We start from the raw sequence: 115,343 nt of genomic DNA, 5'->3' as shown, positions 1-115,343 counted from the left end.
TAAAATTAAATCATACGGAGCGCGGCTTAGCGCTTCCAAGACCTCTAATCCATTAACTGCAACATCCACATGACACCCCGCACGGCTTAACATAGAGACAGCAACCATTTGATTGGTTGGGCTGTCTTCTGCCAATAAAATCCGTACACCTTGGAGCTGAACTTCTTGTTCTAACGGGTGTGTTTCTGGTTCCTGCTGGGGTGTCTGCGCATGGCCAAACCGTGCCGTAAAGGTAAAACGGCTACCACCCAAAGGGGGGTTCTCCACTCGGATCTCCCCCCCCATAAGATCGACCAAATGGCGACAGATGGCCAAACCCAGTCCACTGCCCCCATACTTACGGGAGTAGGAGGGGTCTAATTGATTAAAGGGTTGAAAGAGCCGTGGTAACTGTTGAGCAGGTATACCGATACCACTATCTTGCACCTCAAATTGTAAGAGCAGGGACTCGGTCCGTTTGGAGAGCAACCTCACCCGCATGGTGACACAACCCTGTTCGGTAAATTTAATGCCATTGCTGACCAGGTTCATCAACACCTGCCGGACACGCCCAGGATCCCCTTGCACCCATTTAGGCAACAGATCACAAGGGGCTACTTCCAGCGTTATACCCTTGGCCGCGGCACGTGGTGCAAACAGATCATGCACACCCCGCAAAATGTGCTCTGGGTTAAACGCACTGTTCTCCAGCTCCAGACGACCCGATTCAATCTTACTAAAATCCAAAATATCATTGAGGAGTGTCAGCATCGATTCCGCTGACTCACGCGCGATCACCAACCAATCCTGCTGCTGGGGGTCCAGCCGACTATCATTTAGTAACCCCAACATGCCTAAAATACCGTTCATTGGGGTACGTACTTCATGACTCATCACAGCCAAAAAGCGGGACTTGGCCATATTGGCAGCTTCCGCTTGCTCCTTGGCTTCAATTAAGGAACGTTCTTGCTCGAGCCGTTCGGATATATCTGCGACCAACCCCACAAAAAGACGATCCCCTTCAAAAACCATTTCGCTCACCGAAAGCTGAATGGGCAGTAAGGTGCCATCTTTACGTTGTGCGGTCACTTGGCGCCCCGCCGTGCCAATAACCCGTGGTGCTGCACCTTCTAAATAGCGTTGCAGATACGCATCATGTTGGGACCGATAAGGCTCCGGCATTAGCATGTTAATTTTTTCACCCACAATCTCAGCCGCGGAATATCCAAAAATACCTTCGGCCGCACGGTTAAAACTCATCACCTTACCGTGGCTATCCATAGTAATGAGACCGTCCATGACGGCATGCATAATGGTGGCTTCCAACTTGGCCATGCGGGAGCTGGATGTTAAAGAATTTTTTAACCTTTGGTAGGTTTGATCCAGCTCACCTGACATCTGATTAAAAGCTTGGGCCGTCAAAGCCAGCTCATCAGAACCCTTAATGGGAATACGGTGATTAAAACTGCCTTGGGCAATAGAACTTGCCGCTTCACGAAAATGGTAGAGTTGACGGGTTAGGTACCCGCCCAAAAGCCAAGAGACCATAACCGCGGCCACCATAGCCAACAGCGCCAGGACAATCCGCTGGTTTTGCGCACTTTTTAGATCTTCAAGAATGGGTTTAATCGATAAACCAAGGTAGACGGTCCCATATCGTACCTGGTTTAAAACAACCGAGTATTGAATATCATAAACAGCATCGGTGGTGGTTGAGAGTGAGACATCAGGCTTTGGCGGGGGCGTTAGGGATGGGCCCGTTTGGTAAAGCGTATGATTATCGACATTTGTAATGACTAAATAGACGAGATTGTTGTTTCTAACAATTTCCGTGGCGATAACCGTTAGGGATGGAATGTTCTGACTAAGAATAGCCTCTTTGGTCGCACTGGCGGTAAGGTTGGCAAGGGTGTGGGCGTGTATGGACAAATTCTTTTGCTGAGACTGGCGCAGATCATCAAGAGATGTACGGACCAAAACCGTTAAAATAAGCGCTTGGATTAAGGCAATGCCTAGGATGATTTTAAGCCGGAACGACATCACTTCCATACCTTTACTCAAACCCAAAACGGTCTGTATGTAGCCGTAAGAATGATCTTTTATGGATGCGTGTAAAAAGCCCCTGAACAGCGTGCGCACATATACAGATGTCTCGTACACACCAAAAAATCAGACCTGATGCTTCACCTGCTTCTGTGAAGGATTAAAGCGCTAATCTCTTTACGTTTAACCCTATCAAGCATAACACATGTGTCTGAGTGGTCTTTATTTTATCATGCGCCGGGAGAAGTGATGCGATCAATCTGGTGGATTAAAGGAAGTGTCGCAGCCACCACCCCTTACGTAGAGGGTGGGGTGATGGCTGGAGGGTATCCACACCAAGAGAGAACCTAGAGGGGTTAATACCGACGCGGATACAAATGCGGATATTCCATGCAAGACCCTACTGAGCAAAACCTCTAAATAAAAGGTCAGGATCTTCCACGGGCCACCCATTGTGCTGACCGGTTTTGTGGTACTAACCTATGTGGTGCGGAAGGAAACAGAAGCTTCATTTTCCGCTTTCCGCTTACCTTCTCTCACTCACAACACATGCCACTGTATGATCTATTAAATTTCAAGGGGATAGCCAAGATCTTATCTCTTGCATAACGCCACAATTGTTGATTTGCAATGCAATTTGCAAATACTTAAATATGTTGACTGGTTTTACACGGGTAAGAAAAATGGTTTTTCTATCACCTTCACTACACTTATCAACTTATATCGTGAGCACAGTGTCATGGCGCGGTCACGAGGTATAGACTGTTCTAATGGGCAGCAACATAAGACCACTCCCCACGGTTGCATCAGGTAACACACCCGCAACCAGGACCTTTTGAATGAAAAAGAACCCATATACACCTGATATTGCGCATATTTTACCAACAGCATAACAGCCAAACCGATATTGGCTACCCTACGCTCATGTAGACGGAGTTTCCTGGGGGGTATAGTGGTTCAAAATCTCTAAGAGCCGCTGTTTTCGAATGGGTTTGGTTAAATGTGCATCACACCCAGCTGCAAAACTGCGCTCTTCATCTTCTTTAAGCGCATGGGCCGTTAATGCAATAATGGGCAGACGATGACCACCGCCCACCTCCTGTTCCCACTGGCGTATACGACGTGTTGCGGTATAGCCATCCACCAGCGGCATCTGAACATCCATTAAAATCAGGTCGAACGGGCCATCGGCTAAGACACACTTTTCAGCTTCTTCACCGTTAACCGCAAAAGTTAAGCGATGGTTGGTGTGGGCAAGATAGGCCTGCATTAACGTTCGGTTATCTTGTGAATCCTCGGCCAATAGAATGTTTAACCCTTTGGATGAGGCCAAATTGCTCTGATCTATGCCATGCTCTGGTTGATCGGGTATAAACCCTGCTATATAAGGAATGGCAATGGCAAAACGGCTCCCTTTGTGGACCTCACTATCCACACGGATTTGCCCACCCATTAACTGGATTAAGCGTTGAGAGATGGTCAAGCCTAAGCCACTTCCCCCAAACTTGCGCGCAATACTGGAATCCGCTTGGGAAAACATATCAAAAATACGTGATAAATGTGCTTTGGGTATACCAACCCCAGTATCAACCACATTCATGCGTAGTTGATCCATCTGCTCATCAATCATTACCTCTACCTGTACAGAACCGGACTCTGTAAACTTAACCGCATTACCCACCAAATTGATCAATACTTGCCGCAGCCTAGGTGCATCACCCAACAGATAGTGCGGTACTTCTGGGGCCATCGTTAAATGGAGCTCCAAACCCTTGGATTCAGCCGAATAACGCATGACCCGGCAGGTTTCCCGTAACAATGCATGAAAATCATAATTTTCTGGTGATAACTCTAAACGTCCAGACTCAATTTTAGTGAGGTCTAAAATGGCATTAATTAAATCCAGCAGGGCCTCACCCGAACTGCGTAAACCCTCTACATATTTTTGTTGTTCATCGGTCAGTGGGGTCTCTAACAACATCTCTGTCATACCAATTACGGTATTCATTGGGGTGCGAATTTCATGAGACATCGTCGCCAGGAACTCGCTCTTGGCTTGACTGGCCTCTTGCGCTTGAAAGGTTGCTTGTTTCAGGGCAACTTCACTCTCTTTTACAGTGCTGATATCCGTTGCCAACCCAACAATCCGCACAACCTTACCCCGCTCAATAATGGGGTAACCACGATCATGGATCCAACGCATTTGGCCATCCGGGCGGATAATCCGATACTCTTGGTCAAACATTTGCCCTAATACAATGGCATCCCCAAAAGCACGCTCTACAGCGGGTTTATCTTCCATATGAATAACTTTAGACCACAGCCCATAATCTTCTATTAAAGCCTCTGAAGGGTAACCCCATACTTTTTCAAAAGCTGGGTTCACATACAAAACTTCATGCCCCTGGGCACTGGTAATCCAAAAAACATCTTCCAACGTTTCTGCCATCTCTCTAAAACGTCGCTCGCTTAACTCTAAACCCAGTTGTGCCTCTTTTATGGAAGTCACATCTTCAAAAACCGCAACCACCTCCCCACTCTCTAACCGGTACACATAGTTTTCAACCCATTGCTGAATACGATCATCTTCATATTGATTAAGGGGAAAATGAACCGGTTCACCGGTGCGCCATACCCGTTTGAGTACATCCAACATTCCCATTTGATCAATACCAGGGAACATTTGAGTAACGGGCTTGCCCAAAACTGCCTCACGGCTTAAATGGGTGAACTCACACCCTGCTTTATTCAAATCACGAAAAATAAAATCTTCACCATCCAGTGTTGCTTCATAAATCGCAACACCGCTACCCATATTATTGAATAGGTTACGGAACTTCTCCTCACTCGCAGCAAGCGCCGCGCGCAGCGCCTCACTTTGGCTAATATCGATCAAGGTACCGCGTACAGTCGGAAAAGTACCATCACTACTGGCCACCCGCTCACACCGATGCAACACGTGTAAAACCTCACCATCCTGTCGCCGAATCCGGTGCTCTAGATGAAACTGCTTCACCCGTTGGTTGGCAAAGTCCTCCAGCATATGTCGTACCTGCCGCTGCTCTTTTTGCGGCACCAGTTCCATAAAGGTCTCAACAGCATTAATGGCCGTTTCAGAGCTTATACCAAGGAGTCGATAGAGCCCTTCTGACCAGACCATTTCACCACTGGTCAAGCTCCAATTCCAACTGCCCATATGTGCAACCATCTGGGCCTCGACCAACGCTTCCTGGCTCTCTCGGATCATCGCCTCCGCCTTGCGGCGACGGGTTAACTCCAGATTAAGCGGTGCAATGGCATAACGGGTAAGCATCCACCAAACGGTAATACCAAAGAGCAGCGTGATCAGACTTGAAACCACTCCCATGAACACCGTTAAGGTACGAATACGCGAAGCGATCAGGCTAAGATCGTGGGTTACTTCCAGGGTTAAGACCAAGCGTTGGTCCACCCATACCTCACTCTTATGGGTAAAAGTTTCTCCCCTGGCGGCACTGCCTTGGTACTGAACCAGGGCAAAACCTGTTGGAGAGAGTGCACGCACCGATATGATTTCTTGGTGCTTAAGACCCCACTCTTCCAACGTACGTTTAATCTGTGCCAGATCCCCCCGAATGGCGGCATCTTGAATGGTTGTACTTAACAAAGAGAGCTGTGTTTTTACACTACGATGCAGATCTTCCTGCATATAGGTGTAGTGTTTAGAGGTGGTCACCCACAGCTGTACCGCCAATAACGCCAGCAGGGCGATGGCAAATAGAATAAGCGGACGTGCATTAAAGACCGTAAGCTGCTCTTGCTTCATTCCACACCCCGCTTAGGTATTGAAATGTTCAAGATGTGCCGCAACCCATCAAAGGCTTTATCCGAAACAACCCCTAACCCTGTAATACCAGGTTTAAGTGCCTTTAATAACTGCGCATCCATGGTTTTTGGCTTTAACAAAGCCAGTGCTTTTTTAACTTCAGCAATGACCTCTTCCGGTAGATTGGAGCGGGCAACAATGACATGGTTGGGTATTGCTGATGATTTTTCTAAAACGCGCAAACCCCAGTGAGCATAACGTTTGTACACACTCTCTTTGGCTGCACCCGCATCGAACAATCCCGTCAAGACACCATAAATAACATTTACATGGTTCTGAACATGTTGGTGACTGGCCAGATCCACCTTACTAACACCCACCTTTTCCAACATATGCAGCGGCACCAGATGGCTCATGGTTGAGTTAACATCACCAAAGGCCATGCGCTTACCCTTTAACTGCTCTAACTTTACGATCGTTGCGGCTTGATAGGTAAAAATCACCCCATGAAAAGTATCTTTTCCTTTAACCCTTAGCTGTGCCAACAGTTTAGGTGGGCCATATTTTTTAACAATTTTGACATAGGGGGATGGACCTAAAAAAGCGATATCAACCAGCTGGTTACCAACATTATCTATATGCTCAGCATAGGTTGATGCCACATGTAAGCGTACCGGCCGCTTCATGATGTGGGTGAGGTGTTTAATCAGAGGTTGAAAACGCTTATGAAGTTCAGTTGCTGGTAAAAAGGGATGGACACCAAACGTAAGAACAGGCTGGGCACGCGCAGGTAGTGTCATGGTTGTAAACAAAATCATGACAAGAAAAAGAGGCAGCAACAAGCGTATGCTTAACATAGACAAGCACTCCGACCGTTCATCAATCCCCCCTTCCAAGACATGTTACGCCACTGAACAGCGAATGAAAAGAATATAGGGGCAGATAAAATTTATATATAAAACAGAGGGGTGTTAAGAAACAATTATACAATTGATGATTTATGCAGGGGGTTCGTTCAACAGCTGTTTCAAACGGATCAGGTCCATCCAACCATCTTTTTTACGGGCTGGTGTCCGCAAATAAAACGCTGGGTGATAAGAGGCCACAACAGGTATCCCGCGCCATGCATTTTGTCTACGACGAATGGCCGCCACACTATCGGTACTACCCAAAAGACTTTGGATGGCAAACCGTCCCAGAGCGAAGATAGCTTTAGGGGCAATGACCTCCAACTGTTGGTGGAGATAGCCTTGGCACAAAGCCACTTCATGGGTTTGCGGATTGCGGTTACCCGGTGGGCGACATTTGATAACATTGGCAATGTAGATATCACTACGCTGAAACCCAACGGCTGAGATCATTTTATCCAACAGATGACCCGCGGCCCCAACAAAAGGCTCACCCAAACGGTCCTCATCGGCACCAGGTGCCTCACCCACAAAAACAACGGGGGCGTGTGGGCTACCAACCCCAGGAACAGCCTGCGTGCGTGTTTGGGCCAGATCACACCGTTCACAACTTTTACAAAACTGGGCAATATGCTCCAGCGCAGCGGCCTTATCATCAGGGAGCTCTAGGGGTTTAGGTACATCCACCTCAACCGGTGTGGTTTTAGTTTTTGCAGGCGGTGGTGCGCCCGACTTACTGGATTGACGCTTTAAAAACGCAGGGGGGTCTTGATCCGGCATCTGTTGCCGGGATGGAGGAGGTACATCTGGTGTGGACGGGTCGGATTGTAGAACAGGTGCCCGCCACGCACGTTTGGGTGGGGCATCCCAGCCATTTTGGATCTGTTCAATTGTGGGTAAATCGCCATGAAGCATAGGTATACCTGAGGCTTCCAAGTACGCCAGAGCTGCGATCCAATCATGTGCGGTGGGATTCATTCAACATTACCGTCCAAGTACGCTTTTTTCTTTGACAATGTAACATCGTTTTGGGTATAAAGCACGCTCCTTGAACAGGGGTAAGGGCGATTAGCTCAGCGGGAGAGCACTGCCTTCACACGGCAGGGGTCACTGGTTCAATCCCAGTATCGCCCACCATTTATTTATGTATTTACAGGCGGTTGGACACGATGTTCAATCGCCTGTTTTGCGTTTATGCCCTAACACGACCCTATCGTAACTTGGGGTCTAAAGTGATGCTTCGATATCCCCTGCCAACGGATCTACTTCAATAGCCTGCATGGCCAGCTGAGTAAGAGGGGTTGTAGGAGTTCATGATCTAAAAAAGGTGTCTGCGCCTTTATAAGGCTAAGACGTTTGAGAGGTTAAATGGAAAAATGATTTTCGACGATTAATCACTGGATCTGTCCTTAAATTCTTGTTTAAAGACCATGTAGATAATCATTAAACATCTCTACTCTCCAAACAAAACACCACAAGCTGAAGAGCTCATGGTGCAAGCTTGATGTTGAGCATGATAGGCACAGGGTTTTAGGCAACGCCTATTCTGGCCATGCGAACTACGCGATTGTGATTACAATCTGGACAGCAGTTGAGCCAAACGTCCGCCCAGTGTTCTAAGCATAAATACAGCTTCCTTTGGATCTTGCTCCACGCTGTTAAGAAATTGTTTGCGGCTCATAACCATCACCTCTAAGTCGGTTGTGGCGAGAACGCTGGCAGTACGCTTTACATCGACCAAAAGCGCAATTTCTCCAAACAGATCCCCAGGTCCTAAATCAGAAAGAACCTCTGCATTTGTATCACCCTGATGTAACGTTACTTGTGCGTGTCCATCCACAATGAAATACGCATACTCTCCCGTATCCCCTTCCTGAATCACAACCTCTCCAGCACTGAAATACTCCCGATAGAAAGATTCCATGAAGTGTACAATCTGCTGCTTGTGTAAAAATTCGATAAAACTGTCCCGCACATCCGCCATCTTCAACATCATGGGTTGAATCGGTACGCCGTGGTGGTTCACGGCATCCACCACCTCACCGATTTTGTGAAAGCCAATTCTCCCCATCGCTTTGGCCAAACGGGGATTAAAGGGACAAAAGACATGGCTCAAATCATGACGGTGGGCCCAATAGTAGGTCAGCATGGTCAAGCCATTGACTACTTTTAACTGCCCCCGGTGATGTGGGTCCACACAGAGTTGGCTTGCGCTACCAACCTTAACAGGTGCTGAGTCAGTTAGGTGGCTGCGGAAATCAAAAAATTCATCGGCAGGTAGCCCCACTATGGGATCATCCAACGACACACGTAAGGTACCAACGACTTCTCCGGTTTCATCCATAGCCATGAATAAACTGGAGGTCCCATAGGCATCAAAACGGTCAATAAAGCAGTGGGCAGGTTGTGGAGGGAAGGGAAACTCCCCTTCAGCAAAGACCCGGTGTCTGAGTTGATAACAAGCATGTAACTCTTCTGGTGTTTCAGCCAGTTTGGTTCGAATACTCATAAGGTTGCCTTTTGCGCATTTATGGGTAAAGCACGACTTAAAACCAAATACTCACCTAAATGCACCACACCGGCAGCATCTTCCTCCAGGTAGCGGGATTTAAGCGTTGCACCATTATCACTCTCCAAAAGATCAAAACCATTCTCGGCTAAGAACGACTCCATTTGAGCTTGTGGCTTATCCCACATTAACCCTTCTCCAGCAAAGCGCAGATACTGTTGAAGTAGCCACCGTGTATTATTTTGGGGGCTACCCATAGGCTCTAGAGCCGAAAACAGCAAATGTATGGGGTGTTGATTCACCTGCCGCAAAAAACCAAGCAGTGCTTGTACAGCAACCTCCGGCAAGTACATCAAGACCCCTTCACAGATAAAAAGGCTCTTCTGTGCAGGGTCATAAAAAGGGGCGCGCTCAAGCACTTTTGGAAGTGGCTCTTTGCCCAGGTCCACCGCCAAAAAGTGGAGATTATCAACCGGTTTATCCACCAACGCGGCTTGTTTCAGCTCGCTGGTATTGGGATGATCGATCTCAATAATAGTGAGATGAGGGTGGGATTGACTGAGACGCCAACCTAACGTGTCAAAACCAGCACCTAAGACCACAATTTGGCTGATTTGTTGGTTCAATAGGGTACGGGTCGTTTGTTCAATATGATGTTTACGCAAGACATAATGACGGGTGATTCCTGGAACCAGTGCATATTCCATGAGCGGCGCGAGCGTACGATATACCACACTATCCAGTTGTTTCAGGCGCTTTTTTCCTTGGGGAATGGATGCCAGAACACGCCGACATGCCTCGCTTTGTTCCGGGGAAACAAGGTGACCATCCTGGCTATAATCCGCACTAAAAAGCAGCCCTTGTATAACGGTAAGCGCCGTGGAGCTCACTTGTGTATCTTTCATGCGTTGTCCCTTGATTGGCTAACGGAAATAGATGTACGGACGCGCAAAGTCCCGAATACCATCATAATACTGGGGGGGTTTACGTGCCAGATCAATCATGGTGTAGAATGGTTGACGACATGCTCAACTCGCGGAGAGCTTTTACAAAAACAGCATGATGCCGATCTCAAACGATCATAACACCTGAACCAGCTAAGAGCGGCCTAAAGAACGCTCTTTTTCTGCTGGAATCCTGTGCAAAACCGAAATTTAAACACACAACTCCTGTTGGGCTCATGCTTTATGCTAGAGCCCGTAGCCGCCCCCTATAGATGGCCAGTGTCACCAAGTAAGTTGGGCCAAACTTATTTAAGGAAGCCGATGCATACTGCTGTGCATATCGTGAAACCCAATAGGCGCTCCATACCACAGCTTAAACGGCCATATGACACTTCTTCTGTTTGGTACTCAGAAGATATCCCACATGTATCACTATCCTGAACTCAGGCGCGCTGTCATTGCCTCAGTACCACTGTGCAGAGAGAATGACTCCGAGAAGAATGGCAACATGTGCAAAACGCATGAAAACAAAGTTCTGTGTGCTTGACCAAAGATAGTTTTGGCTAAAAATCGAGAAGCTTGCACGGTTGAGAATCAGAATTTTTCAGTCTGTGATCCGCAGGCACTCACCACAGCAGGCTATTTAGCCTGTGGATTGGGTGAAGCCCCCTGCAAGGGTGGAGGGGTGTACTGAAGTGTTAGGCGTTAACCGGCATGGGGTTGAATGGCCTTTAGACCTACGGCACCAACCTCCAGACGGGCGAGATCCAGATCATAATAGGCTTGCAGGCGCATCCAATACTCAGCTGAGTTACCAAAAAAATGCCCCAACCGTAGTGCCGTATCTGCAGAAACCGCCCGTTGACCACGGATAATCTGACTAATGCGAATGGGCTGAACCCCAATGGCAACAGCCAATTGGTTTTGGTTGATGCCCAGCTCTTGTAGATAATCCTCTTTCAACACCGTTCCAGGATGAACCGGTGTTATATCTGTATCAAAAACCACGCTATCCATAGCCCTACCCTAAAAGATCTTACCGACCATTGTGGTCCCACCCTTGGGAAACCACCCACCTTAGGAAAAAGCCTATCATATGGCACCACTAACGCAAGGCACCACGCACACAGCGTAAAGATACCATCACCCTAAAAAAGAGGTTAGCCCTCTGTTGGCCGATTCACTTGATCCTGTGAATAGCGCTGAATGGTCGCCAGTAGATCTCTTTTACGTATGGGTTTGCTCATATAGTGGTTACACCCGGCCTGCATAACACGTTGGGCCGTATCCCCCATGGTATCTGCTGTCAGTGCAATAATAACGGTGGGGTCAACTCCCTTATCCAACTCCCACTGGCGGATCTGGTGCGTGGCTTCAATACCATCAAGCCTAGGCATTTGTATATCCATAAGGATAAGGTCAGGTGCTGCATCCTTATATTTTTCTACACCTTGCAGACCATCTTCTGCCATAAGTAACCGATGAGGCTGATCATCCATAAACGCTTGTATCAATAAGCGGTTATCCTGGGCATCATCCACCACAAGAATGGTTAAAGCGGGCTGATCATCCAACGACACACTCACCATCTCTTGGTGCGTTTGGCAGGGTTCAGGTGCTGGTGCCGAAGGCAGGTTTAAGACAAATGCAAAGCAACTCCCCTGCCCTTCCTGGGTTTCTAAAGTGAGCTTACCACCCATCATTTCTACCAGTTTTAAGCAGATGGTTAAGCCTAACCCAGTGCCCCCATGTTGGCGAGCCGTATGGGGCGCACTTTGGGTAAAGGGTTCAAAAATAGCCTTTTGACGTTCTGCCGCAATACCAGGGCCGGTATCCTTAACCTTAAAGTGGATATCAACCTCAGATTGGTGCTCAACCTCTATGGTCACATGGCCTGATTGGGTAAATTTAACGGCATTACCTATTAAATTGAGCAGTACCTGACGTAGACGGGTTGGATCACCAGAAACCCAAGGGGGAATGGCCCCTGTGTACTGCAACTGTAAGCCAATCTCTTTTTTCCTGGCGGCATAATTGAACATCTGCACGGTGTTGGAAACCAGCAGGGAGAGATCAAAAACGGTCTCTTCTAACGTCAGTTTATGGGCCTCAATTTTTGAGATATCCAGAATATCGTTAATTAAAGTAAGCAGCCCCTCACCAGAACGGTTTAGAACCTCTAAATATCCCGCCTGTGTCTCATTTAAAGCGGTTTTTTGCAGCAGCTCCCCCATACCTAAAATGGTATTCATCGGGGTACGGATCTCATGGCTCATGGTGGCCAAAAAGGTACTCTTGGCCTGGTTGGCCGCATCGGCACGCTGTTTGGCTGTAAACAAACTCTGTTCCAGAGCTTTCTGTTCGGTCACATCCTGTGCCATCAATACATAGCCAATGGTCTCACCCTGACCATTGTTGATACCCGCTAAGCGAGAAGCAATGGTACGGGTGCCTGATGAATGCTGCTGCTCGGTAACATAGCGATGTTCCCCATCCTTTTTGACCGCCGCTATGGCTTGATCAAAACGATAGGCAGGAATGTGTTGCTCTAGGTGAATCTCCATAACCGTACGGCCAATAACCTCATCCGCCTGTTTTCCAAACACCTGTTCCGCAACAGGGTTAAAGTATGTAATACGGTATTCCAAATCTGTCGCTGCAATGGCGATTTCGGTAGAGTGCTGAAGAATATTATCAATATAGGTACTCTTCTCTTGCAGAGCCTCTTCGGCCCGGCTGCGTTTAATAATACCCGCCATGGTATTGGCAACCGCTTCAAGAAACTCCTCTTCATCTGCACTACGGGGATGTTCATGTTCCAAGTAGATATTCAACACCCCTAAGCAGTTTTCGCCATCCATAATAGGTGTACAGTAGTGACCATGAGGCTGCATTCCATCATACGAGACCGAGTGTAGATCTTCGTCAGAACGCACAAATACAATCTGCTTTTTCTGCAAGGCCATACCACACGCGCAGGTACCACATATAACCCGATTACAGGTATCGGTCAGCAGCTCCATATCCCGATGCACCTGAAGCACCAACTCCTGCTTGTGCGGATCGGTCAGAAAAATAGCTCCACGGTTTAATGTGGTGATACGAGATTGGGTCAACACAACATCTAAGGCACGCTCCAACATCTCTTTCAGACTCATAGAGGCAACAGCCGCTTCCAAGAGCGCACTAATCACGGCCCGGTCCTGCAATATCTGTTGGTTTTGTTGCGCCTGTAACTCCCGCTGGGTCATATCAAACATAATACCCAGAAGCTCAGTGGGCTCCTCCTGCTCATCCTTAACCACCGTGACGACATCATGAATCCACTTCACTTCACCGGATTGTGTTATACAGCGGTAGTTAAAGCTGTGGTCTTCCCCTTTTTCGGTACTAACTTGACAATAGTTGGTCGCCCAAGCGCGATCGTCAGGATGAATACGCTCTGCCCAACACTGCAAACCTGACCAACTATCTGCAGGATACCCCAAGATCGATTCACTCTCTGGGCTAATATAGGTAAAGCACCCTTTTTTCAGATCATAACGCCAAAAAATAGCCCGAGATAACTCAACCAAAGAGCGGAACATTTGCTCCCGTTGACTCAGCGCCAATTCGGCTTGATAGCGCTCACTGATATCCCGCGCCGCACCAATTAAAAAACGTCGCCTGCCATCCTGATGAAGGTGAGCATTGATCTCGACAGGAAAAGAGCGGCCATCCCGACAGAGTACACGGGTTTTAAACAGTAGATTTTTTTGCTGAGCAAAGCGTCGCATCAACCGCTGCCAAGCTGACAAATTACTGAGCCGTGTCTCCAATTCGTACAGACACTTCTGTCTTAGTTCAGCCAGATCATACCCCAAACGGTCACACGCGGTTTGGTTGGCATCCATAATCCGGCTGGTGTGGTAATCCACCACAAAAATGCTGTCATGGGCCTGATCCAACTGCTTGCGAAACCGCTCTAACCGGCGGTGTTGTTGTTGATGCAACTGAACATGCTGCTGCCAACGACGATAGCCGATCAGTAAGAGAACAGACCCCAGCAACCACACCCCACCATGACTGGTCATCTGTACCTTAAGCGCTTGGGCTTTGGCCTCTTGATAGGGAGCTAACCCAACGTTCACACCCAGTGCTGCCACCGATTGTTGCGTATAGGCGTGGCACTGCTGACAATGGGGTTTCATGGTAATGGGGCGGTAGAGTCGATAATGGAGCTTTCCCTGATAAATCCCCGTTCCTTGTATCTCTTTTTTTCCACCAAACAGGTCGGATAAAGCTTGCAGTTCCCACCCATCTGGGTGGTTTTGACTGTTTAGCGGCTCATTACTGATCATACGAATGTGCAAGGTGTGGTTCTTAAGATCAGGATTGGCCCCCGCTTGAGGCACCGAAAGCATTTGAAAAGCTTGGTTTAAACGTTCTGCTTGCCGACGGTGCTGCGTACGCCCCGAATCACCCTGGTTTTGATGTTCCATGCCATGGTTACGAACCCACTGCAACAACGTATTGGCTGTACGGTAATCAGACTCCACCTTAAGCTGCATCAGCTCATCAACAGAGCGCATCTCTCCATGGGTGTCCCAATACAAAGAGGCACCAAAAACCAGCGTCCATAGCACAAAAGCAGACAGAAAGGTGCGTTGAACCATCCGGTGGTCGTAGCCATGGGTGAACGGTGCATTACCAGACATGCAGGGCCCTTTTAGAAAAGTCAGACTCGGTTTGTAACAGAAAATAATGAGAGATTTTGTGATCTTATGAGATATCTAACCCATACAGAGCGCTGGTCAACCCGTTGAAAATGCCACACAGATAGAACCAGATTTTTATAAGTAACTGAAATATTGAGATTTGATCAATTTCTACAGTAGAAACGCCGGTATATTACGCCAACACAACTATTACGTCCAACAGAACAACTTTATGCCCTCACTATTCTATTATGGACAGTTTTTGTAACGGTAGAATGTTAGGTAAAGTGCATAGATTAAGTGTGTATTTGTTCATCTATTCACTTTTTATGCACTGTATGGATGATCCTCAGATCATTTTCTTTTAAACTGGTTAGGTTTAGGCTTCGTTTTTAATACATTCTTAATCTTATAAGGTTGTGCCATGTCTCTGGATGCTGCTCAACATACCCTGCTGCTGGTTGAAGATAGTGCCTCCATGGCCATGGTCTACCAGGAGTATATTAAAAGTGATCCGAACTGGCAGGTTACGCACTGTACAGATGGTCACAGCACTTTGATCCACCTACACCAACAAATTCCAGATCTCATTTTGCTGGATCTACAACTGCCAGATATGCATGGGTTGGAAATTCTTAAATCCATTCATGAACAGAACCTACCAACACAAGTGGTGATTATTACCGCCCATGGCAGTGTTGATACAGCAGTAGAGGCCACCCGCCTGGGGGCATTTGATTATCTTGAAAAGCCCTTTTCCGCCAACCGCCTGTTGGTAACCATGGGCAATGCCCTGCGGCAGAAAGATCTCTCGCTTGAGGTACAAGCTTATCGAGATAGTTTTGAACGTGATCAATTTCACGGTTTTATTGGTGCTTCCCCCACCATGCAGGGGGTCTATCAAACCATAGAAAATGCAGCCCCAAGTAATGCAACCATCTTTATCACCGGTGAATCCGGTACGGGTAAAGAGGTGTGTGCCGAGGCGATCCATAAAGCCTCATCACGTAAACGCAAACCTTTTGTCCCGGTTAATTGTGCGGCCATTCCAAAAGACCTCATTGAAAGTGAGCTATTTGGTCATGTTAAGGGGGCATTTACCGGTGCTGTTTCAGATCGCCAAGGTGCGGCACAACGCGCCCACCATGGCACACTTTTTTTAGATGAAATTGGTGAATTACCCCTGGATCTACAGAGCAAATTATTACGTTTTCTGCAAACCGGTCATGTACAGAAAGTCGGTGCACAAAAAGGGGAAACGGTGGATGTCCGGATCTTGTGTGCCACCAACCGTGAACCGTGGCGAGAGGTACAAGAAGGGCGTTTTAGGGAAGATCTCTATTACCGTTTAAACGTCATCCCCCTTCACCTTCCCCCTCTTCGCGAGCGGGAACAGGATGTTCTATTATTGGCACACCATCTTTTACGACAATACAATACCGAAGAGAAAAAACAGTTTGAAGGCTACAGCAGTGAGGCTGAACAGTTAATATTGGGCCACAACTGGCCAGGTAATGTACGAGAACTACAAAATATGGTCCGCCATGCTGTCGTGCTCAATGAGGGCACCCAGTTAGAGGCCAGCATGCTGCCCTCTCCGGTTGGTGGAAAAGCGGGTCACCGCACCACAACCACCCAAGCCCCTTCATTGCAAACCGCAACCCACCCACACGATCAGGATGCTATTCTTCCTTTATGGTTGGAGGAAAAACAGATCATTGAACGGGCCTTAAAAAAATGTGGCCATAACATTCCACAGGCTGCCGCAAAACTGGAGATCAACCCTTCAACCATCTATCGGAAAAAACAGCTCTGGAAAAGCAAAGGCGCTGAATAGCCCCCCTCTCCTGATATCTAAACCAACCCTTATACGGTCCAAAACATTGGGATCTTACCGGACAAACAAGCGTAAGCTTATTGGAGCATACCGACATCCCCTGCCTGAGATCCGCTGCTTACAGGGGAGCATACAGATCAGATCATGCGCTGAGTTCACAGTTCACCACAGAACACGGCATTAAATTTGCATTATAAATGATTGTATGGAAACAAGATCTTTTCCGGCCATAACGGAAGGCCGGTCGCAACCTTTAGGATGGATCCATGGCCATGGGTAAACAGATTATCATGCTATTGGGCGCTCTGCTGCTGGTGGGTATCTCCCCTGCAGAGGCCAAACGACCTGATCGCTCTGCCGAACTCATTTTTAAAGATGATTTTGAGCGCACCGAAGTAACCAACGATGACCAGCAATGGTACATGACCCGTATGAACGGTATTGGTTGTGGACGTGTTAGCCCCGCTTACCGATCCCCACAAGATCAAAATCAGGGGATCGCGCAACCCCCTGTGCAGATCCGTGAAGGTCAGCTTTTATTAAGTGAAAGCTCCAGCGGTGCGCCCATTCAATCCTACCGTGTGATCAACCGACCCATTCGGCGTATTGGTTTTGAGTTCACCCCCATGAACGTCATGGGCGGTGTGGATGATCGGGCTTGGATCGGTACACGGATCCAATTTATGGACCGTAATAACATACTGTTAGGTGAGTTGTGGCACTACTTCTTCAACCGCCACTACCAACGCCCAAAAAATACCTCAACCCGCTATGCCGTTGCTGTTAAAGGGCGTTTTGATGGGGTTAAGCGACGTTTGTCCATTGAAGTGGAAGAGCTTATTCGCCGCTATCTTAAAGGGGTGGATCCTGATCAGATCGCCCGTACGCTGGTTATCTTTGAGCTAGGTGCCGGCTGGTGTGGTTCTGAAGTCGCGGGTAGCTTTGATAATGTTGAGATCTTTGCCGGACGCTCTGCAGAGTATACGCTCACCCAGCAGGAGGTCTTGGCCATTGGTCGCTCAGTGACCCCTTCCTACCTTCGGGATCATGCCTATTTTCCTGAAAACTGGATTCGTCGGGTACGGGCCAAATACCAACCCCAGCGGGTCGATAAATGGTTAAATGCCATGGAGACCTATCTACAACAAAATCCTAATGATTTTGTACCGTTAGTAGAACGCATGACGGGGATTACGGACAAACAGATTATTGAAACCAGCTTTGCCGTGCGGGTGTTGTTGGATAATAAGGATCTACCCGGTTTGGATGATCCCATTCAAGGCTCTATGAAACAGCTGGAAGAGGGTATGCCCACCAAGATCGATCTGAATGAGGCCCACCTGAAAAGGCGTCGCCGCTAAACCAGATCTCTTCAATCTGGACCTCTAAAAGAGAGTTATCCCACCGGGTAACTCTCTTTTTTTTGCGGTTGCCACACCCCATCCATACAACCTACCCATTCTCACGGGTCTTGATCCAAACAAGCAGATTTCAAACCCCGCAAAAGATTGTGATCTAGTTTGTCATGCCGTACATGGCGATACATGCGTTAAGGTCATTGGGATATCACGTTTGAGCATGGTAGCGCGCTACAGGTATAGATATGGATATAGTGCTCATACCCAGCCCTTCATACAGCCAAACGCAGCCTATCTCGATACAATCCTTGGGCCTTACACCCAGATATAACCCATACAGACCACAAGATTGGTCTCATCCACACAACAGATCCACAAAGTCTGCTTTTAATCATAAATATTTATTTTTACGCTTAATCCACGGAGAAGGCACAAAAAAAAGCAAGCCAATGGCCTGCTTTTTTTATGCTTACCGGTCGTGTACACCCTTACCGGATAATGCCATCGTCACAATTACTCTCATCCCGCCAGCACGCTTCTTTTAGCACATGTTTAATCTGTTGACGGAACCATACGTGCGAAGGATCTCTCTCTGTACGTGGGTGCCATGCCAAGGCCATGCGCAGTGCAGGGGTTTTAAAGGGTAACTTCTCAACCCTTAAACCCAATGGACGTGCAACCACTTTCGCGGCACCTTCTGGCATAACCGCCATAACATGACTGGAGGCCAACATGGCAGGCAACATTCCAAAAGAGGAGAGCTTGCCAATGATATTGCGCTTTTTACCCATCTCCGCCAGTGTTTCATCCACCACCGTATTATCCATACCACGGGGATAATAGTGAATATGACGGGAGTTGAGGAAGGCATCCATAGTCAGCTCGCCCTCCTCGACACCTGGATGGTTCGGGCAGAAAACCGCCACATACTCCATACTGAACAGACGGTTGAGACAAACCTTTGGTGGTACCCACTGAAAACGGCTGAAGACCAGGTCGACATCCCCCTTCTCCAGATGCGCCACCTCTTCATGCCCCCCCACATCCACCACCCGCACCGTGGATTTAGGAGCAGCCTGGCTCATGTGGTTTACCAAACCTGGCATAAGCATGGCCGATGCATAATCGATCATGCCAATACGGAACAAGTCCGTTGCAAGCATAGGATCAAAACCTTCTTGATTCAATGCCTTACGAACTTCCGAGAGTGCTTGAGCAACCGGAGTGGATAGCTCTAAAGCCCGAGGGGTAGGTTCCATACTGGAGCCCGTTTTGACAAACAGCGGATCATCAAAGAGCTCCCGCAGGCGGCGTAATGTATTACTCATTGCCGCTTGGGTGATCCCCAAAGCACGACCAGCACGGGTCACACCACGCTCGGTCATCAGCGTATCAAACGCCACCAGTAGATTAAGGTCGAACTTATTCAGATTGTGTTTCATGCTCGAACCTGACATGTGATCTTTAGAAAAAAAGTCCTGATGGATGGTTGATTACCGACCATTCGCCGATTTCAATCATCCATTAAGCCCCGACACAAACGCTATTCTCATACTTCTTTATGTCACTCTAGAATTAAGAGATTCTCTCTTTATAAAGAATGACATAAACAAAAACTGACACACATGACCTATAGATAATCTGACAACACAGCCATTTTTATGTTGCGTTATCTAGCATCCACGGATATAAATATCAGCGTTTGTTAATTGATTCCCGCTCATACGGTCCGCTTCGGCTTACCGGTGGGCGGTTCTAAGTTGTTACGGTTGCTCGCAGTAGCCGTAGCGCGACGGATCGGTGGAGCGGCCTCCCCCCCCCTCTGTGCCATGCTCTGCCGGTCCGTTTTTATTTACATCCCCCAGTACTATCCAATTCCGTCAACATATGTAGTACCTGCTCCCGGAACCACTGGTGTGGTGCACTATCCTCAGCCCGATCATGCCACACCATAACCAACTCAAGTGGTGGTGCTTCAAAGGGTAGCGGTTGGGTTTTTAACCCCATAGCTGGTGCGATCACATTGGCGGCGCTACGTGTAACAGCGGCAACCAGATCGGTCTCAGCAACCAGGGTTGGTACCATACCAAAGCTATCTAAACGCACAGCGACGTTACGCTCTTGACCAATGGCCTTAAGACCCAGATCAACCAACGCTTCTTTAACTTTGGGCGGATAGTAGTGGACATGCCGTGCCTGGAGATAATTTTCCAGGGTCAGAGGCTCTTTGATCGTGGGATGTCCAGGACGGTAGAGACAGACAAAAGGAATTTCGCCAACCACCCGTGACTTCAAGCCACCCGGTGCTTGATCCAAACGGCTCAAAACCAGATCCACCTCACCGGACTCCAACATCTCCCCTTGAAAATCCCCGGTATTAATCACTTCCAGGACACAGTTGGGGGCATGCTTCTCCAGATAATCGAGCATGGTCGGAAACACCAACGGAACGGTGTAGTCCACCATACCCACCCGGAAAACATAGTGGGATGAAGAGGGATCAAAACTGTCATTATCCAACGCAACATGAACCAGCTTTAAAGCCGATTCAATCATGCTGGAGAGCTCCATGGCTCGGGGTGTGGGCTCCATCCGGGCACCGGTCTTGATGAATAGAGGATCATCAAAGGCATTGCGCAGACGTCGCAGTGTATTACTCATAGCAGCCTGGGTAATGCCCAAACGACGTCCAGCACGGGTCACCCCACGCTCCGTCATTAGCGCATCAAAGGCTACCAACAGATTAAGGTCGAATTTGTTCAGTCCTTCTTTCACCGAATACCCCACATGGCTGGAATACCCCTGATTCTTTTTTAAAATTTTTCAGATGGACGATTAAACCGTAAGATGGAACAAAGCTTTACAATTATGCTGGTACAAACATCTAGGGTCTGTTTTCTGTCGCTGGAAAACAACCCCACGGCCTGTTTGGTGGTCAGCTAAAAGCAATACCTGTTCTAAAATCCGGTATGTCCTTACTCAAGGGGTCTGCCGGTTTTTTTTTGTCCGAAAGAGGGCGAGAACGTACCGTCACACCCCACATCACCACCTACCCCATTTTTTTCACTTATAAACAGAGTAATTGAAAAAAATGACAGAGGAAAGCATTCCGAACACTTTTATGCTTCTGCATTACCCACCAAAATTCCGGCAGGCGGATCGTATCACAACAGATTCCTGTCGCTTTGGTACCCCTACCAAAGGCATGTTGCCCATAGAATCTTCAGATACCCCATCCCAGAATCTTTATAATGGCAGAAATGGCACGCCGCTACCAGCCAACTTTGTAAAATAGTTACCTTTGCTGCCACATTGTTGCTGTGGAATAGGGTATGAACAACGTGTGATCAACGGCACGAGGAAAGTTGTTGGCGGTAAAACTGGGCACGCTTGGCAACTTTAGCGGCGACTTTAATCAGCCAAGGTTTGCGTTTATAGGTGCCCCGTTCATAGCCGCCATGACCTTCATGGTAGGCAAGGTATTGATTACGGGCATCCCACATGGAGAGATTAAGCCGTTTATGGCTCTGGCGGGCATACCAACCCACAAAATCAACAGAATCGGCAAAATCGGTACGGTCTGCTCCGCGGTTACCGGTTTTCTGTTTATACCAATCCCACGTACTATCGAGCGCTTGAGCATAACCCAATGCAGAAGAAGCGCGCCCCCAGGGTATAACCCATAACAGATGTCGCCTAGGCGGCCGTGCATCGGCACGAAACTTAGACTCCTGGTGGATAATGGCCATCTGCACATGAACGGGCAGTCCCCACTTTTTCTCAGCATGCTCCATCGCCCGCGTCCAACTACGCTGATGTTCAAACACCCCACATGCACGATCAAGATTAGCAGGGGGAAGAGCGCCACACCCAGCCAAGACCAAGACCATTAGCACCATGGACCAACGGGAAAAACGCGAAAACACAGGGGTGTGGGTAGACATAAGCCCTTTAACTTTCAGACCTTAAGGTCGATCTTTTTTTGTGGCCGGACGACTATGGATACCCAAAGTACGTACCCTTACAGGTGGTGGATGCCCCACCACCTGGAACGTAGCCCAGTAGTGAGGGTGGGTCAATCCATCCCGTTGCAGGGCGCGTTGTACCATCTGTAACGCACGTGGTGGGTTCTGCTTACGCACCACCCGATGGTAACGGCTCATAAACCGGTCCACATCCACCCCATCTAACCGCCACATGCCATGTAATAGATGGTCTGCACCAGCATACAACCAACCGCTCTGCATCGCTAAGACACCACGACCCCGGCTGACCCCGTCCCCTTCTGCAATAATACCGGGGAGTAGAACCAACCGTACCGGCCAACTTTGGCTGAGCAACTCTTCCAAATAGAGCTCGCCATCCTCTCCCAAACCGGCATTTAATGTGACAGAACTCTTCCAGGGTCGCTCTTCTTCTAACCGCCAAATGGCATCCAGGTGCAGACGCTCGCTACTGGGGCCATGGCGTTTTAACGCCGCTTCACTGGCACGGGTACCCGTGAGTACACGAACTTCTGTGGGGCGGCGGTCATTACCCTGTTGACTCAAAGCAGCCTGCTTACTCTCAAAAGCCAGCGCCATAATGCGCCGCTCGGATTCGCTCTGGCGACCCTTGCGGGAGAGCACACCGCTACCCTCAACGGCTAATAGATAGCGCTTCCAGATCTTGCCCGGCTGCCTTTGCCAAGCCAAAGCCGTGGCAGAGGGCAACAGATGCAAGGTGTGATGCTTCATGAGCGGACGGTCGGCTTCATCCAACAGAGCAGCCCAGGGCAGGAGCCTAAGTGGGCCGTCGGCCACCAGGGTCACCCGCTGGATATGGCGGTCAATTTTTAGGGGTTTCCACAGACGGTCATACAGGGATCGTGCACCAATTTTCCAGCCCTCTTCATCACTGGGCCGTTGGATCAGACGTCGCCAATCTTTGACGGCCTCACCCAACCGCTCCCCATTGAGGGTATAGACACGGGGATCCCCCTTATGCTTGACCACAAACGCCAACAGTGTCTCCTGGAAATGATAGTAGGTGACCGCTCGGCCACCTGGACCTATGCGCTTTTGCAAACGACGCAATGCATCTTCCCCAACCGCACCAACCATGGGGGCTAAATGGGGATACTCTTGCGCTATCTGCTGGCGTAAACGACCAGGTTCCGCTTCAATATCCTTAAAGGCGTTGGGGTCTGTATCAAAACGACGCACCGTCAGCTGCTCTTCGGCTGTCTCCAGCGCATGAATCAGTTCGGCCCCCTTACCGGCACCTTTGATGAAATGACGGTTATAAGCCAGATCAGATACCAAGGTACGCATACGAGCCCGCTCGGCGATTTCAAAGGCCTCGGCGGTACGTCGTTTTTTGAGTAAAAGATTAATCAGATCATGGTAAACCCCGTCATAATCATGGGCATAACCTGTGTGGGCAGTGGCATCACGAATGGAAGCACGCCGGGCTTCGATCCACCCTGCAGCCTGCCTGAGATCCTCCAGCGCGTCATCCAACTTACCTTGTGCCATGGCAATACGGCCACGATCATGCAGTGCCGCCACCATAAGCCCAGGAAAACTCCCCCGGTAGGGATTATCCAGCAGTTGTGTATAGTGGGTAACAGCCCGCTCCGTGGCACCTGTTTCAAACAGAACTTTAGCTAGAATAAACCGCTCTGGTAGGTAGCGGGCTGGCTGATTACGCAGATTATCTTCCTGATTCACCAAATTGGCCGCCTGCATCACCCCCTGAACCGGATTGATAAAGCTGGCTGCTATGAGCAAAAACCCCAGTGGGTGGGTACGATCATAGCTCTCGACCAAGCTACGTGCCCCTTGGTAATCCTTAAGTGCCATTAAAATACGTAAACGGGCCATGGTCTGTTTACGGTGTAGAGCACTGCCCCCTGTTGGGGTACGTAAAGCACTCAGCCGTTTAATGTACAGCCGCGCTTCAGATTCCAGTTCAGAAAAAGCATGTGACAGACCAGCGGCTTGAAGAACATTGGCTTCTATATATGCCCATTCAGAGTTCTTATCTTTTTCATGGCGGTTTTTATAACGTACCTTCTCCAGCAACTCTAAAGCCTGTTTGGCATCATCCATCGCATCGGCATACCGCCCCATGTCGATGCGCATTAAAGAACGCCACGCCATAACCGAGGCTCTCTTCTCCTCCGCTGTGATGGTCGCAGGTGCTTCATTAAAATAGTCCGTGTCCGCTGCCCCCATACGTACCATGTTAAAAAAGCGCTCGGCACAGCTCATAAACTTTTGATAGTTACGAACTTCAAAGTAGGCTTTGCAAAGATCCTGTAACGCTTCATCCCCCACCTCTGCATCATCTTTAGCCGTATAGTTGTTCTCATACCACGTAATGGCTTGATCATAGTGGCGCTTAAGCCGGTATTGACGCATCTCCCAAGCGGGATCTACAGCACAACCCGTTATAACAGCTAATAATGTGAGAAGAATAAACAGGCGTAAACGACCCATGATCCCTCCTGACAGGAATCTAATGTGGTATCTCATCAAGATGATTGGATGGGAATGAGTGTCCGACACTCAGGGTAGTTACCACATACCCAAAAGCGTTTGCCGGCATGTTGCCCTTTCACCACCTTTTTGCGCTGCATGGTACTGCCACACTTATCACAAGTACGTGACGCTGGTTTAGGTTGTGGTGGCAGCGGCGGCAGTTCTTCTTGAGGTTCTGGCAAGGGGGTGCGGGGCAGTGGGGATTCGGGCATAACAGGTTCCACATGGGCCTGGTTCATCCCCTTTTGCCACGCCAATGCGGCCTCGCGTACCGCTTCACTATCCACCCGATCATTCCAGACCTTAACTGGCAACCCTGTCTGCAGTAACTGTTTGACCCGCGCACTATCCTTGTTCAACACAATCAACCCCAAAGGCCGGCCATGTTGACGATCCATAATTAGATAGTCTGGTGATACACCAGAGGTTAAACCAAACAGAATGGCAGGATCTGGGCGGATCAGCAGTTGAAAAGCATCACCTAATAACTCAGAGAGCTCATCGGCCCCTTCTGTTACCTCACTGGGTAAAAAAAACCCACCCTGCTGGACAACATCCGCTGTTTGTTGCCGTGCTGACAGCCACAAAAACAGAATAATCGCGCCCAAAAGCAACAGCACAAAAATGATAAAATACTGCATTTTTTCAGACCCTTCATACCTAGTCTAGACAGGGATTAATTACCTTGGCGTGTCGATGATACCTTGGCCTGCCCAGGGAGAACCCACTACAATGAGCGCAAGCACCGGGCCAAACTTCCCAGGACCTCAACCCATGTTCAATCGCCTACTCCACTATCTTCACCGTCGAAAGAGACCCCAAGAGCCGGTGATCCCATTCTCCCATCTCCAGGAGAACGCTGAACAACGCCGCCACCGCATGCGCCGTACATCTGGCCTGCTGGTCGCTTTGGTGATCCTTTTGGTGGGCTTGGGGCTGGTACTCTGGGTGCTACTGGAACATCTGGTTGCTAACCCACACCTTGCATTAATTGGAGGTGGCATGGTGTTTTTTATCGCCTTGCTCAACGCCTGGTTGATCTATCGGCTTATTCGTGGCACCCCACCTTCTGGTATCGAACGGGGTAAGCTCTCCTTTATACATATGGGTTGGAACTGGGCATGGAACTACTTGGTGATCTCTTTACGGGGGGAGATTGCCTTTGTAGAACCGACCCGTAAGCAGGTCGATGATAACCGTCAAACGGGATTTGCCGGTATTCTCACCAGTGAAATGGTCGCTCTGAATACCGATGAACGTATTGAAGGTGATCATTGGCACGCCTATATGGAAGAGCTCGAACAGGCCGATCACGCATACCACGAATATCAACAAACCCTAGAAGAACAGTTTGAGCAGGAATGGGACGACACCCTTCCCAGGGAAACAGCCCCACCCGAGCCCCCTGAAACCGAGGATACAGAGCCCTCCGCCCCGTCAGAAAATGAACAGGAACAGGAAGAACCGGTCTGGGTCCAACGCCGGGTGTCGGATCTGGAAGCTGAATTAGATGCCAGCCAGCAAGCGTATGATGAGGAGCTGGATGCCGTGTATACCGATAAATCCAGCGCATCCCCCGCACAGCCCAAAACCACACAGCCAGAAGAAGCCCTACCCTCCCCCGAAGAACGGTTACGGGAGTTTTTACCCCAGGATTGGCCCCCCCAGGATGAGACATCCACCAACTGGGATACCCCAGATCAAGCCTCTGACGATGAACAGACTGAGCAGACTTCTCACCCCAATGACTTCTTCAAAAAATCTGATACTTAACTCTTATATAACCCCGTCCCGCCCCCACCTTTTGAGCTCAAAAATTAGACCCCGCTGCTTTAGATATTAGCCTTTACATATATATATCTTAAATTAGATGTTGCCATTATCTAAACTTCACTTTAAATTTAAAAGCGTGTCAATCCTACTGTTTGCGTGGAGAGCTACCATGGAAAGCATTAAAACCATCATTCACATCGATCCTTCACTGGATGCTTCAGCCCAGTCTGTCTGCCTGAATACCATTGGCAATTTTAAGGGTGTTTTAGAAGCAACCTTTGCAGAGACACGTCCTCATCTCTTGCGGGTGGCCTATGATCATGATAGTACCGATGCCAGTACTGTGTTAACCCAGGTACGGGATATGGGTTATCCCGCCCAACTTGTGGATCTGTAATGGAACGATTAAAAATCGGGGATGTTTCCCGAGCGTTGGGGGTGGCCACCAGCGCCCTGCGATATTATGAAAATCAGGGCGTGGTCACCCCGCAGCGTAGTGATGGGGGTACCCGTTTTTATACCACAGAGGATATACAGCGGTTCCAGTCAGCGCTGGATCTGGCTCAGGCCGGTGTACCGATTAAGGTCATTCAACAGTTGGCGACGGTGCGTCATTTGAGTGATACCGGGGATCAGGCCAGCCGTGAAGTAGCCGACCTTATTGCGCCCATGTTGGCGGATGTTCGACAAAAGGCAGCCCTGTTTGCGCGGGTTGAGGCGGATTTGGCCAAGGCCATGGACCAAGTGCAGGCGTGTAAGACCTGCGACGATCCCCCCACCTGCAACAGCTGTCGAAGTTGTGAGATTATTCCCACCCTCATGGGTGATGAAGGGGCAGATGTCTTTAAGGTGATCTGGAACCCCTGCCCACCGCAAAAGATAGAAGAGGTTAATTAACCCTTCGGGTTATTGTCGACAGCCTCTTTACCCGCCTTCAGCGCATCCTCTACGCTGGAGGCATCAGCCTGCTCGCCCTCTTCTTGGGGTTGCTCCCCATGACGCGACATATAGAATGCCTGCCCAAAGATAAACAGGATGGTCAACCCCATCAGACCAAACAGTTTAAAGTTGACCCAAATCTCTTCAGAATAGTTATAGGCCACATAGAGATTTAGGGTTCCTGAAAAGAGCATAAACACGACCCACGCCGCATTAAGCACCCGCCATTTTTCATTGGGCATGGTGATTTGATTATCCAGCATACGCTGCACAAGTACCCGCTTCCCAATGATATGGCTGGCCAGAAAACCGGTGGCCAACAACCATTGCAAGATGGTGGGCTTCCACTTGATAAAGACCGGATCTTGAAAGATCAGAGTCGCCCCACCAAACAAGATCACCATAAGCAACGTAATCCACATCATGGAAGGCACATGACGGTGTTTATACCAGTGGTAGAAGACGTTGAGTATGACCATGACGATTAAAGCGGCGGTGGCACTGAAGATACCATCGGTCTTATACACCACAAAAAAGACCACAATCGCCATTAGATCAAGCAAGAAGCGCATGATTTCAATCCGTTGAAACCTGAAGATCAGGGGGGTTAACTGCTGTAACATACAGCGGAGCTCCCCTCTTTATACACCCAAAGGGATGCACGCTCCAGACAGAGCGTGCAATTATCAGCTGGCTACACCTATTCTTTATGCAGGTTTTTAAACAAAAACATTTGATTAAAAGGTATTTCCTGGGGGCATTTTTGCAGTCTTCAATTTTACCATCACCAGTTGTAGCAGAAACTGGGCAATACCTGCCGCAGCCAGTGGTGCCACCCAGGCATACCCTTTAATAGCCCCCAACCCACAGATCACAAACAGTGCCGCCCGACCTGGGCTACCCAGCTCAATGGCACTGCGTGCTTCGCTACGAAGCGGGGTCTCCAAGCCTGGCCACCACCATAAAGGCAGCAGGTGGGTCAATGCACCCGTAATGAGGGGGAAGAGAAAACCAATAAAGAACAGCGGCAAGGTGTTTTCCGGTGACATCCAACCCAGGGCAATAAACAGGCCCGAGAACATCATGATCACAAACCCTATCACGGCGGCCAGTAGGGGCCAGGTAGCGCCACCGCCATCAAAGATCTTATCCCGGAAGGACCACAGGCTACGCAGCCACGCCACCAAAGGCACCAACCATGCCCCCAACCCAATGAGATAAAAAATTCGGAACCCAGCAGCCCCCAAGGCCAAAGCCACGGTACCAACCAGCGCCCAGGGCCAGTGCTTGTGTAACCGTCGTACGGCATCGGTATCCGCATAACCTGCGGCGGTAGGCAGTAGAACTTGCATGGTACTGACCGCTGTTAGCCCGACAAAACCCATCAGATTTAAATGGAGATGAATGGACCGTAGCGGCACCCAATAGTCGGGCATAAACAGACCCACGGTAATGGCGACCAGACCCAACATAAGGCTAACCAGTGCACCTTCATACCAGCGCAGACCTGGATGGGGGTCCCCCAAACAGTTTTTACGCCGCTTTTGGATCCAGGCAAAGGTACCCACAACCGCCACCATCCCCATGACCGCACCCAACACAGCCCAACGTCGGTCATAACTGAGCGCCGCGATCACGACCACACCTGCCAACAGGCCCAAAAGCGGCCATCCCCAAACCACAGGGGTTGGCTGACTGGAACGGGTCAATGTGGCACTGAAGTAGAGCATATTGGCCAAGATCAACGGTAGAATGGCCGCCCCCAAAATCACATGGCTGCGTGCTTCGGTCGGTAACCACTCTGCCATGGCGGCATAGGCAATTAAACAGGCCAGTGCCACCAACCCCATGGCGGGTAGATAGCGGGCATAGGTGGGTTTGTCCAAGGGTGTCATAGCCATGATCTCATCCATAAAAAAGATAACATGAGGGCAGTTTATCCCCCTTGCTTTAGTACCGCTATGATCTTAATCACCCAGGGTTGGTTCAATGTTTGTGATGCTTTTTCAAATTTCTCAATCACATGGGCCCACGGTACAGCCCCCCCACTTAACATTATAGGGGATTGATTTTTCAAAGGGTTGCTCTCACCATCATCCATAATGAAGTGGCGTAATCCTTGGTCCCTTTGCCACTGCAACAGGTGCTCTACCCGCTGGCGATCATAGGCCAGCTGAAAACGATAAAGCACACCCTCTTGTAACCAGATAAAAAGATCCAGATCCTCACCCTGAAACCACTGCTTCAAGCAACCATCAGCCTCCACAGTTTGTGCAGAGGGTATCTCCCGTAGCTCAGACATGGCAATCAGGCCGGCTTACGATCATGCCAGCGACGCATGGTGATCAGGTACAACAGTGGAATAAGGAACAGGGTAAGCAGGGTCGAGAGCCCCAAGCCCCATACCATGGCAGTGGCAATGGTACCCCACATGACCGAGGTTCCTGCCAGACCGGCGGCCAAAGAAAAAAGCCCGGCAATGGTGGTTAAACTGGTAATGAGAATCGGCACCACCCGGCGACGGCCCGCATAGATAATGGCATGGGTAACACTCATACCACCACGCACCCGGCTGTTGGCTGCAGAGATAAGAACAATGGCTGAATTGACCGCAATTCCCGCCAGGGCCACCACCCCATAAATGGTATACAAGCTCATGGCATGGCCGGTCACCAGCAGACCAAACACAACCCCCGTAAAGGCCATGGGCATAGTGGTTAAGATCATCAGAGGTTGAAAATAACTGCGGAATTGCGCACCCAGGATCATATACATAATCCCGGCCCCAAATAGAAACAGGGTCAGAATATTGGCTTGAGACTCCTCAATATCATCCATCACCCCACTGAAATCCAGATCCACTTCTGGATAGAGAGCCGCATACTTCTCCTGCCAAATTTGGCGGATCTGATCATTGGCCATTTTGGTATTAATTTTGGTCTGGTCCAGCTCTGCTTCAACCGTAATGGCCCGGCGGAAGTTATGATGAAAAATAATATCTACCCCAGGTCCGGTCTCCTGCACCACCAACCGAGCAAGCTCGGTTCGCTCACCCCCAGGGAGAATAATGGGGGTCGCTAAAAATCCAGAGATATCGGTGAAAGGGCGATCTTGAGCTAAAACCCGCAACTCCACCTTTTCTCCACGGTGCTGCATTTCCGACACCACCTCCCCATCCCCCAACAAGCGGATCAAGCGCATGACCTCGCCACTGGTCAAGCCAGCACGGCGGATGGCATCATCATCAGGCTTTAACCGTAATTGTGGTCGTCCTGCGGCATGGGTATCGGTGACATCACTGGTTCCCTCAATCGCCATGACAATGTTTTTGACCTCTTTTACAGCCGGGATCAAACGATCATAGTCACTACCCCTCACCTTAACAGCAATGGGCTTGGTCACCGGTGGACCACCACTTAAGGTTAAAAAAGTGATCGAAAGAGGTCCTGGCACAGAGGTCACCGACTGACGCATACTTTCAATAATTTCATCCACCGGGCGGCGGGCACTTCTATCGGCATTTAGGCTAACAAAGACCTGCCCATAGCGATTGCCCATCATAGGTTTGGTTTCGGTAAACATTTGACCCGCATAACCAAAGACCGAGACCACCTCACCCTCTTTTAAATGTTGGCGGGCCCGTTGTACCACCCGATCTGTAACACCCAACGTTTTATCAAGGCTGGAACCTGGTGGCATTTTAACATTGATGTAGAACAGTGGAATTTTCTCCATAGCAAAAAATTCCATACGTACCCCACCGGTTGCCACAATAAAAATGGCCGCGATAACCGGGATCAACGAGGTGATGAAAAAGAGCCAGGGAATACGAAATACTTTAATCAGTAAACGGGCATACTTGACCCGCAGTTTATGCATTAAATTAGCGCGGATACGCTGGGTACGGCTGGGGTTTTTGAGGTTTACTTTAATAAAGGAGACATGGGCGGGCAGCATCCAGTATGCCTCAACCAAGCTAAAGGCCAGGGCAAGGGTCACCACCATCGGCACCACCTTCATAAACTCCCCTAAGATACCGGGGAGTAACATCAACGGCATAAAGGCAGCCATGGTTGTTAATACCGAAGCTGTAACCGGTGCAAACACCTCTCTTAGTGCATCGATACCTGCATCAATCGCCTCCTGCCCCCGGCGGATACGATCATAAATGCCCTCTACCACCACCACGGCATCATCCACCAACATACCCAGAGCAATCACCACACCTAGCAACACCATGACATTCAGGCTTTCCCCCAGGGCATAGAGCACCATAAAGGTTCCAGCCAGGGTAAAGGGAATGCCCAATCCAATCAGTAGTGCAATGCGTGACCCCAAAAATAACCACGTCGCCAAGACAACAAAAAGCAAGCCTAATAACGCGTTGGAACGCATAACATCCAGCGCCGACCGGATCATATGGGTCTGGTCATCGACCAGTGCCAGGGTTACCCCGGTATGGCTGGTGAGGGTATTGCGTTGATCCACATAATCCCGCACGCGTTGGGTCAGCTTGAGCACATTGGTGTTGGGAGATTTGGTAATGGAGAGCAGAACGCCGGACTTACCATTGAGCTGCACACGATTCTCCGCCTCTGCCCTGGCCCACAACACTTCGGCCAAAGAGCCAAGTGGGATCTCACCAACAGTGCCCTGTACAGGCCAGTTAGAGACCTTTTCTGGAGACCAGCTGGTGCCTTGAACCCTAACAATCCACTGATCTTGGCCAATGGTAACATCACCTGCAGAAAAATCTTGAAAACGGGCCTTCAGGGTGTCGGCTAACTGTGCAGGACGTAGCCCCGCCGCCGCTAAGGCCTGGGCATCAAAACGCACCTGGATCTCTGGCTCTCTTAGCCCTAAATCCATCACCCGACCCACACCATTTAGCCGTTCAATATCCCGTTTAACATGGCGTGCCTGCCGCCGCAGATTCTCGCCACCCCCGCCACCAAAAACCACCACCTGTGAGGTAGGAAAACCATTAGAGCTGGTGATCTCCATAATAAGTGGATCTTCAGCATCAGCCGGCAGTTCGCGTTGTTTGTTACGTACTTCACGGCGTAAATCATTGATACGTTTTTCCAGATCATCCGCATTCATTTCCTCAAAACGTACCAGAATACTGGAAACTGTTTCTAAGGAGTCTGAAACCACAAAACGAACATCATCCAGCTTTTCCAAGGCCTCTTCGATGGGGTCTGTAACCAGTTTCTCCACATCTTCGGCCGCAGCCCCAGGCATAATAGTGGTGATCTGAATCCAGTTAAAATTCATCTCTGGATCCTGCTGTCGGGGCAAGAGCGCGTAGCACAGGCCCCCAATGACCAAGATCACCAAAAAAGTCAAATTGGCAAAAACATGATTTTCTAAAAAACTACGTAACATGAAGCACCTTAAGGCATGACCAAGCATCCAGGCCACTCTCTGACCAGGGATGGAATCTTTTTGGATGAATAGAGTTTAAGCATACGGCATGGGTGCAGCCCCTGCCCAGGACCAACCCCAAGCCCCGCACCATCCTTTTTAAGCTTTTCAACTTAAACATATGAATGATATGCCGCTTTATAGGATGTTACCATTTCGGTCAGACACAAGTGCCAGGAGTAGTACCACGCAAAGCTTTGGGAACATAACATGGGCTACATCTCTCTAAGAGAACAGATCATACACACCCATACATCCATCAACCGATACAGGAAGATCTTGTAGCGATTAGTATTATATGGGTAAGTGTATGTTACTTTTATGGCGCATTGACTTCCTTTTTAGGTCCATTAATTTTAGAATAAACGTTACACACGACACACCGCTGTTACAAAACTTAAGACTTGCGCTTCTTTCGAATCGCTTCTCCCTTTCCAACTGGTAAGAAGGACACGGACGATGAAGATGCCTCTATTTCGTTTTGCGCTGGCTGGCTTAGCCACCTTAGGCATGGTGGTCACCACCACAATAGCCGATGCAGCCCCGAAGTATCGCTGGAAACTGGCCATGACATGGCCCACCAATTTCCCGATTTTTGGGGATGCGGTAAAAAATATGGCGGCCATGGTCAAAGAGATGTCCAATGGCGAAATGGAGATCCGGATCGACTCCAAAAACAAACATAAAGCCCCCTTTGGTATTCTGGACATGGTTAAAGCTGGCCAATACCAGATGGGACATTCGGCCTCCTACTACTGGAAAGGTAAGGATGTCGCTTTTATGCCTTTCACCACCATGCCATTTGGCATGACCGCACCCGAACAGTACGCCTGGTTCTACTACGGGGGTGGTATGGAGCTGATGAAGGGTGTGTATGATAAGCATGGGGTGATCTCGTTCCCCGGTGGTAATACCGGCAACCAGATGGGTGGTTGGTTCCGCAAAGAGATCAATAATCTGGATGACCTACAAGGTCTGAAGATGCGTATTCCCGGCTTTGCCGGTGAAGTACTCTCCAAACTGGGGGTTGTGGTCACTAATATTCCACCAGGTGAGCTGTATACGGGTCTGGATCGTGGCACCATCGATGCCCTGGAGTGGGTTGGGCCCTCTCTTGATCTGAACATGGGCTTCCACAAAATTGCCCCTTATTACTACACCGGTTGGCATGAGCCCGCCACCGAGCTGCAGTTCATGGTCAACAAAAAGAAGTTTGAAGGCCTACCTAAGCATCTACAAAAAATTGTCACCGTTGCCATGCAGTATGCCGCCTATGATATGTACACCCGCTCCTATCATGACTCGGCCATCAACTGGGCAAAGATTCAGAAAGAGTACCCACATATTAAGGTGCGCACCTTCCCAGCTGCTGTGATTGCACAGATGAAGGTTGAAAATGAAAAGCTGTTGACGGAAAAAATGGCCGCCAGCCCAACCTTTAAAAAGATCATTGAATCTCAAAAAGCCTATATGGTTAAGTCCCGCGAATGGACACGGATCTCTGATCATGCCTACCTAAAAGATAATCTGGGCGAATAAGTCACCCAGATCACCCAACGGCTGCCCTCTCTTATCTGGAGAGGGCAGCATACGTGTTGTTCTTCTCTGGAGAAGTACGCCATGCTCACCACACTGGAAAAGTGGTCTGATCGCATCATCGACTGGTTAGGTTATCTCTGTGCGATCATGATGATTTTGACCATGCTCAACGTCTTTTATGACGCCATCATGCGCTACTTTTTCCGTACCGGCTCCATCGCCATGCAGGAGATGGAGTGGCACCTTTTCTCCATGTTGTTCCTTTTTGGTATTGCCTACGCCTTAAGAACCGATGGCCATGTACGGGTGGATTTGATCTATGATCGTCTCTCACCCAAAACCAAGGCGGTGATTAATATCGCAGGAACGGTTCTGTTTCTTTTGCCCCTGGCATACTTGATTATACAAGGCTCTCTTCCCTTTGTGATGGAGGCTTACAATACCGGTGAGATCAGTGGCGATCCTGGCGGTTTAACCCATCGTTGGTTAATCAAAGCAACCATACCCCTGGCATTTGTCTTTTTAATCATTTCAGCCGTCGGTTTTATCATCCGCAACCTCCATGTGTATCGAGGGACAGAGTCCTTAAGCAGCCACTCAGCCAAGGATGATCTGTTGTGATCGCCCAGGCACGGCCAGCCTCTTCTCTTAGAACCATCACCCACTGTGTGATATCTCGTAAAGGTTACCCTATCGGGTACCTTACCGCTTTTGGAGTATCTGCCTCATGATCGGCATCGTCATGTTTGTGGTCGCCCTATTTTTGCTTTTGGTGGGCTTTCCAGTCGCGTTTACTTTTGGTGGTGTCGCGATTTTCTTTGGCTTGTTCGCTGAAGGGCCAGAGATCTTCAATATGATGCCCCATCGTATTTGGTCCATTATGACCAATACGGTGTTGTTGGCGATCCCTCTCTTTATCTTTATGGGGATTGTGCTGCAAAAATCCAAACTGGCAGAGCGCTTATTGGAGTCCATGGGGCTACTGTTTGGGGAAATTCGCGGGGGTATTGCCATCAGTACCGTACTGGTCGGTGCGTTACTGGCGGCTTCAACAGGTGTGGTGGGGGCATCGGTGGTGGCCATGGGGGTCATCTCTCTGCCAGTGATGCTCAAGTATAATTATGACAGCAAAATTGCCTGTGGTTCCATCTGTGCAGCAGGAACCTTGGGACAAATTATCCCCCCCTCCATTGTTTTGATTATTTTGGGTGATGTCTTTCAACAACCGGTTGGCGATCTGTTTAAGGCAGCCTTCTGGCCTGGTGTGACCCTAGTTGGGTTTTATGTGGTCTATATTTTAATTGTGAGCCTGCTCAAACCGGATATTGCCCCTGCCATTAAGGTCGATGAGATTGTCGGCAGTAAGCGAGATCAGGTCAAACAGGCCCTATTTGCCATCATCCCCCCTTTGACACTTATTATTCTGGTGCTTGGGTCTATCTTAACCGGTGTTGCAACCCCAACGGAATCGTCTGCAGTGGGCGGTGTGGGTGCCATTTTGCTGGCTGCTCTCTATCGCCAACTGTCCCTTCAAATGGTTTTTCAGAGTGCCCTGGAGACGGTTAAAATTACCGCGATGGTATTCGCCATTTTGGTCGGAGCAACCGCTTTTTCCATGGTCTTTACCTATACAGGTGGCGATTATCTGGTTGAAGATTTTATGATGCAGCTACCAGGGGAGAAGTGGGGCTTTATCCTGCTCTCTATGTTGGCCATCATGGTTCTGGGTTTCTTTATCGACTTTGTTGAAATTTCCTACATTATTGTCCCCATCCTGGCCCCCATTGCCGAAGGGTTGGGTATTAACCCGATCTGGTATGCCATTTTGGTTGCCATGAACCTGCAAACCAGCTTTCTAACCCCACCCTTTGGCTTTAGTCTGTTTTATCTCAAAGGGGTCGCGCCACCCTCTGTGATCACCACCGATATCTACCGTGGGGTTTTACCCTTTATTATACTCCAGGTTGCTGTATTGGGTATTCTTGTGGCTTTTCCAGGCTTCTTTGGCTTTACCCACTAAGACAACATCTAACAGGTCGGGTTACAGCCCCATTGGCACTAGGATGAGTTGTGCTGCACCGTTGAATGCCTATGTTTAGGGCAACACAACCATGGCATGGCATCCTCCGATAAACGGTATGAAGAAGGTACAACCGGACCTTAAAGGCGCCAAGCTATCGAGGTGTTAACATGCCAGGAGTGGCTCAACAACCCTACCGGTTTGCTCCCGTGCGCTTCTATGTAGGGATGACGTATCATCCATACCTGGGTGATATGCGCGCACTTTAAGATGCATCTCATCATTCCCATTTTGGCTGCTATCTTATAACCCTCTTCAACCCTGGACTTAGCCATGGGGAACGACAAGATTCTTTCCAGGGCGCATCAGATTCTCTAATAACTCTTTTCTATAACTACTAAACGGTAAACACACCGAATATTTCTACATCACACCATCACATCTATACCCAAACAAGCGCCCCACACTCCTTAGCAATCAGGTATCGCCTCTCTACCTTTAAGCCATTACCCGATTGGTAGCCAATAACTCTTAGCTCTAACCAAGGGTACCTGCACTGAAACCAATTCAAAACATTTGTGACAGTCTTCTTGGCTAGGCCAATAGGATCTAAACCATCCGTTTATCAGAAAGTTTCGATATACTAACGCTTCTGTACTGACAAAAATGTCATACCCTGCCTGTAAAGCGTCAACCCCAGGCTAAACACCTCATATAAATATAGATGCTGCCATATATCTGAATAAGAGATACCGATATATGGATCCACTCATGTCAGTAACGGGAATACGCACACAACCCAATGACGACAAATAACACCCTATTCTTTACCAAATATGACAAATAACCATGTTTTCATAACACGCTAGATTGACATTTATGCCATTTTTTCGGAACATAACGGGTCTAAAACCGTTTTTGCTTTAGCCATTTCAATCTTCTCATATTCATCTTTACCGTGTTGTTTGGGCACCCATGTTATTTCCACGTCTATTTTTTGCATCCATCTTGTTGGCTGCCTCTACAACTGCATCTGCTGGTGGATTGGACTTATCAGGCCAATCCGTTACCTTTATGCATAAGACAGGAAGTTTTGCCTCCTACGCTGAAAAATATATTGAGCCACACATAACCGGGCGGGATCTACTAACCGGTGATTCCATTGAAGATGTCCACCAACTGCAAGTTGCCCGGAGTATGGTGTTAAAGGCGCAGCTTAACCCCAAGTGGTCTGTAGGCCTGGTCTACGATAATCCTTATGGGGCCAATGTTAAGTACCAAACAGATGGCACCTATAAGGGTGTAACTGCGCGGGTTAAATCTCGTGCAGTGACAGCTTTGGTGGGTTATGAACCCATTGAAAATCTCAAGCTGACAGCGGGTATAAAACATCAAGTTCTTAAAGGTAATATTGCCCTACCCTACATCAACAGCTTTACCATGCGTATTCCAGAGACAGAGGGTTTAGGCTATGTGGTGGGGGCATCCTATGCTGTGCCAAAGTACGCTTTCCGTGCCTCCATCGACTATCACACCAAGGTAGAGTATGACTTTACCCGCTATGAATCCGGCGGGGCTTTAGCCTGTGCGACCAACACAACCTCGACCACTAAATCCATTTTTCCCGACGCTTTTAACTTTCGCGTTCAATCCGGGGTCATGGACAACACCATGCTTTTTGCCTATGCCCGTTTGGCACAGAATGACCGGATGAAAATACGAGCGGCATGTTTGAATGAAGCCTCTTTAACCAGCTTTAAAGATTCCAAAAACTTCTCTGTCGGTGCGGCCCACCGCTGGACAGAGGATTTTTCCAGCACGCTTGCTTATAGCTGGCAGGGACGAACACAACCATCGGTCTCCTCTTCACCCTTAACCCCAACCAATGGCAAAAAGACGGCTTCGCTGAATTTACGTTATGTCTATAAGAACCTGGAACTCTCTGGTTCTCTTAGCCGGGTCTATTTGGGGGATGACGTAGCCGGTAGCGGTGCCGTGTATGTGGCCACCTTTAAGAACAACACAGCTTGGATCGGTGGATTAAAGGTTAAAGTTAACTTTTAGGGAACATGGAAACGTGAACCGAGCTTTGCTTCGCCAGTGACCAGAGCAGTGCACAAAAACAATACGGCTTTCTACCTACCACGGTCTTACGTGCGATAAGGGACGAATACCAAAAAAAAGCGACGATCACACGGTGTGATCGTCGCTTTTTTTATCTCAACCCCCATCACAAAGTGGGGGTTTGTATTATTCGACCTCGACCTTCACTTTATCCCCCTCTTGCACATTATGGCGTCCTTTGACCACCACAGGCATATCCGGCGTAAACAGTGCAGGTAGTCGAGCTCGGCGTCCTTCGCGCGCATGGGGTAAGGGAATAAAGTGGGCGACTTGATCATCATCTACAATAAACAACCCTAACTTGGTATCCCGGCGTACCAACAAGCCAGGTTCAACCCAACCTCGATTATCGGTCCAGATTAAGCGACCTGCTGTGCCTGGTGGCGGTTTGATACCCCCAAACCGGAACCGAGCACGCACTGAGCGGCTCGCCTCATCTTGAATCGGCAGAACCGTGGACAATTTCACCACGGCACGCCCACCGGCATGTTCAAAGATCCAACTGGTTGCCATTTTGGTGGACTTTAAACGCTCTGGAGAGATCCGTGCCTCGAGCATAACCCGTACAGGATCTACCAATTGAAAAAGGGGTGTCCCCGGTTCAGCCCACGCACCGATCTGCGCACGGCGGGCAACAACTACGCCAGAAAAAGGTGCTTTAACCACCCCTTTTTCCATATATTTGGCCGTATGCTCTACCGCAACTTTAGCTTCTTGAATTCGGGCTTTAAGGGTACGTTTTTCAGAGCGACGTCGATCAAGGATCTCTTCTGTAGACTGACCTTTTTTGATCAACTTCTCCACACGCTCCAGCTGCTGGTCCGCCAGTGGAAGCTGACTTTTAAGCACATTAAGCGCCCCGAGCGCCCGTTTATGTTCCAGACCCTGGGCCCAGGTATCCTGCCGTGATAACACAGCCCCCCAGGCCACCCGATCACCGGTTTCAGCATGCAGCTCTAAAATGGGGGCACTGACCTGGGCCGTCACCCAGACATCGCGCAAGCCCACCACAGTCGCGGGGGCCTCCTCCCTGGGTTTGACCAGTAGATCGCGTACGGGTTTAACCGTCACCACCTGACTGGACTGTGCGGCTGCTTTTGAGACAGGACTCTCTACCTTCTCATCCGCATGCACCGCAGGTATGACCCATAACAGCAGCATTAACCCACTAAGAGGTATTCTTTTTAAACCACGTATATTGATCATAAAAATCCACCATGGCACAAAAAAGGGTTGGACGATGGGCCAACCCTTTTTTTGATCCTATGCGACTGAGTGTCTTGACCTATAAGTCATCACTACCGCCACCCGACCCAAACATACCGGGTAGACCAGGACGCATCCCCTCCAGGAACTGCTGAACAATGGAGTCCTCAATAATTTCCGGTCGCAGCCCCTCTAAATCGGATCGGCTGATCCCCCCTTTGCCATTAATGATATCTTTGGCCACCGCATAAAAGCGACCTTCACCAAAGTTATGGCCCAAAACCGCAGCATAGTTACGGGCTTCGCTGTTCAAACCCAATTTCATCGCGCTTAGGATCATGGTGAACAGCGCTTCTTCGGTCTGCAGGCTATCACGGAAGGTGGGGTTATCAATAATTTCGTTAAACCGCTTCATGGCCGCAATATACTCACCACGGTCAAAGTAATAGCGTCCAACCACCACTTCTTGTTGCGCCATACGGTTACGACAGAAATCCAACATTTTTTTCGCTTCCCACGCATAGTCAGACTCTGGGAAACGGTTGATCACTTCACGGAAGGCTGTTGCAGCCTCTTTGGTACGGGCCTGATCTCGATAGGCATCCTTAATCTGCTTATAGTGGGCTAAGCCGATCATGTAAAACGCATAGGAGACCTCAGGATGCCGAGGATGCAATCGGATAAAGCGTTTGGCATGGCCCACCGCCTCATCAAACTCTTCCTTCTTGTACTCAACAAAAATCAGATTGAGCTGCGCCCGTACCGCCCAAGGGGAAAACGGGTGCTTTTGATCCAGATCCGTAAAGATGACGCTGGCCTGTTTAAACCGTTCACCTTGCAGATGATTTAATGCCATGCGGTACATCACCTCAGGTGCATACTCCTTGGTAACTTTTTTGTCTCCGCTACCACTGCAACCCGCCAGCAGCAAAGCCAACATGACCAACATCCATAACCGTTTCATCGTCTGCATCTCTCAATCTGTTACAACACCTACCCTAACGGGCGGAAAAAATCTGTTTAGCTGCCTGCTGACCACTGAGCACCGCCCCCTCAATGGTGGCAGGTAGATGCGTGTTGGTCCAATCCCCAGCCAAATAGAGATTGGGCCAGGGTGTGGTCGGGCCAGGACGTTGCTGATTGACCCCTGGCCAACTGGCAAATGTCGCCCGGTGGGTTTTAATAACCCGTGCACGGGGTTTGATCCCGCTTAATGAAACCCGCTGCTGCTGAGATATCGGCTGGTACTGTGCCATGACCTCTTCATGCACGGTATCGATCAAGCGTTGCGTATCCCAAGAAACTTCCCGGTAAGCGGCGCTAATGGCTGCACTGATACGCTGCTGCCCCCCCTCAACCGGCCATTGGCATAACCACTGGCTGACTGAACCCGGCAAACCCACCATGGGGGCTGACTGTTGCATGGGTTGCCCATAATCCAGATGTACCGCCACAATGGGCGATGCCGACCATCCTGTCCACCCCTGCTCTTCTACCCACTGGGGTAAAATACGGCCTAGGGACCAGACAGGTAGTGCCATGACCACCGGTAGTGCCTGAGGTAAAACCCAACGTACAGGCTTCCCTTCACTATGCAAAATCAACGCCGTGATGGCGCTTTCTCCCTGTTCAACCGCTTTCAATCGCACCCCTGTGCGGATGATACCACCGTGCTGTTCAATCCACCTTTTAGCGGGATCGATGAGTAAAGCATTGAGATCGTGTTGAGGATAGAGGGGATGTGCATGGGCAATGTTAAAAAGAAACAGCCTTTTAAGCACCGTCGCAAACAGTGTGGCATCGGCACTACCCGGTCCTTCATTCAGGGTCGCCAGACAAAGCGGTTCCCACAGACGCTCAAACAATGCCGGTGGGGAGCCCGCCCGCTGCAGCCACTGGGTGACCGTAGCCTCTGCCCCACCCCGAAAGTGGCTGTGTACAACCCCACCCACCAACCCTTTTAAACGCCACAGATCTTTGGCTTCAATCTCTGGTAACTGTGCCAACCCCTGCAACAGTTTCCAAGCAGCCCACCCCTGCCCTAATTCCAGCGCATGGTGACCCAGTTTATGGGTATAAAAATGGTAACGCTTATCCCTGAGCAGCCCACCATCCACACCCAACTGTTGCAACCACGCCAGTGTTTGCTGATAGGCACCAACCAGCAAATGGGGACCATTATCCAGATAACAGCCCCACTCACGATCCCAATGGCTGGCAGCCCGCCCACCCAAGCGCGGTGCCGACTCTAACAACAGAGGGCGCTTGCCACGTTTGATGGCTTCACTGGCACAGGAGAGACCCGCCAGACCTCCACCAATGATCACCAAATCAAAGGCGCCTTCCGCATGCCAACCGGTCATAACCCACCTAGAATAGGGTAAGGAACCGCTAAAAAACACAGGAGCATGCTGAGACCAACCTGAGAGAAAACCACACTTGGCACCCACGGTTTAGCACACGCTGTTTCATCAGGCTGTTGCGAGAATACCAGCGAGAAGATCACCTGCCGACAGGATCGTTGTGGCGATAACCAACCACCAGAGCGGTTCACCACCAACCCCGGTTTGCAGGGTACTAAACCATACGCATGATCGGTAAAGAAGGAGGGTTTCATCACGCCAACACCCATCATTCAGTCACCCCATTGAGAGATAACTGACGGCCATTAAAGCGCATCATAAGCTCTAAAAAGTCCTGACTGACTGGCCAACCAGCACCGTAGGCAGAGCCAGATCTTATGGGATTTAGTCAATTTTGCCGCTTGCTGATCCACCCGGTATCCCGCAAGACGCATACGCCGTAACCGGGCGTGGTAGACTGCCCCCATGGCCCGTGCTGCGGTGAGATGGGGAAACAGCTCAGCATCCAACAGTTCCCGTGCCTGCTGAAAGTGGTTTTCAATCCGTTCATCCATTTCCGCCAGGGCACCCACCAACCCCTCTTGCCACACTCCCGCCAGAAGCTGCTGAGGATCGACCCCATGCTGATCCAACAAACAGTGCGGAAGATAGATACGCCCCATCTGACTATCTTCAAACACATCACGCATAATATTGGTCAACTGCAAGGCCATACCCAAATGATGGGCAAATTGATCCGCTTTAGCCCCCTGCACACCAAAGACCGGCAAGGCAGCCAACCCCACAGAGACAGAAACCTTGTAACAGTAGGCCTCTAAAGCATCCCAATCCGCATAGGGTTGGGGCTCCAGATCCATCGTCATGCCCTCTAAAATTTCAATAAATGGTTCAGGTTGCCACCCAAACTGATCTTTCAACTGCGCCATCGCCACCGCAACGGGGTGACGGGGTTGACCTGCAAAGACCTGGGCAATCTCCTGATGCCACCACATCAACTTCATCTGCGCAGCTCGGGGATCTAACTGCCGATCCACAATATCATCCACCTCTCGGCAGAAGGCATAAAGGGCAAAGAGACCCCGGCGTTTGCTATCCTTTAAAAGCCGCATGGGCCAATAAAATGAGCTCCCACTACGCTTAACCCGATCTTGGCAAAACTGATCTGGCGTCATCGACACACCCGCCCCAGGCCCCGCAGCAAACAGCCCATTTTTTCGCGTTTATCCAAAGATGGCCGTTCACGTAACGTATTCCCCCCCATCTGCTCCACACGCTCCAATACCGCCATACCCCCTGCCCAGGTCGCCCCCAGCTCCAGATTAAGTGGCCAAGAGACCTGTGTCAGCAAGGGTTCACCCTTCAGATAGAGATCCCGCGTTAAAGAGATCATATGCATCATTAAATCCGCTGCTGCGGCCGAAAAACGGCGCTGGCGTATATCCGACTCCCGCACACCAAAACGTGCCATCTCCTGCCTTGGTAGGTAGAGCGGTCGACCATTCCAAGGATCTTCACCCAGATCCTGCCAATGGTTGGTGAGCTGTAAGGCTGTACAGATCGCATCGGAATAACGCATAAACTGCGGATCCCGATAACCTGCTAACAGAAGAACAATACGCCCGACAGGGTTGGCCGAGTAACGGCAATATTCCAGTAATTCATCGGTGGTATCGTAATGTTTACAGGTGATATCCATGCGAAAAGCCATCAATAGATCCCGTAGTGGATCAATCGGCAGCTGCATGGTACTTAGCGTGTAGGCCAAAGCTCTAAAAATGGGGTGATCGGCCTGCCCTTGCTCAGCAGCTTCCAGGCGCCGTTGCCAATCATCCAATTTTTGCAGCTTCTCCTCAGAACTCCCCTCACTGCTGTCGGCAAAATCATCCGCCAACCGTGCATAGGCATAGACCGCATGGATATGGGGCCGCAAACGAGCGGGTGCCAACAACGAACCCACAGGAAAATTTTCGCTATTGGCCCGTACAACCCGTTGGCAGTAGGCAAAATCCTTAACCAAATGGTCAGGAATAGCTGGACCTGAAAACCAGGACATAAATACCCTTTAGGAGGCTGTAGGATTAGGCGCAACAGGTGTAGGATCGGCCTGGACGACACAGTTCCGTCCACCCTCTTTGGCTTTGTACAGGGCCAGATCAGCTCGGTGCACAAACGTTTCGTTACTCTGATCCCGGCTATCGCCATCATCAAGCTGGGCAACACCAAAGCTGGCACTGATGCTGAGACTATCCCCTTTAAGTTTAAAGCGCATCGCCGCAACGTTCAGACGAATCTGCTCGGCTTTTTCCAAGGCACGCTCCAAAGAGGTCTCAGGCAACAGAGCCATAAACTCCTCCCCCCCGTAACGGGCCAGCGTATCAGACTCCCGAAGTAGGGCCTGGGCATGGTTGGCCACCTCTTTGAGTACCCGGTCTCCGACGGGGTGACCGTAGGTATCGTTCACCTTTTTGAAAAAATCCAGATCAATGATCACCAGACTTAACGGCTCCCCATGGCGGCGGGCACGTGCGGTTTCCCGGGTTAAGGCTTGGAACAGTGCACGGCGGTTTGCTACCTGGGTCAACGGATCGGTCAAGCTCTCTTCTTTAGCTTTTTTCAGATCTACCTGGGCCTGGTGCAACTCCTTACGGGTCTTATCCAGTTGGGTTTGGCTCTCATGTAGGGAGGACTCCAGCCCCTGTGTCTGCTGACGTAAGGCTTCGGCTTCGGTAATCAAAGCACCCCGTAAACTCTCCAGATCCCCCAGCTTGGTGGTGGCGCGGATACGGTTTAGGGAGTTATCCAACCGCCCTGTCGCGCCACTGGCATCATTACGCATGATCCGCATACGTTCGGCCATTTCCGCAATCAAATCCACCAGTGCCTGACGGCTCTCCTCCCAACGTTCAAAGCTGGAGGTACCCGCTTCACGAATTTGACTACAGAACCCGCCCAAACGCTCCCAATAACCGGGTGGCAGGGCTGTGGACTGTTCAATGAGCGTTTCACTCTGCTCTTCTGCCCATTTTTCACCACGGGTCAGCGTACGCACAGCTTGTAGAATATCTGGTAACCAACGAATGGCCACATGCATCCGGTCACTTTGCCGGGTGCTTAATTTACCCAAGCCGTTGATCAAGGATTTCAGCTCATCCAGTAACGGTTCCGGTTCCCGTTTAAGCTTGCCATCTTTCAGGTCCTCAACCATGCGGTCAACCCGTGACTGCATTTCAGCATCACCCAAATAGGCAGGTTTAAAACCGTTGATCAGTCCACTGACCAGTAGACGAATGGCAGGATCTTTAAGAGGATCAGGCCCCATGGCTTCGCGAAAGGCCCAATCACGCAATACTTTGCGGGCGCCATCCCGATCTTCATGTTTGGCTTCAATAAAATCCAACGCATAGTTGATATCTTCCGGTAACGCGTCACTAACCGGTTTTTTCTTTCTGCCAAAAATCATGGCCCATCCCAATCCATAAGCTGTTCACGGGTTACCGCAAAAACACCACTGGCATCAAAATGAAACTGCAACCAGTGCACCGGTAGGTCCGGCCAACGCTGCTGCATGATCTCCTGGGTATCATCCCCAACCTCGCACAGTAAGATACCACCCGGGTTTAGATGATCGGGAGCTTGCTGCAGCATGGGGATCACCAAATCTAAACCATCCCCCCCTGCCTCCAGCGCCACCTTGGGCTCCTGGTAGTACTCTTTATCCAGAGCCTCATACACTTCGGTGGGTACATAAGGTGGGTTGGTTAGAATTAAATCGTAACACTCCCCCTGAAGATTTTCGAATAGATTTGACGGGACCAAACGTACCCGATCACCCACCCCATGCCGCTTGACATTCTCTTTGGCCACCGCCAGTGCATCGGTTGAAAGATCCGAGGCATCCACCTGTAAATCCAGATGGTGCAACGCCGCAGTAATGGCCAGACAACCACTGCCAGTGCACAAATCTAAAACCCGCTTAAGGGGGCGCGCACCTTCCATGAGGGCCGGTAGGCCATCCACATCATCCAACACATTCTCAATACGGGAACGGGGAATCAGCACCCGCTCATCGACCATAAAACGGTACCCTGCAAACCAAGCCTCCCCAGTAATGTAGTTCACCGGTTTACGGGCAACAATACGCTGCTCGAGCATGGCATCCATATAGTTACCTTGCTCGGGGCTTACCGTACGGGTTTTATTTTTCTCTAACTGCTCTAAATCCATACCCATGGCATGGCACAGCAGATACTCCGCCTCCCAGACCGGCTCCTGCAAGCCGTTGTCATACCCCAGCTTGGCTTGCTTAAGTCGGCTAATACTTTTACGCAACCAACCATCCACTGTTTGGGCAGGGTTGGCCCGCTTTTGGACCGTTTGGGCATCCCGACTATAGGCAGAGTGCCCACGCTTACCTGCTTTTTTTGGCCGTCCTTGAGACTTCTTGGCCCGATTTTTGTAATCACCCGACATAGGTCACCTTTCCAGGCCCGGTTTTCCTGTTGGCAACGGGTAAAACCCCCGTTAGGTCCCAAGAATGGGTGTACCAACTAAAAAATAGGTTTCGTGTGCAACGTCCAAGAAAAACGCAACAAACCCACAAGACCGCTTGTTAGGGGACGGTGGGTGGCGTACTCTGGTGTTGGATTTTTGACGGGGCGTTAAGATCCCAAAGCTCCACACCCTGGCGTCAAAAAATAGACGTCGGTTTTCTGACATGCACCCGTTTCTGGTGGCTCCACTCATGGGGAGACCACTAAATAAGATGCTGATAATTAAGATATAATTCTACGCATCTTAGGGAGTTTTTTTCGCAATGCGAATCTCGGCACACGTCACGGACCGAGTGGATCTGCGGGCAGTGTACACCATATTGGTGTGCCATGCGCAGCCCCTTTACCCGTTACGTTCAGTACGTCGTTATCGCACCGTCCAAGGATGGACGGTTCATCGATTTGACCCAGCCGCTGGTTCATAGCCACGGCATAGGAGGGGACGTGAACGGTATTATTGGTAACGCACCGGCAATGCGTAAACTGTTCAAGCTCATCGAGCGGGTAGCCGCTGCAGATTCTACCGTACTTATTCATGGTGAGAGTGGCACCGGCAAGGAGCTGATCTGCCGTGCTATCCACAACACCTCTCCACGCCACAACGGCCCCCTTGTTGCGGTCAACTGTGGTGCCATTCCCGAAGATTTGCTGGAATCAGAACTCTTTGGTCATGCCAAAGGCTCCTTTACCGGTGCGGTACGGGATCGTCCTGGTAAATTTGTAACCGCTAACGGCGGCACCATTTTTCTGGATGAAATTGGGGATATGTCCCCAAAACTCCAAGTTAAAATGTTGCGGGTTCTGCAAGAGCGCACCGTGGAACCTGTGGGTGCCTTAAAAACCCTAGAAGTCAACGTTCGGGTGATTGCTGCCACCCATAAAAATTTGGCCAAAGAGGTAGAAGAAGGGCGTTTTCGTGAAGACCTTTTCTACCGTTTAAATGTGGTGCCCATTCAGGTCCCTGCCCTACGTGAGCGACTGGATGATATCCCTCTTCTGGTGGAACACTTTATGGAAAAGTGCGCCGCACGCAGCAACTGTCCAGCGGTCAATATTGGCCCCCAGGTTATGGAAATTTTTCAGCGCTATAGCTGGAAGGGCAATGTCCGTGAACTAGAGAACCTGATGGAACGCCTACTGGTCCTGGCTGATGAAGAGGTCATTTTTGATGACCTGCCTGAGATTATGCTGGATGCCAGTAACCATACTGAACCGGTAGAAACCGAAGATCGTGTGCCAGTCCAGGCCTTTAAAGTGGCCTATGATAACGATGGCGTAACCGACTTCAACCGTGAAGTTGAACAGTATGAGAACCATCTTATTCTTGGGGCACTAAACCGCACAGGTTGGAACAAGAACAAAGCGGCCCAACTGTTGAAGCTTAACCGCACAACATTGGTAGAAAAGATTAAGAAAAAGGGCCTGGAAGAGGATAAACAGAGCGAGCAACGGAGCGGTTAATGGACGCCCAACTTCATACATTGGCCAAAAAATGGTCCCTGTTGCTGCTGCTGGTGATGACACTGGTGATCCCTGCACAGGGATGGGCGTTTTCCACCGAGCTGCAGCACGATCGCTCCCCCACGGGTAAAGGGGACGCGCTGAGCTTTGCGCTGCCTGCTAATGACAAACTGCCCACCTGGGAACTGATCCGGCCTAAAATTTTGCGCCTAAAGGTACCCAACCTACTGGCCCTGCCCCACACCCGTATCGACCCCAAAACCACCCGCTATATCCGCAATATCATTGTGGAGGAGATTGCAGGGGAGTTGGGCCTATATGTGACATTGGAGCTTAAAGTTCCCTTTTTGACCTTCCGTCATCAGGTAACCGAGGCCAAACGGCGGCGCCCATCTCGCTATATTCTCTATATTGAACCCACACCAATGCCCAACCCCAAGGATACTACCCGTATCCGTGGTGCCCGTATTCTGCCTGGCGCAGAAGGCACCTTGGTGGTGATTGATCATGCGGGTACCGCTGAGATTAAATCCCAAAAGGTTGACCATGGAGAGCACTCCCTGCGACTGCAGTGGCAAGGGGCCACCATGGATAAGTTTTGGATTCCCCCTATGCCTGCAGGCTTGGTCACAGGGATCCACACTTATGCCTTCCGCAACGATCTGTTGGAGATGGAAATTGCGTTCCATCCCCGAACCGGCAGTGTACAGGTACACCAAAACCCAAAGAGCGGCACCCTCATTGTGGAGCTACGTACCCACAATATGAAGGATGTTAAACGCAAGCGGGATATCGATACCATCCTAACCAACCGTTTGCAGGCCGCGACCGAAGGGTTACCCCTACCGCTCAACCGTATTACCCCCATCTTTAAGCCCTCACCAGATGTGGAGGTATTGGCAGAGCAGGAGGTCAGCGAAGAGTACTTTATGAACAATGCTCTGGCCGCTGAAAAAGACCATCAATATGGTAAAGCCCGTGGTTATCTAGATGCCTTGTTGCGGACATTCCCCAACTCACAGAACCGTGAACAGTTGGCTTTTTATAAAGTCGACCTGGGCAAAAAGATGCAGTGGGAGAAAGCAGGCTGGTTGCTGGAGGAGTTGACCGGGGCACTGAACAGTTACCCCAACCACTACCGTTTTCCCGAATACCGCCTGTTGCAACTGCAGCTGATGAATGGTGCCCACCAGTACGAGCGGGCCATCGCCACCATGAATGATCCCAACCTGCCCTATCATGATGCCAGGGTTGTGTTGGAGCAGGCCCGTGCCCAAAAAGGTATGGGTAACATTAACGAAGCCAAAGAGCGCCTTAACTTTTTGCTCAAAAAAATGCCCGATGCCGGTGTTAATGAGCGGGCCAATGCCTACTTTGAGCTGGTGGATCTGCAGACCCAGAACAACAAACTGGCTAAAGCGGTTAAAACACTGGAGTCTATTCCAGATCCAGAGATGACTGTGCTGGCCAATGATCCAGCCAAATATATTCAACTGGCCACCGCCTATTACAACCATCACGATTTTAAAAAGGCGCTGGACCTTTATATCCGTATTCTGGATGCCTACCCCGATACCTTTAAGGTAACCCCCTGGGCGATGTTACGGGCCTCCCAATGCTACCGTTTTCTTAATCAGGATGAAGAGGCCAAACGGTTGTTGGACCGCCTGGGTATGATCTATCCCAACTCTGGCGCCCAACTTTGGGGGCAGATCTTCCGGGTAGAGATGGATGCCAAGCGGGATGTGAAAGAGCGCCTTAAAGATCTTGAGGCGATTATTAACAGCAACCCCAGAGGCAAGGCCATCTATGAGGCCTACTTTGCCCGGGCACAGCTCCAGGGGGATTCTGAAGATCATGAATCCAGCCTAAAAACCCTGAACTATCTACTTACCATGTTAGATATTGGCTTAGAGCGTAACCGGGCCAACTTGTTACGCCTGCGTTATCTGACCGCTGGTATGGAAAAAGCGTTAACCTCCCGCCGGCCTGAGTTTGCTATGAGCTTGGCCGAGACCTATGGTGAGGATTGGCGCCGTTATCGTAAATTTGGTATACCCCGTACGCAAATGGCAGAAGCGCTCATGCGCCTGGGTATGTACAAACAGGCGCAACCTTTGCTGGCGATGAATGATGATACGGTCAGTAAACGCCTGCATCGGGTAGCCGATGATATGGCCAATGGTAGCTATCTCAAAGTTGAGCAGGATAAAACCTTGGTCAACGATCGAGAGGCCCGTGTACGGGTTGCTGAGGCCGAACGCCGCCGTGAAAAACAGGATTGGGTGGCGATTTTAGATCTACTTAACCGTTTACCTGTTAAGGGGTTAAGTGAAGGTGAGCGGGCCGAACGTTTACGCCTGCTGGCCAAAGCTGAAGCAGAGCGGGGACGTTTTCCCCAAGCTGTGGCCAACCTGAAAGATCTACTTTTTAATCGACCCATAGGTGACGGCAAGGATTATTACTGGTACGCTACTGTGCAGCAGGCGTGGCGAGGCGATGCCAAAGCGTTGCCGATCTTCCGCAAAGTGGCTGAAGATGCAGAGGATGATAAATCCAAAGCCTTGGCCCTGATGCGTATTGGCGATATTCTACAAAAACAGCGTAATTTGGAAGAAGCCAAGCAGGCTTTTGAAAAAGCGGCGGAGCTGGATCCACAGGCGTCCTGGGCACCAATGGCCCGAGAAAATGCCAAACAGCTCGAACTGGTACAGGAAATGGCACCCTGAAGACCATGAAGGATCAGACCGAAATCATTTTGCTGGGACGCGCCGATAGCGCCCTGAACACACTGGCCACGCAGCTTAAATCCTTGCGTTGCCAACCCGTGCTCATCGCCGACGTTACCAAAGCCAAAACTTACCTGCGCGGTCATCAGGCAGGTCTCATTGTGGTAGCCATGGAGGGTGTGGATGAACCCTTGGATCTCCTCAAAGAGCTCACCTTCCTCTTCCGCGGTCTGCCGCTTTTAGCGGTTTCCACCCGAGGTTCGGTACACGAGGCCAAACAGGCGATCGATGCTGGCGCAGCTGACTATCTGCTGTTACCTGTGGAATCTGACGTTCTAGCTGCCCAGGTCAAACGCTACAACAACCAATTTTTTGATCCAGAGCTGGGTCGGGGCCGCCGTTTGGTAACGGGTGATGCCTCTATGCTTAAGCTGCTCGGTCAGGTACGCCGGGTCTCCAACTCCAACGCCACGGTCTTGATCCAGGGTGAGAGTGGAACCGGTAAAGAGCTGATGGCCCGTTATGTTCATCAGGTCTCCGACCGGGCTAAGGGTCCTTTTGTAGCCATTAACTGTGCGGCGCTGCCAGAGAACTTGCTGGAATCCGAACTATTTGGTCACATCAAAGGTGCTTTTACCGGTGCCACCAGTGACCGTAAGGGTAAGTTCCTACAGGCCAATGGTGGTTCGATCTTCCTAGATGAAATCTCGGAAATGTCTTTAAACCTGCAAGCTAAGCTGCTGCGTGTCTTGCAGGAAAAAGAGGTTGATCCCGTTGGGGGTAAACAGCCTATTGCCCTGGATGTACGGGTTATTGCCTCTACCAACCGGGATCTTAAAGAGTTTGCCGGTGAAGGGCAGTTCCGTGAGGATCTCTATTACCGTTTAAATGTCTTCCCCGTATTTATTCCGCCTCTGCGTCAACGTCCCAAGGATGTGACCCTGCTGGCAGATCTGTTCCGACAGCGCTTTATCAAAGAGCTGGGGCGTAACGACATTGCTTTTGACAATTCTGCTTTGGATACCCTGGTTCGCTATGAGTGGCCTGGCAATATCCGAGAGCTGGAAAATGTGGTACAGCGCGCGCTGCTCATTGCGGAAGAGGATTTCATCTCACGTCATGATCTTATGATCGAAGCCACAGGATCTGCCCCTGCAATGGGTGGAGACAGCATGGGGTGTGATCTGGATATGGCAACTGCCGATGGTGACTCAATCCATATGCCCGTGGGTACCACCGTCCGGGAGATGGAAGAGATTCTTATCCGTCGCACCTTGGATGAGGTTGACGGTAACCGAACCAAGGCCGCAGAGATTTTAGGCATCTCTATCCGTACCCTGCGTAATAAGCTTAATGAATATGCCGCACGGGTAACCTCCGCGGCTTAACGGTTTAACCGTTCTCCCCTGTAAAAAAGGCAAGCCATTGGCTTGCCTTTTTTAATGCCACCTCGGGGCTGATTGCCAAGGTCATGGATCAACCCCACCCTCGCAATACGGGACTTTAGACCCCTGCTAGTCATTATTCAGCCAACGGTAGTGGACTTCTCTTACACATCAGGCCACTACTCCCACCACACTTATACGAGAATAAACCCAAAGCATTATCAATACCCTGAGCATCTGACTTCTTAAACTTTGTTACAATGCGATAAAAAGTGATTAAATGCACTGCAAAAGGTGTATAATGGGCGGGTTTGGCCATAGAGGAGCCCCCTCAAAGTGAGATGAATCGCCCTCTGGGTCTATTTGATGAATCTTACTTATTATGTCATAATTGTTGCTTATAAACATAAGCGTGAGGTCCAGTTTCGCGATCCGTGCAGAATAGGACTTAATCTTGGCAGCAGCTTCAAAGCAAGTCGCTATCCGCAAGATGCACGTGACAGCACCCATGATGGTATGGAGTGCGACCATCATGCTGTTGCTGTTGTTGGGTGGGTTACTGTTTGCGCCGGTGGGTAATCCCGATCTGCCGCCTCAAACCTTATGGCTAAAAGCACAGCATAGCCTACTGCCCGGGCTCTATTGGCAACGGCGTCTTCAGACAGCCCGTCTGAGGGTTGATCAAGCACGTATTGCACTGGATGCCGCCAAACACCACTATCGCAATGCGGTTCGTGGTAAACGACAGAAGATTGAACAAGCCAGACGTCTGGCACAGCAGGAGCAACGGGATCCTGCTCGGGTTCATCATGCCATTGTACAAGCCTCCCGTGAACGCATACGTCAACTGCGTAAAAAGCTACAAAGCATGCGAGACCAGTTGCGTGCCCAACAACAGAAACTGGAACATATCCATCTGTTAAAATTACAGGAACTGGGCGTACCCGGCACAACCCCAGTCCATGAGCCTGTAGAGCCTGTATCTACCCAGACGGAGTAGCGGTTTTTATGGATTCTGGCAAGACTTCCTCCCGGCGTCTATTTATCATCATCTCGATTCTGATCGCGCTGATCGATGCTTCGTTTGTATGGCTGAACTATACAGCCGACAAAAATGTGTTATGGCAAAACCTGGCCCGTAAAGCGGACAACTACCGGGATGCTTTTAACCACACCCTGATCAGCACCTCCAGCCATATGCAGCAAATCGCCACGCTAATGGCCAATACCCCTGAAATTCGTCAACGGTTTCTACAGGGACGTCTGGCTGTGGACCAAGAGGGCGGTGGTGCAGGTGGACCCCGAGCCAATGCCATTCGTCAAGATCTCTACCAGTTTCTGAAACCGGGCTGGAGCGCGATGCAGCGCAATTATGAGATCCGTCAACTGCATTTTCATCTCGGCCCCAAAGACACCTCATTCCTGCGGGTACACAAACCCAAGAAATTTGGGGATGATCTCTCCACCATCCGCCACACCATTGTGCACAGCAATCGCTATATGGAGCCCACCAAGGGGTTTGAGTCTGGACGGGTCTATGCAGGTATCCGGGGTGTGGTTCCCGTTATTATGACCCCTAAGGCGGAGCAACCCCCCGTGCTTGTCGGGTCTGTGGAAGCAGGTACCAGTTTTGAGACCATGTTAAAAAACCTCAAAGGCCAAATGGTGGCAGACTTTGCGGTTTTAATGACTGTTGAGCATGCCCGCAACACTTGGTGGCCAGAGGTCTTCACCCGTTTTACCGCCCAACGCCCCTCCAATAATGTCTTTGTCACCGAAGCTTCAACCAATAACGATGCCTTGGCTGATCTGTTTGCCAAGCCAGAGATATTCCGCCAAAAAAATCAGATGTGCCGGTTACGCATCATTGAACTTCGTGGCCACCCCATTGCCCTCTCCTGCTTTGCGCTATTGGATTTTCGTAACATGCAAAATCCTGAAAGCGCACCCGTTGGTAAAGTCGCTGTGTGGAGCGATGCTTCGACGGAAGTCGCAGAGTTTGATGATAAATTCCGGGATAATATCCTTTTTGCCATTAGCGCTTTTTTATTGGTAGAGCTATTGGTTTACACCCTCCTACGCATGGGTACCAGCCAGTTCCGCCGCCAAGTTTTAGAGCGCACAGTAGAGCTACATAAGAATAATCGGCAGTTGGCGGTTGCCAAGCGTCAAGCGGAAGAGGCCAATGCGGCCAAAAGTCGCTTTCTTGCAACCATGAGTCATGAGATCCGCACCCCGATGAACGCCATTGTGGGTATGGCCGACCTGCTTAAAGATACAGAGCTGGACCGGGAACAAACCCGCTTTGTTACCACCTTCCAGCGGGCGGGTGATCAGTTGATGGATCTGCTGAATGATATTTTGGATCTGTCCAAGGTTCAGGCCGGCCAAATTCAAATTGAACCGGTCAATACCGATCTACGTACCCTACTGGACGATATCACCAGCATGATGGTGGAACGGGCCCGCTCCAAGCAGATTGATCTGCTGTTTAATCCACACCCCAATCTGCCTGCCCATGTGTTTGTCGACTCCATCCGGCTGCGGCAGGTGATCATTAATCTAGTTGGCAATGCCATTAAGTTTACCAGTACCGGCCAAGTGGAGCTGCGCGCATATTTAACCAGTAGTGAAGAGGTCCCTTACAGCATTGGTTTTATGATCTCTGATACCGGCATTGGGATTGAAGAAAAACGGCTGAACGCTATCTTTGAAGCCTTTACCCAGGCTGATCTAGCCGTTACCCGTCAATTTGGAGGAACCGGCTTGGGCTTGACCATTAGCCGCCATTTGGTGGAACTGATGGGTAGTGAAATTCAGGTCGAAAGCACCCCTAGTCAGGGAAGCCGTTTCTGGTTTGAGTTCCCCATTGAAAAACCCGATATTGCACAGCCTAAGTCGCTGCTGGACCCCCGCCCAGATCTCTATCTATGTGGTATGACCCATAACCATAGTGAAGTACTGCGCCACCAGCTGCTCTACCACTGCCGTGAGGTCTATTACTTCAAAGAGGTACCTGAGCTGGACCCACAGTTAAAATCAGGGCAAACCGGCGCTATTGTTTGGCTGGAAAGTGGCCATGACCCGGCATCGGCCTTCCGTCAATTGGCCACCCTTAAAACCCAATATGGTGATCGGGGCTTTCACTGGATTATCGCAGGTTGGGAAGATCCAGAGAGCTGGACCAAACAAGCGGAACACCTGGGTGCACACTACATTCAAAAACCCCACAGTATGGGAGATGCCATCCAGATGCTGATGGATGCCATGGGCATGATCAAACCCCGTACCGCACAAGAACAAGCCAGCGACCCCACCCTACAGACACCCATTGCCATTCTGTTGGCTGAGGACAGCCCAGACAATGTGCTGTTGGTTCAACGCTTTCTTAAAAAGACCGCCTATCGACTGGATATTGTTGGTAATGGTCTTGAAGCCTTGGAGGCCATTAAAAAACGCCGTTATGATCTGATTCTTATGGATATTCAGATGCCCGAGCTGGATGGCCTAAGTGCCACACGCACCTTGCGCTCTTTGGAGCGGGAACAAGGCACCCCACGTATGCCTGTTCTGGCTATCACGGCCCATGCCTTTAAGGAAGATCGTGAGGCCAGTATTGAAGCCGGGTGCGATGGTCACCTGACCAAGCCCTTTAAGAAAGATGTTCTGCTGCGTACCATCCAGCGCTACGCTTTGCCCAATATGAAACGACCCGGAGCGAAGTAAGGCCGACATGGGTGCAAAAATATGGCCTCTGTATATTTGAGCTAGGTACGGTTATAAAGCAGCCTTAAGGGAGAACAGCCGAGATCAGATAGGGTTTGGGTTATGATCTCTTTTGGTGCAAAACAGATACATGTTATCCGTACAGAGCTTTTGCACGACAAGGTTGAACATAGGGACGCTCACCACGGTATACAAGCTGTACGTTATCAATAAATGCAGGCCGGTCAAAAGAGTTAACGCTCTATCGCACTGTATCACCGGGTCAAAGTGCGCATCGTTAGCGACGCATCACCAGAAATACCCGTGTTGATATAGAGCGCTCTCTTTTGCCCCCCTACCCCAGCTATGTCTAAAAGCCGACCCGTTTACTGAATGCACACCTCTTCTGATGCCGTGCTCCCCACAAATATGGGACAGCCATACCCTACATAGTGTAGTTCAACTTCTTGAGTAGAAGAATGAGGGGTAAACATCTCTCGATACTCCCCTTTTTTTGATCCTTAAAACCGCTTAGACGACCCCACCGATGGGCACAGCTCTCCGCCCATCGGTGGGACCAAGCCTTAACAATACATTGAAAAGGCGATGCTTTAGTGAAAGCCTGCCTTAATCCCTATCCATTCTGCTTTGGGGCCGATAACCCAACCCCCTTTTGGATTGATGATCCCACAACGTACATTGGGATATTTATCCAGGCAAGCTGGTGCCACCCCATTTACAAACGCCTGATCTTTCAAACGTGTTTTATTAAATTTGGGGGCTATCCCCCACGTACCATCAGGGGTAATGTAGCCAACCTTGGCCGGTTCTTTCCCTTTTTTAGCAACAACTGCGGCCAACCCCTGTTGCATGGGTCCAGACTGAGCAGCGTTATACACATCTTGCAGGGTTTGTATCACTTGGCCTTTGGTATTAATCATCTCAACCGGCTGTTTACGATCTGTTTGGGCAAAAGCCCGTTTTTCAGAAAAGATGGAAGCTTTGACATACTTGGGTTTAACCACCCATGTTCCTTCTAAATTCATATATCCATAAGGCCCCTTTTGGGTGGCCTTTGCCCGGAACAAACCATCACCCAAACCTGTGCTTATATCTGCGACCAGACCTTTTTTAATCCGTAATTTACCTTGAGCATCTCGTAACATAACTTGGCCATCAGAATCTTTTACCTTCCAGCCGAACCCAACCCAGGAAATGGATTTGGCGGGTTGAGACAACAGAGCTTTGCCAAGCTTAGAATAGAGCATCACACCCTTTTTATTCGCAAGCTTACACAGGGCAATACCCTGTTTAATATTCAGAGCACGGCTACAAGAAAAATCGGTCAGTGCTTGACCGGTTTGATCAAGCAACGCCCATTGACCAGCTTGATTTTGAACCGAGGTAATACCTTGACGGAAGGGCATAACCCCTTTGTATTGGGGTGCAATGACCCAGCGGCCTTGGGTATTAATAAAGCCCCACTTTTTGGTTTTCATCTGGCGCACTTCTGCCAACCCTTCCGAAAAACTACGGGCACCTGAAAAAACCTCTTTAAAAGCCATTTGACCTTTTAGGTTAACAAATCCATATTTCCTCGGCCCTTTATCCTTCCAAAACACCAGCCCCAGACCTTCAGCCGACATCACGGAAGCTTCTACCTTGTTCTTGCCATCAAATGTAGGCATGGGCACTTCACGACCTGTACGGTCATACCACCGTCGAACCAGATCACCGCTACGGGTTAAACCTTTGGGCATCGCTAAAAAATACCCTTGCTTAATATAGGCATTGGAAACCTTCAAACCTTGACCAAAAGCCCGACCTTGTGGATCAACAAATGCCAGATCGCTTCGAGTCTTCCCAGCCATAAACACCGCCAATAAAGGCTTATCTCGATCCATAGCCTGAGCAGTTGGCACAACCAGCAAACTTACCGCACAACAAAGCGTCGGCAGTAACCGGTTGAGAATTTGGCTGTTACGCAACATAAACATGCTTTAACCCTTTCAGATATAACCGCATAGAGGCCCTATTTCATAAAGGATAGTCACAACCAGACACGGTTCATTCTGGTTATAGGCATTCAACCATAATCCCTGTTAAACCATACCCTACTCTCTATGTTTAAAACATTTCATTTTTTTATGAAGATGCAAATGAGGCGCAACCACCTTAAGATGTTTGTTTAAACTGGTGATACAAAGCACCCATAAAGTCATCAATGAATAGGGGTTTATTCTGCTTCTTCCCGCATAAACCCGACCCTAGAGCAGCACTCCATGGTTTACAATGCTTTGGATTGATCCTGTATCATGGTCACTTCCGCCTCTTCTAAACCCAGGGAGAAAAGAAAGTGCCGGTGCGCGGTTGTGCTGGAGGCTTCAAAAGCCCGGTGCCAGGTCATCATATCTTCATCGCTCATACCAGCTGACCGCATCAGAGCCACCCATTGTGCCTTATTCATCACTTTCTCAACCAGGTTGCCACCATAGTGGGCCAGTAGCCGGGCTGTTTTCTCCTGCTGACGACGTAACACCCCCATCTGTTCATGCAGCTGTTGAAGCTGGAACTCCAAAGCTTCCACAACCTGATCAGGTTGTTCTGTCTGTAGCAGCTCTTTAATAGTCTCTAAAGAAAGCCCGGCTTCACGCATGGCGACAATGCGTTCCAAGCGCTTGACGTCAACCTGATCATACAGCCGATAGTTACTGGTGGAACGTCCCGCGGGTCTGAGTAATCCAATCGTGTCATAATGAACCAGTGTGCTCCGTGAAAGACCAAACTGCTTGGCCAAACGGCTAATGGTGTGCATAGCTTATTCCTTTAATAAATGGCAAGAGCCCACATGGGGCTCTACCTATCTATCGATCAGGCACCACTCTGTTGACGAATTTTTTGTATGTCCACTTCTTCCAAACCCAGCCAGATGAGAAAAGCCTGATGCCCTTCTGGATAACGGGCTTCAAACAGATCATGCCACCGCTGCATTTGAGCATCACTTAAACCCAGTTCACGAAATAGGCTGCTCCAACGGGCGACATTCATAGTGGCTTGAGACATGATCAACTCCTTTGCTTGTGGTTAGACTTTATAGAGGTCAGAAACGCTTCTGACCCTTACCATCAACCCGTCACCTATAGACAGGTCAAGCACAATAGAAGGAGACTTCAAAGATGATCTTTTATCGATATTCTGGCGGGGTAAAAAAAAGAGCCGAACATCGTTCGGCTCCCTTCTCGCTGTAGATTAAGGCATGGACCGTTTGTTAACGGAGTGGGGCAAGGTTTTTCCACTCCATCGCACGCTTGACATAGTGCATGGAACGCAGGGGCGGTAAGATAAAGTTGAATTTGGGGGAACGCTGTACCCACATACCCGTATCCAATGTATCCACCACACAGAGCAGCTCATTACGATAGGTCGCCCCAATTTCCCGACCGGCCAGCTCATCGTACAGATTGGTGGCCGCTGCTTTGGCTTGCATACCTGCACCATAACCCTGTTTGGCTTTCCACTCCGGGCCCGGGAGGTTGGCGGCATCACCCGCCACATAGGTACGCTCTATACCTTGGGCACGACAGTTTTGGTCCCCCTGAATAAAACCACCTGGGGAGAGCTGTAGATCACTCTGCTCATACATGGGCAGACCCCGCATACCGGGGATAAACAGCGTCATATCCGCCGCAAATTCACCACCCTCTGTCCGCACAAAATCTTGACCAAACTGTTTAATCTTATGACCCAAATGGGTCTCAATACCCCGTTTTTCCATCGCGGCCAAAAGCCCCTTAACCGCCTGAGGCCCCAACCGCTTGCCTGGCTCTTTCATAGGATTGAAGAAAACCAGTTTAAAATCCTGACGGCGTTTTTCACGTTTTAGCTGGGTATGCATACCAAAGAGGAACTCAAACATGGGCCCACCCCGAACCGCCGTTGGTTCGTTAGGGTTACCCGCAAAACCAAAGGCGATGGTACCACCTGGCATCTGTTTGAGCCGATCTCGCACCCGCTCCGATGCCACCAAACCTGTACAGGGGTTTAAAGTATTCTGCACCCCTGGTGCTTTCTGCATATAGGTACCACCACAGGCGATGATGAGACCATCATTGGCAATACGCTCCCCTTTGGTGGTTACCACTGTACGACCACCATGGGTAATTTCAGCCGCTGCACCGGGTATATAATTGACATGCGTGCGGTCAAAGAAGTTGGTCAAGTCTACCGTGACATCTTCAGCCTTACGTAAACCCGATGGAATCCAGATCATACTCGGTAGATGTACAAAAGTAGGCTTGGGCGCAAGAACACTGATCTCCAACCGGCCAAGACCGTCTAATTTACGCAACTGTTTAATCGCGGCAATGCTGGCAAAACCAGTACCGATGATGGTGATCTGTAGGCGGGCTTGCATTGGGTTCTCCTGAGGGAAAAAAAGCTCTTTCATTAACCATATTAATTTAGCCCAAAATTTATCAAGAGGCTATTGGATTAAGGGTTCACCTAGCTTTAAACCCCATTTAGACAGGCCATTGTGTAGGCGGTATTTTTAAATACCCCCACCCTTTGCACCTTCTTCCCATACTCTGGAAGAAAGAGATGTCACACCACACCGATCACGTTACTTGAGTTAAAGTGACCCATTGGCTAACAATGATCATAGAAAGATCAATGATCCAGATATTTTTTGAGGATGAACCCTATGCCCCACCGCCCCCTCATCCATATGTTCGTCTTGCTACTTTACCTGCAAGCCATACCTGCTATGGCACAGATGACACCCACCAACATACGGTGGCTTATTTTTGATTTTCCACCCATCTATGTGGTTTCTGGCCCCTTACAAGGCCAAGGTTTTGTTGATCATATGGAGCAGGATATCAAACAGCGGTTGCCGCAGTATCAACATAGCCGCAGCACAACCAATATTAAACGGGTGTTAGAGACCATTAAGGCCCAACAGCAGGTGTGTGCCTCTGGCCTGCTCTGGACAGAGAACCAAGCACAATACATCACCTACTCCCTACCCTTTATGTTTGTATTGCCCGCCAAATTTGTCATCCGAGCAGAGGATCTACCGCGCTTTCAGCCCTATCTTGACCCCAACGGGGCCCTCTCCTTAAGGCAACTGTTGAACCAAACGGATCTGATCCTGGGTTACACCCATGCGCGCGCCTACTCCAAAACCCTGGCGCCCATTATTGAACATGACACCAACCCCACCAACAGCTTGGCCTCTAACCGTGACAGTGTGACCAAACCTTTGATCAACATGCTCAACCATAAGCGGTTTGACTACACCATCGCTTTTCCATCAGAAGTACGCTTTTTGGCCCAAGAGCTTTCCATTGCACCAGAGACCTTCCTAACCATTCCCATTTTGGAGTCCAACTGGGCGCAACACGCCTATGTTGGTTGTCCCAAAACCCCATGGGGTGAGCAGGTTATCGCGCGTGTTAATCAGGAGATTAAGAAATTACGCACACAACCTGGTTTTATGGAGCACTATCTGTACTGGTTGGACCAGCCATCCAAACAGCAGTACAACAGGCTGGTTGCGCAGGGTTTTCATGACACATTCCCCCCCAAACCCCCACATCCATGAGCACTCGAGAGGTGCGACCTATTTTTTAGGTTAAGGAGATTATGTGGAAACCCTGTTTAGAAGGGTATCCACACCTTGTTGATTCGTGGCTATACACACATTCCAATACCCCAAGTGTGGTTGATAGATGAGGTTAAAGAGATGATATGTGTTGGAACAGAGTTAGGCTGTGCGTCGGTATAAAGGGGTCGAACAGCCGCGCTACGACCCCAGGGTGTGGTGCATAGGGGGAAGCGCCAAGGGATAAAAAAAGAGCGGTATCTATAAAGATACCGCTCTTTTTTTTACCTATCTGTTCGGGACTGCTTAGTTAAACAGCTCCGGTTTGGGCATATGTTTTTTAGGATCCACACCCCACTTACGGGCATCTTCCACACCTGCCACAGCCCAACCCTTATCCTCTTTACGTTCAATCAGGTTGAGCGTAACGGGCTTCAATTTCTTTTTCTTTTTGGAGTCAATAAGCAGACGCACAACCGGATGCAATAAGCTGTCTGTGGTCTCTTGCACAACCCCCAGATAACCATTGTTCAAACTGACCAGGGTACCCATGGGGTAGATCCCCACACACTGAACAAACTTCTGGAACAGTTCTGGGTTAAAGTGGAATTTGCTCCACTCCATCATCCGCTTCAAAGCGTGGTGGGGTGAATTACCCTTGTGATAACACCGGTCGGAGGTAATGGCATCGTATACATCCACAATGGCGGACATCTGGCCCATCTGGCCAATGTCCTGACCTTTAAGCTTGCGCGGATACCCTGAACCATCCCAACGCTCATGGTGACGACCTGCGATCTGCACACTCAGCTCACTAATACCGGGTGCAGCTTCTAAAATCTTCTCACTATGCACCACATGCATTTTCATCTGCAAAAACTCCTCATCACTCAACTTACCTGGCTTGTTGAGAACCTCCTGAGGTGTTTTCATCTTACCAATATCATGCAGCATCGCCCCCACACCTACCGCCACCAGATCTTCTGGTGACATCTCCATAGATTGGGCAAAAGCCACCAAAAACACCCCTACATTGACAGAGTGCATAAAGGTGTATTCATCTTTAGCTTTAATCATACTCAAACTGAGCATGGCATCTTTGTTACTGAACATGGATTCCACCATGTCCTTCATCATATCCTTCACCGGACCAACGGTAATGGTCTTACCCAAACGCACATCATCAAGCATATCCCCAACCAGACGGCGGGCTTTCTGCTTAACCTCATGGGCGTGGTCCAGCTCTTCTTCAATGGGCTTTTTATCAATATTGGGGTTGGGTAGGTCGAGCGCATCGTCATCCTCCCCCAGCTCCATCATCTGCGCAGCCAGCTCAGCTTCAATCTCGGCTTGCGTCTTTGCCCCTTCTACATCTTTACCTTTATCGGTATCGATATAGACTTCCCGGATCGAGTTATCGGCTAACACACGCCGAACATCCCCATCACTGTTTAGCAGCATCTGCTGGGGCAGTGCGTTGGGGTCCTTTCCTGAGCGGGCATCTTCATTCCAACCATTGTTGAAATCGCTGACATACATACCCGGTTCAAGCTGATTGACTGAAATTTTCTTTTTCATGCGTCACTCTCGCTGCCACATCCTGTGGAGAGGGGATCATAGAGATCACGACCAATTCTCCCAACTTGGAGTCACTGGTCTTCTGTTTCGTTCCCTGTTAACCCACTCATTTCACTAACCACACCCACGCCTCACAGGGCCCAAATGGCACCCTACCCCGAACTGACATGGCGTCATTACGTAAATCCTGCAAATCTCTCGAAGAATCACATACTCAGGTCAGTAAGAAAACCGATCCTTCACTAATTCTGGCGTGCAAAAAGCCATGCGTCAACTATTGAGCCGAACCTTTCTGCTTCCTACCCCAAAAAAAGAGGAAAAAAATGCCTTAAACCAGACAGTAAATATTTATATAGCTTTGATATATAAGGTTTATTTTTGTGGCACAAGCGTTGCTAACTGGTTTTATGCAACACCAGTTTGTCCGATCTTGACAGCGGCAGGATCGGAGCCCGAGATCTCCGCTCTTTTAAAAAAGCGTGTTGGTGCCATGAAAGAGATGCCAGAAATTTCAGTAATGCGATGTCCCATCTGTAGTGGGCGTCCAGCGCATATCTATGTGTGCGTGGGCTGTGGTGAGGTACGTTGTGGTCAAAACAGTTGTACCGGAAGTGAAAATGGCCATGAAGGCTGGGCAGGTTCTGGGACCCTGTGCCGTCATTGTGGTCAGGGCCGTTACCGTGTCATGAGTTTTCAAAGCTCGGAATATTCCGATTTTGTGCGGGAGTACTCTTTCCGCAAACGGGATCAACAAGCAATGGATCAAGACATGGGTAAAGCAGCTTCAGTGCAGGACGAGTTGCTGCAGCGGCTCAAGCGACCCGCGACCCGTTCAGGGTCTAGTCGTCGATAAGGGACACCGCAGCTGCGAAAAAGGGGTCTGGTCAAGGTCGGTTCTACTTAATGTGGAGCAGATCGTCGCTAGGCCCCTCTTTCATTTTGGCCTCAATCTGTGCACGCCTAGCTGGATTAGGATAGGCGCGTACATTCCCTTCTTGGTAGTAGAGGTTTCGTGCGACTTTGCCATCCTTCTTGTAATAGACAGCACCTCCATGACGGCGCCCATTAAAGTAGGACTCCTCTGAACGGACCTTACCTCGGGAATCAAACCGTTTGATCTGACCGTTGCGCCGTCCAAACACATATTTATCTTCAATTTTTGATCCATTGGTACGGTAGGTGGTCCAGGTACCATCCCTTAAACCGTTGGCATATAGCCCTTCCATATAGATCTTACGGTCTGCCCCCTCCTCCTTTGCAGGGTAGAAGGCAACCACAGGACCTGAATAGGGCGCCAGGGATCCTTTAAGATAGGCACGACCCTTACGTAGCTCCAGATCGGAGAATTCCGTTGGACCACACGCCGCCAGCATAAGTCCCAAGGACATTACCAGCAGTGCACGCTTATGTTTGGTCTTCACTCGGGTAAGCAACATGGCTTGTTCCTAAAAGTCGATCTCTTCATCATCGGCTTCCGCCAATTCGATAGGGGCATCCGCTTCCAGCTCGTCTTCATTCTGGAAATGGGCTTTAGATAAACCACACACCGGACAGCGCCAATCCTCAGGCAGGGCGCCAAAAGCCGTACCTGGCTCGGCTCCAGTGGCGGAAGATCCCACCGCCTCATCGTACTCATAGTCACAGCTCATACAACACCAGACACCCATGGGAGCTCCTTCTCGGGTCACTTAAACCCGTACAACCTAATCTGACCAATCAAGGTACATTACCTATCGCCCATTTGGTCTATTTTCATGCATCCTTCATAAGAAAATAGGCCAAGCAAAGCCACATGCCGTTTGACATACCTCTGATTGTACAGACAGTTTTATCGTTTTTAACCACTCCCATGCGTGTTGCGGGGTTTATCTTTAAGAGTATGTATACCTCAAAAAAATCCACCACATCACGCGCCCTCTTTTGGGGCTTGTACTCTTAGATCGGCCAAAATGCTCATTCTCTTCATCGTACAATGCATTTTTTTTGAAATAAGTTAAAAAAAATACAAACCCGCCTGCTCGGCATAAGCGTTGCATTCCATCCTGCACAGGTCTCAAGAATCCGGAAATCCAAGTGAAGCAAGGTCTCATGACGTGGCTGTCATGATTTTGTCCACAAAATATTGGCCCTTTCCATTCGGTCTGCACAAAACCAAGGGAGATGCGACCATGAAACCCAGTCATACTTCAAACCGACATGGCTTTGATACCGATAACTTTAAAACTTTAAAATCCATAGATTCAGACATTTACGATACTTTTTCTGAAATACGCCATGACGATCTCTTTGAGATTGGCACAGTACGCGCATGGTGTTTTCCTCCAAAGGGTGCCCCAGCTTCAGTCCATCGGGCTTGGGATATGGCCGTCAATATGATCAGCGACGAAGATGCCGATCACTTGGCCGCCCGCTTTTTTGAAAGCAGCACACCGGTTGGTTTTCCCTTACCTGATTCCAAATCAGATCAGGGTAATCAGCCCCATGGTTCATATCGGGCATGGACCCGCCGATTAATGGCGGAACTCTCCTGTCATAACCATGGTCGTGAAGATTTTGATGAACAACATGCTCTACTGGAGCTGTTTTTATGGGCACTCACGGCATGTGAAGCCCCGTAAAAAAGGAATACAAACCAGCCCACGTCCGGGATTGGTGCGGTTCCTTTGATGTAAAAGCTAAAAAAAGCACCATTTTTTGATCGCCCAGCGCGTCAGACAATTGTGCCCTTTGCACGGAAGCAAAGGTGGGATAACAAGAGGTTATCTCTTACTAGGATGTACCGCAGTATCGACGATATTAAGATCATGTGGTCAGCTGTGGATTAGGCATGCTCGTGGTGAAGGAATCACCACATTTCATGGATCGAATACCGGCAATAGAACCGGGGTCTAGGGAGGACCAACCATGTTGCACATCACCTCAACGGCCCATCGGCCCCAGGGCCCGATGCAGACCAAAACAGGTGCGGGTAACGCACCAATGGATCATGCACCGGGTTTTGATAGCGCCCTGGAAGAAGCCAGCCGTCAAGTGGAGACCAAACCATCCACTAAGGTTGAACCCGTGGTAACCGCCGCAGCGGTCATGCCCGAGCGCGCCCTACAAGGTGCCATGCTACCCGGCTATGATCAAAGCAAAGGCATTACCCCCGAAGCCCTGCACCAAATGCTTAGCCGAGAAGAGATGGAAGCTTTTGGGCAGCTACTGGGTACCAGCAACCCCAAAGAGCGCCTGGGGGATCACCCTCTACCGCCCAATTTGGAAAAACGCTGGATGGAAGTCATCAATGGTTTAAGCACTGATCTACGGGCTGCTCTAACCAAGCTGCTGCACGGTGAAAGCAAAGATGCTACCCATCTTAGTACCGCTGCTGAAAAAGGATTACCTCTGGAAGACCTGAGCCAACGTCTGCTCGGCGCTCTGGAAGAGGATCGAGATGCCATCCCACCAGCCACCTATCGGGCATGGCGCTTACGTATTGATGATCTACAAGGTCATATGACCAGTTAATTGTAGAATACAGTAGGGCTTGATAGGATGATGGTCATCCTATCGAGAGAATGTTTTAACTGTGAGGTTTAAGGTAGGCTTGCTAAAAGTCTGCTGTTGTGGGGGGAGACAACCAAAACCTCACGTTGCTTGTCGAGAGAGAGTTATGAACGACATCAGCAACACGCTTCGTGTCCAAGCTTCAACCCAGGCCAAGCCTAAGGCTTCACCACCCAGTGGAGCACAAGGTAAAGAACGTTCACCAATCCTTAATCCAAGCCCAACAAAGGATGTGGTCACGCTAGAACGCTCTGAACCTGTGGTTAAAGCCATCGATGTACTGGTTGATGAAGTGATGGATGCCCTGGTCAACCGCAATGTCGACCTTGGAGCGTTAACCCATAACTTGAATAACCAGAGCCGTCAGCTGGTCAAGTAACCCTTGGGTTGACCCCATAAAAAGCAGACCTGCTTCTGATGATCATGCAAAAGCCCCCAACGCCAGTTTGGGGGCTTTTTTTTGCCCAACAGCACACAACAATAACAACGTTAACAAACAACCACCATACTGTGGCACTCTATGCTGATACGCTGACACCGACCCAAAACCAAAGCGTTTAACTAAGTTTGCATGCTCGTTCATGCACACCTAATGGCTTTTCACTTGAATGAGTTTGGTTTTCTATTATGCTATTACTTTAGGACTACACGTGTAGTTATCACCTGTATGATGACGGATTGGGTTATGCGTATGGCTACGTTTTTTCGCTTTCTTTTGCTGGTGCTCTGCACTTTTAGCCTGGGCACTTATATCTGGATACAGATCTATGCAGATCCTGACTATCATTTAGAGATAGGGGGACGCATTTTTGATATCCCACTACCCTATGTGCCCATCATTTTTTCTTCACCAACCCGTACAGGAGAACAGGGAGAAAAAATACACATTAACGATGCAGTTAATCTGCAGTTTTATTATCCCAACCTTACCTCTGAGATCGAAGAGGATGTGTTAGGTATTCAGTGTCATGGAGACTCCTTATGCACACAATTATATGATATTACGGTTGTATTTTTTAACAGTAGAGCTTTTAAGAATTCAATTTTAAAAGATTTGAAATATGCGCAATCCAACCCCAATAAAGTGTGGATGTTTGATAACACCTACTGTGTAGAACAAGATCCAGCTCATTTTTTTGATAAAGAAGAGAAGCTATGCATTGTTGATGAACATCTGGTGGCTTCTTATACCCCTGCACCAGGAAATCTCGGTGTGGTCAGAGCATATGGATTTTACGAAGATGATCTCATCCTTAAAGTTGGGATCAATAATCCACATTTTCAAAAAGCCCAAGAGATCTTTGAGGGCATTAAACTGAAACTTCAAGGTTATGAGAGGAAAAGTCAGTGAACACATCGTCCAACAAACAGACGTATCGTCCAGCAGAACAAAAGCGTCTAACCCAAGCTTTTAATAGCAAAGATCCATTATTTTTAGCGTTTTAAGCATGCTGGGTTAGCAGCATAAGCAACCACCAAAAACGGGTTTTTGTTAAGCAAAGCTTTAATACACTTCATGCTTTTCTTGTTTTAGATTGATTCGTTTAGTCATGGGTTATATTATAACTTTAAGACTAGTTTGGTTATCACCTGTATGATGACGGATTGGGTTATGCGTATGGCTACGTTTTTTCGCTTTCTTTTGCTGGTGCTCTGCACTTTTTGCCTGGGCACTTATATCTGGATACAGATCTATGCAGATCCTGACTATCATTTAGAGATAGGGGGCCGCATTTTTGATATCCCACTACCCTATGTGCCCATCATTTTTTCTTCACCAACCCGTACAGGAGAACAGGGAGAAAAAATACACATTAACGATGCAGTTAATCTGCAGTTTTATTATCCCAACCTTACCTCTGAGATCGAAGAGGATGTGTTAGGTATTCAGTGTCATGGAGACTCTTTATGCACACAAATATATGATATTACTGTTGTATTTTCTAACAGTAGAGCTTTTAAGAATTCAATTAAAAAGTATTTGAAAGATGCACAATCCAACCTCAATAAAGTGTGGATGTTTGATAACACCTACTGTGTAGAACAGGATACGCCTAATTCTTTTGAGAATGAAAAAAAGCTATGCATTGTTGATGAACAACTGGTGGCTTTTTTTAGGCCTGCACCAGGAGATCTCGGTGTGGTCAGAGCATATGGATTTTACGAAGATGATCTCATCCTTAAACTTAGTATCAATAATCCACATTTCCAAAAAGCCCAAGAGATCTTTGAGGGCATTAAACAGAAACTTCAAGGTTATGAGAGGAAAAGTCAGTGAACATATGGTCCAACAAACAGACGTATCATCCAGCAGAACAAAGACCATTATTTTTTAGCGTTTTAAGCATGCTGGGTTAGCAGCATAAACAACCACCAAAAACGGGTTTTTGTTAAGCAAAGCTTTAATACACTTCATGCTTTTCTTGTTTTAGATTGATTCGTTTAGTCATGGGCTCTATTATAACTTTAAGACTACACGTTTGGTTATCACCTGTATGATGACGGATTGGGTTATGCGTATGGCTACGTTTTTTCGCTTTCTTTTGCTGGTGCTCTGCACTTTTAGCCTGGGCACTTATATCTGGATACAGATCTATGCAGATCCTGACTATCATTTAGAGACAGGGGGACGCATTTTTGATATCCCACTACCCTATGTGCCCATCATTTTTTCTTCACCAACCCGTAAAGGAGAACAGGGAGAAAAAATCCATATAAATACACATGTTAATCTGCAGTTTTATTATCCCAACCTTACTTCTGAGATCGAAGAGGATGTGTTAGGTATTCAGTGTCATGGAAACCCTGTATGCATTCAAAAATATGATATGCAGGTCCTTTTTTTTAATAGTAGAGCTTTTAAAAATTCAATTGAAAAAGATTTTAAATATGCGCAATCCAACCCCAATAAAGTATGGGTGTTTGATAACACCTACTGTGTAGAAAAGGATACGATTAACTCTTTTGATAAAGAAGAAAAGCTATGCATTGTTGATGAATATCTGGTGGCTTTTTTTAGGCCTGCACCGGGAGATCTCGGTGTGGTCAGTGTCTATGGATTTTACGAAGATGATCTCATCCTTAAAGTTGGGATCAATAATCCACATTTTCAAAAAGCCCAAGAGATCTTTGAGGGCATTAAACTGAAACTTCAAGGTTATGAGAGGAAAAGTCAGTGAACACATCGTCCAACAAACAGACGTATCATCCAGCTGAACAAAAACGTCTAACCCAAGCTTTTAATAACAAAGATCCATTATTTTTAGCGTTTTAAGCATGCTGGGTTAGCAGCATAAGCAACCACCAAAAACGGGTTTTTGTTAAGCAAAGCTTTAATACACTTCATGCTTTTCTTGTTTTAGATTGATTCGTTTAGTCATGGGCTCTATTATAACTTTAAGACTATGCGTTTGGTTATCACCTGTATGATGACGGATTGGGTTATGAGTATGGCTACGTTTTTTCGCTTTCTTTTGCTGGTGCTCTGCACTTTTAGCCTGGGCACTTATATCTGGATACAGATCTATGCAGATCCTGACTATCATTTAGAGATAGGGGGGCGCATTTTTGATATCCCACTACCCTATGTGCCCATCATTTTTTCTTCACCAACCCGTACAGGAGAACAGGGAGAAAAAATACACATTAACGATGCAGTTAATCTGCAGTTTTATTATCCCAACCTTACCTCTGAGATCGAAGAGGATGTGTTAGGTATTCAGTGTCATGGAGACTCCCTATGCATACAAAAACATGAAATGCTGATCGTTTTTTTTAATAGTAGAGCTTTTAAAAATTCAATTGAAAAAGATTTTAAATATGCGCAATCCAACCCCAATAAAGTATGGGTGTTTGATAACACCTACTGTGTAGAACAAGATCCAGCTCATTTTTTTGATAAAGAAGAGAAGCTATGCATTGTTGATGAACATCTTGTGGCTTCTTATACCCCTACACCGGGAGATCTCGGTGTGACCAGAGCATATGGATTTTACGAAGATGATCTCATCATTAAAGTTGGGATCAATAATCCACATTTTCAAAAAGCCCAAGAGATCTTTGAGGGCATTAAACTGAAACTTCAAGGTTATGAGAGGAAAAGTCAGTGAACACATGGTCCAATAAACAGAGGTATCATCCAGCTGAACAAAAACGTCTAACCCAGGCTTTTAATAACAAAGACCCCATCGCCTTTTATCAAACTATAAAAAATGCTGGGGTAGCATACGGTCAAATGGGTTTGGCCGGCGCCAGTGGTGGTTTAATGGCAGATAATAGAACCATGGCTGCCATGGGAGCCCTAACCGGTGAGTTTATGCGCAGCGTGGCAGAAGAAAGAGGGGTTACGGTAACAACCGCTCTTATTGAAAAGGTTCGTCAGGGTTTAATGACAGCACATTACAAACTGCTCAAAGGTAATGACTGGAAACCTGTAGACTCTATAAGAATCCATGATTATCACATTGAAGTGTATAAAAACAATGGATTACCTAAAGAAACTTTTTCCGGTTATTACCTCGCCCAGTTGGTTGGCAAGGATAATTGGATTCCCCTTGGGGATAGTATTCTGGATATCCTTGTTGGTTATGCCAAGGGTGCATGGGATAACTTGGATATGAACAAGGAGAATGAGCTGTCTAATAAACTAAGTATGGGTTTGGAATATATTGCAAACTTCAGCAAGGATGGCCGCTCAGACAACACCGATTCATGGGATGCGATGATTCTGCAATTGGGTATTCCAGAGAAAATCAATAAGGCAGCAAAAAACCGCTGGCTAGAAAGATATCACCAACGACGTGCTACCCAGAATAGTCGTGATGAGCCACGCGAGCAAAAGACCCAAAAAGACGACATGGTTGGCACACAAAACAAATCACCTAGCCAACCCCCGCAAAAACGTACCGTAACACCACCGTCTGAACCCCATACACCCCAACCAAACGAACAGAGACCAAACACCAGCTTACTCAACAACCCTAGCCCTATGCCTACGGTTAAGCCGCTAAAATTTAAACTAAAAACGGGTGATCATCCTTTATTTAAAGCGGCGCGAAAGCCCCCTAAGTTCTGGAGCAAGCAAGAACAGGAAGCTGTGATGAATAATCACGCCCAACAAGACAACTTTGATCATCTCTATTCAAGCTTAAAGGGTGATCTTAATAAACTGGCTGATAACTACAGGCAAAGCCGTGGTAAACAGGTTATAAGCCTGTTAGATAAAAGGGCACATCGCCAGCCAAACCGCTGGAAAAGTGCAGACCAACCGGTTCTTGATTGGGCGGGTAAGGATATGCAATAGGGTGTGGATGAAGTAGGAGAGCTGCTGGAAAAACAGGCTAAGAAGTCCAGTCCAAAGCAAGCGGTCACACGGTTACAGTCCGTCGTAAACCAGCTGGAGCAGCGCATGCAACAACCTGCCACACACACAGCCTATGGTACGGCAGACCAACCAACCGACCAACACCATTTGGTTAAGCAAGATGGGGTATTAGGCCCAAAAACAGCTGGCGCTGTAAAGTGGATGGTCCACCAATATGGGGCTGATAACTTTATGAAACACCTGGCTTAAGCGCCCCTACCCTTGCATATGTCATGGGTCAAGTGCGGTAGATATACACATGAGTATTGGCAGAAAAACAGCCTGCTCTACCCAGCCCATATAGATGATGTGTGGATAGTTACTATGGGGCAAGGCTGCGCCAAGAGGTGTTGTGGGATAAAACGAAAAAGCCCCTGCTCGGGTTAACCCAGCAGGGGCTCATATACCTCATGATCTCATTAGAGAATATCCAACACCGACTCAGGCGGGCGACCCAAAGCTGCTTTGTCGCCATGAACCACCACAGGGCGCTCCATTAATTTGGGGTGGTTTACCATGGCATCCAACAGCTGGTCGTCACTTAAAGCGGTATCTTTAAGGTTATTCTCTTTATAGGCCTCTTCCCCTTTACGCAGGATCTCACGGGGAGATTTACCCAACTTTGTTAAAAGGTCTTGCAACCCTGCTTTATCCAGCGGGGTTTTTAGATACTCCACCACCGTAGGTTCAATGCCTTTTTCCTGCAGTATCTGCAAGGTTTGACGCGACTTGGAACAGCGGGGGTTGTGGTAGATGGTGACCGACATGAGCTTTTCTCCAACTTACAACATCAAGAACAAAATCACCCCGTAGCGTCCGCCCTTACCCAGCAGAACCAGGGGAATAAATAGATAGAGTGGTGTACGAAACAAACCCGCTACCAAGGTTAGGGGATCCCCAATAATCGGTACCCAGGCCAACAGTAAGCTCCATACACCATAGCGGTCATAGCGATGTTTGGCCCGCTCCAGAGCCTGAGCGGATACAGGAAACCAACGATGATCCTGCCAATGCATCAACCAACGACCCAGGTACCAGTTTACCAATGCCCCTAGCACATTGCCAGCAGTGGCCGCCCCCCACAGTGCCCAAGCTGGCCAGCGTTCAGCAACGATCATAGCACTGAGCATGACTTCGGAAGAAAGCGGCAAAATGGTTGCAGCCAGAAATGCCAATAGGAAAAGAGAGCTCAACCCCATGCTCATCTCTCCCCCCCCCTGATCCTGTTGTAACCGAGATCTGAAGCGGATATGGGGTGGATAACATATTTGGGCATAATCTTTGCGTTACAGCTGTTGGAATCCATAGATTCTTTCGTACCCATAGGTTTTAGGCTTGACCCTGATACCGCATGTGTTGGCCCTGTATAGGGTTGAACACCTGTTAACATCCAGATGAAACCGGATCGCAGCCATGCATACCATTATCCGATTCATGCTTCTACCCATGCTCATGCTTTTGGGATTGGAGAGCCATGCGGCCCTACCCTTTGCCCATAGCACAGCACCGCCCCAATCAGCGGAAAATCAAGGGCCTAGCAAGCATAAGGCACCAGAGGCGGCCAAAGCCGTACAACGTAACCTGGATCCCCGTGCCCTGCTCACACCCCCTAAACGTGAAGCGGTTTTCTCACCGGACGGTAACCGTCTGGCGGAGACGGCGCAAGGGAGTGGTATTCAGGTACGCACCATGGGTGTTGAAGATGAAGCGGTGCGGTTAACCGGTCATCGCAATGGCATTACCGCCATGGTTTTTTCACCAGGGAGCCAACGCCTACTGACAGCGGGTGGTGATCTGCTGGTTAAACTGTGGGATCTGGATACCAGCCAACTCATCTACTCCTTGGCCGGACATGCAGCCCCCGTTCGGGATGCTGCCTTCTCATCCGACGGTCGTTTTATCCTGACCGCCAGTGATGATGGCACCGTGCGTCTGTGGGATACCGAAAGTGGACGTATGCTGGGGGGCCATCAGCGCCGTACCCGGTTACTTACGTTCACCCCGGATCGTCGCTATGCACTATCGGTGGATATGGATGATCCCCGTCTCATGCGCCGCTGGGAAGCGGTGACCGGTAAGACGGTTGGATATTTTCAAGGTCACAATAAAGCGGTAACCCGCATGGCCTATGCCCCCGGTGGGCTACGCATGGCCACTGCCGATGCCGGTGGGGGTATTATTTTGTGGGAAGCCCACAACCAAAACCCCATCAGTATTCTGGAGGGCCACACAGCGCCTGTGACCGAACTGGTGTTTAGCCAGGATGGTACGATGCTGCTCAGTGCCGACCGGTTACAGTCGTGGATTCTCTGGGATGCCCGTACCGGTCAACCACTACAGAGCGTACAAGCACCGCCCGGTGGTATTATGGCAGCCACCCTGCATGGTGGACCCCCCGCTAAACCACTCTTTTTGGGTGAACGCGGTATGTTGCGTATTTGGGATAGCTTAGGTGGTGGGGGTGCTTACACCCTGCTTAACCCCCCAACCCATGATCCCATAATGCCCAACCAAGGGGTTGAAATGGGTATGCCACCTGGTACAGCAGGACCCCATGTACCGGGTGCATGGATGCGCCAAAATGCAGGTGTACCTGCCCAGTCTATGGGTGGTGAAGCGCCCATGGGCAACATAGGCTATGGTGCCCCCGGTGCCGGTATGCCCGGTGGTCCAGCACTCAATAGCCCAGGTATGCAAACCACACCCGCTATGCCCGCTCAGGAGGTACAGTCTGGTACCGCTATTCCTGATCCAAATGGTCACCGACAGCGCCAAACCCCCATGATGGGTCGTGGCCAACAAGCCCCCACAGCCGGACCTTCTATTCCTGGTGGTGCCTTGTTACCCCAACCACGCCAAGCCCCAACCCATATCTTACCCAACCAAGGTAGTGCCCCCCGTGGCCTGATCCCTGCGGCACCCCCTGCGGTGGGTCGACCTGGTGCTGGTCTGCTACAGCCCAATGGCCAGCCCACGAGCAATCGCCGTGTGGCACTGGATACACCCCGTACCATGCAAGGGGAGATGATTCCCGGACCTGGACGCCTGTATCCATCCACCGCTGCGGGCCATACCGCACCGATGGTGGCTTCTGCAGCTCCGTTGGCACCCCGTAAACCCAGTGCCCGTTTTAGTCCAAAACCGTTGGGGCAAGTGCTCTCCGCACCGCCTATTCCAGCCGCTTCTGTCGCGACCCAAACGGTTAATGCGCCTATTCCAGCCACAAAGCCTATTATCCAGCGGGTTGCTTCAGCCAAACCGGTTATGAACCGGCCCACAAGTACGGCCAAAAAAGTACGTAAGCCCCAACGGGCACCTGTAAAAACCAAGCCCATTACCCAAAAGAACACCAAGAGCACCCCTAAAAAAGCGTACACATGGGTAAAGCCTAAAAAACCCGCCGCCAAACCCCTACACCTGGCTGCGACCCCTAATCCTGAAACCGTGCCCATGCACGATAGCAACAGCGTGGTGGATGCCGATACGGGGATTACCTTTGTTAAAGTACCCGGTGGCTGCTTTACCATGGGTGGTAATGACAAACATCTGACGCCGCCTGAGCGCCCAGCCCATAAGGTGTGTGTCAAACCCTTTTGGATGAGCCGTTTTGAGGTCACCCAAGGGCAGTGGCAGTCTATGATGAAAAAGAACCCATCCTTTTTCAAACTGGGCCCAAACTACCCTGTTGAACAGGTTTCTTGGGACGATACCCAACGCTTTATCCGTAAAATCAACCGTAAGGTTGGTCGTCAAGTCTATCAACTCCCCACCGAAGCACAGTGGGAGTTCGCTTGCCGCAGTGGTGGCCGGGATGAGAACTACTGTGGTAGTGATAACCTGAGTGCCGTGGGTTGGCATAAAGGTAATGGGGGACTCTCCACCCATGCGGTGGGGTTGCGCCGCCCCAATGGGTTGGGTCTGTTTGATATGACCGGTAATGTGTTGGAGTGGACGCGAGATGGCTTTCAAGCCAACTACTACAGCAAAAGCCCCAAGCAGGACCCCAGTGGTCCTAAGGTGGCCAAGCACCGCACCGCCCGTGGTGGTAGCTGGCGTACGCCCCCTCCAGATGAAGCCCGCGCCACGCTGCGCCACGATCTATCACCCAAGCTAAAACATGCCTCGTTGGGTTTCCGGGTTATCCGCGCTACACCGCCGCGCCCTGCCCGTACGGTGGTACGCCGTGCCGGGGAGCGTCGAGCTTCGGCCATTAAGGTCAAGCAGTTGAATATAGCCCAAGCTCAACAGCCGAATATGGTGAATGGTATTCCCCGCTTTGTCACGCCACAGGCTGGCAGCATGGACCCCCCACCCATTATTCTACCCACTAAGTAAGATCACAGACCAAAGGCCAGCTCAATGAGCTGGCCTTTTTTTTAAAAGCTATTCTCTTCTGCCCCTCTACTAAGAGCTCTTCAGGCAGGATGGATGTGATCTGTATATCTGTCACCATTAATAAGCCTATCGATACGGTCACCAAAGCGCCTGACCCGACCGTGTACAGGGAACAAGGGGATCATGCCCACTCCCCTGAGCGGAGGGGCCATGGTGTGCGTTTGCGCATTGGATCTGTAGCATGTGCCGTGGCGGCACCTCTCAACCACAACCAACCTCTATGCAAACAGGCGTGTCCTCACAACCAATGCCTCGGTTATGGCACCTGTCCCAGAGCTGGGTTCTTGATGGTTGGGATGGTGGTCATCGATCATCCCACAAGCTCTTCATCATGATCTTGCCCACTCCTCCTACATACTGATAGACAGAAAATAGCGCATAGAAAAAGGGCTTTGTGAAAACCACAAAGCCCTTCTTGGCAGAAGCGGGTGCGTTAGTTCCGCTACATGCGTGCCAGATGCATCAACTTTTTCCAGCCATCCAGGGTGCGACCCCGTACCATCAGTGCATGGGGCTTGGTGTCCCACATTTTGTAGACCACCATATCCTCTTGAACGGCAGGTTCATTTTTAACCAAAAACAGTGCCCGGTAGGGAGCATCTGCCGCGACACCTAGATCCTGCTTACGAACCCGGGCCTGTAACAGATAGGCGTAGCAGCCTTGCCCGGCAGATTGACACTCCTGAACCCCATGGGGCATGCCCCCTGCCACTTCCCAACTCTCCCGTAGCAGTGGTTCGACCTCATGCATTTTTAGACGCATCACCCCCATCTCTCCACGGGGGTCAAAACCCAGCGCTTGCAACTGCTCAGCGGTGGTCATAAAAGGTGAGACTTCATCAAAGGCAGCTCTGGCCTGGGTGTACTGGGACCACCCCTGAGTGGCCACCTTGGCTGGAGCTTGAGCACTCTGAGGGCCATGCAGGGCACAACCACTGAGCAGACCCAAAGCCACCATCATCATGACTGGTTTCCATATTTTCATATCTTCCCCTCCTCTGTCGTCAGGAAGCGCTCTATCAAGCTGCCAAGCACCCTGAAAAAGCGGCACAGATACCAAAGATCGCATTACCCATAATGCAACCTGCGTCATGGCACCCCGCTTAAGAAACTTATCGACATGATGTAGGAAAGCTTTAGGTTTCCTTTTATTTTCAACCTCTTTCGTATTACAACACATACTATACCAACAACCTCCTTTTCTTTTCTAATCCCTCTTTAATACATACCGCCCTCTACAACGTTATCACCAACGAGAGGGGCAAGAACGGGTCGATTCATCAAACCATCGCTTCGTATTATGCAGCCCCAACCCACGTGGACCATCTCACCCTTACGAAGGGAAAAATATCGTCCCTTGCTCGGGCTAGCCCCAGCCCCTACCCTGAGATCTATCCACCTCCAACCCCGGTTATGACCTATCTATGTCTGCTAAACCCCCACCCCCTTATCAAGAGGCTGTTGCACGGTTAAAAGCCGGTCAGGTTGAACAGGCCATGCAGGCTTTTTTGCAAGTGGCGCCGTCGGATGCATACTATTTTGCAGCCCGGCTTAACCTGGGTATTCATGCCCACCAGCAACAGCGCTGGGCCGAGGCTGAGCAGCACTACCAAGCTGCACTGCAGGCAGCCCCCCATGATCCACAAAGTCAAAAACAGCTGTTTAACCTCTACCGTGCTCAAAATCGCCAAGAGGATATCAAACGGTTGACCCAGCAGTGGCTGCACGATGGCAGCCACACCCTACAGCTGTGGCAACAGCGGGCCACCCTGTTGCGTGAGGTTGGGGATATCAAAGCGGCTTTGATCTGCTATGACTACTGCCGGCACCTACAACCGGACAACCCCAATTTTTCCATGGCCATGTCAAATCTGCTCATGGCACAAAACCGGGTGGAGGAGGCCATTGCGGTTTTTAAAGGGGCCGTCATGCGGCAACCACACCTTGCCCAGGTGATGCACCGTTTTACCCGGTTACTCAGACAGGCCGGACATCTGGAGGAAGCGGAAGCGTGGTTACGCCGATTGATTGACCAACACCCCGATCAGGATGATGGGCGCATTGACCTGGCCAATCTACTGATGCAGCAAGGTCAGTTGGAGGATGCCGCACAGCTACTGGAACAAAACCGGGCCGAATGTGCCATCTCACACATTAATCTGGGGGTGATCCGCAATCGGCAGGAGCGCTTTGCTCAGGCCCGTACTCACTTTGAGCAAGGGGTGGCACTGGACCCAGAAAACCGGCAAGCGATCTATAACCTAGCCAACCTCTACATCAATATTAAACAGTACGATCAAGCTCAAACACTGCTGGAGCGAGCCACGGTTCAACAACCGGATATTGAGGAGTGGCACACCACCCTGGCCAAGGTGTATGAACAACAGGGGCAAACCCAGCAAGCGATCCACTGCTTAGAACAGCTACTGGCCCGCAAAGCCAACCGCAATGCCTGGATGCAGCTTAGCGCCCTCTACCGCAACAGTGGCCAACACCCCCAAGCGTTAGAGGCCATTGAACAGGCCATTAAGCTGGACCCTGATCATTTAGAAGCCCGCAGCCACCAACTGTTCCTGGCCCACTACCTGCCCGACACCGACCAACCCCAAATGGTTGAACAGGCCAAGATCTATGGTAAACGGGCCCAACAGCAGGCCAAGCCTAAGCCCCACCCGCCCCCCCAAGCCTTGACCCAACCTTTACGCATTGGTTGGGTATCCGGTGATCTGCGCAACCACCCTGTGGGCTATTTTTTAGAGGCCATTACCCACCATTTTGACCCACAGCGTATTGAGCTCTTTGCCTACAACAGTGGTAAACGTGGCGATGCACTGACCCAACGCTTACAACAGACCATTACCCATTGGCGTCACATACAATTTATGGACGATGCCCAGGTCGCCCAACTGATCCGACAGGATGGGATTCAGATTTTGGTCGATCTATCCGGCCATACCGCCAAACATCGTCTACCCCTGTTTGCTTGGAAACCAGCCCCCATACAAGCCACATGGCTGGGTTATTCCGCCACCACAGGTATTGCACAGATCGATTATATTATGGGAAATGCCCACACCCTGCCCGAGGCTGAAGCACACCTGTATGTAGAAAAACGTTGGCTACTCCCCCACAGTCATCTGTGCTTTACCGCGCCGGATCTGGATGTTGAAGTCAATCCACTACCCGCACTGGAAACAGGATCTGTGACCTTTGGCTGCTTTAACAAAGTGGCCAAGTATAATCCAGAGGTTTACCAGTGCTGGGCTGAGATTCTGCACCGCATACCCAATAGCCGTCTCTATCTTAAGCAGGGTATTTTTTCCAGTGCTCAGGTTACCGAGCAGGTAAAACAAGCTTTTAAGGATTGGGGGATTGATGCAAACCGGTTAATTTTGGAGGGAGGGTCTGAACGTCATGCCTATTTCCGCTGTTATCATCAAGTCGATATGATCTTGGACCCCTTCCCCTTCCCTGGTGGCACCACCAGTGTGGAAGGGTTATGGATGGGGGTTCCGTTTGTGACCCTTAAGGGGCACCGCTTTATGGCCCATCAGGGGGAAAGCCTACTACACCATGCAGGCTTGGCCTCTTGGATTGCAGAGGATACCCAAGATTATGTGGAAAAAGTGGTGGCTCTAGCCCGTGACCTACCCGCACTGGCTCAACTACGCCAAACCCTACGGGAACAGGTCCTGGCTTCACCCTTGTTTGATGCCCCCCTAATGGCCAATGATCTCATGACCGCCTGGGAGTGCATGTGGGCTGAGGCCCTTTAAGCCAACCGAGTTGCCAGTTGACCCACCTTCTCCACCACCGCACTGCGTGCCACCACCAAATGGGCACCAGCCTCTTTGGCGGCTTTTAAGCGCTCAACCTGCACATGGGGGCCAAAGGCCACCAGTTGCGCATCAGGATAGGCGTTTAATAGCTCTGTGATACGCTCCAGCGCATTATTGGGACGCAGGTCCAGGGCAATGATCTGCGGGTTCTCCGTGCTCTTATCGTTGACCACCGTCAGCCCCTTGGCTTTCCAGTTTGACTCCAACTGAACTTTACTCAGCAGATCATCACACACCAGCATTACCACAGCCATTGCACACCTCTATTGTCTCTGAACTTATGGGGGTCACTCTATGAGTGCCCTATGCAAAAATGGTTTCATGGATCTGAACTTAAAAAGAAAAACGCCCCCGACCAAGGGTCGGAGGCGTTTTAAATCCATCAAGATGATCCAGGTTGGATCGACAGCACACTTACATCATGCCGCCCATACCACCCATGCCACCCATGCCGCCCATGTCACCAGCAGGCATAGCAGGCTCATCCTTAGGCAGTTCAGCAACCATCGCTTCGGTGGTGATCATCAAACCAGCCACGGAAGAAGCGGACAGCAGTGCGTGACGCACAACCTTGGCAGGATCGATCACACCGCTGGCAACCATGTCGCCATACTCACCACTGGCAGCATTGTAGCCAAAGTTGGTCTCATCGGTCTCAACAACCTTGTTGATGACCACAGAACCCTCAGCACCGGCGTTACCAGCGATGATGCGCAGAGGCTCTTCCAGTGCGCGGGTTACGATGCTGATACCCACTTGCTGGTCGTTGTTGGCACCTTCCAGAGCAGCCAGCTTAGCACCACGGGCGCGCAGCAGAGCCACACCACCACCAGGAACAATGCCCTCTTCCACAGCAGCGCGGGTAGCGTGCAGCGCATCGTCAACACGATCCTTACGCTCTTTCACTTCAACTTCCGTTGCACCACCAACCTTGATCACAGCAACACCACCGGCCAGCTTGGCCAGACGCTCTTGCAGCTTCTCACGGTCGTAGTCGCTGGTGGTTTCGTCGATCTGAGCACGGATCTGGTTAACGCGGGCCTTGATGGCCTCAGCATCGCCAGCACCATCAACGATGGTGGTGTCTTCTTTGGTCACCACGATGGACTTGGCAGTACCCAGCATATCCAGGGTAACGCTCTCGAGCTTAACGCCAACATCTTCAGAAACCAGTACACCACCGGTCAGGGTAGCGAGATCTTCCATCATGGCTTTACGACGGTCACCAAAGCCAGGTGCTTTAACGGCACAGATTTTCAGGCCGCCACGCAGCTTGTTCACAACCAGCGTCGCCAGGGCTTCGCCCTCAACATCTTCGGCAATGATCATCAGGGGACGGGAAGACTGAACAGCACCTTCCAGAATTTGGATGATCTGCTGCAGGTTGGAGATTTTCTTCTCTACCAACAGAATCAGAGGATTTTCCATCTCGACCAGCATTTTGTCAGCGTTGGTGACAAAGTAGGGAGAGAGGTAACCACGGTCAAACTGCATACCTTCAACAACGTCCAGGGTGGTCTCGAGACCTTTGGCTTCCTCGACGGTGATCACACCCTCTTTACCAACCTTGTCCATGGCTTCAGCGATCATATCGCCAACCACTTGGTCGGAGTTGGCGGAGATGGTACCAACCTGGGAGATTTCCTGGCTGTTGGTCACTTCGCGGGAGATACCCTGCAGACCTTCGATCACAGCTTCAACCGCTAAGTCGATGCCGCGCTTCAGATCCATGGGGTTCATGCCAGCGGCAACGGCCTTCATACCTTCACGGATCAGAGCCTGGGCCAGTACGGTTGCGGTGGTGGTGCCGTCACCAGCAACATCAGCGGTCTTAGAGGAGACCTCACGCACCATCTGTGCACCCATGTTCTCGAACTTATCTTCCAGTTCGATCTCTTTGGCAACAGAAACGCCGTCCTTGGTCATACGGGGGGCGCCCCAGGACTTGTCCAGAACCACATTACGGCCCTTAGGACCCAGGGTTACTTTAACAGCGTTAGCCAGGATGTTTACACCATCCAGCATTTTGGCGCGGGCGGATTCGCCGAACATTACTTCTTTGGCAGCCATGTTATGCTTCCTCTTACCTATTTAAATGCGCAAAGCGCGTTTCTTTATTTTATGGTCAAAGTGGAATGGGAAATTAACCCAAGATACCCACGATGTCGGACTCACGCATGATCAGCAGATCAACACCATCGATGCGCACTTCAGTGCCACCGTACTTAGAGAACAGTACAGTGTCGCCCACTTTTACTTCCAGAGGACGCACGTTGCCGGCATCACTCACAGCACCTGCACCAACGGCTACAACTTCACCCTGTACAGGCTTCTCTTGAGCGGTGTCAGGAATGATGATACCACCAGCAGTTTTAGCGTCAGACTCGGTACGCTTTACAACAACACGGTCATGCAGCGGACGAAAATTGATCGACATGGGATTGCCTCCGAAAGATCCTGTTTAACATCTATGTGATCGGTCTAAATAGACCGGTTTCGATATCGTATTGGTGCATATGTGGGGTCGACCATGGGGGATTGCAACCCCAGCCGAGAAAAAAAAATCAAAAACAGTGATTTTTTTCCGCGCCTCACACCTGAACCCCTTCAACGCGAAGGCGGTACTCTATAGGAGGCCTCACAAAATGTCCATCCATCCCAGTGAGGATTTTTAAAGCTTTTTGCCCAAACACCATGACCACCCCCCCCAGCGTTCCTATGACCGATGAAGAATGGATGGCGGATCGGGCTCTCCCGCATGGACACAGCAGCAACCACCGACAGGCTTTATCGGGGGATTCCACCATTTTCACACCCATTTTTTTTCATTGTCGGGCGTAGATCCATAGGTTGAGAAACAAACAGCCCATAGAAAAGGGGAAAGAGGCTGAGACCAAAGCGCGCGACGCAGGATATCTTTTCTCATCCGCAGCCAGATCGTCGGTTCGGTTTTACAGAGCACCGAGGAGCATCCACCAAAGGATATCTAAAGGTACAAGCAGCAGCAGTGTCAGCAGTGCCAATAGAAAGGTCATCTTGATCAGATCCTTAAAAGGAATACGACCCAACTGCGCCGCCACCACCAACGGTGGGGCTTGATAAGGCAGGATGGTGGTAGAGTACCCCAGCACCTGGATCATCAACAGGGTATGAAGCTCCAAGCCGGATGCCTCGGCCAACGGCTGAGCCAGGGGGCTCATTACAGCCGGTAAACCTGGCTGTGTGGTCAATAGACTCATAAACACCGAGCCCAAAGAGAGGTTGGTCCAGTTCACCACAGGGGCATCTTCACTCAAGGGTAAGAAAGCCAAAACCTTTTCGGCCATTAAATGACCCAAACCGGTCTCGGCCACCACCGCCCCCATACCAATAATACCTGCGACATAGAGCAGAGGAGAGAGGTTGAACTGGCTAATGGTACGCCCCTCCACCAAACGGGCACCCGGCAACAGACAAAAAACCGCCACACCCAACCCGACCCAGGCTGGGGAAATGCCGTGTGCAAAATCCGTTACCCACAACACAATGGCCAGGGTCAGCAGCAGGGCCAAACGTAGCTCAGACGTTGTATAGGGTACGCGCTCTGTCTGACTGGCCATCACCGGCAGGGTGGGTTTGTCATGGTAAAAATAGGTGATCAACCCTGTGATCAGCAGGCTTTTGCCCAAACCGAGCAGTGGGAAGTGCAACAGCAGATAACCACCATAGGAGGGTGACCAGCTATAAAGAGATTCGGCCGCCCCGACCATAACCATATTGGGAACATTGGCAGGTAGAATACCAAAACCCGGGAAAAAGCTCCCCATCGCCCCCGCCAACAGAATACCAATATACCCCCGCGAGCCCACTGCATAGCCCATCTGCTGCGCTAAACGCTGCATGAGAGGCACAATCAGTACAGCACGACCCATGGAAGAGGGCATGAGAAAGGCCAACACCATACCAAAGATAACAATGGCCGCGATCAACCCCCCATATTGGGCCGGCGCATGGTGGGCCAGTTTATGGGCCAAACGGGTATCCAAGCCGGTATGTTTCATGGCGGCCCCGATAATGATACCGGCAAAGACCAACCAAAAGGCTGAGGTCAAAAAACCAGAGAAGACCATAGCCGGTGCTGCAATACCGCTAAGAATGGCCAATAGAAAGAAAATTAGTGCGGTTAAATGTTCTGGAATCGCACCGGAAGCCCAGCCACTTATGGCAAAAAGCACAATGGCCAATGCCCCATTGAGTAGGGTGGTCTCAAAGGGTTGTAGAGTCACGATCAACAGCGCCAGGAGCGCACCAAGGGCAAAGACGAGTTTAGAGATGGGCACAAGCATGCTCCCAAAGAGATGATCGAATAGAACCTTGGACACCAGACCTGTAGAACCTGTTCAAAAACGGCTGCTGTTTAAAAGAAAGGATCCCCCCACAGCACTACAGGAGCCGCGATCAACGGATATGAGGTCACAAACCAGCTAGGAAGCAAAACGGTGGGAAACAGGGGATGAGATCAAGCGATGTCCCGATCTCTTGCGATGCGGAAGGGTACCTCTAATCTGTTGAGCCAACCCTTGCACACAGTGGCAGGAGCAAGGGCCAACGCTAAACAGTTTTACGACCAAACAAGCCCTCTCATGCTGACCATGATCAAGCTTTGGGCTAAGCCTGCCATACCCTAAACGCACCCATTGGGGTGGGCTTGTAACCAGCAGGGGTACTGTATCTACAGTCAAATGAAAAGATTGTACGATCTAGATCCGCCCCCAACCTCACCACACCGTGCGTGGGGGCGTTATCCAAGACCCCCATAGGGGGAAACACCCATGAGGATAACTGGGGGTCTGTGGGCATACCTGCCCAAACGGGGTGTGATCCCTGGTAACCTAGAGACTTCACCTACCCCAGGTCGATGAAGCTCTGGTTCCATAAAGGGATTAATCCAGCGCTTTAAACCGAACCTTGGCGCCCGCTTTTTCCGCTTCACCCTGTAAACGCCCTAAGACGGAAGGTGCCATCTCTACGGTTAAAAAGGTGGATTCATCATTCATACGGGTCTCCATAACCGAGGCTTCGGCATGGAACTTCGCCAACCAACGTCCATCGGAGACCGGCAAGGTGACCTGATAGCGCACCATGGCCCGTCCCACCGCCGCCCGTAAGGTGGTGAGTAGCTCATGAACCCCCTCACCAGTTTGGGCTGAGATACCAATGGTATCCTCCCGAGCCAGCTCCCGCTCCAGCACCCCACGGCTCTCCAGCATATCCACTTTGTTGTACACTGTGATGGTACGCGTGTGCTGAATATCCAGCTCTTGCAACACCTCTTCAACCGAATCCACATAGTTTTCCCACTCAGGATCCGACAAATCCACCACATGCAGCAACAGATCAGCGCTGATCACCTCTTCCAGGGTGGCCTTAAAGGCGGCCACCAACTGGTGGGGCAGTTGGCGGATAAAACCCACGGTGTCGGATAATAAAACCCGCCCTCCTTCTGGCAGATCCACCGCACGCATGGTGGGGTCCAGCGTGGCAAATAGCTTATCCTCCGCCATCACACCCGCATTGGTTACCAGGTTGAACAGGGTGGATTTACCCGCGTTGGTATAGCCCACCAAGGCCACAGTATAGAGGGGAATTTCCTTACGGGGTTGGCGCTGTAAAGCACGGGTACGCTCAACCTCCTCCAACTGTTTTTTTAACTTATGAATGCGGTTACGGATCAGACGACGGTCAACCTCAATCTGTCGTTCACCCGGACCACCACGTAGACCGACCCCACCACGTTGACGCTCCAGGTGGGTCCAGGAACGAACCAACCGGGATTGCTGATACATTAACGAAGCCAGCTCAACCTGCATGGTCCCTTCCCGCGTACGGGCACGGGCCGCAAAAATCTCCAGGATCAAACCGGTTCGGTCCACCACCTTGACGTTAAGATGCTTCTCAAGGTTACGCTGCTGGATCGGCGTTAAGGCATGGTTGACCACCGCCACATCGATCTCATTGATCTTAATCTGGTGGGCCAACTCTTCAACCTGCCCGGAACCAAAATAGGTCGACGGAACCACCTTCTGTAAAGAGAGCAGCTGTGCGGTGTGAATGTCCAAACCAGCGGTGGTAGAAAGATGCACCAGTTCATCCAGCAGGCGCTGGGAGGCATCGCGGGTGATCTTGGGCTCCAGAGCTTGGAGCAGTATGGCCCGATCAGGGGCTTGATGGGTATCAAGCATGGGCATAAAGGCCAAGGCGCTCCATGTGGAGCGCCTTGTTCACATCAACTAAAAAACGCAAATCGTTTATTCCTTACTATCTTTACGCTCAGGACGCTCATCCCGCTCATCACCGGTATGGATGTTGCGCGAGGGCATCACTGTGGAAATGGCATGTTTAAAGACCAACTGTGTGACACTGTTTTTCAGCAACAGGCAGTAGTTGTCAAAGGAGGTGATCATCCCTTGCAGCTTAATACCGTTGACCAAAAAGACCGTGACCGGCACTTTTTCCCGGCGTAGGGTATTCAAAAACGGATCCTGTACATTGTGTCCGGCATGGCTGCCCATGGTCCACTCTCCCTATCATCATTCTCGTTATAAGTCCGGCATCGGGTGCGGATCATCCGTCCCAGCTCATCAATGGGTTCAACCCAGCGTATGAGGACCAAAGGCCTATGTCCGGCAAAAAAACAAATCATTCTTGCACAAGCGACCGAAAGAGGTCTGTCAATTCTTTTTTGGCCACCCTACGAATTTTTAAACGGTCATAGGGTGGTACTCAACCAAAAAACGTTATTTTTTCAGAAAAAAATGCAAAAAAGCTTCAACTGTGGTTAAAGCAGCCTGTTTTGCCCCGTTTGGCTCTAACCAATGCAGCCCGGGTTCACCATTTAACCACGTGGTTTGACGTTTGGCATAGCGGCGACTGTCCTGTTGGCCAAGCTCCACGGCACGGGCCAAATCATACTGACCATCCAGATAACCCATCAATGCGCGGTAACCCACCGCACGCATGGCAGGCAGATCTTTATGGTAGCCTTGTGCTCGCAGGGTCTGGACCTCTTCCAAAAATCCTTCGCTTACCATCTGTTCAAAACGTTGGTTAATGCGCGCATACAGGGTTGCCCGTGGCCACTGGATGGCCAATTTGCAGATCGCCAGTGCAGGACCTTCAGGTTTTTGTTCCCGGCTCAGTCGTTGCCAATGGGATAAAGCGGTACCACTGGCTGTATAGACCGACAACCCCCGGATAATACGCTGACGGTCCCGTGGCTCCACCCGGCCAGCCCATTCAGGATCAACCTGTTTAAGCTGTGCATAACATGCGGCCAAACCTTCCTCTGTCTCCGATTTGGCATTAAGCTCGGTCAAGAGAGCGGGCTCTACTTCTGGGATATACGCAATACCCTGCTCTACGGCCCGAAAATAAAAACCGGTGCCGCCCACCAAAGCAGGAATAACCCCCCGCCGGTGGCAATCTTCAATGATCTCTATGGCTGCCCGACGAAAACGCCCCGCAGAAAAAGGATCATCCGGTGTCGTAATATCCATTAAATGGTGGGGAACCGCGTTCCGTTCTTGCATTGTGGGCTTGGCCGAACCAATATCCATTCCCTTGTAGACCTGAACCGAATCGGCGTTTACGATCTCCAAAGGGAAATGCTCGGCCAGATGCAGGGCCAGCCCGGTCTTACCCGACGCGGTAGGGCCCATTACATAAAGCACCGGAATGGCCGCAGGGTCATCGCTATTTATAGAGGATTGATCAACCATGTTGCTTGAAAACCGTATTGCGCTGGTAACCGGTGCAGGTGCCGGTATTGGTAAGGCCATTGCCATGGGTTTTGCGGCCCAGGGCGCCACCGTACTGCTACTGGGTCGGACCCAGGAGAAGTTGGAAAAAGTCTATGATGCCATTACCGAGGCCGGGGGCAAAGCTACCATCGTACCTCTGGATCTGGAAAATGGCATGGGGGCGATTCCTGAACTGGTTAAAAATACCCACGCACGCTATGGAAAACTGGACATTTTAGTGAACAACGCCGGGCTTTTGGGTACCTTGGCACCCATGGAGTTTTATAAGCCTGAAGAGTGGGAACAGGTGATGCGGGTTAATGTGACGGCACCCTTTTTTCTCACCCGTGAATTTATGCCCCTACTCAAATTGAGTGATGATGCTTCTGTCATCAACGTCAGTTCCAGTGTCGGGCATGAGGGACGTGCCTTCTGGGGTGCCTATGCTGCCTCCAAAGCGGCTCTGGTTAACATGACAGAGACCTGGGCCCAGGAGTTGGAAAAATCCAGTGTCCGCATGAACAGTGTCAACCCTGGCGGTACAGCCACCACCATGCGGGCTGAGGCTTTTCCTGGTGAAGATAAAAATACGCTTCCCGTACCGGAGGCGATCTTCCCGGTCTTTCTCTATCTGGCCAGCACACACAGCAAAGATGTACGTGGTCAGCACCTGAAAGCCCGTGACTGGATGGATTGGACATCCGCATAATCACCTGTTTGATCGGTGGCACCTGGTGGCGATAAAACACCAACTGTCGTGACCTGGTGCCCCTGATCAACCGGGCCCTTGCCCCACCAACAGGCCCGTTAAGATCTCGGCACATGCGCAGAACTGCTTCTCCTATTCCCTAACGGATCTCAGGCCCCAACACTACTTTTATGTTGGCCTATAACCCCCACAATTCATACCGTTCCAGCTCTCCCCCCTGTGGGATCCCCTCATCATCAGCAACAGGCACCCGACAGGCATGATGGTACATAGGTTGGCTCTACAAACAGGGTCGGCAGGGCATGCCAAGCGATCACACGCCATGTATTAAGGAAAGTAGAGAAAAGGATGATCAAGCATGTTCGGTCTGGGGCTTGTATCATCAATAGGGTATCGGCGGAAAGAACCCTAGGTGGTTTAGGCTCATACTGGGGGCCACCCCAACCTAGCTCTGTCACAGAACCGGGGCAGGTAAGTTGAGAGACCTCTAACGAGGATATCTCGGTGGCAATCTCTCACAGGCAGGGACAAAGCGGTTTAAGGTTGAACCGACTCCCGAACTTTCTCGGCCGTTAAATCCTCAACCATATGCAGTTCGTGGATTTCACTTTTAGTCTCACTAATGACACGATCATAGAGTGCCTGAATTTTAGGATCCACCTCTTGCTGCTCTTCCACACGCATACGGTAGAGCGTCATTTTATTGAGAAAATTGTGTAGGATATGGTGAACTGCCCCCAAAGTTGCCTGATAAAGCTGGGCTTTTTCCTGCTCTTTTTTCTCAATGGCCATGGCATCCATACGGATCAGAATAAACAGCATAAAGCTGGTCAGCACCACATAGATCCAGCCTTTAAAGGTCTGCACCAAACCCATAAATTGTGGGTCACTTACCAACATTTCCAAGACCCGATCAGACACAAAAATCCATAACACCCCAAATAGGGCATAGTAGAGTGTAATGCGATAGTAGACCGGTAGGCGTTGCATGCGCTTGCTCCTGGTATCATCAAACCCAATTGGCAAAATGATCTCTTTGACATCACCAAAGATAATGATAATTAAGTGGCCGAAATAAGGAAAGGCGTTACACAGGTCACCAAAAAAAGGGAAAATAGTCCTTCTTTGGTGACCTGTCACTCTGCGTTTTTCATGCAGAAACATCCGGGGAGGCTAATTTTGAGAGTAGCGTAAAACGACAAAGTTTCAAAGAAGAATGATTTTCATCTACAAATAGAAGGTTGGCATTTCTTTAATCCATACCATTCACCATGATGCCATGGTGATCCCTTTAAATCTGCGACCCACAACGATAGTTGTGGTGATTCTATCCCTATGGGTAAAACTGTGTAAAGTTAGGTCAAACAGGCCATCCGATGACTAAGAAGCCATTCAGCTCTTTACCTAAGAGTCATGGGAACCCCCTATCCAGGAGCATAGAAGTGATGGTCAACAGCGCACCAAACCACATGATATGGCAGGTTGTCATCTTACTCTTGCCGCTGAGTATGGCGTCCGCAGCCATGGTGGATAGTGGTCAGGTCGCCTGTTACAACAATCGGGGGGAGATCGCCTGTGCCGATCCAGATGAACCTTTTTTTGGGCAGGATGGCAACTACCACAGCCAACAACCCAGCTACCAAGATCTTGGGGACGGCACAATCTTCGATCAACAGACGGGCTTGATGTGGTCTAAAGGGGTGAACCGCCATAAAGTCTCCTTAGCTCAAGCTCACCATATGGCCCAGCAGATGAACTTGGGGGGACATAAGGATTGGCGGGTTCCCAATATTAAAGAGCTCTACTCATTGATTGATTTCCGGGGGTATACCGGTTTTTCCCACCCCAGACAGCGGGGTGGCATGGGCTTTGGGCGTCATCGCCAAACCCAAAAACCCGATTTACGCCAAGTACCCCATAATGCCATACCCTTCATCAATACGGATTACTTTGATTTCCGCTACGGCAATACCCAAATAGGGGAACGTTATATTGATGGCCAGTGGCTCTCCCGCACCGAGTATGTTGGCACCACCATGGGGGGTAACCGCACCCTGTTTGGGGTGAACTTTGCGGATGGACGTATCAAAGGCTATGGATTTTACCGTCCCCATGGGCCACGGGTTGCCAAAACCTTTTATGTACGCTTTGTACGGGGCCCCCGCTATGGGCACCACGATTTTGAGAACCATGGCGATGGTACCATAACCGACCATAAAACCGGGCTGATGTGGGCGCAGCAGGACAGTAAACGGGGCATGAACTGGCAAGCTGCCCTAGCCTATGCCCAAAACAGCATATTGGCCGGTTATGAGGATTGGCGTTTACCCAACGCCAAAGAGCTGCAATATCTGGTGGATTATACCCGTGCACCGGATGTCACCAACTCCGCAGCCATTGACCCTGTTTTTGAGACCTCCACCCTGATCAACGAGGCAGGGGAGAGTGATTATCCCCACTTTTGGACCGGCACCACCCATCTGGACGGACCCCATCCGGGCGGGGATGCCGTCTACTTGGCGTTTGGTCGCGCCATGGGCAAAATGTTTGGACGTATTATGGATGTACATGGTGCAGGGGCACAGCGTGGTGATCCCAAAGTGGGTAAGGCCAAGATCGGCCATGGCCCCCAAGGGGATGCACGGCGGACAAACAATTATGTTCGTCTGGTACGGGGTGGTGTAAACCACACCCCACCCCAAAAAAGCGATGCACACCACTATCCCAACCATATTATGGTCAAAACAGCAGAGGGATTATCCCCACAACAGCCCGGCATGTCTCATCAAGCTTTTCAGCCCCCCATGGGTACCGACCGCCGTGGACGATCCCGTAGACAGGGTGGCTTTATGGCCCATTGGGATCGTAATCAGGATGGACAGGTCACCCAACAGGAGTTTACTGGACCCCCGGCACACTTTAACCGGTTTGACCGTAACCAGGATGGCATCATTGCTCAGGATGAGGTGCCTCACCCACCGCCACGTCAGCACCCATCCTCCAGCAAAACCTATTATTAATCGTCATACACGCCACCTGCGCCCCCACCACGCTGCCCTGGTCGCCAAGACCAACAGACCCCCATGGGGGTGTAAGGATGCCACCGCTAGCCACGGCCCTACCCTGCATAAGACGTTCAATCTTTTGGCGGCTTTCTCGCACACTTTATATGTGGAACATAGCGAAACTGCCGATTGATCGGGATCACCAACATCCCGTATCTATCAATCACGGTCTACACCATCGGTACTAGGGCGCAAACAGATCCATAACGGTTAGAAAGGGGTCACCCCTACCAGTTGTTGGTATGGCTTAACCCTGAACCTTCAGAACCCGTCTAAGCGGATGGATGGCACGGCAGGGCACAGACACCTCAACAACCATCGGTATGGTTGGCTGCGTTTAAACCTTAGATCAAGGGCTGTACAAGGGGGGGGTATAACGAAAAAAACCCACCCCGTAGGGTGGGCTGAATACTCTTTCTTAGAGGAACAGGCTCTCCAGCTGGGCCACACTCTCATCCAGATTCGACGGATCTTCCACCGTCTGTTGCAGGAACTCACGAATGGGTTCAATAAACTGAATGGCCCGGTCAATCCGTGGATTACTGCCTGCCACATACGCACCGATGTTAATCATATCTTCTGCTTTGGCGTAGGTTGCTAAGATCTCACGCAACTGACCGGCTGCACCTTTGTGCCCCGGTTCTGCCAAGCCATCCATCAAACGAGACAAGGATCCATTGATATCAATGGCCGGATAGTGGTTGGCCGCAGCCAGATCACGGGAGAGCACAATGTGACCATCCAGGATCCCTCGCACCGCATCCACAATCGGGTCTTGAATATCATCCCCTTCCATCAACACCGTATAGATTGAGGTGATGGAACCGGTCCCTTCATCCCGCCCACCCCGTTCCAACAGCTTGGGCAGCAGCATAAAGGTTGAGGGGGGATAACCCCGACTGGTGGGGGGTTCACCGGTCGCCAGACCCACTTCCCGTTGGGCCATGGCAAAACGGGTGATGGAGTCCATCAACAGCAGTACATCCTGCTGTTTGGCACGAAAATACTCTGCGATGGCGGTGGCCATATAGGCCGCCCGTAGACGCATTAAGGGGGGTTGGTCGGAGGTCGCCACAATCACGATGGAACGGGCCATACCCTCTGGACCCAGTTCATCCTCAATGAACTCCACAACCTCACGTCCCCGTTCACCAATCAGCGCAATGACATTCACATCCGCACTGGTATAGCGGGCCATCATACCCAACAGGGTACTCTTACCCACACCGGTTCCGGCAAAGACCCCCAAACGCTGGCCACGCCCGACCGTCAACATACTGTTTACTGCACGAATACCTAGATCCAACGGCTCTTCAATTTTACGACGAGACATGGGATTAAGCGGGGCCGAGTGCAGGGGTACATGCTCTTCCAAGTGGGGCATGGGGTGGCCATCCAGCGCTTCCCCCATAGGACCAATTACCCGACCCAGCAGATGCTCCCCAACAGGCACCTGTTCAGCCCGCCCTTGAGAGACAATGCGCGACCCTGGAAAAATCCCCTTAATAGAACCCAACGGCATTAACAACACCGATTTGTCACGAAAACCCACCACTTCAGCTTTGACAGGCTCACCATTTTCAGGGATCACATCACACATTTGGCCAATGGAGACCGCAGGTCCGTTGCCTTCAATCAACAGCCCCACCACCTTCTTCACCCAACCCAGGCGATGAAAGCCTAAATCCTCTTGCGCCACACGGGCATAGTCACCCCAAGGCAGCTTTAGAGGGTGCGCTTCACTGGACTCTTGGGCGGCATGCATCATGGCTGCGGCTCCTCATCTGGATCATCCAGCAAACCACTCAGCAGATCTGCCTCCTCCTCATCGGTGACCTCATCGGCCAACATCTGTGCCATCTCATCCATAGCATCGGGTTCATCATCCAACAGGGAGGCCAAATCCTCTTCTATATCCTCACCCATCTGGGTCAACGCCGCAGCTTCCGCTGGGGTATCAGACCCACCTGCGCCGGCCTCCATGGCTGCCAAGGCTGCACCGGTGGTATTGCCCTCCTCCTGCTCAGGAATTTCATCTATATCGGCCAGCACATCCGGCTCACCGTTATCATCCCCCTCTTCATCCAACAAAGAGGCCAGATCATCTTCAATATCTGCACCCATTTGGGTCAGAGCAGCGGCCTCCGCTGGGGTGTCAGATCCACCCGCACCGGCCTCCATGGCTGCCAATGCTGCACCGGTGGTGTTCTCATCAACCACCTCTTCCATGGCGGCATCGTCCATGGCCATTTCATCCTGCTCAGCCAACCCTTGTACCGCTTGGGCACCGGGGATCTCACCAGGACCGATGATACAATCATCATCTTCCTCGTCATCCCCTTCATTTTCTGAGGTCAGGTCGTCACCCAACAGACCCAGGGCTTCATCGGCCTCCTCCTCTTCGCTCTCTTCGATCAGCGCACTAAGGTCCTCGGCCACTTCAGAGCCCATGGATGTCATTTCATTGACTTCAGCCGGGGTCTCATCACTGCCCCCTGCCTCCATCGCAGCCAAAGCAGCCCCGGTGGTATCGTCATCATCCACCTCTGGGACTTCATCAATCTCATCTTCATCGTCCAGCGGAATCTCACCAGCCCCGACAGCCGCTTCATAGACCTCAGGCTCTTCCTGACGCTCCTCTAAGAACGCACGAATACCTTGTTCCATGTGGGCTAAGCGGTCGGTGACATCATCCTCAATCCCCCCAAAATTACTCTCCAGGCGGGCTGTGCCCTGGGGCACCATGGGGTCACCCACAATCTCCAGCCCATCAAAGGAGGCACTGTTACCCAGCAACTCTACATCTTTGGGATTGAGGTGAATACCCATACGGTCACGGGTGGAGACCTCTTTCATCAACCGATGAATACGGGCTTTCAAGCTGTCGACATTGACGTTCAGTTCATGGGCCAAAAGCTCCCGCAGCAACACCATGCAGGACTCCACCATAAACTGCTCACTGGCGGCGAATACACGCTGTGGCAACCCATCCAAGTCACGGATAATGCCCTCCAAGCGGGGAACACGGGCGGCCATCTCCTCTTCCATCTTGCGTAGGCCTGCCTCCATACCCGCCTGTTCAGCTGCGGCGAATACACGCTGATAAAGCTCTCGCTCCAGCTCCTCTTCGCGGCGCAGCTCAGCCTCTTCCTCTTCAATAATAGGTTCGGGTTCTTCAACTTCTAGGGAGGGAAGCCGGCCATTGGGCAGGTAACCGATGAACTCCCCTTTAAGGGGGTCGGGTTCCTGATTAAGCAAAGCCGCAAAGCCTCCAGCTACGGAGTCATCCATGCGGTCATGGTAGAGGGGAGTTTTTTCAGTCATCGTGCGCCTCTTCCTTGATAGAGTTCTCACCCCCCCTGATGGAGAGCTTCAACCCTTAGAGACTGGAATCTCTGTAAGAGATCCCAATAGGGCCCAATCCCTGGGCCTTAACCACAGGCGGGGTGCATATCCCTATGGATGATGCACCCCAAAACCTGCTGTGTCTGTTTACAGTACCACGTCGTCGCTGCCTTTACCCATGATGACAATTGCACCATCGGCCTCCAGCTGACGGGCCACTTTCAGGATCGCCTGCTGGGCCTGTTCCACATCGGAAACCTTCACCGGACCCATCATTTCCAGATCCTCACGCAGCATCTCAGCCGCACGCTCGGACATGTTGGTGAAGAACTTCTCTTGCAGACGGTCATCGGTACCCTTAAGCGCCGTAAGCAGTTCATCGTTGGAGACCTCACGCAGCAGCGTCTGGAAGCTCTTATCATCCATCAGCAGCAGATCTTCAAACAGGAACATCTCCTTACGGACATCTTCGGCCAGCGGATTATCTTCTTCATCCAAAAAGGCCAACAACTTATCGGAGGTCTCACGGGGCATCAGGTTGAGCAGCTCAGCCACCTTCTGAACACCACCACCCCCTTCGGAGGTGTAGAGCCCACGGGATGCACCCATGGCTTCCAGTTCAGCAAGTAGCGACTCTTCGATATCTTCCAACGCGCCGGGGGGCAGATTGCCCAGCTTCGCCATACGGTAGATCACCTCCTGCTGGACCTCTGGGGCCAGATAGTCGATGACAAACGAGGCTTGCTCAGCGTTGAGCTGGGAGATAATGAGCGCAATACTCTGGGGATGTTCATTGGCCAGGAAGGTGGCCACCAGGGTTGGCTCCATCTCATTGAGGATCTCCCAAGGGGTATTCTTGGGCCCCTGCTGCAGCTCTTTAAGCAGATGCCGCCCCTTCTCCTTGCCCATGACTTTGAAGATCAGATCCTTAACCTTCTGCATGCCGCCACGAACGTTGAAGGATTGGTTCTCAAAGAGGGAGAGAAACTCTTCACGGACCGCCTTAACGGTCTCCTCATCCATCTGCCCCAAACGGGCAATGGTGCGGGAGATCTCACGGATCTCATCCTCACTCATCCCTTCCATGATCTTCTTCGCATCATCATCTGGAAGAGAGAGAATGAAGACCGCCGCTTTTTCCTTGCCGGTGAGTTTCATGGTTACCTGGCTCCTTGCTCCCGTTGGCGTTTGCGCCAAGGACGGTTCGGATCCTTCCGAACCGGATTCCACAGTCTACCCCAAATGGGTCAGACTTAACGCGTGATCAAAAAAGCATCCTGCTTAATCGATCCATCGCACAGTTGCGCCGAATGGGTGATCCGTCACCCATCCGGCAGCGTCATCAAATCGGCATTGCCCTTAATCCATCCCTGGGGGGTACCAATCTGGTTATACCTGCCCGCTCCTCTTTGGAAGCGTTCGGCGGGTAGCGTGCCGGCTACCCGCCGTTTAAACACTGCTTAGTAGGTGTCTTGAGCCAACCAAGAGCGGATGATTTCACGGGCCTCTTCGAGGTTATCTTCAATCATCTGCTGGGCCAACTGCAGGCTCCGGTCCGGTACCAACAACTTGGTTGGTGAGTCGGTCGGAATAGCACCTACCCCTTCAGCAAGCAACTGTCGTTCCAAGTCTGCAACTGTACCGGGAAGACGGTCGTCCTGCTCCTCTTCGGGGATCAGCAGCTTGGTCACCAAAGGACGCATGACGAAGAACACCAGGAGGAAAGCAAGCAGGGCAATGGCACCATATTTGGCCATCTCCAGCTGGAATTCCCGGGTCAACCAGGGGTTCTTGGTCTCTGGTGGGGGTGGCAGTGGCTCAAATGCAGCATTGGTCACTTCAATGGTATCACCACGCTGGCTGTCAAAGCCTACCGTCTGCATGATAATACGCTTGAGCTGATCCATCTCTTCGGTGGAACGGGGCTTATAGACCGGCGCTTTCTCCGGATCAACCTCACCCTCTTCGTTCTTCACCGCTTCATAAGTACCATCGATCATGACCGCAACAGACAGACGGCGAATACCACCCACGGCCTCTTGTACGGTTTTCACGGTTTTAGGTACCAGGAAGTTAACCTGCTCACGCTCCACATCCCGGGTCTGTTGAGAACCGGTACCACCGGCTACCGCCGTCTGGTTGGGATCGTTGGGGATAACACCTGGTACACCACCTGTACCAAACGTACCCCGTGAAGATTCCGTCACTGTATTGGTGCTTAAAGGCACCTGACCATCGGGGTCATAGGACTCTTCTTGACGCTGTTTCTTATCCAGATCCAGCTCCGCAGTAATACGGATGATCGATTTATCCGGACCCAAAACCCGATCCAACAGGCTCTGTACCCGATCTTCGATCTTCTTCTCTTTCATATTCTGCAGCGCCAGTGCATCGTCGGTGGCCATACGGCCATCCAAGTCTTCACCTTTACCACCGGCGATCAGGTTACCTTTATGGTCCAGCAAGGTCACCTGCTCCTGACCCAACCCTTCGACCGCACCCGCCACCATGTGGGTAATGCCTTCGATTTGGGTTTTGCTCAGGGATCGGGTCAGCTCCATCACCACCGAGGCGGTCGCTTCACGCTCTTCCGAGGCGAACATGGATTTTTTGGGTAAAACCAAATGTACCCGCGCTTTTTCAACCGCCGCAACACTCTCAACCGAACGGGCCAACTCCCCCTGTAGCGCACGCTGATAGTTCATGCGCTGTACAAAGTCAGTCATACCCATCAAGCTTTGATTGTCGAAGATCTCAAAGCCTACACCATCGGTACTCTTGGGCAGGCCAGCCTTGGCCATCTCCAGGCGTACATCGTAGACCTTATCTTCAGGGATACGGATGGTGGTACCACCCCCCCCCAACTGATAGGGGACCCCAAGCTTGCCCAGCTGCTCCACAATACGGGCGCTTTCCAGCTCCGGCAAACCGGAGTAGAGCACCTTAAAGGAAGGCCGGGTGGCAAACCAGATAATGGCTGCCAAAATAAATACGGTGGCGACTGCGGCGATGATTACGCCATTACGCCCTGTCAGGGGCAAGCTGCCAAACATTCCGCCCAAAGAGGGCTCTTCCGCTGAGGCTCCGCCTTCAGCTTCATTGGGTGTTTCTGCCATGATCTCTATCCCACGTCAAAAGCAGGTGTCCCACGCCGTGCCGAATCCTTGGCACCGCGCCTTCGCCGGGGCCATCCTGGCCCTACGAAGTAATCGATTCCCGTTTAAGTAGTCTGTCTAACAGACCTTAAACCGGCATATTCATAATCTCTTTGTAGACCTCAACAGCTTTGTTGCGGGTCTGTACCAACAACTGCATGTGCAGCTCTGCGGTGGAACCGGCAATCTGCGCTTCATGCAAGCTAACCCCGGCGTTGCCTAGCATGGCCTTTTGGCCCATGACTTTGGCTTTTTTCTCCAACCGTTGGGTCTCTTTGATCTGCTGTGACAGCAGTGTCGAAAACGACTCCCACGGGCCAGCAGCTTTACTGCTGCCCATATCCACACCCTTTGTTAGCTGGGTAATGTTGGGCATTTGGGGAAGTGCTGCTACTTTCATGATCTATACCCCCCTTATCGTCCGATTTCCAACGCTTTAAGTGCCATCTGTTTGGATGCATTAAGCACCGAAACATTGGCCTCATAAGAGCGGCTGGCAGACATCATATTGACCATTTCGGTCATGACATCAATGTTGGGCATGGCCACATAGCCATCGGCATTGGCATCTGGATGGCTCGGATCATACTGCATCCGTGCAGGACGGGAGTCCACGTTGATACGGTCCACCGCCACACCCGTTGCACCCGCTGACTCTTCACGGGTCAGATAGTCCTGAAAAGGACGGGACATAAAGACCGGATCACGCCGCTTATATGGCCCCCCTTCAGGGGTACGGGTGGTCTGTGCGTTGGCTACGTTTTCGCTGATGATATTCATGCGTAAACGTTGTGCCGCCAAACCCGATGCGGTCACCTTGAAGGATGTTAAAAAATCCATCGTTCACCTCCGAGCCTGTTGCTCGGTCAAGGTTGTCACCATTCCCTGGTGTTTATGGCCCGCTCATCCTTGAGCTGTCGACCCCATTTACTTGTGTATCAGCCCTTAACGGGGCTCACCCCGGATCACCATTTTCATACGGTTGATCTGGGAGTTCAGAGATTGAGTAGCGTAGTTAAAGAGCAGTTGGTTGGCCGTTTGGCGGGCCATCTCCTGTTCCGTATCCACACTGTTCATATCCCCTTTGGAGATCGGTGTCTCCACCTCTTGAATCTCTCCTGGTGCCGCCAAGAATCCTTCTGCCGGCATATGCCGCGCATGGTTGCGCGCCATGGGCAGATCCCCAGGGTGGGGCATGGATTTGGCCAACTCCTCTTCAAAGCTTAAACGACGAGCCTTGTAGCCAGGAGTATCCCCATTGGCAATATTGGCGGCGATGATATCCTGACGCCGTTGGCGCAGATCCAACAGATTAGCCTTAAAAGCACCGCTGCTGCCCAGCAGTCCAAATCCGGACATGGTAGCCTCCAGTCACGTAATTGACGGTTCAACACCGGTCACTCTGCCGGTCACACCTGAAATTGCATGGCCTGTGCCAAAAGCCAGCAACAGGCCGCTAATCAGGTATACACCGTGAGTTACACACCCTATGCCAAGCGGACAAAACCCATTAAAAAAGCCCACCATAGGTGACCTATGGTGGGCTTTTTTAATGGCGTCTGTTCGTTATTAGGGGGTGACAGAGACCTGTTTAAACAATTTTTTAAACTGCTTCTTGGCCCGACGGCTTATCCGTGCTTTTTTGGCCTGTTCCAGATTAGGTAGCTTATCCCCCACCTGAACCAGCATCACCATGCCGTAACGGGTATGGACCCGACAACGAATGCCATACACCCCTGGCTGATCAAAGGTTACCAACGCCTCTTTTTCATGGGCAATCTCAAAAGCCTGGGCCCCTTGGGGCATCATACCCTCAATAGAAACCACCGTATGCTGACCCAGAGAGTTCAAAAAACGGATGCTCTGACCCCTTTGAAGTTTTACAAAATTGGGTACAAATTTAAACATCTCCTGAGGGGTGCTGGCTTCTAAATCTGCCACCTGATCCACATCCACCATCGGCATGGTTTTGGCCACCCGATGATCATGATGAGAGGGCGAATGGAAAACCTGTACGGTGACCGGCTCTGCCGCCTGAGCTTGCAACGTAAACAGGGTAAACAGAGCGGTTAAAAGGCGTAAGCAAGACTTCATCTGTGGCCTCGGTTTGTTGATATCGCATCTAAAACGAAATTGCGTCTTAGTCTCATTTGCATTAAACTGCATTGTGCACGATTTACCCCGCACAGCACAAGTCCTGAACATGGAGAAATCGATGGGTCCTGTTGTTAAAGCGTTGTACATGGCAACGCTGATGGTACCTTTTTTTGTTCAAGTCCCAACCGCTTGGGCAGAGTACCCCGCCCCTTTCAAGATCAACAACGCCCGTGCAGAGCTCGGCAAACGGCTCTTTTTTGATCGCCGCCTCTCTGGAGATGCCACCCTGGCTTGTAGCGATTGCCATATACCGAAGCATGGTTTTTCCGACGCCAGACCTTTAGCTCGTGCCTATACCGGTATGGATGGTTTTCGCAACGCACCCACCTTAATAAACAGCGCCTATCGGGCGGCTTGGTTTCATGATGGCCGTATCGGCACCAACCTTAATGATGTCACCCGGGAGATGATCACCGAAAGCTGGACCATGAACATGGATATGCGTTTGATGCAGGAGCGTGTGAAACAGGACCCCCTCTATGTAACCATGTTCCAGGCCGCTGGCCTGGGTGAACCCAGTAATGGGGGTGTCCGCAAGGCCATACCCGAATATCTAAAGACTCTGATCTCCAAACCCGCCCCGGTTGACCAAGGCACCCTGTCTCCAGCAGCCCAACGGGGTCAAGCACTGTTCCAGGGCAAAGCAGGATGCCAGCAGTGCCACAGCGGCCCCCGCTATAGCGATGACCAGCCCCACAATTTGGGGGTACCGGAAAATCCCAGTATCTTTAATACCGTCAAGCGTCATGTGACCTATGTCACCTTTGCCAAATTTATGGGGGTAGCCAACCCAATGGGACTACGGCGGGATATCGGTGCCCATGTTCGCACCCATCGGGCTGACCAACGGGATATGGGATCCTTTATGACCCCGACCCTGCGGGCGCTGGTCTATACCGCACCCTACATGCACAACGGTACCCTGCCCACCCTGGAAGCTGTGGTGGCATTTTATAATGCCGGGGGTGGGGTCGATCCCCATAAGGATCCACGTCTCAAGCCCTTGGGGCTCACCCAGACAGAGCAAAAAGATCTGGTGGCCTTTCTTAAAGCACTCTCCGGTCCGCCTTTAACAGGAGAGGCCTATGTTTGGGATAAACCCTTTCCTGTGGAGTATGAGGCTATTGAAAACTGGCAGGAGGTTGAAAACTGATGCACGCGCTTATTGCCCTTCTGTTCAGCACTCTTTTGATGAGCACCAGCAGTGCCGAGCCCTTACGTCCGGCGAAGTTGGCACCGCTGGGACCCCCACCTATTCCAGCAGATAACCCCCAAACCCCAGAAAAGGTGGATCTGGGCCGCTTGCTCTTTTTTGATGCCCGCTTATCGGGTGATGCCAGTATGAGCTGTGCCTCTTGCCATCTTCCCAAAATGGGTTGGGCCTTTAAGGATAGTGTCTCTCTGGGCTATCCCGGTACCGTACACTGGCGCAACAGTCAAACCATTGTTAACGCGGCCTATTATGGAGAACTCTTTTGGGATGGTGCCGCAGCCTCTTTAGAGAAACAGGCACCTGCTGCGGCCAAAGGGGCGGTGGCCGGCAATGGTGAAGCGGATCAGATGGAGGCACGTTTGGCCTTTATTCCTGAATACCGTAAACGCTTTAAACAGGTCTTTGGGGAGACCTGGCCTACTCTGGAAAATGCGTGGCGGGCCATTGCCGCCTTTGAACGAACGTTGGTACAGACCGACACCCCGTTTGACCGTTATATGCGGGGAGATGATCATGCCCTAAATGCACAGCAAAAGCGGGGTTTGGCACTGTTTGTCGGGCAAGCGGGGTGTAGTGATTGCCATAACGGAGCGCTGCTGTCTGATCAGAAGTATCACAACATTGGGGTACCCCCAGCGGAGATTTGGGCGGAGGATGGCCTGGCCCAGGTCACTTTTCGCTTTGAGCTCTACAGTAAAGGTGTGGATCAAACAAGCTACCGCCACTTCAAAGATGACCCCGGACTTTACTTCCGTTCCAAACATCCCAAACACAAGGGGCTCTTCCGTACCCCTTCGCTGCGTTATCTCCAATACACAGCCCCTTACATGCACAATGGCACCTTCTGGACCTTGGAAGAGGTGGTCGCGTTTTATAACGATGGGGGGGATGAAAACATGTGGCCGGAAACCAAATCCCGTCGGATGCAATCCCTGGATCTCACCACGAGCCAGCAGAAAGATTTGGTGGCGTTTTTGTTAAGCCTATCGGGTGAACAGATCCTTATGCCAGAGCCGGAGCTCCCCCCCATGCAGCCCCTGACCCCCCAACGGGAGGTAACCCCATGAGCCAGCCTAATCATCGCTGCATTCTCTCCCGGCGGGATTTTTTGTTTGCCTCGGCTTTAACCGTAACCACGGTTACCCTGCCCCTGGGCTGCGCCCCCCATGCACCCCGTGTACAGGCCCGCATCGGTCACTATCCCCGTCAACGCATCGGATCGCTGAAGGATCTCACGACCAGCCAGCCACAGACTTTCCGCTATCCAGACAACGAGGCCCACAGCAATAATATATTGGTCAAGCTAGGTACACGGGCTGGTGGCGGTGTTGGGGCAGAGGAGGATATTGTCGCCTTCAACCTCACCTGCTCTCACCAGGGCGGTCGTTTAAAGAACACCTTCAAGGCCGACAACTTCAGCCTGGGCCCCTGCCCTTTTCATCTCACCAGCTTTGACCTAACCCGCCACGGCATGCTGATCACAGGACAAGCCACCCAGAGCCTACCCCAAATTGTTTTGGAACTGGAGGGGGATGAGATTATGGCCACCGGTGTATTGGGGCTGATCTATGGCCGACATCAAAATAGGCTTGAGGGGTAAAGACCATGCCAAAAAAACCGTTCGTCACCCCTCAGGACCATGTGCCGCTCCCTCCCGCGGATGCGGCGATTATCTCTACCGTCTGTGACTACTGTATTGTGGGTTGTGCCTATTTGGTCTACCGCTGGCCAGAAGCTGGCCCCCATGGTGGACCGAAGGCTCATCAAAATGCCTTGAAGTTGGATTTTCCGGTCTATCCCCTGGATGGCTGGTACGCCCCCGCCCAACACACCATTGTTGAACATGAAGGCAAACCTCACCATGTGGTGATTGTCGCCAACCCCGAGATGAAATCCGTGAATGTAGGGGGGGATTCCAGCATTCGTGGTGGTACCCTGGCCCAAAAGTGCTACCGCGCCGATAGCCCCACGGGGGATCGTCTTAAAGAGCCCATGATCCGGGTGAATGGCCAACTACAGCCGGTCTCCTGGGCGCTGGCATTGGATGTTGCCGCGGCTGTGGGCCGCCATGTGGTGGATACCTATGGTAGCCATGCGTATGGGATGAAGAGCTACTCCTACCAATACATTGAAAACACCTACGCCATCACAAAGTTTGCTTTCCGCCACCTAAAAACCCCCAATTTTTCCTTTCATGACACCCCGGCGGATGTCACCAGCACCCCCGGTTTTCGGGATGCCGGTTTTGATAACTTTGGCCCCGCTTATCAAGATTGGAAGGATGCCGAAACGCTGCTCATTTGTGGAACCGATCCTTATGAGACCAAGACCATTCTCTTCACCCAGTGGATCATGCCAGGTATTGAACGTGGGCAGAAAACCATCTTCATGATCCCCCGAAAAACCGCAGGGGTGGCCCATGCTGAGGCCCGTGGTGGTCTATGGCTGGATGTCCTACCGGGCACCGACCTGCTGGTGGTCAATGCCATAGCCCGTATCATTGTGCAAAACAACTGGCAGGATCGTGCGTGGATCAAAGCGTGGGTCAACGACAAGTGGGGCAGCTCTTCAGGCTTTGGGCAGGGTACCCGCAACACCCCTTGGCAGTGGCGCACCACCTGGGGCAAGTTCCAAACCGAAGGCTATGAGGATTGGAAAACATGGTTGCTGGCCCAACCTGAGTTCACCCTGGAACAAGCCGCTGACATCTCTGGTGTCGATGCCGCTAAAATTCAGCGCGCTGCCGAGCTGTTGGCCAAACCCCGTAAGGATGGCAGCCGTCCCAAAAGCTCCATCATGATTGAAAAGGGGTTTTACTGGTCCAACAATACCGGTAATACCAACGCCATCTCCGCACTGGCCACGCTGGTTGGAGCGGGTGGGCGTCCGGGGCAGGTTGTGGGTCGGGCCGGGGGACATCAACGGGGTATGGTACGGGCCGCCGCCTACCCCCGTAACTTCTCTCCAGAGAAGGTACCAGGCCGCCGCCGTCGCGCGCTGGATGTTGACCGCTATTTTCTACAGGGCAACACCCGTATTGCCCACGTGATCGGTACCACCTGGATACAAGCCTCCTGCGGCTCTGACCAGTTGGCCGAAAAGTTTAAGGCGTTGGTCACCGATAATCCCCACCAAGTACACACGCTGGACCGGGATCATATCATCGAAACCCTAAAAAAGCGGGCCGATTCAGGGGGAACCGTGGTGTTCAACCAGGAGATCTACCCGGTCGAACCCATAGGGACCCAACTGGCAGACATTGTCTTCCCGGCGGCTACCTGGGGCGAAGAGCCCTTTATGCGGGCCAATGGTGAGCGTCGGTTACGTCTCTACGACAAATTTTATGATCCGCCGGGAGAGGCCAAGCCCGATTGGTGGATTATCGCTCAGCTGGGTAAACGCATGGGTTTTCCTGGCTATGACTGGGCTGATAGCAATGCTGTGGCCGAGGAGTCCTCCCGTTTTTCCCGTGGCAGCCGTAAAGATTTTCACATGGTCAAAGTGGCGGCTCACCAGGAAGGCAAAACGCTGCATCAAAAAATGCGTGAACTCGGGGGGGAAGGGATCCAGGGTCCCGTTTTACTTAATGATCGTGGGGAGCTGGAAGGGACCGTTCGACTGCATGATGTCAACCGCGAGCTACCCGCCACAGGTTTGACCGCACCCAACCGCATTTCCAAAAAACTGACCCGCTTCAACAGTCAGACCGGAAAGATCAATTTACAGAAATCCCCCTGGGATCTTTTTTCGGATTACTGGAGCTGGATCTCTCCCAAAGGGGAGGAGCTGTGGTTGACCTCTGGCCGTCAGAACGAGCGTTGGCAATCCGGCTTTGATGATGAACGCAAACCCCTGCTTAACCAGCGCTTTCCAGAAAATGTGGTGGAGATCCACCCTGATGATGCCGCCAAACGGGGTATTGAGAGCGGCGATTATGTGGAGGTCCATTCCGACCGTGTACCCGGTCATGAAGGGGTGGGCGCTGGTGTAGAGGAGGATGATTTCCGCTTCTCCGAACTGATGAAAGCAGGCCGTATACGCTTGACCAGCGCCCGCGTTAAAGCGGTTGCCCACGTGACACCACAGATTCGCCCAGGTGTGCTCTATATGGATTTTCTTCGCACCAAAAATCCTGCCAACACCTTGGCCGGGCGTGTGCCAGACTGGATCAGTGGTAACTACAACTACAAGATGGGGGTAGCAGAGATCACCAGGGTTGGTGACTCCCCTTACAAACACACCTTCCAGGCCTTCTCCTTTGCCCGCCGGGATCTGGCCTAACCACAGGCTAGGTGGTACCCAGGGGTTTGGGTAGCTCTGAAGCTTTGTATTTACCCTTTCAGGGTCACTGTTACACCCCCCATAACCAAAACCCCCCTTGGCCATAAGCCAAGGGGGGTCTGTTTTTTACGCAACCCTCTTCCGTACAATCAGGAGGACTCTTTAAGCAGGGTCAACTGCTCATTCTCATCCTGATTGGGAAAAGGAACCGGGTAAGCCCCGGTAAAGCAGGCATCACAATAGTCTTCCCGCTTGGCATTCAACGCCGTATAAAGACCCTCTGTCGAGACATAGCACAGGGAGTCCGCCGTGATGTAGCTGCACATCTCCTCAACCGTGTGGCTGGCAGCCAATAGCTCCTGCCGGGTTGGGGTATCAATGCCGTAATAACAGGGATTGGTGGTTGGAGGAGAGGAGATACGCACATGCACCTCTCGTGCACCAGCAGCCCGCACCATTTTGACAATCTTACGGCTGGTGGTACCCCGCACAACAGAGTCATCCACCAGTACTACCCGTTTGCCTTCAAAAATCTGCTTATTGGCGTTCAACTTAATCTTAACACCAAAGTGGCGGATCTGCTGCTGAGGCTCAATGAAGGTACGCCCCACATAGTGGTTACGGATAATACCCAGCTCAAAGGGAATACCCGAAGCCTGTGAGAAACCCAATGCCGAGGGTACCCCAGAGTCTGGGACCGGAATGATCACATCCGCATCCACTGGCGATTCCTCAGCCAGCTTGGCCCCAATGGCCTTACGGGCATTGTAGACATTAATCCCATCCAGATCAGAGTCAGGGCGGGCAAAGTAGATATACTCAAAGACACAGAAGGAGCGCTTCTGTTTTTGGAAAGGGAAAAAACTGTGAATGCCATCCGGGCCAATCACAATCATTTCACCCGGTTCCACATCCCGCCAGAACTCAGCTTCGATCAGGTTGAGTGCACAGGTCTCGGAAGAGACCACAATGCCCTTATCCCCCACCTTACCCAAGACCAGGGGTCGTAGACCGTGGGGGTCCCGTACCGCAATGATCTGGTTCTCATCCATGGCCACCATGGCATAAGCACCCTGGACTTGCTGCAGGGCCTCAACCAGACGGTCAGAGAATTTGGTTTCCCGAGAGAGTGCCGTTAAATGCACAATCACTTCGGTATCCATGGTGGATTGAAAAATGGAACCCCGGCGTTCCAGTATCCGGCGCATGTCGGTGCCGTTTACCAAGTTGCCGTTGTGGGCAATGGCCAAACCGCCATCGGCGGTATCCACCACCAAGGGCTGTAGGTTGCGGGTGTTGGCACTACCACCGGTGGTGGAGTAACGCACATGGCCAATGGCCTTATCCCCCTCCAGAGCATCCAGTTCCCGTTTTTTAAACACATCCGCCACCAAACCCTGACCGCGGGTTGTGTGGAAGATGCGATCTTTAACCGAAACAATGCCTGAGGACTCCTGCCCACGGTGCTGCAAGGCATAGAGACCCAGATAGGTCAGGTTGGAGGCTTCTGGGTGGTTAAATACCCCAAAAACGCCGCATTCATCATGAAAGTGTTCGTCGGTAGGATCAAACAAGGGTCGATTCCGCTCTTCAATCTAAAGGCATGGCACAATGACCAATACCCCCAGGATCACCCACACCTTTAAAATGGTGTGGTGACAACAAACCGGGCCTGCAGGATCGTTGCTACCCCCCTGACAAACCCGCCCGTAACGCAATATGTCTATGACCTCCGGACCAGTCGCTCACCGTTTAAAAGAGGCGTGCCACATTCTCAGCCGGTTTATGGGTCAACAGTGGTGCTGGCAATTCGGCTGGAGGTGCCTCCATGGGCCGTTGTAGCCAAGCTTCCAAGGTCCGTTCATCGGTCTCCCAAGTGGGTACAGGAACGGTTTGGATACGGGTTGGGCGCTCATCCCCATAAACCCGCAGCATGGAATCTTCCGGTTGTAAGATGCTCAACCGCCACGCACCCTCTGCTAAATGCTGTGCCATAATGGAGCGTTTCATCACCGCCTCTGGTGGACCACCAAAGGCCATCAAGGTGCTAAAACCCACCAAGAGGATGAGCATACCACGAACCAAGCCAAAGCTCATCCCCAGGATGCGATCTTTCCAGTTCAATTCTGCGGGGGCAATAGCCCAACTGAGGAAATAACCCACACCCCATACAGCCATTAAGGTGGTGATGAAGACTAAAGAGATGGAGAGTATACGTACCATCTCTACATCTGCCACCCATGGGTTAAGGTGCGCAGCCAACCGGCCACTCATAAACGTGGTCGCGATAAAAGCTAAGACCCAGCCCAGTAACGCAAAAACTTCCCGGAAAAAGCCCCGGCTTGCGGCTAGAAGCAGAACAGAACCGAGGATGAAAATCAACAAATAATCAAACCAGATCATGGGATACCTCGTTTCAGATCAAAGATCTGAGCATTTCCATCGTTATTTCCTATCCTTATGTAAACTGGCCCGAAGCTCCTTTTCGAACCGATCCTACAGCGGGCTGACATGGGGTTTGTACCCATAGCTTTAACCCGGTTTTAGCTTCTTCCTGACCCCAGTACAGCCGTGGGGTTGAAAGGGCATAAAGCACACTTTTTTTTTCCACACCCTTGCCCATCCTACCCAAGGATCACCCAGGTACTTTTGGCTGCGTGCCAACACAAGAGGCTGAATGCTGCACCGATCTATCCCCGTGTAAGCCTGAAGACCCATACAGGATGATAACCACGATGCATTGGGAGCAGACCATGCGTCCTACCCAATGCATGCGATCACAACGGAGCCAACAGCGTAGAGAGGTACCCTTAAGCCAACAGCTCCACGGCATCCTCAATCACCTCAACAGGGTGCAACTTCATTTGCATACCCTCTGGCAACCCTTTCATGCTCTTCTTGGGCAAAATACAGCGGGTAAAACCCAGTTTCTCCGCTTCTTTCAAGCGGGTTGCGGCATGAGAGACAGCCCGCACTTCACCAGCCAAACCCACCTCCCCCAACACCACCATGCCTGAGTCCAGACTGATGTTACGCAGGGCCGCATACAGGGAGAGTGACACGGCTAAATCTGCTGAAGGCTCATTGACCCGAAAACCACCCGCCACATTCAAAAAGATATCGTGGTTAAACAGGCCCAATCCCAACCGTTTTTCCAAAACCGCTGTCAGCATAGCCAGACGGTTGGTATCAATCCCCACAGTGGTACGCCGGGGTTGGGGTAAGGGGCTTGGGGTGACCAGAGATTGGATTTCAACCAATACCGGCCGTGTACCCTCCAGCCCTGCATAGACCACCGATCCAGCCGCGCCCCCGACCCGTTCTGAGAGAAACAGCTCTGAGGGGTTGGTCACTTGTGCCAAACCATCCTCACGCATCTCAAACACACCAATTTCATTGGCGGCCCCAAAACGGTTCTTAACCGCACGTAAAATCCGGTAGCTGTGGCCCCGCTCCCCTTCAAAATAGAGCACCGTATCCACCATATGCTCCAGGATACGAGGACCTGCAATCTGCCCCTCTTTGGTCACATGCCCAATAAGAAAGAGCGCCATATTGCGTCGTTTGGCCCATTGGATCATGCGTGATGCACACTCACGTACCTGGGTCACCGTCCCCGCCGCTGAGGGTATTTCATCCCCAGCGATGGTTTGAATAGAGTCCACCACCAAAACATCGGGCTCCTGTTTGGCAACCGCCTCTTCCACCGCTTCTAAACGGTTCTCCATAAAGACCCAAAAGTTGGAGCCGTCCACCCCGAGCCGCTCCGAGCGTAACTTCAACTGAATGAGGGACTCCTCCCCCGAGACATAAAGGACCTTGTTGTTTTTTGAGAGCTTAGCCAACGCCCCCATCAACAGGGTGGATTTACCAATACCTGGATCACCCCCAATTAAAATGGCCGCTCCAGAAACCAAACCTCCGCCCAACACACGGTCAAGCTCAGAGATCCCGATCTGAATACGCGGTGCCTCACCCCCATCCACACTCTGCAAGGTGATGGGCTCCATCTCCACCCCCAGCTTAGGGTGGGCCGAGCGCGCCCCTTTTTTAGCTGGGGTAAAGGCTTTAAGACTGTTCCAGGCATTGCAGGCGTTACATTTGCCTTGCCACTGACGAAACTCCGCACCACATTCGGTACAGACAAACTGTTCTTTTACCTTGGCCATACCATCGCCGCTTCTACATGCCAAACATGTGGTGAGAAAACAGGGACAGCACGTGGTACTGTCTCCCCCAGGTTTTTATCCAGGCAGGCCATATCCAGCCTACTTATGGCCCCGTTACAACCTTTGGCGGGCTTATCCGCCACAGCCATACATACCCTTAGGCATGACCCGAACCACCCTTAGTGAATCCGCTGATAGTGGGCGGTATATCCGGTTTCATCTTTGATCAAACGCACCACATCTTCAGCATCCAGCTGGTCTGAAAAAGGACCGACCAGAATATGAAAACGACTGCGCTCTCCCTGCCAGATCATTTTCATCCGGGCGGGAATATTCTTATGCAACAAATTTTCAAGGACCCGTGTACCATTTTCTCGGTTACCAAAAGCACCCACCAAAACCAGATATTTGCCCATCGGCTGGGTGCGTGGATAATCCGCAGGCAACGCCTGCCCTGGTGCCTGACAATCCTTAAAACGCATCTCTTTGTTGGGGACCACCTCTGGGTACTGGGTCACCCGGAGCATGGCATGAATACCTGTACGACGGGCCAACCAGTCCCGCACCTGCTGGGCCTGAATGCTGCTGTTGTAAGGACCCGCCAATACCTGAATACGGGGTGGGCGCATGTTAATCTGTTTATGGCACCACACCTGTTCCAGACCAATTTTCTGGGCTGCTTTAAGGGTGGCCAAGGCCATATCTTGGCGGCTGGCACTCTCTAAAAGTAGCGTATGCAAACCACCGGCATGGGTTGCTACTGGTGGTACATTTTGCCCCTTTTGCGTCGGCATAACGGTACTGTTACTCCACCCTTCTTGAGGGGGGTGAAACATAAATAGCACCAGTGCCAACACCCCAAATATGCGCAGCCAGTTTAAAGATTCATCTTTCATATCAGTAGCTTCAAAAATTGGTTAAGGATCTCATCCATCCGAATATTCGGTCCCAACAGGGGTTAGGGAATAAGGTCCATCCACCAACCTTATGAGCAAGGGGGGTGCCAAGCAGGTTTTATAGGGAGATAGGAAAGCTTAGGCGCATCAATAGGGGTTGATCCCCATCAATGCAACACAACGTCACCAGATTTAGGATGGATACACACTTAAGAACAAGGAACGTCATACGAGTGCGATATGCATTCGTGTCTAAATTGGCTAGGAATGACGATGACCATGTCGATGACAGCACAACGCAGGGAACACGCGATCGAGACCCTTAAACAGAGTTTGGTGGACCTGGATCGCTTTGTGGCCGAACGGCAAGATGATCTGAGTTTGTTGGTCGTCCATAAGGAAAATGGACTACAGCGCATGCAGAAAAAACGTCAGATGCTTGAAGCCATGATGGAAAATGTACGTTAACCAAAACAGCTTGATAGTACATCCCCTTCGCGGTAGCGACGGGGTACCCTGGGACCGATACGGGTGAGGATTTCATAAGGGATGGTCTGTAACTGGTTCGACATCTCCTCCAATGTCATCTCTGCCCCCTTCTGCACCCCCAAGAGCACCACCTCGTCCCCCTGTTGTATCTCCCCCGGCAGATCCGTAATATCCACAGCAATCTGATCCATACAGACAATCCCTACAACGGGGCAGCGTTGCCCGGCAATGAGTACGTGTCCCTTGTTGCTGAGCAGGCGGTTGTAGCCATCGGCATAACCCACAGGAAGTTGTGCAATACGGGTTTGACGTGGTGCTGTAAAGGTATGGCCATACCCCAAAGAGCGACCTTTGGGGAGCGTATGGATGCGCTGGATGTGGGTTATCCATTTCACCACAGGTTGCAGCCCCTCTTCTGCCGCAGTTGTGTAGGGATGAAAAGGTGAAGCCCCATAGATCATAATTCCCGGACGGACCCACTCATAATGTGCCTGAGTATGCCCCAATATGGTCGCTGAGTTGGCAAAGGATAGCCCCAGCTGTTTTTCTTGAACGAAGGGGTGTTCCAGAATCGGTGCCATCACCGCGAGCTGATGGTCGGTGATGGGGCCTGCCCGATCATCAGCACAGGCCATATGGGACACCAAACCTGCCAGTTCCAGCTCTGGCATACCCGCCAATTTTTCCAACAGTTCAGGGATGGCCTCAGGGTGGTAACCCAACCTTGCCATGCCGGTATCCACTTTAATATGTATACGGATAGGACCGATCTGTTTGGCAGCCTGCCAGAGCCGGTCAAGATCCACTTCATCACTTAAAAAAGGCTCGACACGCGCACGGATCGCCCGTTCTTCTAAGCCAGGATAGAGCCCGGAAAAGAGCATAATACGTTTGCCAATTCCCGCCACACGTAACTGCTCAGCCTCTTCAACCAAGGCCACACAGAAACCATCGGCCTCTTCCAGTGCATGGGCCACCCCAATGGCACCGGTTCCGTAGCCATCCGCTTTAATGACAGGAAAGTGGGCCACATCTTCCCCTGTGGCTTTACGGGCGATACGTAGATTATGGCGTAGTGCCGCCATATCCACTTCCAACCAGGTGGGGCGATGGGACCATGGGGTAGAGTTCTGCATCGGTGTGCTCCCATTGGTAATAGAGCTAAAACCTATTTTTTATGCTGGGCTGCAAAACTGAGTATACACCCCTGTTTTGTCCCACCATACCAACATGTAAAGCTGATGGTACGGGGTTGTAAACCTTAAGCCAACCCCTTTACAGCATGGCCGATATACCCTACCAACAGCCAACATGCCTATACCCCATAAACCACAGCATAAAGGGGGGGCCACCCTCTTCAGGCCACCATAGGGTGGTTAATACTCTTCCCGGTTGGCAAAGTTTTCAAAGCGGGTAAATTGGTTCTGAAAAGCCAAGTTTACAATACCCACGGGACCATTCCGCTGTTTGGCCACGATCACTTCGGCCTTACCCTTTAGATCAATATCATCCCGTTTATAGTACTCTTCCCGGAAGACAAACATCACCACATCCGCATCCTGCTCAATACTTCCTGATTCCCGCAAATCGGAGAGAATGGGGCGTTTATCCGGCCGCTGTTCCACCGAACGAGAGAGCTGAGAAAGCGCAATAACCGGTACCGACATCTCCTTAGCAATGGCCTTTAAACCCTGACTAATTTGGGAGATCTCCTGCACCCGGTTATCGGTATTGGTACTGCCCCGCATCAACTGTAGGTAGTCGATCACAATGAGCTTCAGCCCTTTATCCCGCTTTAAACGGCGACATTTGGCCCGCATGGCGGTAATGGAAATAGCCGGAGTATCATCAATATAGATCGGTGCATCTGAGAGCAAAGTCGCGGTGTTGGTCAGGTTTTGATAATCGTTGGTACGGATGTTACCAATCCGCATGGCCTGGGCATCCATCCGTGCTTCAGACGCCAGCATACGCATGGCCAACTGTTCTTTGGACATTTCCAGAGAGAACACACCTACAGCCTCGTTATGGTGTAGGGCGGCATTGGCGGCAATGTTCATAGCCAGCGCCGTTTTACCCATGGAAGGACGCCCAGCCAGAATAAGGAGATCTGAAGGCTGACACCCCGCCAACTGACGATCCAGATCTACAAACCCGGTGGGGACACCGGTGACCGCACTCTTTTGCTCCATCAACGATTCAATTTTTTCAAACACCGGCACCATGATGCTCTTCATATCATGGTAGCTGGACCGGCTGCTGTCTTTCGACTCCCCCAGTTGAAAGATCTTCTGCTCGGCCTCTTCCAAAATCTGATCCACGGGGGATTCACTCCCGTGGCAATTCTCCACCACTTCGGTGGCGGTCTGGGCCAAACTGCGTAACAGTGCCTTATCCCGCACCATACGGGCATAGGCTTTGGCGTTGGCCGCGGTTGGTACGGTGGTAACCAACTCTGCCAAATAGACCGGTCCCCCCACCCCATCCAGCTCATCGGACCGTTCCAAATATTGACGCAGTACCACGGGATCCAGCGGTTCACCCCGTTCCATCAGCTCCAACATCGCCTGATAGATCTTACGGTGCGCACCCATGTAAAAATCATCCGGGGAGAGAGAGTCAGCCACGGAATCCATGACGTTGTTATCCAACAACACCGCCCCTAAAACCGACTGTTCTGCCTCACGGGACCAGGTTGCACGCTTTTTGGGTGCATCGGGGTCCTGTTCCATTGCGGTGCTGGTTTCTAAAGATGCCATACCCTGAGGAGGCAGCGCTTCTGCTTGAGCATCCATCGGGTACGGGGGCTCCTCCAATGGTGGGGGCGGAACATCCATGGTCGGGGGGGTCTCTTCCATGATCTACCTTTTATACGGTGGAATGAAACGGATACGCAAAAAACCATGCATAGGCCGGTTATCCGTTTTACAATACGCCAGATATACACAACCCATTCATTGTAAGCCAAGCGACTGCATAAGCAAATGGCCCAAGCAAAATCAAACCATAAGACCAAGTCCAAAGAGCCCACCCTGCATGGTGGACACCGGGATCGTCTGCGTAACCGTTTTGCCCAAGAAGGGCTGGATGGCTTTGAAGACCATCAAATATTGGAATTGGCACTGTTTTATGCCCTGCCCAGACGGGATACCAACCCCATTGCCCACCGCTTGGTGCAGCGCTTTGGCTCCTTATCGGCGGTGATGGAAGCCGACCCGGTGGATCTGGCTTCGGTCGAAGGCATGGGGGAAACCGCTGCGCTGTTTTTAACCCTGCTACCCGCCCTTACCCGACGCTATCAACACGATGCCGCCACCCGCACCAAACCCCCTTTAAACCGGGCAGATGCCGTACGTGATTACCTGATGCCGTTAATGGCTGGTCGCATGGAGGAGGTCTTTTACGTCCTCTGTTTGGACGCACAGTGTCGCCTGCTGTTTCCTGCCCTGGTCACCGAGGGTACGGTACGGCAGGCCCATGTTCACCCCCGTCAGGTGGTTGAACTGGTCATTCGGCATAAAGCGGCCCATGTCATCCTGGCCCATAACCATCCATCGGGTAATCCCAAGGCTTCACAAGATGATATTCTGCTTACCAGCCATCTCATGCAGGCCTTAAACCCCATTGATGTCCACGTTTTAGACCATGTGATTGTGGCCGGCAAGCGGGTGTTTAGCTTTGCCAGCGCCGGTATGATGCCTAAACAGCAAGTTCGATCGTAAGGTCTCTGTATTAAAGAGGATCACGGGCAGACATCACCCTTGGCCTCATGATCAAACCACCCCATAGGCCCCTACCATCCCAGGTGCGCACCGCGCAAGCCCTTACGCCGCAACGGATATGACCGTCATATGCCATATTCCACCCATGCCCAGCCGCAAACGCCCTAGGTCACCGCTATGCACCCCCTATTTTTTAAACGCATGCTTATGA

At 50.7% G+C, this 115,343-nt stretch carries 91 protein-coding genes and 1 tRNA gene (1 of these 92 running past the window's edge); 36 read left to right on the top strand and 56 right to left on the bottom strand.

What is annotated here, in order from left to right; all coding sequences use genetic code 11:
* From V5T57_RS06195 to V5T57_RS06180, 4 genes are all read right to left on the bottom strand, one after another.
* Positions 1–2,028, bottom strand: the 5' portion of a protein-coding gene (locus V5T57_RS06195) for an ATP-binding protein (RefSeq protein WP_332890304.1). It extends 600 nt beyond the left edge of the window; 2,028 of the gene's 2,628 nt are visible here — the first part of the coding sequence; its start codon is at positions 2,026–2,028; its stop codon lies beyond the left edge, outside the window.
* 916 nt (positions 2,029–2,944) lie between these two features.
* Positions 2,945–5,827 (bottom strand): PAS domain-containing hybrid sensor histidine kinase/response regulator, encoded by a 2,883-nt coding sequence (locus tag V5T57_RS06190; protein ID WP_332890303.1) that lies wholly within the window; start codon positions 5,825–5,827, stop codon positions 2,945–2,947.
* Positions 5,824–6,684, bottom strand: a complete 861-nt coding sequence (gene phnD, locus V5T57_RS06185; protein WP_332890302.1) for a phosphate/phosphite/phosphonate ABC transporter substrate-binding protein — start codon at positions 6,682–6,684, stop codon at positions 5,824–5,826. The genes V5T57_RS06190 and phnD overlap by 4 nt, the downstream gene beginning before the upstream one ends.
* A gap of 141 nt (positions 6,685–6,825) precedes the next feature.
* Positions 6,826–7,713: a uracil-DNA glycosylase gene (locus V5T57_RS06180; RefSeq protein WP_332890301.1), complete on the bottom strand. Its 888-nt coding sequence runs from the start codon at positions 7,711–7,713 to the stop codon at positions 6,826–6,828.
* Positions 7,714–7,797: 84 nt separating this feature from the next.
* Between V5T57_RS06180 and V5T57_RS06175 the strand changes: the two genes are divergently transcribed.
* Positions 7,798–7,872: transfer RNA gene (locus tag V5T57_RS06175), tRNA-Val, on the top strand.
* A 436-nt stretch (positions 7,873–8,308) separates the two neighbouring features.
* Here V5T57_RS06175 and V5T57_RS06170 read toward each other — a convergent pair.
* The 4 genes from V5T57_RS06170 to V5T57_RS06155 all read right to left on the bottom strand — a co-directional run bounded on the left by V5T57_RS06170 (position 8,309) and on the right by V5T57_RS06155 (position 14,885).
* A complete protein-coding gene (locus V5T57_RS06170; protein WP_332890300.1) occupies positions 8,309–9,244 on the bottom strand; it encodes an N-acyl amino acid synthase FeeM domain-containing protein in 936 nt (311 codons plus the stop codon).
* On the bottom strand, positions 9,241–10,149 hold the full coding sequence (locus V5T57_RS06165) for a class I SAM-dependent methyltransferase (RefSeq protein ID WP_332890299.1): 909 nt from the start codon (positions 10,147–10,149) through the stop codon (positions 9,241–9,243). Before V5T57_RS06165 ends, V5T57_RS06170 begins: the two co-directional genes overlap by 4 nt.
* 744 nt (positions 10,150–10,893) lie before the next feature.
* Positions 10,894–11,205 carry a HigA family addiction module antitoxin gene (locus V5T57_RS06160; protein ID WP_332890298.1) on the bottom strand — a complete coding sequence of 104 codons (312 nt, stop codon included), beginning with the start codon at positions 11,203–11,205 and terminating at the stop codon, positions 10,894–10,896.
* 143 nt (positions 11,206–11,348) lie between these two features.
* Positions 11,349–14,885: a PAS domain S-box protein gene (locus V5T57_RS06155; RefSeq protein WP_332890297.1), complete on the bottom strand. Its 3,537-nt coding sequence runs from the start codon at positions 14,883–14,885 to the stop codon at positions 11,349–11,351.
* A gap of 424 nt (positions 14,886–15,309) precedes the next feature.
* Here V5T57_RS06155 and V5T57_RS06150 point away from each other — a divergent pair, with 424 nt between their 5' ends.
* Both V5T57_RS06150 and V5T57_RS06145 read left to right on the top strand, forming a co-directional pair.
* Positions 15,310–16,722 (top strand): sigma-54-dependent transcriptional regulator, encoded by a 1,413-nt coding sequence (locus V5T57_RS06150; RefSeq protein ID WP_332890296.1) that lies wholly within the window; start codon positions 15,310–15,312, stop codon positions 16,720–16,722.
* Between the two features lie 266 nt (positions 16,723–16,988).
* A complete protein-coding gene (locus tag V5T57_RS06145) occupies positions 16,989–18,083 on the top strand; it encodes a hypothetical protein (RefSeq protein WP_332890295.1) in 1,095 nt (364 codons plus the stop codon).
* A gap of 485 nt (positions 18,084–18,568) precedes the next feature.
* Here V5T57_RS06145 and V5T57_RS06140 read toward each other — a convergent pair whose 3' ends face one another.
* The 5 genes from V5T57_RS06140 to V5T57_RS06120 all read right to left on the bottom strand — a co-directional run bounded on the left by V5T57_RS06140 (position 18,569) and on the right by V5T57_RS06120 (position 25,245).
* Complete coding sequence (locus V5T57_RS06140; protein ID WP_332890294.1) at positions 18,569–19,522, bottom strand: LysR family transcriptional regulator; 954 nt, start codon at positions 19,520–19,522, stop codon at positions 18,569–18,571.
* A gap of 406 nt (positions 19,523–19,928) precedes the next feature.
* Positions 19,929–20,855 (bottom strand): LysR family transcriptional regulator, encoded by a 927-nt coding sequence (locus tag V5T57_RS06135; RefSeq protein WP_332890293.1) that lies wholly within the window; start codon positions 20,853–20,855, stop codon positions 19,929–19,931.
* 572 nt (positions 20,856–21,427) lie between these two features.
* Entirely contained in the window at positions 21,428–22,024 is a 597-nt protein-coding gene (locus tag V5T57_RS06130; protein WP_332890292.1) for a transglycosylase SLT domain-containing protein, read from the bottom strand.
* 21 nt (positions 22,025–22,045) lie between these two features.
* The gene (locus tag V5T57_RS06125) at positions 22,046–24,562 is read right to left on the bottom strand and encodes a CHAT domain-containing protein (RefSeq protein ID WP_332890291.1); all 2,517 of its coding nucleotides are present in this window, start codon (positions 24,560–24,562) and stop codon (positions 22,046–22,048) included.
* A 35-nt stretch (positions 24,563–24,597) separates the two neighbouring features.
* Complete coding sequence (locus V5T57_RS06120) at positions 24,598–25,245, bottom strand: topoisomerase DNA-binding C4 zinc finger domain-containing protein (RefSeq protein ID WP_332890290.1); 648 nt, start codon at positions 25,243–25,245, stop codon at positions 24,598–24,600.
* A gap of 91 nt (positions 25,246–25,336) precedes the next feature.
* Here V5T57_RS06120 and V5T57_RS06115 point away from each other — a divergent pair, with 91 nt between their 5' ends.
* From V5T57_RS06115 to V5T57_RS06105, 3 genes are all read left to right on the top strand, one after another.
* Positions 25,337–26,377 carry a hypothetical protein gene (locus V5T57_RS06115; RefSeq protein WP_332890289.1) on the top strand — a complete coding sequence of 347 codons (1,041 nt, stop codon included), beginning with the start codon at positions 25,337–25,339 and terminating at the stop codon, positions 26,375–26,377.
* 169 nt (positions 26,378–26,546) lie between these two features.
* Positions 26,547–26,774 (top strand): hypothetical protein, encoded by a 228-nt coding sequence (locus V5T57_RS06110; protein WP_332890288.1) that lies wholly within the window; start codon positions 26,547–26,549, stop codon positions 26,772–26,774.
* Positions 26,774–27,274, top strand: a complete 501-nt coding sequence (locus V5T57_RS06105; RefSeq protein WP_332890287.1) for a MerR family transcriptional regulator — start codon at positions 26,774–26,776, stop codon at positions 27,272–27,274. Before V5T57_RS06110 ends, V5T57_RS06105 begins: the two co-directional genes overlap by 1 nt.
* Here V5T57_RS06105 and V5T57_RS06100 read toward each other — a convergent pair.
* The 4 genes from V5T57_RS06100 to V5T57_RS06085 form a co-directional block, all read right to left on the bottom strand.
* Positions 27,271–27,939: a septation protein A gene (locus V5T57_RS06100; RefSeq protein ID WP_332890286.1), complete on the bottom strand. Its 669-nt coding sequence runs from the start codon at positions 27,937–27,939 to the stop codon at positions 27,271–27,273. The two genes, V5T57_RS06105 and V5T57_RS06100, sit on opposite strands and share 4 nt — an antisense overlap.
* A 114-nt stretch (positions 27,940–28,053) precedes the next feature.
* Positions 28,054–29,217: a hypothetical protein gene (locus V5T57_RS06095; protein WP_332890285.1), complete on the bottom strand. Its 1,164-nt coding sequence runs from the start codon at positions 29,215–29,217 to the stop codon at positions 28,054–28,056.
* Between the two features lie 35 nt (positions 29,218–29,252).
* Complete coding sequence (locus V5T57_RS06090) at positions 29,253–29,618, bottom strand: hypothetical protein (protein ID WP_332890284.1); 366 nt, start codon at positions 29,616–29,618, stop codon at positions 29,253–29,255.
* 5 nt (positions 29,619–29,623) lie between these two features.
* Complete coding sequence (locus V5T57_RS06085; protein WP_332890283.1) at positions 29,624–32,704, bottom strand: efflux RND transporter permease subunit; 3,081 nt, start codon at positions 32,702–32,704, stop codon at positions 29,624–29,626.
* 498 nt (positions 32,705–33,202) lie between these two features.
* On the opposite strand from V5T57_RS06085, the gene V5T57_RS06080 reads away from it, so the two are divergent.
* The 4 genes from V5T57_RS06080 (at position 33,203) to V5T57_RS06065 (ending at position 38,366) form a co-directional block, all read left to right on the top strand.
* Entirely contained in the window at positions 33,203–34,282 is a 1,080-nt protein-coding gene (locus V5T57_RS06080) for a TRAP transporter substrate-binding protein (RefSeq protein ID WP_332890282.1), read from the top strand.
* A gap of 81 nt (positions 34,283–34,363) precedes the next feature.
* Positions 34,364–34,903 carry a TRAP transporter small permease subunit gene (locus V5T57_RS06075; protein ID WP_332890281.1) on the top strand — a complete coding sequence of 180 codons (540 nt, stop codon included), beginning with the start codon at positions 34,364–34,366 and terminating at the stop codon, positions 34,901–34,903.
* A 106-nt stretch (positions 34,904–35,009) separates the two neighbouring features.
* Positions 35,010–36,302 (top strand): TRAP transporter large permease, encoded by a 1,293-nt coding sequence (locus V5T57_RS06070; RefSeq protein WP_332890280.1) that lies wholly within the window; start codon positions 35,010–35,012, stop codon positions 36,300–36,302.
* 975 nt (positions 36,303–37,277) lie between these two features.
* Positions 37,278–38,366 (top strand): OmpP1/FadL family transporter, encoded by a 1,089-nt coding sequence (locus V5T57_RS06065; RefSeq protein WP_332890279.1) that lies wholly within the window; start codon positions 37,278–37,280, stop codon positions 38,364–38,366.
* Positions 38,367–38,552: 186 nt separating this feature from the next.
* Here V5T57_RS06065 and V5T57_RS06060 read toward each other — a convergent pair whose 3' ends face one another.
* The 7 genes from V5T57_RS06060 to prmB all read right to left on the bottom strand — a co-directional run bounded on the left by V5T57_RS06060 (position 38,553) and on the right by prmB (position 46,465).
* Positions 38,553–39,632: an efflux RND transporter periplasmic adaptor subunit gene (locus tag V5T57_RS06060; RefSeq protein WP_332890278.1), complete on the bottom strand. Its 1,080-nt coding sequence runs from the start codon at positions 39,630–39,632 to the stop codon at positions 38,553–38,555.
* 79 nt (positions 39,633–39,711) lie between these two features.
* Positions 39,712–40,596, bottom strand: a complete 885-nt coding sequence (locus V5T57_RS06055; RefSeq protein WP_332890277.1) for an outer membrane protein assembly factor BamD — start codon at positions 40,594–40,596, stop codon at positions 39,712–39,714.
* Between the two features lie 34 nt (positions 40,597–40,630).
* A complete protein-coding gene (hpnE, locus tag V5T57_RS06050) occupies positions 40,631–41,995 on the bottom strand; it encodes a hydroxysqualene dehydroxylase HpnE (RefSeq protein ID WP_332890276.1) in 1,365 nt (454 codons plus the stop codon).
* A 305-nt stretch (positions 41,996–42,300) separates the two neighbouring features.
* Entirely contained in the window at positions 42,301–43,167 is an 867-nt protein-coding gene (gene hpnD, locus V5T57_RS06045) for a presqualene diphosphate synthase HpnD (protein ID WP_332890340.1), read from the bottom strand.
* Positions 43,164–44,048, bottom strand: a complete 885-nt coding sequence (hpnC, locus tag V5T57_RS06040) for a squalene synthase HpnC (protein ID WP_332890275.1) — start codon at positions 44,046–44,048, stop codon at positions 43,164–43,166. The genes hpnD and hpnC overlap by 4 nt, the downstream gene beginning before the upstream one ends.
* A 9-nt stretch (positions 44,049–44,057) precedes the next feature.
* On the bottom strand, positions 44,058–45,455 hold the full coding sequence (locus V5T57_RS06035; protein WP_332890274.1) for a GGDEF domain-containing protein: 1,398 nt from the start codon (positions 45,453–45,455) through the stop codon (positions 44,058–44,060).
* Positions 45,452–46,465, bottom strand: a complete 1,014-nt coding sequence (gene prmB / locus V5T57_RS06030) for a 50S ribosomal protein L3 N(5)-glutamine methyltransferase (protein WP_332890273.1) — start codon at positions 46,463–46,465, stop codon at positions 45,452–45,454. Before prmB ends, V5T57_RS06035 begins: the two co-directional genes overlap by 4 nt.
* 524 nt (positions 46,466–46,989) lie before the next feature.
* On the opposite strand from prmB, the gene V5T57_RS06025 reads away from it, so the two are divergent.
* The 5 genes from V5T57_RS06025 to V5T57_RS06005 all read left to right on the top strand — a co-directional run bounded on the left by V5T57_RS06025 (position 46,990) and on the right by V5T57_RS06005 (position 55,846).
* On the top strand, positions 46,990–48,006 hold the full coding sequence (locus V5T57_RS06025) for a sigma-54 interaction domain-containing protein (RefSeq protein ID WP_332890272.1): 1,017 nt from the start codon (positions 46,990–46,992) through the stop codon (positions 48,004–48,006).
* A complete protein-coding gene (locus V5T57_RS06020; RefSeq protein ID WP_332890271.1) occupies positions 48,006–50,735 on the top strand; it encodes a tetratricopeptide repeat protein in 2,730 nt (909 codons plus the stop codon). Before V5T57_RS06025 ends, V5T57_RS06020 begins: the two co-directional genes overlap by 1 nt.
* Before the next feature lie 5 nt (positions 50,736–50,740).
* Positions 50,741–52,123, top strand: coding sequence for a sigma 54-interacting transcriptional regulator (locus tag V5T57_RS06015; RefSeq protein WP_332890270.1), 1,383 nt, complete (start codon positions 50,741–50,743; stop codon positions 52,121–52,123).
* A gap of 451 nt (positions 52,124–52,574) precedes the next feature.
* Positions 52,575–53,120, top strand: a complete 546-nt coding sequence (locus V5T57_RS06010) for a hypothetical protein (protein WP_332890269.1) — start codon at positions 52,575–52,577, stop codon at positions 53,118–53,120.
* An 8-nt stretch (positions 53,121–53,128) separates the two neighbouring features.
* Positions 53,129–55,846, top strand: coding sequence for an ATP-binding protein (locus tag V5T57_RS06005; RefSeq protein WP_332890268.1), 2,718 nt, complete (start codon positions 53,129–53,131; stop codon positions 55,844–55,846).
* A gap of 590 nt (positions 55,847–56,436) precedes the next feature.
* Here V5T57_RS06005 and V5T57_RS06000 read toward each other — a convergent pair.
* The 4 genes from V5T57_RS06000 to V5T57_RS05985 all read right to left on the bottom strand — a co-directional run bounded on the left by V5T57_RS06000 (position 56,437) and on the right by V5T57_RS05985 (position 60,239).
* A complete protein-coding gene (locus V5T57_RS06000; RefSeq protein ID WP_332890267.1) occupies positions 56,437–57,822 on the bottom strand; it encodes a WG repeat-containing protein in 1,386 nt (461 codons plus the stop codon).
* 290 nt (positions 57,823–58,112) lie between these two features.
* Complete coding sequence (locus tag V5T57_RS05995) at positions 58,113–58,640, bottom strand: MerR family transcriptional regulator (RefSeq protein ID WP_332890266.1); 528 nt, start codon at positions 58,638–58,640, stop codon at positions 58,113–58,115.
* A gap of 56 nt (positions 58,641–58,696) precedes the next feature.
* Complete coding sequence (locus V5T57_RS05990; protein WP_332890265.1) at positions 58,697–58,888, bottom strand: MerR family transcriptional regulator; 192 nt, start codon at positions 58,886–58,888, stop codon at positions 58,697–58,699.
* A 205-nt stretch (positions 58,889–59,093) separates the two neighbouring features.
* Positions 59,094–60,239: an NAD(P)/FAD-dependent oxidoreductase gene (locus V5T57_RS05985; RefSeq protein ID WP_332890264.1), complete on the bottom strand. Its 1,146-nt coding sequence runs from the start codon at positions 60,237–60,239 to the stop codon at positions 59,094–59,096.
* A gap of 288 nt (positions 60,240–60,527) precedes the next feature.
* Here V5T57_RS05985 and V5T57_RS05980 point away from each other — a divergent pair, with 288 nt between their 5' ends.
* Positions 60,528–61,430 (top strand): TIGR02285 family protein, encoded by a 903-nt coding sequence (locus V5T57_RS05980; protein WP_332890263.1) that lies wholly within the window; start codon positions 60,528–60,530, stop codon positions 61,428–61,430.
* A 306-nt stretch (positions 61,431–61,736) separates the two neighbouring features.
* Here the strand turns inward: V5T57_RS05980 and V5T57_RS05975 are convergent, their stop codons facing one another.
* Positions 61,737–63,008, bottom strand: coding sequence for a cyclic di-GMP phosphodiesterase (locus V5T57_RS05975; protein WP_332890262.1), 1,272 nt, complete (start codon positions 63,006–63,008; stop codon positions 61,737–61,739).
* A gap of 265 nt (positions 63,009–63,273) precedes the next feature.
* Between V5T57_RS05975 and V5T57_RS05970 the strand changes: the two genes are divergently transcribed.
* The gene (locus tag V5T57_RS05970) at positions 63,274–63,861 is read left to right on the top strand and encodes a hypothetical protein (RefSeq protein ID WP_332890261.1); all 588 of its coding nucleotides are present in this window, start codon (positions 63,274–63,276) and stop codon (positions 63,859–63,861) included.
* A 43-nt stretch (positions 63,862–63,904) separates the two neighbouring features.
* On the opposite strand, the gene V5T57_RS05965 is transcribed toward V5T57_RS05970, so the two are convergent.
* Positions 63,905–64,444 (bottom strand): toxin-antitoxin system YwqK family antitoxin, encoded by a 540-nt coding sequence (locus V5T57_RS05965; protein ID WP_332890260.1) that lies wholly within the window; start codon positions 64,442–64,444, stop codon positions 63,905–63,907.
* Between the two features lie 9 nt (positions 64,445–64,453).
* Positions 64,454–64,675, bottom strand: a complete 222-nt coding sequence (locus tag V5T57_RS05960; protein WP_332890259.1) for a rubredoxin — start codon at positions 64,673–64,675, stop codon at positions 64,454–64,456.
* Positions 64,676–65,176: 501 nt separating this feature from the next.
* On the opposite strand from V5T57_RS05960, the gene V5T57_RS05955 reads away from it, so the two are divergent.
* The 9 genes from V5T57_RS05955 (at position 65,177) to V5T57_RS05915 (ending at position 72,129) form a co-directional block, all read left to right on the top strand.
* Complete coding sequence (locus V5T57_RS05955) at positions 65,177–65,626, top strand: hypothetical protein (protein WP_332890258.1); 450 nt, start codon at positions 65,177–65,179, stop codon at positions 65,624–65,626.
* 286 nt (positions 65,627–65,912) lie between these two features.
* Positions 65,913–66,518, top strand: coding sequence for a hypothetical protein (locus V5T57_RS05950; protein WP_332890257.1), 606 nt, complete (start codon positions 65,913–65,915; stop codon positions 66,516–66,518).
* 145 nt (positions 66,519–66,663) lie between these two features.
* Positions 66,664–66,936, top strand: a complete 273-nt coding sequence (locus tag V5T57_RS05945) for a hypothetical protein (RefSeq protein ID WP_332890256.1) — start codon at positions 66,664–66,666, stop codon at positions 66,934–66,936.
* A gap of 288 nt (positions 66,937–67,224) precedes the next feature.
* Positions 67,225–67,908 (top strand): hypothetical protein, encoded by a 684-nt coding sequence (locus tag V5T57_RS05940; RefSeq protein ID WP_332890255.1) that lies wholly within the window; start codon positions 67,225–67,227, stop codon positions 67,906–67,908.
* A 243-nt stretch (positions 67,909–68,151) separates the two neighbouring features.
* Positions 68,152–68,835, top strand: a complete 684-nt coding sequence (locus V5T57_RS05935) for a hypothetical protein (RefSeq protein ID WP_332890254.1) — start codon at positions 68,152–68,154, stop codon at positions 68,833–68,835.
* A 217-nt stretch (positions 68,836–69,052) separates the two neighbouring features.
* Entirely contained in the window at positions 69,053–69,736 is a 684-nt protein-coding gene (locus V5T57_RS05930; RefSeq protein ID WP_332890253.1) for a hypothetical protein, read from the top strand.
* 246 nt (positions 69,737–69,982) lie between these two features.
* Entirely contained in the window at positions 69,983–70,666 is a 684-nt protein-coding gene (locus tag V5T57_RS05925; protein WP_332890252.1) for a hypothetical protein, read from the top strand.
* 131 nt (positions 70,667–70,797) lie between these two features.
* On the top strand, positions 70,798–71,859 hold the full coding sequence (locus V5T57_RS05920; RefSeq protein WP_332890251.1) for a hypothetical protein: 1,062 nt from the start codon (positions 70,798–70,800) through the stop codon (positions 71,857–71,859).
* 3 nt (positions 71,860–71,862) lie between these two features.
* Positions 71,863–72,129, top strand: coding sequence for a lysozyme family protein (locus V5T57_RS05915; protein ID WP_332890250.1), 267 nt, complete (start codon positions 71,863–71,865; stop codon positions 72,127–72,129).
* 209 nt (positions 72,130–72,338) lie between these two features.
* Here the strand turns inward: V5T57_RS05915 and arsC are convergent, their stop codons facing one another.
* Both arsC and V5T57_RS05905 read right to left on the bottom strand, forming a co-directional pair.
* Positions 72,339–72,686, bottom strand: coding sequence for an arsenate reductase (glutaredoxin) (gene arsC / locus V5T57_RS05910; protein WP_332890249.1), 348 nt, complete (start codon positions 72,684–72,686; stop codon positions 72,339–72,341).
* Positions 72,687–72,701: 15 nt separating this feature from the next.
* A complete protein-coding gene (locus V5T57_RS05905) occupies positions 72,702–73,124 on the bottom strand; it encodes a YqaA family protein (protein WP_442918169.1) in 423 nt (140 codons plus the stop codon).
* Positions 73,125–73,332: 208 nt separating this feature from the next.
* Between V5T57_RS05905 and V5T57_RS05900 the strand changes: the two genes are divergently transcribed.
* Entirely contained in the window at positions 73,333–76,254 is a 2,922-nt protein-coding gene (locus V5T57_RS05900; protein ID WP_332890247.1) for an SUMF1/EgtB/PvdO family nonheme iron enzyme, read from the top strand.
* A 502-nt stretch (positions 76,255–76,756) separates the two neighbouring features.
* Here the strand turns inward: V5T57_RS05900 and V5T57_RS05895 are convergent.
* Entirely contained in the window at positions 76,757–77,299 is a 543-nt protein-coding gene (locus V5T57_RS05895) for a hypothetical protein (RefSeq protein ID WP_332890246.1), read from the bottom strand.
* Between the two features lie 439 nt (positions 77,300–77,738).
* Between V5T57_RS05895 and V5T57_RS05890 the strand changes: the two genes are divergently transcribed.
* Positions 77,739–80,090, top strand: a complete 2,352-nt coding sequence (locus V5T57_RS05890) for a tetratricopeptide repeat protein (protein ID WP_332890245.1) — start codon at positions 77,739–77,741, stop codon at positions 80,088–80,090.
* Here the strand turns inward: V5T57_RS05890 and V5T57_RS05885 are convergent.
* The 7 genes from V5T57_RS05885 to miaA form a co-directional block, all read right to left on the bottom strand.
* Positions 80,087–80,407, bottom strand: coding sequence for a hypothetical protein (locus V5T57_RS05885; protein WP_332890244.1), 321 nt, complete (start codon positions 80,405–80,407; stop codon positions 80,087–80,089). The genes V5T57_RS05890 and V5T57_RS05885 overlap by 4 nt on opposite strands.
* Positions 80,408–80,567: 160 nt before the next feature.
* Entirely contained in the window at positions 80,568–82,223 is a 1,656-nt protein-coding gene (gene groL, locus V5T57_RS05880; protein ID WP_332890243.1) for a chaperonin GroEL, read from the bottom strand.
* Between the two features lie 73 nt (positions 82,224–82,296).
* Positions 82,297–82,590, bottom strand: a complete 294-nt coding sequence (gene groES, locus V5T57_RS05875; RefSeq protein WP_332890242.1) for a co-chaperone GroES — start codon at positions 82,588–82,590, stop codon at positions 82,297–82,299.
* A gap of 514 nt (positions 82,591–83,104) precedes the next feature.
* Positions 83,105–84,472: an SLC13 family permease gene (locus V5T57_RS05870; protein ID WP_332890241.1), complete on the bottom strand. Its 1,368-nt coding sequence runs from the start codon at positions 84,470–84,472 to the stop codon at positions 83,105–83,107.
* A 603-nt stretch (positions 84,473–85,075) separates the two neighbouring features.
* A complete protein-coding gene (gene hflX / locus V5T57_RS05865) occupies positions 85,076–86,374 on the bottom strand; it encodes a GTPase HflX (protein ID WP_442918171.1) in 1,299 nt (432 codons plus the stop codon).
* Between the two features lie 66 nt (positions 86,375–86,440).
* Positions 86,441–86,704 carry an RNA chaperone Hfq gene (hfq, locus tag V5T57_RS05860; protein WP_332890239.1) on the bottom strand — a complete coding sequence of 88 codons (264 nt, stop codon included), beginning with the start codon at positions 86,702–86,704 and terminating at the stop codon, positions 86,441–86,443.
* A 225-nt stretch (positions 86,705–86,929) separates the two neighbouring features.
* Positions 86,930–87,910, bottom strand: coding sequence for a tRNA (adenosine(37)-N6)-dimethylallyltransferase MiaA (gene miaA / locus V5T57_RS05855; protein ID WP_332890238.1), 981 nt, complete (start codon positions 87,908–87,910; stop codon positions 86,930–86,932).
* On the opposite strand from miaA, the gene V5T57_RS05850 reads away from it, so the two are divergent.
* The gene (locus V5T57_RS05850) at positions 87,909–88,640 is read left to right on the top strand and encodes a YciK family oxidoreductase (protein WP_332890237.1); all 732 of its coding nucleotides are present in this window, start codon (positions 87,909–87,911) and stop codon (positions 88,638–88,640) included. The two genes, miaA and V5T57_RS05850, sit on opposite strands and share 2 nt — an antisense overlap.
* A gap of 537 nt (positions 88,641–89,177) precedes the next feature.
* Here V5T57_RS05850 and V5T57_RS05845 read toward each other — a convergent pair.
* Complete coding sequence (locus tag V5T57_RS05845) at positions 89,178–89,630, bottom strand: hypothetical protein (RefSeq protein WP_332890236.1); 453 nt, start codon at positions 89,628–89,630, stop codon at positions 89,178–89,180.
* 455 nt (positions 89,631–90,085) lie between these two features.
* Between V5T57_RS05845 and V5T57_RS05840 the strand changes: the two genes are divergently transcribed.
* Entirely contained in the window at positions 90,086–91,660 is a 1,575-nt protein-coding gene (locus V5T57_RS05840) for an Lcl domain-containing protein (protein ID WP_332890339.1), read from the top strand.
* Between the two features lie 463 nt (positions 91,661–92,123).
* On the opposite strand, the gene V5T57_RS05835 is transcribed toward V5T57_RS05840, so the two are convergent.
* From V5T57_RS05835 to V5T57_RS05800, 8 genes are all read right to left on the bottom strand, one after another.
* The gene (locus tag V5T57_RS05835) at positions 92,124–93,473 is read right to left on the bottom strand and encodes a FliI/YscN family ATPase (protein WP_332890235.1); all 1,350 of its coding nucleotides are present in this window, start codon (positions 93,471–93,473) and stop codon (positions 92,124–92,126) included.
* Positions 93,470–95,029 (bottom strand): FliH/SctL family protein, encoded by a 1,560-nt coding sequence (locus tag V5T57_RS05830; protein WP_332890234.1) that lies wholly within the window; start codon positions 95,027–95,029, stop codon positions 93,470–93,472. The genes V5T57_RS05835 and V5T57_RS05830 overlap by 4 nt, the downstream gene beginning before the upstream one ends.
* 168 nt (positions 95,030–95,197) lie before the next feature.
* The gene (gene fliG, locus V5T57_RS05825) at positions 95,198–96,208 is read right to left on the bottom strand and encodes a flagellar motor switch protein FliG (protein WP_332890233.1); all 1,011 of its coding nucleotides are present in this window, start codon (positions 96,206–96,208) and stop codon (positions 95,198–95,200) included.
* A gap of 302 nt (positions 96,209–96,510) precedes the next feature.
* A complete protein-coding gene (gene fliF / locus V5T57_RS05820; protein WP_332890232.1) occupies positions 96,511–98,166 on the bottom strand; it encodes a flagellar basal-body MS-ring/collar protein FliF in 1,656 nt (551 codons plus the stop codon).
* 127 nt (positions 98,167–98,293) lie between these two features.
* Positions 98,294–98,605, bottom strand: coding sequence for a flagellar hook-basal body complex protein FliE (fliE, locus tag V5T57_RS05815; RefSeq protein WP_332890231.1), 312 nt, complete (start codon positions 98,603–98,605; stop codon positions 98,294–98,296).
* A gap of 14 nt (positions 98,606–98,619) precedes the next feature.
* Entirely contained in the window at positions 98,620–99,045 is a 426-nt protein-coding gene (gene flgC, locus V5T57_RS05810; protein WP_332890230.1) for a flagellar basal body rod protein FlgC, read from the bottom strand.
* 105 nt (positions 99,046–99,150) lie between these two features.
* Positions 99,151–99,564: a flagellar basal body rod protein FlgB gene (gene flgB, locus V5T57_RS05805; RefSeq protein ID WP_332890229.1), complete on the bottom strand. Its 414-nt coding sequence runs from the start codon at positions 99,562–99,564 to the stop codon at positions 99,151–99,153.
* A gap of 210 nt (positions 99,565–99,774) precedes the next feature.
* Entirely contained in the window at positions 99,775–100,299 is a 525-nt protein-coding gene (locus V5T57_RS05800) for a plastocyanin/azurin family copper-binding protein (RefSeq protein WP_332890228.1), read from the bottom strand.
* 160 nt (positions 100,300–100,459) lie between these two features.
* On the opposite strand from V5T57_RS05800, the gene V5T57_RS05795 reads away from it, so the two are divergent.
* Genes V5T57_RS05795 through V5T57_RS05780 form a run of 4 tightly spaced genes read left to right on the top strand, consistent with a single transcriptional unit; the run spans position 100,460 to position 105,856 of the window.
* Positions 100,460–101,515, top strand: coding sequence for a cytochrome-c peroxidase (locus V5T57_RS05795; RefSeq protein ID WP_442918170.1), 1,056 nt, complete (start codon positions 100,460–100,462; stop codon positions 101,513–101,515).
* Positions 101,515–102,642, top strand: a complete 1,128-nt coding sequence (locus V5T57_RS05790; RefSeq protein WP_332890226.1) for a cytochrome-c peroxidase — start codon at positions 101,515–101,517, stop codon at positions 102,640–102,642. Before V5T57_RS05795 ends, V5T57_RS05790 begins: the two co-directional genes overlap by 1 nt.
* Complete coding sequence (locus tag V5T57_RS05785; protein ID WP_332890225.1) at positions 102,639–103,175, top strand: arsenate reductase (azurin) small subunit; 537 nt, start codon at positions 102,639–102,641, stop codon at positions 103,173–103,175. The genes V5T57_RS05790 and V5T57_RS05785 overlap by 4 nt, the downstream gene beginning before the upstream one ends.
* Before the next feature lie 5 nt (positions 103,176–103,180).
* A complete protein-coding gene (locus V5T57_RS05780; protein WP_332890224.1) occupies positions 103,181–105,856 on the top strand; it encodes an arsenate reductase (azurin) large subunit in 2,676 nt (891 codons plus the stop codon).
* A 149-nt stretch (positions 105,857–106,005) separates the two neighbouring features.
* Here V5T57_RS05780 and purF read toward each other — a convergent pair whose 3' ends face one another.
* The 4 genes from purF to V5T57_RS05760 all read right to left on the bottom strand — a co-directional run bounded on the left by purF (position 106,006) and on the right by V5T57_RS05760 (position 110,921).
* Complete coding sequence (gene purF / locus V5T57_RS05775) at positions 106,006–107,430, bottom strand: amidophosphoribosyltransferase (protein WP_332890223.1); 1,425 nt, start codon at positions 107,428–107,430, stop codon at positions 106,006–106,008.
* A 178-nt stretch (positions 107,431–107,608) separates the two neighbouring features.
* Positions 107,609–108,259, bottom strand: coding sequence for a CvpA family protein (locus tag V5T57_RS05770; RefSeq protein WP_332890222.1), 651 nt, complete (start codon positions 108,257–108,259; stop codon positions 107,609–107,611).
* A gap of 407 nt (positions 108,260–108,666) precedes the next feature.
* Positions 108,667–110,025 (bottom strand): DNA repair protein RadA, encoded by a 1,359-nt coding sequence (gene radA / locus V5T57_RS05765; RefSeq protein ID WP_332890221.1) that lies wholly within the window; start codon positions 110,023–110,025, stop codon positions 108,667–108,669.
* 179 nt (positions 110,026–110,204) lie between these two features.
* Entirely contained in the window at positions 110,205–110,921 is a 717-nt protein-coding gene (locus tag V5T57_RS05760; protein ID WP_332890220.1) for an SPOR domain-containing protein, read from the bottom strand.
* 279 nt (positions 110,922–111,200) lie between these two features.
* On the opposite strand from V5T57_RS05760, the gene V5T57_RS05755 reads away from it, so the two are divergent.
* Positions 111,201–111,389, top strand: a complete 189-nt coding sequence (locus tag V5T57_RS05755; protein ID WP_332890219.1) for a hypothetical protein — start codon at positions 111,201–111,203, stop codon at positions 111,387–111,389.
* Here the strand turns inward: V5T57_RS05755 and alr are convergent.
* Together alr and dnaB are read right to left on the bottom strand one after the other, a co-directional pair.
* Complete coding sequence (gene alr, locus V5T57_RS05750) at positions 111,386–112,546, bottom strand: alanine racemase (RefSeq protein WP_332890218.1); 1,161 nt, start codon at positions 112,544–112,546, stop codon at positions 111,386–111,388. The genes V5T57_RS05755 and alr overlap by 4 nt on opposite strands.
* A gap of 240 nt (positions 112,547–112,786) precedes the next feature.
* Positions 112,787–114,268, bottom strand: a complete 1,482-nt coding sequence (dnaB, locus tag V5T57_RS05745) for a replicative DNA helicase (protein WP_332890217.1) — start codon at positions 114,266–114,268, stop codon at positions 112,787–112,789.
* A 126-nt stretch (positions 114,269–114,394) separates the two neighbouring features.
* Between dnaB and radC the strand changes: the two genes are divergently transcribed.
* Positions 114,395–115,132 carry a RadC family protein gene (gene radC, locus V5T57_RS05740; RefSeq protein WP_332890216.1) on the top strand — a complete coding sequence of 246 codons (738 nt, stop codon included), beginning with the start codon at positions 114,395–114,397 and terminating at the stop codon, positions 115,130–115,132.
* Positions 115,133–115,343: the final 211 nt, after the last annotated feature.

The organism is Magnetococcus sp. PR-3 (assembly GCF_036689865.1).
In the GTDB taxonomy this organism is placed as follows: Bacteria; Pseudomonadota; Magnetococcia; order Magnetococcales; family Magnetococcaceae; genus Magnetococcus.
The sequence above is the reverse complement of the archived record's forward strand: the minus strand, read 5'-3'. Positions and strand labels throughout refer to the sequence as shown.

What these genes read in the sequence shown, in the direction of transcription:
- V5T57_RS05885 (WP_332890244.1), bottom strand. Translation starts at nt 80,407, where the DNA reads ATGGCTGTGGTAATGCTGGTGTGTGATGATCTGCTGAGTAAAGTTCAG.
- V5T57_RS06105 (WP_332890287.1), top strand. Translation starts at nt 26,774, where the DNA reads ATGGAACGATTAAAAATCGGGGATGTTTCCCGAGCGTTGGGGGTGGCC.
- V5T57_RS06100 (WP_332890286.1), bottom strand. Translation starts at nt 27,939, where the DNA reads ATGTTACAGCAGTTAACCCCCCTGATCTTCAGGTTTCAACGGATTGAA.
- groES (WP_332890242.1), bottom strand. Translation starts at nt 82,590, where the DNA reads ATGTCGATCAATTTTCGTCCGCTGCATGACCGTGTTGTTGTAAAGCGT.
- V5T57_RS05930 (WP_332890253.1), top strand. Translation starts at nt 69,053, where the DNA reads ATGATGACGGATTGGGTTATGCGTATGGCTACGTTTTTTCGCTTTCTT.
- V5T57_RS05995 (WP_332890266.1), bottom strand. Translation starts at nt 58,640, where the DNA reads ATGCACACCATTAGCCGTTTGGCCAAGCAGTTTGGTCTTTCACGGAGC.
- fliG (WP_332890233.1), bottom strand. Translation starts at nt 96,208, where the DNA reads ATGAAACTCACCGGCAAGGAAAAAGCGGCGGTCTTCATTCTCTCTCTT.
- V5T57_RS05840 (WP_332890339.1), top strand. Translation starts at nt 90,086, where the DNA reads ATGGTCAACAGCGCACCAAACCACATGATATGGCAGGTTGTCATCTTA.
- V5T57_RS06070 (WP_332890280.1), top strand. Translation starts at nt 35,010, where the DNA reads ATGATCGGCATCGTCATGTTTGTGGTCGCCCTATTTTTGCTTTTGGTG.
- fliE (WP_332890231.1), bottom strand. Translation starts at nt 98,605, where the DNA reads ATGAAAGTAGCAGCACTTCCCCAAATGCCCAACATTACCCAGCTAACA.
- V5T57_RS05785 (WP_332890225.1), top strand. Translation starts at nt 102,639, where the DNA reads ATGAGCCAGCCTAATCATCGCTGCATTCTCTCCCGGCGGGATTTTTTG.
- V5T57_RS06060 (WP_332890278.1), bottom strand. Translation starts at nt 39,632, where the DNA reads ATGATCAATATACGTGGTTTAAAAAGAATACCTCTTAGTGGGTTAATG.
- hpnD (WP_332890340.1), bottom strand. Translation starts at nt 43,167, where the DNA reads ATGACGCCAGATCAGTTTTGCCAAGATCGGGTTAAGCGTAGTGGGAGC.
- V5T57_RS06120 (WP_332890290.1), bottom strand. Translation starts at nt 25,245, where the DNA reads ATGCAGTATTTTATCATTTTTGTGCTGTTGCTTTTGGGCGCGATTATT.
- V5T57_RS05895 (WP_332890246.1), bottom strand. Translation starts at nt 77,299, where the DNA reads ATGAAAATATGGAAACCAGTCATGATGATGGTGGCTTTGGGTCTGCTC.
- V5T57_RS05850 (WP_332890237.1), top strand. Translation starts at nt 87,909, where the DNA reads ATGTTGCTTGAAAACCGTATTGCGCTGGTAACCGGTGCAGGTGCCGGT.
- V5T57_RS06155 (WP_332890297.1), bottom strand. Translation starts at nt 14,885, where the DNA reads ATGTCTGGTAATGCACCGTTCACCCATGGCTACGACCACCGGATGGTT.
- V5T57_RS05790 (WP_332890226.1), top strand. Translation starts at nt 101,515, where the DNA reads ATGCACGCGCTTATTGCCCTTCTGTTCAGCACTCTTTTGATGAGCACC.
- V5T57_RS05945 (WP_332890256.1), top strand. Translation starts at nt 66,664, where the DNA reads ATGAACGACATCAGCAACACGCTTCGTGTCCAAGCTTCAACCCAGGCC.
- V5T57_RS05975 (WP_332890262.1), bottom strand. Translation starts at nt 63,008, where the DNA reads ATGAAAAAGAAAATTTCAGTCAATCAGCTTGAACCGGGTATGTATGTC.
- flgC (WP_332890230.1), bottom strand. Translation starts at nt 99,045, where the DNA reads ATGGATTTTTTAACATCCTTCAAGGTGACCGCATCGGGTTTGGCGGCA.
- V5T57_RS06090 (WP_332890284.1), bottom strand. Translation starts at nt 29,618, where the DNA reads ATGTCTGAGCTACGGGAGATACCCTCTGCACAAACTGTGGAGGCTGAT.
- V5T57_RS05890 (WP_332890245.1), top strand. Translation starts at nt 77,739, where the DNA reads ATGTCTGCTAAACCCCCACCCCCTTATCAAGAGGCTGTTGCACGGTTA.
- V5T57_RS05955 (WP_332890258.1), top strand. Translation starts at nt 65,177, where the DNA reads ATGAAACCCAGTCATACTTCAAACCGACATGGCTTTGATACCGATAAC.
- V5T57_RS05800 (WP_332890228.1), bottom strand. Translation starts at nt 100,299, where the DNA reads ATGAAGTCTTGCTTACGCCTTTTAACCGCTCTGTTTACCCTGTTTACG.
- miaA (WP_332890238.1), bottom strand. Translation starts at nt 87,910, where the DNA reads ATGGTTGATCAATCCTCTATAAATAGCGATGACCCTGCGGCCATTCCG.
- V5T57_RS06150 (WP_332890296.1), top strand. Translation starts at nt 15,310, where the DNA reads ATGTCTCTGGATGCTGCTCAACATACCCTGCTGCTGGTTGAAGATAGT.
- V5T57_RS05925 (WP_332890252.1), top strand. Translation starts at nt 69,983, where the DNA reads ATGATGACGGATTGGGTTATGAGTATGGCTACGTTTTTTCGCTTTCTT.
- V5T57_RS06170 (WP_332890300.1), bottom strand. Translation starts at nt 9,244, where the DNA reads ATGAGTATTCGAACCAAACTGGCTGAAACACCAGAAGAGTTACATGCT.
- V5T57_RS06015 (WP_332890270.1), top strand. Translation starts at nt 50,741, where the DNA reads ATGAAGGATCAGACCGAAATCATTTTGCTGGGACGCGCCGATAGCGCC.
- V5T57_RS05950 (WP_332890257.1), top strand. Translation starts at nt 65,913, where the DNA reads ATGTTGCACATCACCTCAACGGCCCATCGGCCCCAGGGCCCGATGCAG.
- V5T57_RS06180 (WP_332890301.1), bottom strand. Translation starts at nt 7,713, where the DNA reads ATGAATCCCACCGCACATGATTGGATCGCAGCTCTGGCGTACTTGGAA.
- V5T57_RS05900 (WP_332890247.1), top strand. Translation starts at nt 73,333, where the DNA reads ATGCATACCATTATCCGATTCATGCTTCTACCCATGCTCATGCTTTTG.
- V5T57_RS05755 (WP_332890219.1), top strand. Translation starts at nt 111,201, where the DNA reads ATGTCGATGACAGCACAACGCAGGGAACACGCGATCGAGACCCTTAAA.
- V5T57_RS06075 (WP_332890281.1), top strand. Translation starts at nt 34,364, where the DNA reads ATGCTCACCACACTGGAAAAGTGGTCTGATCGCATCATCGACTGGTTA.
- V5T57_RS05980 (WP_332890263.1), top strand. Translation starts at nt 60,528, where the DNA reads ATGCCCCACCGCCCCCTCATCCATATGTTCGTCTTGCTACTTTACCTG.
- V5T57_RS06055 (WP_332890277.1), bottom strand. Translation starts at nt 40,596, where the DNA reads ATGAAACGGTTATGGATGTTGGTCATGTTGGCTTTGCTGCTGGCGGGT.
- dnaB (WP_332890217.1), bottom strand. Translation starts at nt 114,268, where the DNA reads ATGGAAGAGACCCCCCCGACCATGGATGTTCCGCCCCCACCATTGGAG.
- V5T57_RS05965 (WP_332890260.1), bottom strand. Translation starts at nt 64,444, where the DNA reads ATGTTGCTTACCCGAGTGAAGACCAAACATAAGCGTGCACTGCTGGTA.
- V5T57_RS05795 (WP_442918170.1), top strand. Translation starts at nt 100,460, where the DNA reads ATGGTACCTTTTTTTGTTCAAGTCCCAACCGCTTGGGCAGAGTACCCC.
- V5T57_RS06160 (WP_332890298.1), bottom strand. Translation starts at nt 11,205, where the DNA reads ATGGATAGCGTGGTTTTTGATACAGATATAACACCGGTTCATCCTGGA.
- V5T57_RS05970 (WP_332890261.1), top strand. Translation starts at nt 63,274, where the DNA reads ATGCGTCAACTATTGAGCCGAACCTTTCTGCTTCCTACCCCAAAAAAA.
- V5T57_RS06145 (WP_332890295.1), top strand. Translation starts at nt 16,989, where the DNA reads ATGGCCATGGGTAAACAGATTATCATGCTATTGGGCGCTCTGCTGCTG.
- V5T57_RS05935 (WP_332890254.1), top strand. Translation starts at nt 68,152, where the DNA reads ATGATGACGGATTGGGTTATGCGTATGGCTACGTTTTTTCGCTTTCTT.
- V5T57_RS05985 (WP_332890264.1), bottom strand. Translation starts at nt 60,239, where the DNA reads ATGCAAGCCCGCCTACAGATCACCATCATCGGTACTGGTTTTGCCAGC.
- fliF (WP_332890232.1), bottom strand. Translation starts at nt 98,166, where the DNA reads ATGGCAGAAACACCCAATGAAGCTGAAGGCGGAGCCTCAGCGGAAGAG.
- prmB (WP_332890273.1), bottom strand. Translation starts at nt 46,465, where the DNA reads ATGTCGGGTGATTACAAAAATCGGGCCAAGAAGTCTCAAGGACGGCCA.
- radC (WP_332890216.1), top strand. Translation starts at nt 114,395, where the DNA reads ATGGCCCAAGCAAAATCAAACCATAAGACCAAGTCCAAAGAGCCCACC.
- arsC (WP_332890249.1), bottom strand. Translation starts at nt 72,686, where the DNA reads ATGTCGGTCACCATCTACCACAACCCCCGCTGTTCCAAGTCGCGTCAA.
- V5T57_RS06020 (WP_332890271.1), top strand. Translation starts at nt 48,006, where the DNA reads ATGGACGCCCAACTTCATACATTGGCCAAAAAATGGTCCCTGTTGCTG.
- V5T57_RS05835 (WP_332890235.1), bottom strand. Translation starts at nt 93,473, where the DNA reads ATGATGCATGCCGCCCAAGAGTCCAGTGAAGCGCACCCTCTAAAGCTG.
- V5T57_RS05780 (WP_332890224.1), top strand. Translation starts at nt 103,181, where the DNA reads ATGCCAAAAAAACCGTTCGTCACCCCTCAGGACCATGTGCCGCTCCCT.
- V5T57_RS06085 (WP_332890283.1), bottom strand. Translation starts at nt 32,704, where the DNA reads ATGTTACGTAGTTTTTTAGAAAATCATGTTTTTGCCAATTTGACTTTT.
- V5T57_RS06080 (WP_332890282.1), top strand. Translation starts at nt 33,203, where the DNA reads ATGAAGATGCCTCTATTTCGTTTTGCGCTGGCTGGCTTAGCCACCTTA.
- flgB (WP_332890229.1), bottom strand. Translation starts at nt 99,564, where the DNA reads ATGTCCGGATTTGGACTGCTGGGCAGCAGCGGTGCTTTTAAGGCTAAT.
- V5T57_RS06110 (WP_332890288.1), top strand. Translation starts at nt 26,547, where the DNA reads ATGGAAAGCATTAAAACCATCATTCACATCGATCCTTCACTGGATGCT.
- V5T57_RS05940 (WP_332890255.1), top strand. Translation starts at nt 67,225, where the DNA reads ATGATGACGGATTGGGTTATGCGTATGGCTACGTTTTTTCGCTTTCTT.
- hpnC (WP_332890275.1), bottom strand. Translation starts at nt 44,048, where the DNA reads ATGTCCTGGTTTTCAGGTCCAGCTATTCCTGACCATTTGGTTAAGGAT.
- phnD (WP_332890302.1), bottom strand. Translation starts at nt 6,684, where the DNA reads ATGTTAAGCATACGCTTGTTGCTGCCTCTTTTTCTTGTCATGATTTTG.
- V5T57_RS06035 (WP_332890274.1), bottom strand. Translation starts at nt 45,455, where the DNA reads ATGATTTTTGGCAGAAAGAAAAAACCGGTTAGTGACGCGTTACCGGAA.
- V5T57_RS06190 (WP_332890303.1), bottom strand. Translation starts at nt 5,827, where the DNA reads ATGAAGCAAGAGCAGCTTACGGTCTTTAATGCACGTCCGCTTATTCTA.
- V5T57_RS05770 (WP_332890222.1), bottom strand. Translation starts at nt 108,259, where the DNA reads ATGATCTGGTTTGATTATTTGTTGATTTTCATCCTCGGTTCTGTTCTG.
- V5T57_RS05990 (WP_332890265.1), bottom strand. Translation starts at nt 58,888, where the DNA reads ATGTCTCAAGCCACTATGAATGTCGCCCGTTGGAGCAGCCTATTTCGT.
- groL (WP_332890243.1), bottom strand. Translation starts at nt 82,223, where the DNA reads ATGGCTGCCAAAGAAGTAATGTTCGGCGAATCCGCCCGCGCCAAAATG.
- V5T57_RS05845 (WP_332890236.1), bottom strand. Translation starts at nt 89,630, where the DNA reads ATGCAACGCCTACCGGTCTACTATCGCATTACACTCTACTATGCCCTA.
- V5T57_RS06000 (WP_332890267.1), bottom strand. Translation starts at nt 57,822, where the DNA reads ATGTTTATGTTGCGTAACAGCCAAATTCTCAACCGGTTACTGCCGACG.
- V5T57_RS06130 (WP_332890292.1), bottom strand. Translation starts at nt 22,024, where the DNA reads ATGTCTACCCACACCCCTGTGTTTTCGCGTTTTTCCCGTTGGTCCATG.
- alr (WP_332890218.1), bottom strand. Translation starts at nt 112,546, where the DNA reads ATGCAGAACTCTACCCCATGGTCCCATCGCCCCACCTGGTTGGAAGTG.
- V5T57_RS06065 (WP_332890279.1), top strand. Translation starts at nt 37,278, where the DNA reads ATGTTATTTCCACGTCTATTTTTTGCATCCATCTTGTTGGCTGCCTCT.
- hflX (WP_442918171.1), bottom strand. Translation starts at nt 86,374, where the DNA reads ATGCTTGATACCCATCAAGCCCCTGATCGGGCCATACTGCTCCAAGCT.
- V5T57_RS06115 (WP_332890289.1), top strand. Translation starts at nt 25,337, where the DNA reads ATGAGCGCAAGCACCGGGCCAAACTTCCCAGGACCTCAACCCATGTTC.
- hpnE (WP_332890276.1), bottom strand. Translation starts at nt 41,995, where the DNA reads ATGACCGGTTGGCATGCGGAAGGCGCCTTTGATTTGGTGATCATTGGT.
- hfq (WP_332890239.1), bottom strand. Translation starts at nt 86,704, where the DNA reads ATGGGCAGCCATGCCGGACACAATGTACAGGATCCGTTTTTGAATACC.
- V5T57_RS06095 (WP_332890285.1), bottom strand. Translation starts at nt 29,217, where the DNA reads ATGGCTATGACACCCTTGGACAAACCCACCTATGCCCGCTATCTACCC.
- V5T57_RS05830 (WP_332890234.1), bottom strand. Translation starts at nt 95,029, where the DNA reads ATGACTGAAAAAACTCCCCTCTACCATGACCGCATGGATGACTCCGTA.
- V5T57_RS06005 (WP_332890268.1), top strand. Translation starts at nt 53,129, where the DNA reads ATGGATTCTGGCAAGACTTCCTCCCGGCGTCTATTTATCATCATCTCG.
- V5T57_RS05960 (WP_332890259.1), bottom strand. Translation starts at nt 64,675, where the DNA reads ATGGGTGTCTGGTGTTGTATGAGCTGTGACTATGAGTACGATGAGGCG.
- radA (WP_332890221.1), bottom strand. Translation starts at nt 110,025, where the DNA reads ATGGCCAAGGTAAAAGAACAGTTTGTCTGTACCGAATGTGGTGCGGAG.
- V5T57_RS06165 (WP_332890299.1), bottom strand. Translation starts at nt 10,149, where the DNA reads ATGAAAGATACACAAGTGAGCTCCACGGCGCTTACCGTTATACAAGGG.
- V5T57_RS06140 (WP_332890294.1), bottom strand. Translation starts at nt 19,522, where the DNA reads ATGAAACACAATCTGAATAAGTTCGACCTTAATCTACTGGTGGCGTTT.
- V5T57_RS05905 (WP_442918169.1), bottom strand. Translation starts at nt 73,124, where the DNA reads ATGAGCATGGGGTTGAGCTCTCTTTTCCTATTGGCATTTCTGGCTGCA.
- V5T57_RS05760 (WP_332890220.1), bottom strand. Translation starts at nt 110,921, where the DNA reads ATGAAAGATGAATCTTTAAACTGGCTGCGCATATTTGGGGTGTTGGCA.
- V5T57_RS06125 (WP_332890291.1), bottom strand. Translation starts at nt 24,562, where the DNA reads ATGGGTCGTTTACGCCTGTTTATTCTTCTCACATTATTAGCTGTTATA.